This window comes from Corynebacterium jamesii (assembly GCF_046097395.1).
In the GTDB taxonomy this organism is placed as follows: Bacteria; Actinomycetota; Actinomycetes; order Mycobacteriales; family Mycobacteriaceae; genus Corynebacterium.
In genome coordinates, this window is the sequence record NZ_CP175789.1 from 284,453 (window position 1) to 399,795 (window position 115,343).

General features: G+C 62.5%; 95 protein-coding genes, 3 tRNA genes and 5 pseudogenes (2 of these 103 running past the window's edge). 53 read left to right on the forward strand and 50 right to left on the reverse strand.

The features are described 5' to 3' along the window. The 3 genes from ACKFRT_RS01315 to ACKFRT_RS01325 all read right to left on the reverse strand — a co-directional run. A protein-coding gene (locus ACKFRT_RS01315; RefSeq protein WP_408925479.1) for an aldo/keto reductase crosses the window boundary here: on the reverse strand, positions 1 to 817 show its 5' portion. 74 nt of this gene lie to the left of the window's left edge; only the first 817 of its 891 coding nucleotides appear in the window; it begins with the start codon at positions 815 to 817; its stop codon lies beyond the left edge, outside the window. A gap of 63 nt (positions 818 to 880) precedes the next feature. Beyond that, positions 881 to 2,968, reverse strand: coding sequence for an NAD-dependent DNA ligase LigA (ligA, locus tag ACKFRT_RS01320; protein WP_408925480.1), 2,088 nt, complete (start codon positions 2,966 to 2,968; stop codon positions 881 to 883). 25 nt (positions 2,969 to 2,993) lie between these two features. Then, complete coding sequence (locus ACKFRT_RS01325; RefSeq protein ID WP_408925481.1) at positions 2,994 to 3,662, reverse strand: hypothetical protein; 669 nt, start codon at positions 3,660 to 3,662, stop codon at positions 2,994 to 2,996. Between the two features lie 35 nt (positions 3,663 to 3,697). Between ACKFRT_RS01325 and ACKFRT_RS01330 the strand changes: the two genes are divergently transcribed. Together ACKFRT_RS01330 and ACKFRT_RS01335 are read left to right on the forward strand one after the other, a co-directional pair. Further along, a complete protein-coding gene (locus ACKFRT_RS01330) occupies positions 3,698 to 4,639 on the forward strand; it encodes a recombinase family protein (RefSeq protein WP_297667322.1) in 942 nt (313 codons plus the stop codon). Further along, positions 4,555 to 5,352 (forward strand): zinc ribbon domain-containing protein, encoded by a 798-nt coding sequence (locus tag ACKFRT_RS01335; RefSeq protein WP_408925482.1) that lies wholly within the window; start codon positions 4,555 to 4,557, stop codon positions 5,350 to 5,352. Before ACKFRT_RS01330 ends, ACKFRT_RS01335 begins: the two co-directional genes overlap by 85 nt. On the opposite strand, the gene ACKFRT_RS01340 is transcribed toward ACKFRT_RS01335, so the two are convergent. After that, positions 5,336 to 5,653 (reverse strand): hypothetical protein, encoded by a 318-nt coding sequence (locus ACKFRT_RS01340; protein ID WP_297667321.1) that lies wholly within the window; start codon positions 5,651 to 5,653, stop codon positions 5,336 to 5,338. The two genes, ACKFRT_RS01335 and ACKFRT_RS01340, sit on opposite strands and share 17 nt — an antisense overlap. A gap of 60 nt (positions 5,654 to 5,713) precedes the next feature. Here ACKFRT_RS01340 and ACKFRT_RS01345 point away from each other — a divergent pair, with 60 nt between their 5' ends. After that, complete coding sequence (locus tag ACKFRT_RS01345; RefSeq protein WP_347934060.1) at positions 5,714 to 6,064, forward strand: Lsr2 family protein; 351 nt, start codon at positions 5,714 to 5,716, stop codon at positions 6,062 to 6,064. Between the two features lie 136 nt (positions 6,065 to 6,200). Here the strand turns inward: ACKFRT_RS01345 and ACKFRT_RS01350 are convergent, their stop codons facing one another. Next, a complete protein-coding gene (locus ACKFRT_RS01350; RefSeq protein WP_297667318.1) occupies positions 6,201 to 6,911 on the reverse strand; it encodes a hypothetical protein in 711 nt (236 codons plus the stop codon). On the opposite strand from ACKFRT_RS01350, the gene ACKFRT_RS01355 reads away from it, so the two are divergent. Then, positions 6,900 to 8,276 carry a DUF6349 family protein gene (locus tag ACKFRT_RS01355; RefSeq protein WP_408925483.1) on the forward strand — a complete coding sequence of 459 codons (1,377 nt, stop codon included), beginning with the start codon at positions 6,900 to 6,902 and terminating at the stop codon, positions 8,274 to 8,276. The genes ACKFRT_RS01350 and ACKFRT_RS01355 overlap by 12 nt on opposite strands. 72 nt (positions 8,277 to 8,348) lie before the next feature. Here ACKFRT_RS01355 and ACKFRT_RS01360 read toward each other — a convergent pair whose 3' ends face one another. The 9 genes from ACKFRT_RS01360 to ACKFRT_RS01400 all read right to left on the reverse strand — a co-directional run bounded on the left by ACKFRT_RS01360 (position 8,349) and on the right by ACKFRT_RS01400 (position 17,511). Continuing rightward, complete coding sequence (locus ACKFRT_RS01360) at positions 8,349 to 8,936, reverse strand: hypothetical protein (RefSeq protein ID WP_408925484.1); 588 nt, start codon at positions 8,934 to 8,936, stop codon at positions 8,349 to 8,351. After that, positions 8,933 to 9,436 carry a single-stranded DNA-binding protein gene (locus ACKFRT_RS01365; protein WP_408925485.1) on the reverse strand — a complete coding sequence of 168 codons (504 nt, stop codon included), beginning with the start codon at positions 9,434 to 9,436 and terminating at the stop codon, positions 8,933 to 8,935. The genes ACKFRT_RS01360 and ACKFRT_RS01365 overlap by 4 nt, the downstream gene beginning before the upstream one ends. A gap of 94 nt (positions 9,437 to 9,530) precedes the next feature. Further along, entirely contained in the window at positions 9,531 to 10,007 is a 477-nt protein-coding gene (locus ACKFRT_RS01370) for a hypothetical protein (protein ID WP_347934063.1), read from the reverse strand. Further along, positions 10,004 to 10,945 carry a hypothetical protein gene (locus ACKFRT_RS01375; protein WP_408925486.1) on the reverse strand — a complete coding sequence of 314 codons (942 nt, stop codon included), beginning with the start codon at positions 10,943 to 10,945 and terminating at the stop codon, positions 10,004 to 10,006. The genes ACKFRT_RS01370 and ACKFRT_RS01375 overlap by 4 nt, the downstream gene beginning before the upstream one ends. 39 nt (positions 10,946 to 10,984) lie before the next feature. After that, on the reverse strand, positions 10,985 to 13,720 hold the full coding sequence (locus ACKFRT_RS01380) for a hypothetical protein (protein WP_408925487.1): 2,736 nt from the start codon (positions 13,718 to 13,720) through the stop codon (positions 10,985 to 10,987). Continuing rightward, the gene (locus ACKFRT_RS01385) at positions 13,609 to 14,502 is read right to left on the reverse strand and encodes a hypothetical protein (RefSeq protein WP_408925488.1); all 894 of its coding nucleotides are present in this window, start codon (positions 14,500 to 14,502) and stop codon (positions 13,609 to 13,611) included. The genes ACKFRT_RS01380 and ACKFRT_RS01385 overlap by 112 nt, the downstream gene beginning before the upstream one ends. Before the next feature lie 47 nt (positions 14,503 to 14,549). Continuing rightward, entirely contained in the window at positions 14,550 to 14,888 is a 339-nt protein-coding gene (locus tag ACKFRT_RS01390) for a hypothetical protein (protein ID WP_408925489.1), read from the reverse strand. A gap of 443 nt (positions 14,889 to 15,331) precedes the next feature. Continuing rightward, positions 15,332 to 16,894, reverse strand: coding sequence for a type IV secretory system conjugative DNA transfer family protein (locus ACKFRT_RS01395; RefSeq protein ID WP_408925490.1), 1,563 nt, complete (start codon positions 16,892 to 16,894; stop codon positions 15,332 to 15,334). After that, the gene (locus tag ACKFRT_RS01400) at positions 16,891 to 17,511 is read right to left on the reverse strand and encodes a TetR family transcriptional regulator (protein WP_347934067.1); all 621 of its coding nucleotides are present in this window, start codon (positions 17,509 to 17,511) and stop codon (positions 16,891 to 16,893) included. The genes ACKFRT_RS01395 and ACKFRT_RS01400 overlap by 4 nt, the downstream gene beginning before the upstream one ends. A gap of 76 nt (positions 17,512 to 17,587) precedes the next feature. Here ACKFRT_RS01400 and ACKFRT_RS01405 point away from each other — a divergent pair, with 76 nt between their 5' ends. From ACKFRT_RS01405 to ACKFRT_RS01450, 10 genes and pseudogenes are all read left to right on the forward strand, one after another. Beyond that, entirely contained in the window at positions 17,588 to 18,820 is a 1,233-nt protein-coding gene (locus ACKFRT_RS01405) for an MFS transporter (RefSeq protein ID WP_297667305.1), read from the forward strand. Further along, a complete protein-coding gene (locus ACKFRT_RS01410) occupies positions 18,817 to 19,464 on the forward strand; it encodes an NAD(P)-dependent oxidoreductase (RefSeq protein ID WP_297667304.1) in 648 nt (215 codons plus the stop codon). Before ACKFRT_RS01405 ends, ACKFRT_RS01410 begins: the two co-directional genes overlap by 4 nt. Positions 19,465 to 19,621: 157 nt before the next feature. Continuing rightward, positions 19,622 to 20,422: a TetR/AcrR family transcriptional regulator C-terminal ligand-binding domain-containing protein gene (locus tag ACKFRT_RS01415; protein ID WP_408925491.1), complete on the forward strand. Its 801-nt coding sequence runs from the start codon at positions 19,622 to 19,624 to the stop codon at positions 20,420 to 20,422. Further along, a complete protein-coding gene (locus ACKFRT_RS01420) occupies positions 20,347 to 20,748 on the forward strand; it encodes a hypothetical protein (RefSeq protein ID WP_297667302.1) in 402 nt (133 codons plus the stop codon). Before ACKFRT_RS01415 ends, ACKFRT_RS01420 begins: the two co-directional genes overlap by 76 nt. A 241-nt stretch (positions 20,749 to 20,989) precedes the next feature. Then, on the forward strand, positions 20,990 to 21,439 hold the full coding sequence (locus tag ACKFRT_RS01425; RefSeq protein ID WP_297667301.1) for a hypothetical protein: 450 nt from the start codon (positions 20,990 to 20,992) through the stop codon (positions 21,437 to 21,439). Then, positions 21,436 to 21,627 carry a helix-turn-helix domain-containing protein gene (locus ACKFRT_RS01430; RefSeq protein WP_297667300.1) on the forward strand — a complete coding sequence of 64 codons (192 nt, stop codon included), beginning with the start codon at positions 21,436 to 21,438 and terminating at the stop codon, positions 21,625 to 21,627. The genes ACKFRT_RS01425 and ACKFRT_RS01430 overlap by 4 nt, the downstream gene beginning before the upstream one ends. A gap of 166 nt (positions 21,628 to 21,793) precedes the next feature. After that, positions 21,794 to 22,174 (forward strand): relaxase domain-containing protein, encoded by a 381-nt coding sequence (locus ACKFRT_RS01435; RefSeq protein WP_297667350.1) that lies wholly within the window; start codon positions 21,794 to 21,796, stop codon positions 22,172 to 22,174. Positions 22,175 to 22,190: 16 nt separating this feature from the next. Continuing rightward, complete coding sequence (mobF, locus tag ACKFRT_RS01440) at positions 22,191 to 23,417, forward strand: MobF family relaxase (RefSeq protein WP_297667349.1); 1,227 nt, start codon at positions 22,191 to 22,193, stop codon at positions 23,415 to 23,417. Between the two features lie 35 nt (positions 23,418 to 23,452). Then, a pseudogene (locus ACKFRT_RS01445) lies at positions 23,453 to 23,905 on the forward strand (AAA family ATPase); the annotation flags it as partial. 130 nt (positions 23,906 to 24,035) lie between these two features. Next, entirely contained in the window at positions 24,036 to 25,364 is a 1,329-nt protein-coding gene (locus ACKFRT_RS01450; RefSeq protein ID WP_297667298.1) for an ATP-binding domain-containing protein, read from the forward strand. Between the two features lie 697 nt (positions 25,365 to 26,061). On the opposite strand, the gene ACKFRT_RS01455 is transcribed toward ACKFRT_RS01450, so the two are convergent. Genes ACKFRT_RS01455 through ACKFRT_RS01485 form a run of 7 tightly spaced genes read right to left on the reverse strand, consistent with a single transcriptional unit; the run spans position 26,062 to position 33,385 of the window. Further along, the gene (locus ACKFRT_RS01455) at positions 26,062 to 26,400 is read right to left on the reverse strand and encodes a hypothetical protein (RefSeq protein ID WP_297667296.1); all 339 of its coding nucleotides are present in this window, start codon (positions 26,398 to 26,400) and stop codon (positions 26,062 to 26,064) included. 5 nt (positions 26,401 to 26,405) lie between these two features. Beyond that, a complete protein-coding gene (locus ACKFRT_RS01460; RefSeq protein WP_005288889.1) occupies positions 26,406 to 27,176 on the reverse strand; it encodes a hypothetical protein in 771 nt (256 codons plus the stop codon). Further along, positions 27,173 to 28,072: an NADP-dependent oxidoreductase gene (locus tag ACKFRT_RS01465; RefSeq protein ID WP_297667292.1), complete on the reverse strand. Its 900-nt coding sequence runs from the start codon at positions 28,070 to 28,072 to the stop codon at positions 27,173 to 27,175. The genes ACKFRT_RS01460 and ACKFRT_RS01465 overlap by 4 nt, the downstream gene beginning before the upstream one ends. Next, positions 28,017 to 28,883, reverse strand: coding sequence for an SDR family NAD(P)-dependent oxidoreductase (locus ACKFRT_RS01470; RefSeq protein WP_297667291.1), 867 nt, complete (start codon positions 28,881 to 28,883; stop codon positions 28,017 to 28,019). Before ACKFRT_RS01470 ends, ACKFRT_RS01465 begins: the two co-directional genes overlap by 56 nt. Beyond that, positions 28,876 to 29,889: a zinc-binding dehydrogenase gene (locus ACKFRT_RS01475; RefSeq protein WP_297667289.1), complete on the reverse strand. Its 1,014-nt coding sequence runs from the start codon at positions 29,887 to 29,889 to the stop codon at positions 28,876 to 28,878. Before ACKFRT_RS01475 ends, ACKFRT_RS01470 begins: the two co-directional genes overlap by 8 nt. Continuing rightward, positions 29,886 to 31,100: an MFS transporter gene (locus tag ACKFRT_RS01480; RefSeq protein WP_297667287.1), complete on the reverse strand. Its 1,215-nt coding sequence runs from the start codon at positions 31,098 to 31,100 to the stop codon at positions 29,886 to 29,888. The genes ACKFRT_RS01475 and ACKFRT_RS01480 overlap by 4 nt, the downstream gene beginning before the upstream one ends. Positions 31,101 to 31,108: 8 nt before the next feature. Next, positions 31,109 to 33,385, reverse strand: coding sequence for an iron-containing alcohol dehydrogenase (locus ACKFRT_RS01485; RefSeq protein ID WP_408925492.1), 2,277 nt, complete (start codon positions 33,383 to 33,385; stop codon positions 31,109 to 31,111). 277 nt (positions 33,386 to 33,662) lie between these two features. Between ACKFRT_RS01485 and ACKFRT_RS01490 the strand changes: the two genes are divergently transcribed. The 3 genes from ACKFRT_RS01490 (at position 33,663) to ACKFRT_RS01500 (ending at position 35,387) form a co-directional block, all read left to right on the forward strand. Continuing rightward, a complete protein-coding gene (locus ACKFRT_RS01490) occupies positions 33,663 to 34,274 on the forward strand; it encodes a TetR/AcrR family transcriptional regulator (protein ID WP_297667284.1) in 612 nt (203 codons plus the stop codon). Positions 34,275 to 34,364: 90 nt separating this feature from the next. Further along, positions 34,365 to 34,997: a hypothetical protein gene (locus tag ACKFRT_RS01495; protein ID WP_297667283.1), complete on the forward strand. Its 633-nt coding sequence runs from the start codon at positions 34,365 to 34,367 to the stop codon at positions 34,995 to 34,997. Between the two features lie 99 nt (positions 34,998 to 35,096). After that, the gene (locus tag ACKFRT_RS01500) at positions 35,097 to 35,387 is read left to right on the forward strand and encodes a hypothetical protein (RefSeq protein WP_297667281.1); all 291 of its coding nucleotides are present in this window, start codon (positions 35,097 to 35,099) and stop codon (positions 35,385 to 35,387) included. A gap of 328 nt (positions 35,388 to 35,715) precedes the next feature. Here ACKFRT_RS01500 and ACKFRT_RS01505 read toward each other — a convergent pair whose 3' ends face one another. The 3 genes and pseudogenes from ACKFRT_RS01505 to ACKFRT_RS01515 form a co-directional block, all read right to left on the reverse strand. Further along, positions 35,716 to 37,155: a DHA2 family efflux MFS transporter permease subunit gene (locus ACKFRT_RS01505; protein WP_408925493.1), complete on the reverse strand. Its 1,440-nt coding sequence runs from the start codon at positions 37,153 to 37,155 to the stop codon at positions 35,716 to 35,718. A 111-nt stretch (positions 37,156 to 37,266) separates the two neighbouring features. Continuing rightward, a pseudogene (locus tag ACKFRT_RS01510) lies at positions 37,267 to 38,610 on the reverse strand (IS3 family transposase). A 153-nt stretch (positions 38,611 to 38,763) separates the two neighbouring features. Then, positions 38,764 to 40,737: a VWA domain-containing protein gene (locus tag ACKFRT_RS01515; protein ID WP_297668252.1), complete on the reverse strand. Its 1,974-nt coding sequence runs from the start codon at positions 40,735 to 40,737 to the stop codon at positions 38,764 to 38,766. Positions 40,738 to 40,950: 213 nt separating this feature from the next. On the opposite strand from ACKFRT_RS01515, the gene ACKFRT_RS01520 reads away from it, so the two are divergent. After that, positions 40,951 to 41,625: a 3'-5' exonuclease gene (locus ACKFRT_RS01520; protein ID WP_239202631.1), complete on the forward strand. Its 675-nt coding sequence runs from the start codon at positions 40,951 to 40,953 to the stop codon at positions 41,623 to 41,625. Between the two features lie 36 nt (positions 41,626 to 41,661). Here ACKFRT_RS01520 and ACKFRT_RS01525 read toward each other — a convergent pair whose 3' ends face one another. Further along, positions 41,662 to 42,999, reverse strand: coding sequence for a hypothetical protein (locus ACKFRT_RS01525; RefSeq protein WP_408925494.1), 1,338 nt, complete (start codon positions 42,997 to 42,999; stop codon positions 41,662 to 41,664). Between the two features lie 555 nt (positions 43,000 to 43,554). Between ACKFRT_RS01525 and ACKFRT_RS01530 the strand changes: the two genes are divergently transcribed. Both ACKFRT_RS01530 and ilvA read left to right on the forward strand, forming a co-directional pair. Next, positions 43,555 to 45,072 (forward strand): cation:dicarboxylate symporter family transporter, encoded by a 1,518-nt coding sequence (locus ACKFRT_RS01530; RefSeq protein ID WP_408925495.1) that lies wholly within the window; start codon positions 43,555 to 43,557, stop codon positions 45,070 to 45,072. A gap of 174 nt (positions 45,073 to 45,246) precedes the next feature. Further along, positions 45,247 to 46,803, forward strand: a complete 1,557-nt coding sequence (gene ilvA, locus ACKFRT_RS01535) for a threonine ammonia-lyase, biosynthetic (RefSeq protein WP_408925496.1) — start codon at positions 45,247 to 45,249, stop codon at positions 46,801 to 46,803. A 35-nt stretch (positions 46,804 to 46,838) separates the two neighbouring features. Here the strand turns inward: ilvA and ACKFRT_RS01540 are convergent, their stop codons facing one another. Then, positions 46,839 to 47,510, reverse strand: a complete 672-nt coding sequence (locus tag ACKFRT_RS01540) for an amino acid-binding ACT domain protein (protein WP_296215756.1) — start codon at positions 47,508 to 47,510, stop codon at positions 46,839 to 46,841. A 63-nt stretch (positions 47,511 to 47,573) separates the two neighbouring features. On the opposite strand from ACKFRT_RS01540, the gene gatC reads away from it, so the two are divergent. From gatC to ACKFRT_RS01580, 8 genes are all read left to right on the forward strand, one after another. Next, complete coding sequence (gatC, locus tag ACKFRT_RS01545) at positions 47,574 to 47,879, forward strand: Asp-tRNA(Asn)/Glu-tRNA(Gln) amidotransferase subunit GatC (protein ID WP_296215757.1); 306 nt, start codon at positions 47,574 to 47,576, stop codon at positions 47,877 to 47,879. Positions 47,880 to 48,066: 187 nt separating this feature from the next. Continuing rightward, the gene (gatA, locus tag ACKFRT_RS01550; protein ID WP_408925497.1) at positions 48,067 to 49,569 is read left to right on the forward strand and encodes an Asp-tRNA(Asn)/Glu-tRNA(Gln) amidotransferase subunit GatA; all 1,503 of its coding nucleotides are present in this window, start codon (positions 48,067 to 48,069) and stop codon (positions 49,567 to 49,569) included. A gap of 248 nt (positions 49,570 to 49,817) precedes the next feature. Then, positions 49,818 to 50,501 (forward strand): NUDIX hydrolase, encoded by a 684-nt coding sequence (locus ACKFRT_RS01555; RefSeq protein WP_296215763.1) that lies wholly within the window; start codon positions 49,818 to 49,820, stop codon positions 50,499 to 50,501. A gap of 24 nt (positions 50,502 to 50,525) precedes the next feature. After that, positions 50,526 to 51,941, forward strand: a complete 1,416-nt coding sequence (locus tag ACKFRT_RS01560) for a DHA2 family efflux MFS transporter permease subunit (protein ID WP_408926115.1) — start codon at positions 50,526 to 50,528, stop codon at positions 51,939 to 51,941. An 85-nt stretch (positions 51,942 to 52,026) separates the two neighbouring features. Then, positions 52,027 to 53,055: an ATP-dependent 6-phosphofructokinase gene (locus ACKFRT_RS01565; RefSeq protein WP_296215767.1), complete on the forward strand. Its 1,029-nt coding sequence runs from the start codon at positions 52,027 to 52,029 to the stop codon at positions 53,053 to 53,055. 151 nt (positions 53,056 to 53,206) lie between these two features. Further along, entirely contained in the window at positions 53,207 to 54,478 is a 1,272-nt protein-coding gene (locus ACKFRT_RS01570) for an HNH endonuclease signature motif containing protein (protein ID WP_408925498.1), read from the forward strand. A 270-nt stretch (positions 54,479 to 54,748) separates the two neighbouring features. Beyond that, on the forward strand, positions 54,749 to 56,278 hold the full coding sequence (gatB, locus tag ACKFRT_RS01575) for an Asp-tRNA(Asn)/Glu-tRNA(Gln) amidotransferase subunit GatB (RefSeq protein ID WP_408925499.1): 1,530 nt from the start codon (positions 54,749 to 54,751) through the stop codon (positions 56,276 to 56,278). A 126-nt stretch (positions 56,279 to 56,404) separates the two neighbouring features. Further along, entirely contained in the window at positions 56,405 to 57,865 is a 1,461-nt protein-coding gene (locus tag ACKFRT_RS01580) for a DoxX family membrane protein (RefSeq protein ID WP_408925500.1), read from the forward strand. 16 nt (positions 57,866 to 57,881) lie between these two features. Here ACKFRT_RS01580 and ACKFRT_RS01585 read toward each other — a convergent pair whose 3' ends face one another. The 4 genes from ACKFRT_RS01585 to ACKFRT_RS01600 all read right to left on the reverse strand — a co-directional run bounded on the left by ACKFRT_RS01585 (position 57,882) and on the right by ACKFRT_RS01600 (position 65,694). Beyond that, a complete protein-coding gene (locus ACKFRT_RS01585; RefSeq protein ID WP_408926116.1) occupies positions 57,882 to 60,737 on the reverse strand; it encodes an ATP-binding cassette domain-containing protein in 2,856 nt (951 codons plus the stop codon). Positions 60,738 to 60,985: 248 nt separating this feature from the next. Then, a complete protein-coding gene (gene ilvD, locus ACKFRT_RS01590; protein ID WP_408925501.1) occupies positions 60,986 to 62,833 on the reverse strand; it encodes a dihydroxy-acid dehydratase in 1,848 nt (615 codons plus the stop codon). 148 nt (positions 62,834 to 62,981) lie between these two features. Next, positions 62,982 to 63,605 (reverse strand): PH domain-containing protein, encoded by a 624-nt coding sequence (locus tag ACKFRT_RS01595; RefSeq protein WP_408925502.1) that lies wholly within the window; start codon positions 63,603 to 63,605, stop codon positions 62,982 to 62,984. Between the two features lie 13 nt (positions 63,606 to 63,618). Beyond that, positions 63,619 to 65,694 (reverse strand): mechanosensitive ion channel domain-containing protein, encoded by a 2,076-nt coding sequence (locus tag ACKFRT_RS01600; protein ID WP_408925503.1) that lies wholly within the window; start codon positions 65,692 to 65,694, stop codon positions 63,619 to 63,621. Between the two features lie 810 nt (positions 65,695 to 66,504). Between ACKFRT_RS01600 and ACKFRT_RS01605 the strand changes: the two genes are divergently transcribed. The 10 genes and pseudogenes from ACKFRT_RS01605 (at position 66,505) to serA (ending at position 78,504) form a co-directional block, all read left to right on the forward strand. Next, the gene (locus ACKFRT_RS01605) at positions 66,505 to 68,367 is read left to right on the forward strand and encodes an acetolactate synthase large subunit (RefSeq protein WP_408925504.1); all 1,863 of its coding nucleotides are present in this window, start codon (positions 66,505 to 66,507) and stop codon (positions 68,365 to 68,367) included. After that, on the forward strand, positions 68,367 to 68,885 hold the full coding sequence (gene ilvN / locus ACKFRT_RS01610) for an acetolactate synthase small subunit (protein ID WP_408925505.1): 519 nt from the start codon (positions 68,367 to 68,369) through the stop codon (positions 68,883 to 68,885). The genes ACKFRT_RS01605 and ilvN overlap by 1 nt, the downstream gene beginning before the upstream one ends. A 157-nt stretch (positions 68,886 to 69,042) precedes the next feature. Then, entirely contained in the window at positions 69,043 to 70,059 is a 1,017-nt protein-coding gene (gene ilvC, locus ACKFRT_RS01615) for a ketol-acid reductoisomerase (RefSeq protein WP_296215787.1), read from the forward strand. Positions 70,060 to 70,723: 664 nt separating this feature from the next. After that, on the forward strand, positions 70,724 to 71,581 hold the full coding sequence (locus tag ACKFRT_RS01620; protein WP_408926117.1) for a cation diffusion facilitator family transporter: 858 nt from the start codon (positions 70,724 to 70,726) through the stop codon (positions 71,579 to 71,581). 163 nt (positions 71,582 to 71,744) lie between these two features. Continuing rightward, positions 71,745 to 72,641, forward strand: a complete 897-nt coding sequence (locus ACKFRT_RS01625; RefSeq protein ID WP_408925506.1) for an ABC transporter substrate-binding protein — start codon at positions 71,745 to 71,747, stop codon at positions 72,639 to 72,641. A 127-nt stretch (positions 72,642 to 72,768) separates the two neighbouring features. Further along, positions 72,769 to 73,680: a FecCD family ABC transporter permease gene (locus ACKFRT_RS01630; RefSeq protein WP_408926118.1), complete on the forward strand. Its 912-nt coding sequence runs from the start codon at positions 72,769 to 72,771 to the stop codon at positions 73,678 to 73,680. Beyond that, positions 73,677 to 74,960: an iron ABC transporter permease gene (locus ACKFRT_RS01635; RefSeq protein WP_408925507.1), complete on the forward strand. Its 1,284-nt coding sequence runs from the start codon at positions 73,677 to 73,679 to the stop codon at positions 74,958 to 74,960. The genes ACKFRT_RS01630 and ACKFRT_RS01635 overlap by 4 nt, the downstream gene beginning before the upstream one ends. Next, positions 74,957 to 75,736, forward strand: a complete 780-nt coding sequence (locus ACKFRT_RS01640; protein WP_408925508.1) for an ABC transporter ATP-binding protein — start codon at positions 74,957 to 74,959, stop codon at positions 75,734 to 75,736. The genes ACKFRT_RS01635 and ACKFRT_RS01640 overlap by 4 nt, the downstream gene beginning before the upstream one ends. A 159-nt stretch (positions 75,737 to 75,895) precedes the next feature. Beyond that, positions 75,896 to 76,817: pseudogene (locus ACKFRT_RS01645) on the forward strand (GTP-binding protein). Between the two features lie 97 nt (positions 76,818 to 76,914). Further along, entirely contained in the window at positions 76,915 to 78,504 is a 1,590-nt protein-coding gene (gene serA, locus ACKFRT_RS01650) for a phosphoglycerate dehydrogenase (protein WP_408925509.1), read from the forward strand. A 102-nt stretch (positions 78,505 to 78,606) separates the two neighbouring features. Here serA and ACKFRT_RS01655 read toward each other — a convergent pair whose 3' ends face one another. Both ACKFRT_RS01655 and ACKFRT_RS01660 read right to left on the reverse strand, forming a co-directional pair. Further along, positions 78,607 to 80,238 (reverse strand): ABC transporter permease, encoded by a 1,632-nt coding sequence (locus ACKFRT_RS01655; RefSeq protein ID WP_408925510.1) that lies wholly within the window; start codon positions 80,236 to 80,238, stop codon positions 78,607 to 78,609. Next, a complete protein-coding gene (locus tag ACKFRT_RS01660) occupies positions 80,225 to 81,133 on the reverse strand; it encodes an ABC transporter ATP-binding protein (protein ID WP_408925511.1) in 909 nt (302 codons plus the stop codon). Before ACKFRT_RS01660 ends, ACKFRT_RS01655 begins: the two co-directional genes overlap by 14 nt. 168 nt (positions 81,134 to 81,301) lie before the next feature. On the opposite strand from ACKFRT_RS01660, the gene ACKFRT_RS01665 reads away from it, so the two are divergent. Further along, complete coding sequence (locus tag ACKFRT_RS01665) at positions 81,302 to 82,318, forward strand: 3-isopropylmalate dehydrogenase (protein WP_408925512.1); 1,017 nt, start codon at positions 81,302 to 81,304, stop codon at positions 82,316 to 82,318. 128 nt (positions 82,319 to 82,446) lie between these two features. Here the strand turns inward: ACKFRT_RS01665 and ACKFRT_RS01670 are convergent, their stop codons facing one another. Next, positions 82,447 to 84,168 carry an alkaline phosphatase D family protein gene (locus ACKFRT_RS01670; RefSeq protein WP_408925513.1) on the reverse strand — a complete coding sequence of 574 codons (1,722 nt, stop codon included), beginning with the start codon at positions 84,166 to 84,168 and terminating at the stop codon, positions 82,447 to 82,449. Positions 84,169 to 84,353: 185 nt separating this feature from the next. Here ACKFRT_RS01670 and ACKFRT_RS01675 point away from each other — a divergent pair, with 185 nt between their 5' ends. After that, on the forward strand, positions 84,354 to 85,166 hold the full coding sequence (locus ACKFRT_RS01675) for a fumarylacetoacetate hydrolase family protein (protein WP_296215807.1): 813 nt from the start codon (positions 84,354 to 84,356) through the stop codon (positions 85,164 to 85,166). A gap of 83 nt (positions 85,167 to 85,249) precedes the next feature. Here the strand turns inward: ACKFRT_RS01675 and ACKFRT_RS01680 are convergent, their stop codons facing one another. Then, the gene (locus tag ACKFRT_RS01680) at positions 85,250 to 86,392 is read right to left on the reverse strand and encodes an isochorismate synthase MenF (RefSeq protein WP_296215809.1); all 1,143 of its coding nucleotides are present in this window, start codon (positions 86,390 to 86,392) and stop codon (positions 85,250 to 85,252) included. A 124-nt stretch (positions 86,393 to 86,516) separates the two neighbouring features. On the opposite strand from ACKFRT_RS01680, the gene ACKFRT_RS01685 reads away from it, so the two are divergent. The 7 genes from ACKFRT_RS01685 to ACKFRT_RS01715 all read left to right on the forward strand — a co-directional run bounded on the left by ACKFRT_RS01685 (position 86,517) and on the right by ACKFRT_RS01715 (position 92,502). Beyond that, positions 86,517 to 87,296, forward strand: a complete 780-nt coding sequence (locus ACKFRT_RS01685) for a TIM barrel protein (protein WP_408925514.1) — start codon at positions 86,517 to 86,519, stop codon at positions 87,294 to 87,296. A 516-nt stretch (positions 87,297 to 87,812) separates the two neighbouring features. After that, a complete protein-coding gene (locus ACKFRT_RS01690; RefSeq protein ID WP_408925515.1) occupies positions 87,813 to 88,532 on the forward strand; it encodes an alpha/beta hydrolase family esterase in 720 nt (239 codons plus the stop codon). Between the two features lie 229 nt (positions 88,533 to 88,761). Beyond that, positions 88,762 to 89,772, forward strand: coding sequence for an alpha/beta hydrolase family esterase (locus ACKFRT_RS01695; protein WP_408925516.1), 1,011 nt, complete (start codon positions 88,762 to 88,764; stop codon positions 89,770 to 89,772). A gap of 59 nt (positions 89,773 to 89,831) precedes the next feature. Then, complete coding sequence (gltX, locus tag ACKFRT_RS01700; RefSeq protein ID WP_408925517.1) at positions 89,832 to 91,331, forward strand: glutamate--tRNA ligase; 1,500 nt, start codon at positions 89,832 to 89,834, stop codon at positions 91,329 to 91,331. Positions 91,332 to 91,721: 390 nt separating this feature from the next. Next, positions 91,722 to 91,793: transfer RNA gene (locus tag ACKFRT_RS01705), tRNA-Gln, on the forward strand. Between the two features lies 1 nt (position 91,794). Then, positions 91,795 to 91,867, forward strand: a tRNA-Glu gene (locus tag ACKFRT_RS01710). A gap of 77 nt (positions 91,868 to 91,944) precedes the next feature. After that, positions 91,945 to 92,502 carry an LURP-one-related family protein gene (locus ACKFRT_RS01715; RefSeq protein WP_408925518.1) on the forward strand — a complete coding sequence of 186 codons (558 nt, stop codon included), beginning with the start codon at positions 91,945 to 91,947 and terminating at the stop codon, positions 92,500 to 92,502. Here ACKFRT_RS01715 and ACKFRT_RS01720 read toward each other — a convergent pair. Beyond that, positions 92,499 to 93,344, reverse strand: a complete 846-nt coding sequence (locus tag ACKFRT_RS01720) for a hypothetical protein (protein ID WP_408925519.1) — start codon at positions 93,342 to 93,344, stop codon at positions 92,499 to 92,501. The genes ACKFRT_RS01715 and ACKFRT_RS01720 overlap by 4 nt on opposite strands. A gap of 267 nt (positions 93,345 to 93,611) precedes the next feature. On the opposite strand from ACKFRT_RS01720, the pseudogene ACKFRT_RS01725 reads away from it, so the two are divergent. Continuing rightward, positions 93,612 to 94,208 (forward strand): annotated as a pseudogene (locus tag ACKFRT_RS01725) (hypothetical protein); the annotation flags it as partial. 227 nt (positions 94,209 to 94,435) lie between these two features. Further along, a pseudogene (locus tag ACKFRT_RS01730) lies at positions 94,436 to 95,116 on the forward strand (NAD(P)(+) transhydrogenase (Re/Si-specific) subunit beta); the annotation flags it as partial. A gap of 351 nt (positions 95,117 to 95,467) precedes the next feature. Here the strand turns inward: ACKFRT_RS01730 and ACKFRT_RS01735 are convergent. The 9 genes from ACKFRT_RS01735 to ACKFRT_RS01775 form a co-directional block, all read right to left on the reverse strand. Continuing rightward, positions 95,468 to 98,026 (reverse strand): esterase-like activity of phytase family protein, encoded by a 2,559-nt coding sequence (locus ACKFRT_RS01735; protein WP_408925520.1) that lies wholly within the window; start codon positions 98,024 to 98,026, stop codon positions 95,468 to 95,470. Positions 98,027 to 98,130: 104 nt separating this feature from the next. After that, entirely contained in the window at positions 98,131 to 98,823 is a 693-nt protein-coding gene (locus ACKFRT_RS01740; protein ID WP_408925521.1) for a response regulator, read from the reverse strand. Then, a complete protein-coding gene (locus ACKFRT_RS01745) occupies positions 98,820 to 101,519 on the reverse strand; it encodes a DUF4118 domain-containing protein (RefSeq protein ID WP_408925522.1) in 2,700 nt (899 codons plus the stop codon). Before ACKFRT_RS01745 ends, ACKFRT_RS01740 begins: the two co-directional genes overlap by 4 nt. A 142-nt stretch (positions 101,520 to 101,661) precedes the next feature. Next, positions 101,662 to 102,255: a K(+)-transporting ATPase subunit C gene (kdpC, locus tag ACKFRT_RS01750; RefSeq protein WP_408925523.1), complete on the reverse strand. Its 594-nt coding sequence runs from the start codon at positions 102,253 to 102,255 to the stop codon at positions 101,662 to 101,664. A gap of 52 nt (positions 102,256 to 102,307) precedes the next feature. After that, the gene (kdpB, locus tag ACKFRT_RS01755; RefSeq protein WP_408925524.1) at positions 102,308 to 104,521 is read right to left on the reverse strand and encodes a potassium-transporting ATPase subunit KdpB; all 2,214 of its coding nucleotides are present in this window, start codon (positions 104,519 to 104,521) and stop codon (positions 102,308 to 102,310) included. After that, complete coding sequence (kdpA, locus tag ACKFRT_RS01760) at positions 104,518 to 106,170, reverse strand: potassium-transporting ATPase subunit KdpA (RefSeq protein WP_239202503.1); 1,653 nt, start codon at positions 106,168 to 106,170, stop codon at positions 104,518 to 104,520. Before kdpA ends, kdpB begins: the two co-directional genes overlap by 4 nt. Continuing rightward, the gene (gene kdpF / locus ACKFRT_RS01765) at positions 106,167 to 106,259 is read right to left on the reverse strand and encodes a K(+)-transporting ATPase subunit F (RefSeq protein WP_408925525.1); all 93 of its coding nucleotides are present in this window, start codon (positions 106,257 to 106,259) and stop codon (positions 106,167 to 106,169) included. Before kdpF ends, kdpA begins: the two co-directional genes overlap by 4 nt. A 196-nt stretch (positions 106,260 to 106,455) precedes the next feature. Then, positions 106,456 to 108,837, reverse strand: coding sequence for a maltodextrin phosphorylase MalP (gene malP / locus ACKFRT_RS01770; protein WP_408925526.1), 2,382 nt, complete (start codon positions 108,835 to 108,837; stop codon positions 106,456 to 106,458). A 56-nt stretch (positions 108,838 to 108,893) separates the two neighbouring features. Then, positions 108,894 to 110,120 carry a YihY/virulence factor BrkB family protein gene (locus tag ACKFRT_RS01775; protein WP_408925527.1) on the reverse strand — a complete coding sequence of 409 codons (1,227 nt, stop codon included), beginning with the start codon at positions 110,118 to 110,120 and terminating at the stop codon, positions 108,894 to 108,896. Positions 110,121 to 110,229: 109 nt separating this feature from the next. On the opposite strand from ACKFRT_RS01775, the gene ACKFRT_RS01780 reads away from it, so the two are divergent. Further along, positions 110,230 to 110,302 (forward strand) — tRNA-Glu (locus tag ACKFRT_RS01780). 117 nt (positions 110,303 to 110,419) lie between these two features. Here the strand turns inward: ACKFRT_RS01780 and ACKFRT_RS01785 are convergent. Continuing rightward, a complete protein-coding gene (locus ACKFRT_RS01785; protein WP_408925528.1) occupies positions 110,420 to 111,799 on the reverse strand; it encodes an IS3 family transposase in 1,380 nt (459 codons plus the stop codon). Here ACKFRT_RS01785 and ACKFRT_RS01790 point away from each other — a divergent pair. From ACKFRT_RS01790 to ACKFRT_RS01800, 3 genes are all read left to right on the forward strand, one after another. Continuing rightward, positions 111,783 to 111,953 carry an integrase core domain-containing protein gene (locus tag ACKFRT_RS01790; protein WP_408925529.1) on the forward strand — a complete coding sequence of 57 codons (171 nt, stop codon included), beginning with the start codon at positions 111,783 to 111,785 and terminating at the stop codon, positions 111,951 to 111,953. The genes ACKFRT_RS01785 and ACKFRT_RS01790 overlap by 17 nt on opposite strands. A 404-nt stretch (positions 111,954 to 112,357) precedes the next feature. Then, the gene (locus ACKFRT_RS01795; RefSeq protein WP_408925530.1) at positions 112,358 to 112,849 is read left to right on the forward strand and encodes an isochorismatase family protein; all 492 of its coding nucleotides are present in this window, start codon (positions 112,358 to 112,360) and stop codon (positions 112,847 to 112,849) included. Positions 112,850 to 112,854: 5 nt separating this feature from the next. Then, entirely contained in the window at positions 112,855 to 114,036 is a 1,182-nt protein-coding gene (locus ACKFRT_RS01800; RefSeq protein WP_408925531.1) for a hypothetical protein, read from the forward strand. A 205-nt stretch (positions 114,037 to 114,241) separates the two neighbouring features. Here ACKFRT_RS01800 and ACKFRT_RS01805 read toward each other — a convergent pair whose 3' ends face one another. The 5 genes from ACKFRT_RS01805 to ACKFRT_RS01825 form a co-directional block, all read right to left on the reverse strand. Further along, positions 114,242 to 114,385, reverse strand: coding sequence for a hypothetical protein (locus ACKFRT_RS01805; protein ID WP_408925532.1), 144 nt, complete (start codon positions 114,383 to 114,385; stop codon positions 114,242 to 114,244). 54 nt (positions 114,386 to 114,439) lie between these two features. Further along, on the reverse strand, positions 114,440 to 114,574 hold the full coding sequence (locus ACKFRT_RS01810; protein ID WP_408925533.1) for a hypothetical protein: 135 nt from the start codon (positions 114,572 to 114,574) through the stop codon (positions 114,440 to 114,442). Positions 114,575 to 114,660: 86 nt separating this feature from the next. Beyond that, positions 114,661 to 114,840: a hypothetical protein gene (locus tag ACKFRT_RS01815; RefSeq protein WP_408925534.1), complete on the reverse strand. Its 180-nt coding sequence runs from the start codon at positions 114,838 to 114,840 to the stop codon at positions 114,661 to 114,663. A gap of 92 nt (positions 114,841 to 114,932) precedes the next feature. After that, on the reverse strand, positions 114,933 to 115,187 hold the full coding sequence (locus ACKFRT_RS01820) for a hypothetical protein (protein ID WP_408925535.1): 255 nt from the start codon (positions 115,185 to 115,187) through the stop codon (positions 114,933 to 114,935). Positions 115,188 to 115,263: 76 nt separating this feature from the next. Then, a protein-coding gene (locus ACKFRT_RS01825; RefSeq protein WP_408925536.1) for a hypothetical protein crosses the window boundary here: on the reverse strand, positions 115,264 to 115,343 show its final stretch. 856 nt of this gene lie beyond the right edge of the window; only the last 80 of its 936 coding nucleotides appear in the window; the start codon falls outside the window, past its right edge; its stop codon occupies positions 115,264 to 115,266.

A 115,343-nucleotide genomic window follows, 5' to 3' on the forward strand; every position in this document is an offset into this window, starting at 1 on the left:
CGATCTCCTCATCACTAAGGGAGATGTCCAAGGAGTCAAGGTTTTCGCGCTGCCGGTCCTCCGAGGCAGCCTTCGGGATTGCCAACACCCCGCGGCCGCGGTGCCAGGCCAAAACGACCTGCCCGGGGGTTGCGGAGTGGGCGTCCGCAATCTCGGCAATGACCGGCTCCTCCAGCACCGCGCCGCGCAACAGCGGCGACCAGGCCTGCGTCACAATGCCCAACTCGCGGTGTGCCGCGACGGCCTCGGCTTGTGGGAAGTGCGGGTGCAGCTCGATCTGGTTGACCACCGGATACTCGCCGGTGGCAGCGTGGACGGCCTCCAGGTGCTCGGGTAGGAAGTTACACACGCCCACGTGCCGGATGAGCCCGCGTTCGCGCAGCTCCAGCAGTGTTTCGAAGGCTTCCACATAGTGGCCTTGTTTGGGGTTCGGCCAGTGGATCAGGTGTAAGTCGATGCGATCCAGGCCTAGGCGGAAGAGGGATTCCTCGACGGCGGCGACAGCGTCGTCGTGGCGCTGGTAGCGGCCGGGCAGCTTGGAAGTAACGATCACCTCGTCGCGGGGAATCGCGTAGGCGGGGTCCGCGGCCCCAGGCGCGCCTGCGGTTCCGGGCGCTGGGTTTCCGACCGTGGTGGCACCCGTCGCAGCGCGGATGCCCGTGCCCACCGCGCCTTCGTTTTCGTAGTTGTAGGCCGTGTCGATCAACCGGTAGCCCGCGCGGATGCCCGCTGCCACGGAGTTCGCGCCCGCCTGGCCCTGCATCTTGTACGTACCCAGCCCGATTTCTGGAAGGGATAGTGCTGTGGTTTCAGTCATTCGTTCCTGCCTTTCGCATCTGTTCGGTCTGTGTTGTTCGTGGTCTGCACAAGAACTCTGTATCTAGCCGTCCACACTATCGGCGCTAGTGCTTGCATCATCGCCGGAACTTGGGGTGCCGCTTTCCAGTAGTTCTTTAAAGCCTGCCTCGTCCAGCACCGGCACGCCCAGGTCCTCTGCCTTCTTCAGCTTGGAGCCAGCCTTTTCGCCCGCCACCAGAAAATCCGTCTTCTTCGACACGCTGCCCGCCGCCTTGCCACCGCGAGCCTCAATGGCCTCCTTCGCCGCAGTCCTGTCGAAATCCTCCAGCGAGCCGGTGACCACGATCGTCAGACCCTCCAGCAGCGCAGTATCCATGCCGTCCGCCGCACCGGACACGTCCCCGGCCTCCTGGTGCATACGCACACCGGCGGCTGCCCAGCGGTCCACAATACGGCGGTGCCAATCCACCGCGAACCACGCGGAGATCGACTCCGCGATAGTCTCTCCGACCCCGTCGATGCCGGCCATGTCCTCCACCGAGGCGGAGGAAATTTCCTCCACAGACGCGAACTGCTTGGCCAGCGCCTTCGCCGCGGTCGGGCCAACGTGCCGGATCGACAGCGCGACCAGCACCCGCCATAGATCCGCCTCCTTCGCGGCCTGAAGCTTCTCCAACAAAGTCTCGCCGGACTTATTCAACTTCCCGGCTTTCGTTGCATAGGAAATGGTCTTTTCCAGATCCTCCGGGCTCAAGTCGAACAGCTCCGACTCATCCGCCAGCACGCCGGAGTGGATCAGATCGTAGGCGCCCTTTTCCCCCAAAGCGTCGATATCAAACGCCTTGCGGGACGCCAGATACGTCAGCCGCGTATGCAACTGGCCAGGGCAGTATTGAGTGTTAGGGCAGCGCCAGTCGGCGTCACCAACCTTCGAGGGAGCCAACCGCGTGCCGCACTCGGGGCAGAACGTTGAGAACAGGAAAGGTCGCTCTGTACCCGTGCGCTTGTCCTCGACTGGGCCCAGCACCTCCGGGATGACTTCGCCGGCCTTGCGGATGGTGATGGTATCGCCGAGCATCACGCCCTTGCGGTGGGCCTCCGTCGGGTTGTGCAGCGTGGCCATCGAGACCGTAGAACCCGCGACGTACTTCGGCGCCATCACAGCATACGGGGTGGCGCGACCCGTGCGGCCAATGCCAACGCGGATGTTATGCAAAGTGGTCATGGCCTCTTCTGGCGGGTATTTGTAGGCGATCGCCCACCGCGGGGCACGACTGGTGTGGCCCAGTTCCAACTGCTCGTCCAGGGAATCGACCTTAACGACCAGCCCGTCCATCTCGTGCGCCGCGTCGTGGCGGTGCTTGCCCCAGTACTCGACCTGCTGCTGGACCTCCTTAGCGGAGTGGACCTGCTTGGTATAAGGGCTCACCGGCAGCCCCCACGCAGCGATCGCGCGGTATGCATCGTGCTGGGAGGCTGGGGAGAAGCCCTCGCGCGCGCCGATACCGTGGCAAATCAACTTCAGCGGGCGCTTCGCCGTATCCGCGGAGTTCTTCTGCCGCATCGCGCCAGCCGCGGCGTTACGAGGGTTGGCGAACATCTTCAGCCCCTCGGCCTGGCGCTGGGCGTTCATGGCGGCGAAGTCCTCGACGTCGATGAACACTTCGCCGCGGATTTCCACCAGAGCCGGGACGGGGAATTCGTCCGTGCCGTGGAGTGTATCCGGGATGTCGTCGAGGGTGCGCGCGTTGTGGGTGATGTCCTCGCCCGTCGTGCCGTCGCCTCGGGTCAACGCGAGTTCCAGCTGGCCGTCGATGTAAAGGAGGTTTATTGACGCCCCGTCGATCTTCAACTCCGTCAGATATGTCTTCGCGGGGGTGCGGTCCAGCCAGCCGGCGAGTTGCTCGGTATCAAAGACGTTGTCCAGGCTGAGCATCTGCTCGCGGTGGTCGACGTTGCGAAACGGGCTGCTGGTGGGCGGGGCCGGGGCGACTTCCGTGGTAGGGGATGGGCCGTTGACAACTTCGGGGTGGGCTTGCTCCAGGTCTTTGAGCTCCTGCAGCAGGGCGTCGAAGTCCGCGTCCGAGATCTCCGGTTCGCCGTAGTAGTAGAGCTGCCGGTGGTGGCGCACCTGGTCAGCGAGTTCTTGCCAGCGGGATTGAGTACTCACCCCCGCTAGTCTACTTGCGGCGGATCTACTTGCGGCGGACGGCGGTGAAGTAGACCGCCACTGCTGCGATCAGAATGAGGACTAGGACTCCCAGGCCGATGTACAGGATCGTGTTGCTCTGGGAAGTATTGTCGATGTCCTTTGCTTGGGCGTCGGGCTCGTCGTCGCTAGAGTTGCTGCCCTTCGCGTCGCCGTTGCCGTCGTCGCTGGTTCCTGGCGGCTCGGGGGTGGGTGCCGGTCCGGGCTCAAGGGGCTGACGCCACTCCGGTCCATCGACCTTGTTGCCTTCCACCGCAGTGGACAGGCGGAACTCGACGTCCTTATCCTGCATGCCATTTTCATGACCTCCATCAAGGGTAACCATGACGTACCACTGACCGGCATCCGCGGCTTCGCCCTGTGACATGGATCCTTCACGGTTGCGGTAGAAAACGTACGGCGTTCCCACAGCACGTGCGGTGACAGGTACGTCTTCGTCTAGGGATTCCGAAAGCGAATAAGACGTATGGGTGCGTCGTGGGGAGGCGATGAATATCTGGCCGGAGCGGTAGGAATCTGTCTGCTTCTTGTCGAACTCAACTTCCGCGATGGGGCGTTGGCCCCAGTCGACGTTCATGCGGTAGAACTTCGTCTCACCTGGTACCAGGGTGTCGGATACCGTGCCCGGGGTGATTTCGGTTGCATCGTCGTGCAATGGAAAGTGCACCTCCTTCTCCAAGGAGGTCACTCATGGCAACGAACACGAGCGAGACGAGGCACCGCCCCGGGCCGAACGCACGGCCTGGCCGCAGTCGCCGATCTGTCGTGTACCCGGCGTTCACACGGACCGGTCCCGACGAGCCACTGCCGGGGACCAAGCCGATCTACCTGTACTTGCGGCTGTCGAAGTACCACAAGGACAAGGCAGACGCGATCGAGCGACAGCGGCTTGACCTGACCCGGAAGCTGGCCGCTGAGGGCGGCTGGACGGTCATGGGCGAGTACATCGACAACGATTCGGCCAGCAAGTCCGCAGCGCGTACCCGGAAGGGGTGGCGCCAGCTCAACCACGACATCAGGGCGGAGAGGGTTCCGGCGCTGGCGTTCTGGAAGCTGGATCGCACCAACCGGATCGCGGCGAAGACCATCGAATGGATCGCGCAGTGCCAGCAGGCCGGCGTCTACCTGGTTTCGCACCAGGACAGCGTCGACGAGCTGAACACCGCAACGGCGGGGGCGAAGCTGGTGACCGGAATCAAGGCCCTGCTGGCTGAGGTCGAGACCGACGCGATGAGCGAGCGACAGCTGGCATCAAAGAGGCATCTGGCCGAGGCCGGGTTCATCCACGGTGGCACACTGCCGTTCGGGTGGCAGGCTGGTCCGCGTGTGGTCGATGAGTTCGGTCGCTCCGGGGTGCGTTTGGAGCCGCATCCGGTGGAGCATCCGGCGTTGAAGGACGCTGTGGACATGGTCTTGGCCGGGAAGAGCCTCGCCCAGATCGGTCGGCACTGGCAGGAGCACTACGGGATCACGACCGCGAAGGGCGCCCCGTGTATGAGGCGAGCATTCGTCGGTTCCTGGTCTCTCCGCGGATGGTTGGCTATCGGATGCGGAAGGTTCCCGAGCACCAGCGTGGGGTGGCGATCGAGCTACTGGATTACATCGCCCGCGACTCCGCCGGGGAACCGGTGATCGCTCACGAGCCCGTGTGCGATCGCGCGACCTGGTTGCGGGTGCGACGCCTTCTGGAACAGGCGAGGACATCGAAGACCAGGCGGCCGTGGGGCCCACATGAGTGGCTGCTGACCGGGCTGCTGTACTGCCAGTGCGGGGCCTCCCTGTACGGGAAGCAGAAGTACTGGACGAAAGCCTCGGGAGAGAAGGTGAAGGCGTTTGAGTACACCTGTCAGGCGAACCTCAGGCACGGTCCCGGCAATTGCTCGAAGGGTTGTTCGGTCAACGCGGAACGTGCGGAGGCCTACGTGCTGGGGTGGTTCTTCTCGCAGATCACCGACGATGCCCTGGAACGAGCGCGAGCACGTCGACGGGCCGCACGTTCGGATGCGGGGATCAATGAGGTGCTTGCTCAACTCGATGAGGCCAAGGCCGAGCGAGACACGCTCGTCGCCAAGCAGGGCACCGGCGAGTACCGGGCTGCGATGGTGACGGTGCTGCTGACACTGATCGAGGACGCGCAAACGCGCGTGGAGACTCTACAGCGGCGGCTGGACGCGATGGAGCTCGACGAGGTCCCGTTCGAGGATGGGCCGACGCTGATCGCGACGTGGAAGGGCCGGGACATCAAGGAGAAGCGGGCGTATCTGCGGCGGCTGATCCAGAGCATCGACGTACTCCCGATCAAGGGAACCGCTGAGGATCGGTTGCAGATCAATCCTGTTCAGTGAGGGTGTCCGCGACGTGAACGGCACCAAGCATCGTCGCGATGTCGTCGATGACCTCTGCTGAGGCGGGTTGGGTGGTCCGTTGGAGAACACCGGCGGACCACCCCGCTGTGAAAGCCCTGTAGGCCGCGGGGGCAACGACTCCCTCGAGTGCGGACGCCGGCGGGTAATCCGGGTCGGCAGGCATCGGCTGATCACCACAGCGGCCCTCCTCACCCGGGGCTACGGTGTGGTGGCCGTCCTCGACGACCGGAGAGTCCGAACTCGTCGCCGAAGTCGTGCAGTCGTTGGTGGAGCGTGTCATACCAAGCAGGTGCTACTGCCGTACCCGGTTATGAGCGGAAGAACGCATAGACTCGCCATCATGGGCAAGAAGATCATTGAACAGATAGTGGACGACCTAGACGGCACGGTGCTCGCATCGGGCGAGGGCGAGACGGTGGCGTTCCAGTTCGATGGTCGAGCCTACGAGATCGACCTCACCACTGCTCACGCCGCAGAACTGCGTGACGCATTGACCCCGTATATCGACGCGGCCCGCCCAGCAGGCCGCAGTGGAATGCCTCGGCGACGTGCCCGGCGGGTGGCCTCTGCGCAGCGCTCCGGGTACCCGTTGGCAGCGATACGGGAGTGGGCGCGGAAGAACGGCCACGACGTCCCTTCCCGCGGCCGAGTACCCAACGCCGTGATCGACGCGTACAACGCCGCACACTGACCCCCAGCCAGCTCAACTGGCCATGACCGCCTGGCAGCACCGACACAGTTGCCCGTTCGGAGTCTGCCTGGCGTGTGGCCGGTTCAGTCGTGCTCGGGTGGTGGGTCGATGACGAACTCGGAGATCAGGTCCTCGATCATCCGTGCGCCGGTCTCGGGGTCAAGGTCGCCTTCGGCGACGCGCTGGCGGATCTCGGACCGGGCGCGCCAGGCCTCGGCGGTCGCGAATCCGCACACACGCGTTCCCGGTGGGATCGCGACGGCCCCGTAGTCCGGCGCGTCGATGGGGGCCAGTCCTGCGGGAGCCGGTCCACGCCCTCAGGGAGCGGCACCGGGGCGGGCAATGGTGGGTACTTCAGCGCCTGGGTGAGGACGTCGCGGGCCTCGGCATCAGTGAGCACATCATGGTCGACGGCGTCGCGGACGCGCGCGAGGAGACGGCGGGTGTCGTCCATGCCTGCCAGCAGCCACAGCGCCCGGCCCCGGCTGCCGCCGACCTCGAATCCTGCGGCCAGGCTGTCGAGGATGTGACCGATGGCCTCACCGTTGCTGGCGGCGTGACGTGAGGCGAAGGTGAGTACCCAGGCGTGGTACTGCTGGTCGGTGATGGCGCCGCAGTGGTGCTCGATGAGCCGCTGCACGGACTCTCGGTCCGGGAACGGCCCGCCCATGTAGCTCATCGCGAGCGTCTGCGTGATCACCCGGGCATCGTCCTCGGGTAGCCGGTCCAGGAGGTCACGAAGATAGCGGTCTGCGTACTCGCCGATCGTGCGCGGCAGACGATCGGTGTCCTCCGGCGCTGAGGACTCTCGCGCGCGGCTGTGAGCATCACCTTCGTGATCAATCATCGCGGTAGGTCAGGCCCCGATCCGGGTGGGTTCCGCTGCGGGCTCGTGCTCGTCGCCGGTAGCGGTGCGGGCTTCGCGGCGGTTCTGCAGGTGTTCGCTGACGCGGGCTGCGGCCAGGCGGACGAGGCTGATGGAGCCGATCCAGACGAACTTGAATCCGGACCAGATGCCGATGAGCACAACGAGGTGGAGCCAGCCCGGGCCGCCGTTGTCGATGGTAACCGTGCACCAGTAGGCGAGCGCGAAGTACGGGATCGCCAGGAGCATCGCGGGCAGGCCCCATTTGAGGCCGCGGCGGGTGCGGATGGCGTTGAGGACGAGGTTGCTGGGCAGCCATGGGCTGATGACCACGGTGTAGCGGGTGGTGATGAACACGCCGACGGCGATAGCAGCGAACCAGATGAGGGCGAGCATGACGCGATCCTTCCTACGTGGACGGCGACGTCACGTATAGAAGGACTCACCCGAGTGGCTCCTCGGGGTCGTCAACTACCAGTCGGGCTGGTAGCGCAGGCAATTTTCACTGCCGCCGTGTCCCCGATTTTACCTCGCCCGCTGGCCGAACGGAAGGGCGCTGCCCGTCGCCCGCTCGGCGGTGGGGGTGCACCTGCCCGGTGGGAGGTGACCGGGAGCATGTTTTCATCCGATGGGCAGTTGGCGTTCGACTTCGACGAGCTCGCCCGCGAAGAGGCCCGTCAGCAGGTCGATCAGTGGCAGGGTGCGCCGCTGCGCTTCACCACGGACTACTACCCGCCGAGCCAGTTGGTCGAGGCGTTCGAGCACTGGTGCTTCCTCCACGGCCACTTCGGCTCCTATGCCAGCAGTCACATGTGGCATCGCGGGATCGCCCACGATCAGCGCACCGAGCTGGGTGAACACGCCGGAGAGATGTTCACCGCGGAACTGCGACCCGATCACGGGGAGGAAGGCCCCGGCGCTCTCCTGTATCAGATGATTTGCGAGCCGTGCGGCTGGCACTCTATCGCCGGTGATGAGAACGCCGCGGTCGAGGCGTGGCATGATCACACGCTGCCGGGCTGGCGAGATCTTCCCGTGGTGCCCGGCACGGTGCTCGCGCGCACCGAGACCGGTCTGAGCAGGGTCGGGCGCGCCTGGATCACCGAGCGCTACCCCTCGCACATGCAGACACCCGGTGCCCCGATCATCACCGAGCGGGCACCCCATGGGCACCGCCACGTGCCGGGACGCTCACCGTGGGGCGGGTACGACCTGTCCTCCACTGCCCTCGATGCCCCGCCCGCTCCGCGCGCTGAGGCCAAGCGGCTCGAGCGTGCGCTGTCGTCCTTCGAGCACGGCGTCCGTCCTTCGCGGGAGCCGGTGCGGGGCCGTTCCCTGACCGACTGACACCCGCGCTCGATACGCGGGCGGGACCAGCACCAGTATGGTGCCGGCCCCACCCGGGATTGTGGGTGTGGGTCAGGTGATCTCGCCGGTGTCCGGGTCGATGCGATGGTAGGCCGCTTCCTCGGCGTGGCAGCGTCGTTCGACGTCGTCGAAGACGAAGGCGACGAAGTCCTGGTCCCGATCGGTGATAGGGGTCTCCTCGATGGGCGGGGCGGGCTCTTCGCCGGGCCAGGTCGTCTGCCGGGTTGGCCGGTCGCGGTCGAGCCGGGTCCCGGAGGCGGCGACCCAGTCGCGTAGCCGCATTCGGGCATCGGCGAAATCCCTGTGCCAGCCGATCGGGGCGCTGCCGTTTTGCTCCGGTTCGTAGGCGCACAGCCAGTGCGTGTGCAGGGCCGAAAGTTCCCACACGAGTTCCGGGTGGCGATGCCACATGGGCGGGATCACCGAGGCTGGGAGCCCGTAGGTGTGGCGAAGCCAGTCGACCCACGCGTTGAGCTCGAGCCAAGCGAACTCGGCTTCGTCCGCCCGCAAGAGGTTCCAGTTGACCGGAGCAGGTGGCTCCTCGGCCATCTGCTCGGGGCGAGGCTGGCCGAACTCCTCGCCGTCGAAGGGGCCCATGGACTCGGTCTCGTCGTGAGAGTCGTCGTGTTCGGTGTTCATCGTCCGATCACCGCGCTCGGTGGTGCCTGCGCCGGGCGCGGAGGTGGCTCGAACGCCTGCCCCCGGTTCTCGACCGTGCCGGCCTGCCGCTGCGGGGCGGTCTGTGCCTGGGAGTGCTGCGGTGGGGTCCGGGTCAGGCCCTGACCGGGGCCGGAGGCGTTCGGCCAGGTATGGCGGATGACATCGGCGACGAACTCCTCTTCCCGCAGCTTCCCGTCGGGGCCGGGCTCCGGGGTGTGCTTGTACCCGGAGGCGAGGAACGGGTCGCGCTTGGCGAAGTTCTGGTAGGCGTACTCGGCTTCCTGACCGAAGATGACCAGGTTGTGGAACGACGGCGGCAGCCGGGTGCGGCTCCCGTCCTCCTCGGGTCGGGAATGCAGCTGCTTGAACCGGGCGTAGAAGCGGGCGACGCCGGTCTTGCCGTAGGTGAGCTTGGGGTCCGTGGCGATGTAGCCGCGCACCGAGGTGCCGGTCTGCATCTGCGCCTGTGCGTCCATCATGTCCTCCTGATCCGTACGACCCCGGCGGATCCCACCGCTGGGGTGACGGCAGGAAGGTGCACAACCCGCCCCTCGGCACCGAGAGGCGAGACAGTCAGAGGCGGGGTGACGGCGGGTCGGGTCTGTGATCGCGAGGGCCGGTGGGCTCGGCGAGCGAGGTGGGGGCACGGTGCGCATCAGCGCGTACGCCCAGGGCGGGCCGGAGTTCGCGCACTGTCTCGACGGTGAGTCCGGTCTCGGCCCCGGCGTGCGTGACGTCATCGCGCATGGTCGCCAGCTGGGTCTCGACCTTCTCGAGGTCCGTCTCGGCCTGGGTGAGCGCGGCGGCGTGACGGAACGGTTCGCCGGTGCGCTGCTCGGCTTCGGCGGCCGCCTCCCGTGCCTCACCGAGGTCACGCTGGGCGTGCTCCAGGAGGGTGGGGATGCCCGCGGCCCGGTTCTCGATGCGCTGAATGAGGCCGATGCCTGCGTCGATGAACTCCGACCGGCTCATCAGGAACGCGGTGCGCGGCACCCCGGCCAGCGAGATTTCGACATGCGTTTCATCACCGAGTGTCGGCCGGGTGGTCACGGTGATGTCGAACCCCGAGACCGTGCCGAGGACGCCGAGATCGCGCGAGGCGTACCGGGAGGCCCATCGCAGGTCCGAGGACTGTGCCCACTCGGCCACCGCGGCCGCGGCGTCGGCGCGCGAGTCGTAGCTCCGATCACCGATGCGCATGCGGAACCGGTCACCGGAGGTGTCGGTGACCTGCGGCAGTGCCGCCTGCAGGCTCGCGATGTCGCTTTCGGCATGCCGGATGTCCTCGCGGGCCGGGTGTGGGCGAGCATCGCTTGGGAGCGTTCGTGGGCACGTTCGAGGCGCCGCAGCCGGGTGACCTCGGTCTGGATCGTGGCATGGTCCAACAGCAGCGGGTTCCCGCTGGAGATGGCTTTGGCCTCGGCCGCGGACAGGGCGGAGGAGTCGATCTCCTCGATCTCGCGGGCATCAAGGCTGCCGCGCATGATCTGGGCGATGAACGTCGCTTTGCGCTCCACGCCCTGCCACATGTAGGAGTCGAAGGAATGCTCGGTGACCAGCCGGACGATCGCGACCTGCTCGTTCTGGTTGCCCTGGCGCAGGATGCGGCCTTCGCGCTGGGCGATGTCGGCTGGCCGCCACGGACAGTCCAAGTGGTACAGGGCGACCGCGCGGCGCTGCACGTTGGTGCCCACGCCCATCTTCCCGGTGGAGCCGATGAGCACGGCGATGTGCCCGGCGCGGGCGGCAGCGAAAAGCTTGGCTTTCTCCACGTCGGTCTTGGCTTCGTGCATGAACCGGATCGCATCTGCGGGCATGCCCCGCAGGGTCAGCTGGGCGGCGAGCTCGTCGTAGGCGTTCCACCGGTCCGACGGTGTGCCGATATCGGAGAACACCAGTTGCAGACCACCGCGCACCGGGGAGGGCTCTCCTGTGGTCGGGTCGAGATATTCGCGGTCGCGGGTGTTCTGCCAGGTGTCGTAGATCATCTCTGCGGCGACGTCGATCTTCGTCGGCCCGGACGGGTCCTATGGCAGCACCATGTGAATGTCCAGGGCTGCTTTCCTGCCATCAGTGCTGATCAGCAGCATGTTGTCCTCGTGGGGCTTCACTCTGCGTTGGGCGACGCTCTCCGCCCGGTCGCCGAGCTGGGCTACGAAGTCCTCGAGTTCGACCGTGGGCGGGACTGGGATCGTCGCCGGTGCCCGCTGTCCGTCGTTGCGCTCGGTGATCTCCGGCGTCGGCAACTGGAGGTCCGCGGCGGTCTTGACGTCGGCGAACACGCTGAAGAGCCGCAGCATCTCGGGGACGTTGGAGAACTTCGCGAATCTCGTCTTCATGCGGAAGCTATTGCCCGTCGGGGACATCTCCATCTGGGTGACGGTCTGCCCGAACGTCGCCGCCCACGCATCGAAGGAGTCCACTCCGGCCGCTTGGAGCAGGTCCGGGCGCATATACCGCTGCATCACGTAGGCCTCGGTGACGCTGTTGGCGATCGGTGTGGCCGTCGCTCCGGTCACCACCCGTCCCCGGCCCTGGGAACGGAGGTAGTCGAGCTTCATGTGCAGGTCGGAGGCGCGTCCACTGCCCTCGATCGCCGCGTCGCGGATGTTGGATTCTGTAGCGAGGTTCTTGTACATGTGCATCTCATCGATGACCACGTAATCGATCCCGGTATCTTCGAAACACACGCCCTGGTCTCGGTCGGAGTCGAGACGGGACTTCAGCTTGTTCTCCAAGCCCAGGAGACGCCGCTCGATGCGTTTGACGCTCATCGCCTCTTCGCCGGTGGCCTTGTCGAGGACCCGTTTGACGTCCTGGACGCGCCCCTTGAGGTAGGCCTGTTGCGTTTCGGTGCGCAGCGGGATCTTCGCGAACGCTCCCTGCGTGAGCACGACCGCATCCCAGTCGTTGGCCGCGGCCCGGGCGATGAACTCCCGCCGCTTCTCGGCGGTGAGGTCTTTGGTGGACGCGGCGAGAATGCGGGCTCTCGGGTAGATCTGCAACGATTCCCGCGAGACCAGTTCGAGCATATGGTTGGGCACCACGACCACCGGCTTGGTGACCAGGCCCATGCGACGCATCTCCATGGTGCCCATGACGAACTCGGCGGTCTTGCCCGCACCGACCTCGTGGAAGAGCCCCGCGGCCGGTTCGCTGACCATCCGGGCGACCGCGGCGCGCTGATGCGGGCGCGGCGTGAAGGACTCGGCGACCCCGGGAAGGGTGAGGTAGTCTCCGGCTTCGGTGTAGTCGCGCAGCACGATGGAGTTGAAGCGCCGGTTGTACTCCTCGACGAGCGCCTGGGCACGGTCGGGGTCTTCCCACACCCACTCGGCGAAGCGTTCTTGGAGCTGTTCGGCCTTTTCCTGCGCGGCGACGGTTTCGACCTGATTGAGCACCTGCGGTTTCCGGCCGTCTCGATCTTTGACCTCGTCGTAGACCAGGAGCGTCTTCTGCTCCATCAGGGCCTGGGCGATGTCCGGGGCGGGCCGACGGTCGGTGCCCCATTCGGAAGTTGCCAGCAGGCCCTGCCTGCCGCCGCGGACTTCCCACATCCCGCTCTTGGGGTTCTCCACGCGCACGTCCGGTGCCCGCAGCAGCTCCCGGAGGAACTCCTGATGGACCTCGGCGCTGATCCAGACCGCGCCGAGGCGGGCGGTGATGTCCTCGACGCCGAGTGGGTCCGGCAGCACCGCGGTGAGCGCGTCGACATTGGCCTGGAAGGCGGGATCGGTCTCGGCACGGGAGTGGGCGGCGTCGAGCTTGTCACGCACATTGCCCGAGAGGTAGGCCGGCGCGTGAACGAGCTCGTCGGTGTCCGGGTCGGTGAACACGAGCCCGCTCAGCGCGTCCCGGGCCTCGGTCTCGTCCATGCCGAGCATGTCCGCGATCAGCGTCAGGTCGATGCCACCGGTGCGATCCAGGGACACGGCGACCGCATCGGCCGGGGTCTCCACGCCCTGGATCTCCGCCCGCGGGGCGACGACCCGCCGGGAGAGGATCTCGGCCGGCGTGGCGGTCTGGTCGGTGTCGTCGAAGTTCTCCAACGCCAACACCAGGGGCCCGAACGGGTCCGAGCGCAGCAGTCGGATGGCCCGTGGAATGACCCGGGCGTGGGTCTCCTGGCCAGCGTCGTTCGTTCTACCGGTCCGGCGCAGCGTGTACCGGTTCAACGGGCCGTAACGGCCGACGTACTTCTGGTAGGCCCGGCGCAGATCCTCACGTGCGCCGGTGATCTCTTCGGTGTCATCGGCGGTGGCGGTCTCGGCCTCGAGCAGGCGGGTCGCCTTATCGCGCAGTCCCAGCAGGGTGCGCAGTTCCGCGGTCGCGTTCTTCGCAACGGCCAGCTCGTCGATGCCGTCTTCGGTGACGGTGCCGAACCCGCTGCCGGTCTCCACGATGGTCCCGGCCCACTGGTCCGCAGGCGACGGTGCCCCGGCCACCGGCCGGGTCTGCCGGGCGGCTGGAGCTTCGGTCAGTGTCAGGCCGGTGCGGCGGGCGGTGAAGGTGATCTGGTCCAGAGCGTCGGCGAGATCCGCGTCCAGCCGGTCGAGGTCCCCGGTGACCGTGAGCGTGGTGCGCCCGTACTGGCCGGTCTCGACGCCAATCTGTCCGAGAACGTGCTCCGGGTGCTGGTCGAAGTACCGGTTCATCCGCAGGGTCTGCCCGTCCACGGTGATCGGGGCGACCGTTTCCCACAGATCGTCCCGGACCGGGTCCCCGTCGGCGCGGCGGCGCAGGATGAGCAGATCGGTGACCACATCGGTGCCGGCCGTGCGCCGGTGGGCGCCGGCGGCAGACGGAGCGCGCCGACGAGGTCGGCCATCAGGTTCATCTCCCGGCGCGCTCCTGGGTTCTGGGAATCCATCGTGTACCGGGAGGTCAGCACCGCCACCAGTCCACCCGGCCGGGTCAGGGCCAGGGACTTGAGGATGAAGTGGTTGTGCATGGAGTGCTTGTTCGGATTGTGCACCCGGTCGTGCAGCGCCACGTCGGAAAACGGCACGTTCCCGATCGTCGCGTCGAAGCTGCCCTCGGGCAGGCGGGTGTCGGCGAAGGACTCGGCGTGCACCTGCGCGTGCGGGTAGAGGGCACGGCTGATCTGCGCGGTCACGGGGTCGAGCTCGATACCGGTCATGTCCGCCGCCGGTGGTGCCAGGCCGATGAACGTTCCCAGACCGCTGCTGGGTTCGAGCACGCTCCCGCCGCGGAACCCCAGCGCGTCCAGGGCGCGCCACATCTGCCCGGCGATGGCAGGGTCGGTGTAGTGGGCGTTCAGCGTCGTCCGGGCGGCCGCGTCCCATTCCTCGCCGGAGAGCAGGGCCCGCAGCTGGTCCCGCTCCGCCTCCCAGTCAGGCTTTCGGGTATCGAAGACGTCGGGCAGGGCACCCCAGGAGGACCAGCGGGCAAGCACTCGCTGCTCACCGGCCGTGGCCGGGCGGTCCTGGTCGGTCAGGGTGCGTGCGAGCCGGATCGCGGCCACGTTCGCCTCGAACCGTGCCTTCGCCCCGGACGGGGCCAGATCCTCCCGGGAGGACGGCACGAACCGCCCCACCTCCACTAACGGCCGTGGGGCTGGGGTGGTGTCGGTTACGGGGTGCCGGTCACCTCGCGCAGGAACCTCACGTCCGCCGCCTCCCGCAGCACCTCCTGGTGCTCCCTGGCGTACTGGCCCGGGATCTCCGCGGCGAGCAGGCCCTCCAGGAACCACATCGGGATCGCCCAGTCGATCGCCTTCTGCTCCAGCTCGTCCGTCGAGTACTGCGGGTACTGGGAGTCCAGGGTCCGCTCCGCCCAGGTGATCAGGTTCTCGTCGGAGGCTCTCGTCTCCTCCCACTCCTGCCGGGCTTCGTCCAGGGGCAGGCTCGGGTCGTGAATCCAGGCCAGTTGGCTCATCACGACCTCCTCCGCGATCCGGTGCGCCGTCATCCCACGCGAGACCTCCTGGAGGTAATTGTCCTCCCTCTGGCCGGGATTCTCCAGGCCCCAGACCCGGTCGGCCTCCAGCCGGGTCGCCAGCTGTGTCACCTGCGCCTGGATCTCCTCGCCCAGCTGGGTGAAGAACGCGACCGGGTCCTCCATCGCCGCTACCCGATGCGGGGCGTGAACCATCCAGTGGTCCCTCGCCCGTGTCCCGTACTGGTTCATCGTCCTCCTCCTGTCTCGCCTCGATAGGCGCCTGCCCGGCCTCGGCGAGGGCGGTATCCGCCTCGGTCTCGCCGAGGCCCCACAGATCGAACTCGAGCTGACCGGGAGGCGGCGTGCGGCGGCGTCGGGCCATCACCACCACCCCCGCACATCGAGAAGCAGCGCACTGCCCCCACCCACCCGGGACCAGATGAGCCGTGAGGGACGGTCGTGTCGTGCGCGGGTCATGAGGCGGGGCCCTCGAGCAGCGCTTCGATCTCGGCCCGGTCCTGCTTCAGCTGGTCGGCATCGGCGCGGGCAGGCCACGGCCGCAGATACGTGAGGATCGGCGGAGCCGAACGCAGCAGCGTCACCCCGGTCCCGAACGGCAACATCCGAATCCTGTCCGGGGGCATCACCGCGACCCGGCGGATCGACCGCTGGTTCGACCGGGAGCCGTGATCGCCGAGCGTGACCGAGTCGGTGTGCTCATCGCGCTCACCGATGAGCGTGGACAGATCCTGTAGATCCCTGGAGTTGGAGGCACCGCCGAGGATGATCTTCACGATCGCGGCATCCCAGATCGCCCCGGCCTGGGCTTCGTTCCACTTGTCCCTGGCCTGGGCCAGGGATTGGAGCACCGGCATCGTCGTGATGTCCGTGCCTCCGCCCTCGGCCATCAGCGTCGGCAGCGACGGCAGGGGGCTTAAGTTCCCGATCTCGTCGCGGGCCAGCAGCAGCAGCGGCGGGTCCAGGCGGGCACCCGGGGACCGGGCGGCCATGCGGCGGGCGACCTCGAAGAGATCCTCGACGAGAGCGGCCACGAGCGCCGCCGAGGCTCCGGCTCCGGCGCCGGTGGCCAACAGGTAGAGGGTGCCCTGGTCGCGGATGAACTGCGCCGGGTCGAACTCTTCGCCCTCGCCGGGGCTGACCGCATCGAGCACGCGCGGATCGGCCAGGGCCGACAGGGCCAGGGACACGCCCTGCCAGATGCTATCACGGGTGCGCGGGTCGGCGTCGATCATCGACTCCAGCGAGTCCGCCCACCCTTCGGCGGCCTCGGGATGGTTGGTGAGGATCGCGACCGCATCGCTGGCCGCCGTCGGGTCGAGCGTCCACCGGAACAGCTCCGAGGACGGACGGTGATCCAGCGCGACAGCATGCAGCAGGGCTTGCAGGGCGGTCTTCGTCTTGCCCTCCCAGAACCCACCGGACTCGACCCCACCCGAGCCGAGCCCGGTCGAGGCGGCCAGGCCCGCGGCCCGGATCATCGCCGTCAGCGGGTCCGAACACCCCCGGATCGGTGACCAGCGCAAGCCCGCGGGCAGCCCCTCGGCCAGGTGCTGGGGGTCGAACACCGCCACCGGTCCCCGCCGCTGCCGTGCCCGCAGCGTGGCGGTGAGATTGTCGGGGCGCGTGCTGGTGGCGATGACCGCGCCGGGGGCATCCAAGACTCCGTTGATGACCACATGTAGGCCTTTGCCGAACCGGGGTGGTCCGAGCAGCAGAATCGAGTCCTCGACCGAGGCCCAGACCTGGCGGCCTTTCGACCGGCCCAGCAGATACCCCACCTCCTCCGTGGCCTGCCGACCAGCGGCAACCGGGCCGACTTCACCGCCATCGGAATCGACCGGTCCGAAGGCGACCACATCGTCGAGCGCGCCGCCTACTTCGACCTGGCCGACCTCATGCGCCAGCTCGGCCACACCGACCTGCATGTTCCCGAGGTCGACCGCCCCTAGCACGACGAGAACCAACGACAGCGGAGGCAGCAGCCTGTACGGGCTGGTGCCTCCGCTGTCGCTCACGCCGTGTCGGCGCAGGCGAGGCGACGGGCCGCTGTGACAACGGCCGCGCGTCGCACGCGATGTTCCTCCTCTGAGGGCGGACCACACAGCATCCGGGCCACCTGAGGCACCGTGGACCACCAGCCCGCGATCGAGAGCACGAACAGAATCAGGTGAGCGGCATCAATGTCTCGGGTGATCGTGCCCGCCTCTTGCCCCCCCACGACGGCAGCCGACTTGTAGCCGTAGTACTCCCTCCGCTGGGCTTCATCGGGCACTTCGCCATCGAATGCCAGAGCCTCCCAACGCAACAGGCGGATCAACTCGGGCCGTTCACGGTGGTAGTCATAGACCCGCCCGGCATAGTCCCCGACGTCCTCCCTGGCGAACGAGGCCACGGGCACCGACTGAGCGACCTGCACCAACTCATCACGCAACACCGCAGCGAAGAGCTCCTTCTTGCCTCCGAAGTAGTTGTACACCCGCTCCTTGTTGACACCCGCCTTCTTCGCGATCTGCTCGATCGTCGTGCCATCCGGCCCGCGGTCGGCGAACTCCACCGTTGCCGCGTCCTTGATCTTGCGCTTGGTTCCTTCTGTGTCCCAGGCCACAGTCTGCGTCACACTCCTAGATTGCATCTCCAACGTTGAGGTTGCACCCCACGGCCGAGCATACTAGGGTAAATTCCAACGATTGCGTTGGAAGGAGACGTGTATGCCCTCGAACCTCCCACATCCCGAAGCGACGGCCCCGGAGAGACCGCCCTCACGTGGCAGCGCCAGCCCGGACTTCCCAGCAGGCCGGGTCGCTGTCGTCATCCTGGTGGTGACGGCCCTGTTCGTCCTGACACAGCTCTACGCGGCAATCCCGCTCTTGAACCCAGTCGCTGCCGACCTGGGGGCTGATGCGACCTTCGCGCTGTCGACGAGCTTCAGCCTCACCTACGCCGTGGGCTTCCTCATCTGGGGACCGATCTCGGACCGGTACGGTCGAAAGCGAGTCATGGCCGTCGCCATCGGGGTGCTCGCGGTTGCCACGCTTCTGTGCGCGACGGCTTCCTCCGTGCCGGCGATGGCGGCACTGCGTGCCCTCCAGGGGCTCTCGGCAGCCGGGTTCGCCCCCGTTGCGCTGGCCTATCTGACCGAGGCTGTCGCTCCCAGCAGACGCGCTGGAGCGATCGGAGCGATGTCGACCGCGTTCCTGGTCGCGGGCATCTTCGGCCAGGTCGTAGCCTCCACTGTGGCGCTGCAAGCGGGCTGGTCGTGGTTCTTCGTGCTCTGCGGTGTCGTCCTCGCAATCACCTTCGTGCTGATCCTCACGCTCGTGACCGAGGCGCCCAAGCACGCCCCCTCGATTTCGCTCTTCAAACAGTTCGGCAACCTTGCGCGACTACTGGTCACGCCAGCGATCGTGCTGCTCAGCATCGCTCACGTGACGCTTCTGCTGTCCTTTGTCGCCCTCTACACCGGCATCGGACAACACCTGGAAAGCCTCGATGTGCCTGCCTCTGACATCATCCTCATCCGATTGGCCGCCCTGCCGGCGATGTTCGTCAGCCTCGGCGTCGGGGCCCTCGCGAAGCGATTCGGCATCGTTCGGGTCGCCCAGACCGGCTTCACGCTCGCCGCTGTGGGCATGCTTGGAGAAGTCGTCCTCTCCGGCACCCTGCCCGGCCTGATCGCCGCGAGTATCGTCTATGTCGCGGGCGTCGCCCTGGCTGTGCCGTCCATGATCAACCTCTACGGAGAGACAGCCGCCCCGAGTCGGGGCAGCGGGATGGCCATCAATGGATTCATCCTCTTCATCGGAGCCAGCATCGGCCCGATCGTAGGTGGCGCGATCACCAACCTCAGCACTCTGGCGATCGTTCTGGTCGCGCTTCTGGTTATTGCCGCAGTGTCCATCCTCTGCGTCTCCATGCTCAACCGAAAGGCAACCCGGTCATGACTGATGTCCTACTCCTGGGAGCTACCGGCCGCACCGGCGGTTTCCTACTGAACCATCGCCCCGCGGGTATACGTCTGCACGCAGGAGTTCGACCCGGAGACAGCACGCAACCACTCCCGGTACCTGCGCACGCCGACGATTCGCGGACAATTGACCTCGATGACCCCACCCGTATGCGAGAAGCACTCACAGGTATCGACATCGTCGTCAATGCCATCCGACTACGGGAGCAAATCCCAGCGAGAGCACTCATCGATCTCCATGACCGAATCGTCGACGCTCAAGACGAGTCCAAGCTCCCGTTGATTGTCCACGTTGGCGGAGCCGGGGCACTCCACACGGGCAACGGCCGACGCTTCTGGCAGGACCCCGCCTTTCCCACCGTGACGCTCCCGCGCGGAATCGCCCATGCCGCTCTCCGAGACCACCTCGAATCCGAAACGACGCCACACCGATGGGCCTACCTCATCCCGCCACCCAGCTACCAACCCGGGGGGCAGTTCACCGGCACCTACCGGAGACGGCAGCCCGCCGTCGACGAACGCACGTTTCTACAGTCCAGCATCAGCTACGAGGACTTCGCCCTCGCCCTTGCCGACGCGATCCGCGACCGCTGGACCGGAACACATCTGATCTCAGCCTGACCGCACCAGCTGCTGACGCATCTCCGAGCAACGATGGTCGCCGTCAAGTAGCAGCGCCCGTTGCTGGTCGGCGCGAAGTACGAATCCAGTCGCGTCTGTGCAGTCGGCAGGCTCTTGCGCAATACGTGACGCGACACGCAAGGTGGCACATCCCAACATGCCTGGCCGTTCAGGGAGCCCCCTCGACCCCAGCTTCACCCCAGCACTTCGACAAGCCGCGGCCGAGATCCTCGCCGAAGGCAACAAGCTCACGGTGCACGCCCTCTCGGAGCGTACAGGGGTAGGCAAACCGGCGATCTATCGCCGCTTTCCGAACACCGCTGCACTCGCCCTCGCCGTCGTCGCCGATCGTCTCACCGGAGGACAAGGACCAGACACAGGCAGTCTTCGTGGTGACCTCACCGCAACCCTCCGGCAACTACGCGACAGTCTCGCCGACCCCGCGATATCCGCCGGCCTGACCCTTGTCGTCGTAGAACGGCGTCTGCCTGGAGTCGACTTCGGTCGAACACTCATCGACCCCTGGTCGGACTCCATCGCGCTGATGCTACGGCGCGCAGTCGAACGTGGCGAGATACCTCCGGGAGTCGATACCGAGGCCGTATTCCTTCTCCTGCTCGGGCCCCTTCTGCTACACGTGATGCTGCCCGAGCGTCCCGCGCTCGACGATGACTATCTCGAGTGGTTCGCCCAAGCCGTACTGGACGGCCTGGGGTATCTCCCCGAACTCGCGCATCCCCGGTGTACCAGCCAGCGCATCCTCGATGCCGCAGGAGCCGAGTACGCTGCTCACGGCTTCCACGCGACCACCTTGGACCAGATCAGCGAGCGAGCAGAGGTCGATCCCCACGAGATGCACGCCCGATTTGGCGACAAGAAACAGTGGCTCGCCTGCTCCTGGACTATGAGCGCACAGCATGGTCGACATGGGAGAAGACGATCCGCGGCCGATCACTGACTGGCGTCTCCGCCGTCCGCGAACTCCTCCTACTTGCCGCCAACCACTACGCCACCGATCAACGCCTCCAAGGCGCAGCCAGGCTCGCCGTCGAATCTCATTACATCGACCCACGCCGTCCGCATCCCTACAAGCGCCAACTCCAGGTATTGTACCGAACGGTAGGCCGGAACCCATCAGGCCTACCCGACGGGACAACCGCAGACGGATTCATCGCCACTGTCCTCGCCACCTTCGCCGGCCTGACCACTGCGGTGAACGGCCAATGGACCGACCTCCCCGAACGGATCAGACAGTTCTTGGATCTACTCAAGACCGCCACTTAGGTGAAGCACCTCACCGGCTCTTTCCGCGCGTATCCGATGCCAACCCTCCCTTCACTTGGAGCGATCTTGCGGGCCTGCTCCGTCCCGTCCCCGTCTCTGGCGAAGGAGGTCTCGCACGGAGAACCCTGGTCGTACCTGGGGCGGTCGAGGTCGATGAGGACTGGCGGTCACCGCGCTGGTAGATCCCCAGATTGCCACGCATGTCGCGGACCCGACGCCTCGCACCCGTCGGTTCACATCGGTGTGCGTCGGTGCCCACGTGCTCGCAGCGACGGGACGGCTCGACGGCAAGCTGGCGACCACGCACTGGTCGACGGCCCAGCAGCTCGACGACGAGCATCCCAAGATCATCGTCGACGCCGACCCGATCCACATCCGTGACGGGGACGTGTGGACCGGTGCCGGTTTCAGCTCTTGTCTGGATCCCGCCCTGGCGCTGGTCGCTGATGACTTCGGTGAAGCACTCGCACAGAAGGTTGTCCGCCAGCTGGTCGTCTGCCTCAAGCGCCCCAGCGGGCAGAGCCAGTTCAGCGTGCCCTTGGGATCCGCATCGACCACACGGCGAGTGGACGAACTGCGCCACTACATCCGGGAGCATCTGGCCGAGCCGCCCACCGTCGCCGAGCTCACCGAACAGCTCCACGTCAGGACTGGCAACTCACCCGAATCTTCAAGACCGAGCTGGGCATGACCCCAGCCGCCTACCTCGAATCAGCCCGCCTGGAAGTCGCGCGGTACCGGCTGGAAACCAGTGACGCCACCCTCACCCGCATCGCAACCGCCTGCGGATTCGGCACCGTCGACACCCCCACCCGCGCCTTCCGCCGAGCCCTCAACGTCACCCCGGCCGAATACCGCGCCCGCTTCCGCATCCACTGACCAACCCGATCCAGCCTCTCGTCGGCGCTCGCACCGTCCGATGCCCAGGGCGCCGCACTTCCTAATACCCCACACACTGTTGGCACCTCGGGTGCTGGGGTGCGCTGGCGCGCACCTGACCGCCAAGGCGGTCCACCATCGCGACCGCCTCGAGAGGCGGTGCGTGATGGTCATGACCATCCGGGTGATGTCGTCGGGGCGCGGCTACGAGTACCTGATGAAGTCCGTGGCCACCGGCGACACCGCGCGCGAGTCCGGTACGCCGCTGACCCGCTACTACACCGAGACCGGCTGCCCACCGGGCACCTGGCTCGGCTCCGGCCTGGACAGCCTCGACACCGGCCACGGTCCCGCCCTCGCCGACGGCGACACGGTCACCGAGGAGCAGCTGGAGAGGCTGCTCGGGCAGGGCGTGCACCCGCTGACCGGCGCGAAGCTCGGCTCCCGCTTCCCGCGCTTGCGGCCGCCGGCCGAACGGATGGCTGCCCGCATCGACCAGCTCGACCCCCGCACTGGATGCAACACGGCGGCAGAACGCGATCGATGAGATCCGGGCCGAGGAGATTGCGCGCAAGCCGAAGACTGCTGTTGCAGGGTTCGATCTCACGTTCTCGCCCATGAAGTCGCTCAGCGCCCTGTGGGGTGTTGCAGACGCAGCGACACAGGAACTGATCGTGCAAGCCCATCACGCGGCGATGCGCGACACGCTCGCGCTCCTGGAGCAGAGGGTGTCTGCAACCCGGGTGGGCAAGGGCGGTATCGCGCGCATGCCGATCACCGTAGTGATCGCGACCGCGTTCGATCACTACGACAGCCGCGCCGGGGACCCGCAGTTGCACACGCATCTGGTCGTGTCGAACAAGGTCCAGGGTGTTGACGGCCGGTGGCGGACGCTGGACTCGCGGACCCTGCACCGGGCCACGGTCGCCCTGTCCGCGTCGTATAACGCGTTCCTTACCGACCACACGGCGGCCCTGGTGGGGGTGAACTGGGTGGAGGTCGATCGCGGAAAGGACCGGAATGTCGGGTGGGAGATCGACGGTGTGCCCGCGGGGCTGATCGCGGAGTTCTCCCGCCGCACCATCGGCGGGTCCGGGGAAGGGATCGCGGCCGCGACGAAGCGGCTGATCGAGGAGTACGTGGCCAAGCACGGGCACGCGCCGTCGAAGACGACGATCACGCGACTGCGCCAGCAGGCAACCCTGGAGACCCGCCCGGAGAAGGAGTTGCGCTCGTTCGCCGAGCTCACCGCCGACTGGCGGAACCGCGCCACCACCCTGCTCGGCGAGAATGCAACAACCTGGGCGCGCGAGCTGCGTGCACGCGGTCTCGCTGAGATCCCGTTGCAGGCGAGCGACCTGACACCGAAGCAGCTGGGCGAGATTACGGACGTGGTGATACGCGAGGTTGCCGACCGGCGGGCGACGTGGACGCGCTGGCATGTGCACGCCGAAGCGATGCGGCAACTCATGCCCTTGCGCTTCACCACCACCGCCGAGCGCACCAGAGTGCTCAACCAGATCGTCGAGCACGCCGAGGCCGCGTCGGTGCGGCTGACCCCGGCCTATGACCGCGCCGTACCGGAGGAGTACGTGCAGGCGGATGGGGCGAACCGGTTCCAGGGCGTCGATCAGGTGATGATGACCAGTCAGGACATCCTCGACGCCGAGGCCCGCCTCCTCACCCACGGGCGCGCGAAGGACGGCCCGCGCCTGCCGGACCGGCTGGTGAAACGGCATGTCGCCCGGAAGGTCCAGAGCGTAGCCCCGCTGCGGATCAGGCGGGGGTGATCACCGCGATCGCGACGTCCGGGCGCGGCCTCGATGTGCTCGTCGGGCCGGCCGGTGCCGGGAAGACTGTGGCGCTGCGTGGCCTGCACCGGGCCTGGACCGCCCGTCACGGGAGGGACTCGGTGATCGGTCTCGCGCCGTCAGCGACCGCGGCTGAAGTCCTCGGGGAATCGCTCGGGGTACAGGCGGAGAACGTGCCGAAATTCCTCTACGAACACGACGAAGGCCGGTGGGATCTGCGGGCCGGGCAGTTGGTGATCGTCGACGAGGCCTCCCTCGCTGGCACCCTGACCCTGGACAGACTCGCCACGCATGCTGCCGAGGTCGGAGCGAAGATCGTGCTGGTCGGGGACTGGGCACAGCTGTCCTCGGTGGAAACGGGTGGGGCGTTCGGGATGCTCGTGCGCGCCCGCCGGCGGGCGCCGGAGCTGCACACCGTGCGCCGGTTCGTCCACGACTGGGAGAAGGCCGCCTCCCGGGATCTCCGGCACGGCAAGCGAGCGGTGCTCGACACGTACGAAGAGGAGAGGCGGCTCCATGACGGGGATCTCGAGGCGATGCTCGATGCCGTCTACAACGCCTGGCAGCACGACCGCGATCAGGGGGGTGTCCACGCTCATGCTCGCCGGGAACGCGGAGATGGTCGCCGAGCTCAACCAGCGTGCCCGCGCCGACCTCATCGCCGCAGGCCTCGTGCACGAGACTGGGGCGGCGTTGCACGACGGCACCACGGCCGGAGTCGGCGATCTCGTCGTCACCCGCCGCAACGAACGCCGCCTCGCAACCGGGAAGTCGTGGGTGAAGAACGGAGACCGCTGGCACGTCATCGCTCACCGGAAGGACGGGGCGCTGGTGGTGCGACGGCTCGGCGAAGGTGATACTCCGCGCGGGCGACGGCTCGTGCTGCCCGCGAAGTATGTGCGGGAGCATCTCGAGCTCGGCTACGCGTCCACGGTCCATCGCGCTCAGGGCTCGACCGTTGACACCGCGCACACCCTCGTCGACCCCGACACCGCCTCCCGGGAACTGCTCTACGTCGGACTGACCCGCGGCATGCACGAGAACCACGCCTACATCATCCAGCCGGACCCGCACGAGATCGAACCCCACCTCGACCCGCCCGAGGAACTCACCCGCGTCGAGCAGCTCGCACGGGTGCTCGCTCGCAGCGACGCCGATCTCTCGGCCACCGAGACCCGCAAATTCGAGGCCGACAAGCACGCTTCCCTCTCGACACTGCTGGACGAGTACGACCTCCTCGCCCGCGAAGCCCAGGCCGACCGGTGGGAAGCACTCCTCGACGTCGCGCCCTTCGCTACCGGGGAGATCGCCGACGAGGTGTTCACCAGCCCGTACTACGAGTACCTTGAAGCCGCCCTCGCCCGGCACGAGGCCACCGGCCACGACGTCACCGCGGCCTTGACCGCGCTCGCCCCGCAGATCCAGCCCGCCGATGACGACACGGACCCCGCCGCCGAACTCGCCGCGTGGCTCGATCGGGTCACGCTGAACCAGGCTGTTCGCCGCAGCGGGAACCGGCACCGCGTCGCCGGGCTCATCCCAACACCGGCCGAGCCTGTCTCCGAAGACATGCGTGCCGCCCTCGCGGAGCGGCAGGAGCTCGTCGAATCGGCTGCGGGACGGCTGCTCCACTACGCGATCAGCGAGGGCGAGTCGTGGATCAAGCGGCTCGGCGCACCGGGAGATGACGCACGGTCCCGTACCGTGTGGATGGGGCACGCCACGACGGTCGCCTTGTATCGGCACCGCTACGGCATCGCTGATCCGAAGCCCCTGGGAGCGGCCAAGAGGATCACGTCGGCCCAGCAAGCTGTCGAGTACCGGTATGCCTCCGCTGCGCTCCGCAGAGCCCAGGCGAAGGAAGCACCCTCCCCCGTACGACCATCCCACAGCACTTCCAGGAAAGACCTGAGTCGCGGCCTATAGCCAGAGGCATGCTAGGACTTGGGCGCCGCTCCGTCCCAGCTGCGTCGTTTCGTCAGATGCCACGAGCCGCACAAGGGGCATTCATAGATACGCAACGGTCCAGCATACCGTGATCGACGCAACGCCACGCGCGCGGCCTCGCCGTAGTCGCCATACTGACGCTTGCCGGTTTCGGAGCACAGCGGGCTACGACGCGGTGGGTGTCGCTTCTTCTTGGGATGCCGAGCCATACCTCCTCCGCTTTCCACCCGTGGAAGTCACTGGCCGTGCGAGTGATACTCCTGTTCGACTTCGTCCTTGACTTCTTCCCACCACTCGCGATGAGTCTTGTACCACTCGACCGTTTGCTGGAGTCCTTCGCGGAATTCAGTGTATCGAGGCGCCCAATTGAGTCCTGCCTCCAGTTTCGTGGTTCAAGTGCGTATCGGCGGTCGTGCCCTGGCCGGTCTCGAACGTACTCGATGTCTTCCTTGTCGCGTTCCATTATGTCGAGAATGGCCCTGGTTGATTCCCGCTTCCGTCAGCACCTGGAATCCTGCGGTCGAATCTTCGAATCCCAGGCAGTGTCGAGAGTCGACTGCGAGGCGACGCGTGGCCGCCAGGAACCCTCCCGGTGATGGTTTCCCTTCGATCACATCTTCTACACAGATCGTGACCGCGGGGATAGGCAGCCCCGCGCCGCAGAGCCGGGCTTCCATCACCATTCTGGGGCTGCAGTCACGACTGCCCACTGATTCTTGGGAAGTGCGCGCGTGGGGGCTTCTGCTCCCGGTACCGGCGTGATGGTCCCGGATGCGGCGATCTCGCTCCGGCGGATGGTGTCGAGTTCGTTGGCGATCTGGGCGTCGGTCATCGTCGGCATGATGGCGGCGAGGATGTCGCGGCCGCGCCGCCCGGGTAACAGCGTGCGGACCTTTTCGAAGTCGAGGCCGTGCCGGTCTGCGAACCCGTGCCACGCCGCCTCGATAGACGGCGTGGAGAGGACAAGTGTGTCGTCGAGATCGAACAGTAGCGCGGAGCATTCCAAATGGGTCATCGGAGCTACTTCGCTTTCACGTCTGCGATGTCTGACGCCCACGGGGTGCCGGAGAGCACGAGTGAGTGTCCACCGACCTCATCGATGCCGCGAGGTGACTCTTGTTCGCCCACCCCGTGTTCGAAGAGTTCGATGTTGAGGCCGCTTGCGACGACCATGGCCATTGTCGACGTACAGGCCACGTCGATGCCGAACTGACGGCGGGTGAACGCCTCGTCCACCGTCAGTGAGGTGCCGAGCACGTACTGTGCACCAGCCTTCTCCGTTAGGTTGGCGATGCTGGAGTCGAGATTCGCGACGCTGTATCCGGCATGGTCGAGACCGCGGATACCGGGCAGCGCCCCGGCTCTCTGTCGTGGGTGCTCGTGGTACAGGCGTGCGTTGTTCTCACGGGTGTAGGCGGGCGGGTCCGGCCACTCTTGAAGCTCGAAGAGGCTTCCCCAGGGCGACCGGAAGTAGATCCACTTATTGCCTTGGATCGGACCGTCTGGTGTCTCGATGATGTCGCCGAGAGCCTCGGTGCCGGGGAGGCCATTGATTCGGTCCACGACCTCGTTGATCCCGTCGACACGGAAGCACAGGTGGAGCGTTCCCAGATCGGTGATCGACGGTGGCGTTCTGCGTGCTGCGCGGCAGGCCGTGAGCCTGACTTCCACGCCCGGATCGAACGCAAAGACGGGTCCACTACCTGTCGGCCCTCCGACAATGGAGGCCAACCACCGAGCGGCGGCGTCGACGTCGGGGACGGCCAGCGTGATCTGTTGCGGTTGGCTCATGGGATCAGCAGCACCTTTCCGCGGAGGCCGCCACGTTCGAAATCGCTATGAGCGGCGGCAGCTTGCGAGAGCGGATAAGTCCGTCCGACAGGTACAGAAAGTGTGCCCTGTGCCAGCTGATCTGCGATCTCGGCGAGCTGTCGACCGTTTTCCTGGACGTAGCTCTTCGTCGGGGTGATTCCGCGCTCGGGCTGGGGCTGGGTGTTGTCGGCGATGGAGATGAACTGGCCGTCATCGCGCACGCTCGCGATGGCTTCTGCGATTCCGGCGGTGTCGATGACCGCGTCGAATGTCGCGTCGGGGAGACTGTTCGTGGAGTCGTAGACTGCCTCGGTGCCGAGGGCTGTGAGGTCAGTGGTGTCGCTGAGACGAGCCAGTCCGTTAACCCGATGTCCGGCCTGCAGTAGCCACTGCACGGCGACTCGTCCGACCGCTCCGGCCGCCCCCGTGACGAGAACGCGTGCCTTATCAGGCAGATCAAGCTTGCTCAACATCTGCGCGGCCGTAAGTACGGTCAGGGGCGCAGCGGCGGCCTGCTGCATGCTGACCCCGGTGGGGACGGGTGCGAACAGCTCCTGGGGTGCGCTCACGTACTCGGCGTAGGTTCCCTGGTCCCGCGCTGGTTGCGCGACCATCCCCATGACCTGGTCTCCTTCACGGAACCGTGACACGTCGGAGCCGACGGCATCGACAGTTCCGGCCACATCCCAGCCGAGAATTACAGGGAAGCTCAGGTCCATGTTCAGGAACCCGGATCGGGTCTTCACGTCGACGGGGTTGACGGCTGCCGCTCCTACCTTCACCCGAATGTCGCCAGGCCCGACGTCTGGTGTCGCAATGTCAATGATCTGGATCTCCGAGGCGGATCCTGTGTGGTGGATTGTTGCTGCTTTCATGAGTGTGTCCTTTCGTGGAGGTGATCGGTGTGGATGCGGCCTTGGCGTTTTCTTCGGCGGCGGTGAGCATGAGGCCCCCGTCGACGTAGAGTGTCGCTCCCGTCATGTACGAGGCCTCGGGGCTGAGGAGCCAGGCGACTGCGTTGGCGATCTCGGCCGGTTGGCCGACTCGCCCCATCGGAATTGCCGGACGTTCGACGATTTCCCCGTCCGAATCTTGCGGGGTTCCGTTCATCGGGGTCGCTGTTTCTCCGGGCGCCACCAAGTTCAGGCGGATGCCATGTTCGGCGAACTCGAGAGCCAGAGCACGAGACGCTACTGCCAGCCCGCCCTTGGAAGCGCAGTACAGCGTTCCTCCCGTTATCGGGATCTGGTCGTGTACCGATGTGACGGTGACGATAGAACCGGTGACGTCGTTGGCCACGAAATAGCATGCTGCTGCCGAGGACAGCAGGAGGGGCGAGGAGAGGTTGACGGCTATGACCTCTTCCAGGCGAGCGTAGTCGAGTGCCAGCGCTGGCGATCGGTCATTAACCCCTGCGTTATTGACGAGGTGGTGAACGGGTCCGAATTCCGCTGTGAGCTCGTCAAATCGACTCGGAATGTTCCTCGGGTCGGTCAGGTCGATGTGTACGGGAACTGCCTCACCCACGTTGCTGGTATTCAGGGTGTTGCAGAGCTGCTCCGCCCGTGAGCGTCCGGAATGGTAGCCGACCAGCACTCGGGCGCCGTCGTGGACGAGTCGCCGGGCGATGGCGCTTCCGATTCCGCTGCTTGCACCTGTGACAAGGGCAGTACGCTGCTCATCCAATCTTCAGCACCACCTTCGGCCGTTCGCGAGGCTGCTCGAGCCTTTCGAACGCCGCGCTGACCTCGGTGAGCGGATAGACGCGGTCGACAAGCTGGTCGATCTGCTGTGGATGCTGGCGGATGAACTCGGCTGCCGCGGGATAGTGGTCGACACCGTGCCGGACGCCAAGGATGCTCTGTCCGTTGAGTGCGAGTTCGGAGACGTTGAGCCGCGTGTCTGCGGACGGGACGCCGATGAATACGGCGCAGCCGCCGACTTTGAGGCATGTCAGTGTCTCTTCTGTTGCGCTCTGGGCTCCTGAGCATTCCCACACCGCGTCGTAGAGCTCGCCGCCGGTACTGGGCAGACCGGTGACGGTCTTGATGCCCAGGTGTGCGAGGTGAGCCGGCGAGGTCGGATCGAGGACGACAACCTCGACCGGGTAGCTTGCGAGCACGAGCGCGGCGAGACTACCCATGGTTCCTCCGCCGATGACCAGGATGCGGTTGCCCGGTGAGGGGCACAGCTTCGCGATCCCCTCGAGGACAGTGACTAGTGGTTCGACGAGGACGTGGCCGGGGCGTGGTTCGGCGGAGTCCGTGTCGTCGAGAACCGTGAGTGCGGGTGCGGGCATCGTCAGGAGTTCTGCCGCGGCACCGGCGTGGTCGTACAGGCCGACCTCCCTGACACGGAGGCAGAGATTCTTGTGGCCGGATCGGCATGTGGTACAGGTGTGGCAGGAGAGCATGGTGCTACCGGTGACGACCGTTCCGCGTTTGAGGTGGTCCGCGTTTGGGCCGGTGGGAGGCTCTTCGATGGTGCCGACCCACTCGTGTCCGAAGTGGTGCGGGTAGGTGGTCTGCCCGGCGCGGAGGTACTTCGATGTCCCGTGGTAGAGCTCGAGATCGGAACCGCAGAGCCCCACGTAGGCGATCCGTATCAGCGCTTCATCTGTGCCCGCCGGCACAGCGTCTGGAATTTCGCGGGGTACGGCGGCTCGCGTGCCAGTGAGGAGAGCTGCCTTCATTCTGCGCTCCCGTCACGTACGCGAGAGGTGCTCGCACGGTTGGTGATCCACAGAAGTGCCGCAGCTGCGAGGGCGAGGACGGCGCCGATGGCTGGGAGGACGCCAATCCCGAATCCGAAAGACAGGGCGGTGGAGCCAATCCAGGCTCCTGCGGCGTTCGCGAGCTGGAATCCTGCGATGTTCACCGTGGTGGCAAGGTTCGGGGCATTGCTTGCCGCGCCGATGAGCTTCGACGTCAGCGGGGGAATGATCGAGAACCCAGCTGCCCCGACCACGAACATCCACGGTGCGGCGAACCAGGTGTGGTTGCCGAAGAGGAAAAGTAGGAGAAGTGAAAGAGCGAGCGAACCCAGTGCGATGTACAGCGTTGCGTTCATGTTCCGGTCTGAGAAGTAGCCGCCGAGCATGTTGCCAGCGATAGACCCCACGCCGAAGACGAAAAGGAGAACGGTGATGACATTGGGGCTGAATCCGGCATGCTGCCCGAGGTACGGTGCGATGAAGGTGAAGAGCACAAAGAGCCCGGACTGGCTCAGCATGGTTAGGCCAAGAGCGTTGAGGACCTCGCCCTGGCCGAAGACCCGTACTTCTGCCGAGATGCTGCCCGAGGTGCGCTCTGGTGCTCGTCGCGTCGTCAGCACAAGAGCGACGGTGACGAGAGTCTGGATGCCCGCAATGATGAGGAACGAGGACCGCCATCCGTACTGGTTGCCAACCAGTGTTCCCAGGGGGACGCCCAGTACCGTCGCGAGATTGAGCCCGAGTGTGATGCGGGAGATGACGCGGCCCTGGAATTCGGGTTCTACGAGTGTGGTTGCGAGAACGAGACAGAGTGCGAAGAACGTCGCGTGCGGCAGCGCGGTCATCACCCGAGCGATGACCAGTACGGGGAAGTTCGGTGCGACGGCGGTCAATATGTTGCCGACGATGAACAATGCCATGAGCACGAGGACCAGGGGGATGCGTCGGACGCGGGAGGTGATGATCGTCAGAAGCGGCCCGCCGATGACGACGGTGAGGGCGTAGACGGTCACGAGGAGTCCGGCGGTCGCTTCCGTGACGGCGACATCGCTGGAGATCTGGGGCAGAACACCGGCCACGAGGTATTCGACGGTTCCGACCCCGAATACTCCCAGGAGCATCCAGGTGATGGCGAGGTTGATATTGACGGGGGTCTTGCTCGTGGTGGACTCGCTGGTATGTGAGTTCATGTGTTTTCCTATCCGTGGTAGCGAAGAACTGCGCAGCTCCAGGTGAAACCTGCGCCAATTCCGATCAGGGCGACGTGGTCGCCGGGTGTGAGTGCGGATTCGCTCCGCAGATGCTGCAGGCCAAGGAGGGGGTCGGCTGCACCGGTGTGTCCGATCTGCGAACCGAACCGGCTGGTCGTGTCCGTGGGTGCGAGGCCGAGGGGTTCGAGACACTGTCGGCGTAGCAGCGTCTCGCCGAAGTGAGGGACTGACCATGCACGAAGAGCGGCGAGGTCGATGCCAGCGTCGTCGAGGGCCTGGTCCACAGATCGTTGGACTCCTTCGGCGTTTGCCTTCCAGAACGATTCGAGGCCATAGGTGCGTGCGTAGTCGGCTGACCTGGCGCGCATGCTGAAGGGGAGCGGTTCTCGGTACTCCGGAAGATCTAGCGGAGCGTTACCGCGATGCATCTGTTCGAAGCGTGAGTTCTGTGTCAGCGCGGTCGACAGCACCTGGAACGGCCCGGCGGATCGTGTAAGAACGATGGCAGCACCAGCATCGCCGTATGCCAGGCCCGAGTCTGTGGCCCACCGGTCAAACATGGGCAGACGCCACACATCTGATGCGGTGAGTATGCCGTAGCCTTCATTATCGAGGCGCCTCGCGAGCAGGTCGATGCCGACGATGGAGCCGGCGCACGTGTTGTGGATCTCGATAGCGAGAGTCTCGGGGAAGCCGAGCTCATTGCCGATGTAGGCGCCCCCGTTCCATGCCTCGAGGCCGGTGTGGAGGGCGACTGCGTGAACGATGAGCTCAGGGCTCGCTTCTGTTGGGTGCTCCGCGCCGTACTCTTCCAGTGCGACGCGGCCTGCACGAACCGCCATCACCGGAGCGGACTCCTCGGGCTGTCCCACGGCGGCGCTGACTTGTCGCGATTTCTCCAGTTCATCCTGGGTTAGACGCCCGGCTGTGACAGCGTCGGCGGCTGTTTCCACGGTGCTGGGCAGGTAGCTTCCGAGGCCTCCGATGTAGAGGCTGTCCCACCTCATGCCTTCAAGACCAGGTCGTATTCGGGCTCTAACGCTGTGGCGATATCTCCTGCCTGCAGCTCGGCGACCGTCCGCAGGGTGTGCAGAGCGTGCGCGACTTCGTCGGCGGACACATCGTTGGCGAACTCGTGATCGCCGATGCCTACGGGGCAGCGGGATCCGCTGTTGTCCGCCGCGGTGACGCACCGTGTCGGCCAGGGCGGCGTCGAGGACACCGGGCTCTTCGAGTGAGCTGTTCCAGATGGGCAGGTCAAGAGCCTGCATCGTGGAGAGCACGTGGGCCAGCTCGTGGTGCGTCATGCGTCCGCGGTGGAACGACAGGACGCTGGACAGTGCCATGTCGATGCAGACGGCTTCCCCGTGGAGAAGCTCAGGCAGTGCCTTCATCTCCACGGTCGGGCTGAAGGTGTGGCCATAATCGACGCACCGCTCCAAGTTTGCTTCCCACAGGTTGGGCTGGAGTTCTTCGAGCATCAGGTGAATCGAGGTTCCGATGATGTCGTCTGCCGCGTTTGCGAGGGCGGGGGTGCTGCCGACGAATCCATCGTCGAGGGTGGCGCGTCCATAGGTGTCTAGGAGCGACATCAGGCGGCGGGACTTGATGAGCGCGATCTTGAGGATCTCTGCCATACCGTTGGACAGGTGCCGCCGATTGAGTGAGCGCAGGAAGGAACGATCCACGTAGGTCACGGCCGGGGTGGCGTAACTGCCGATCTTGTTCTTTCCCGTGCCGAAGTTCACTCCCGTTTTCACACCGACGCCGGCGTCCACGAGGCCGATCAATGTGGTCGGAATGCGGATGTAGGGCGTGCTCCGGCGGTAGATGCTGGCGGCGAAGCCCACGATGTCGAGCAGCACCCCTCCGCCGATTGCGATGACGGGCTCGCTGCGGCGGTCGATCCCAGCCGCGGCCATCGTGCGGATCACCGAGTCGACGGAGTCCCAGTTCTTGACCATCTCGTGGGCCTCGAGGACGTGGTACGTGGCCTGCACGCCGTGGCGGGTGAAGTATCCGCGGACCTGGTTCCCGTAGAGCTGTTCGACGGTTTCGTCGATGACGATGAGCCGTCGCGAACGCTCGTCCGCGGCGGGGATCGCACCTGCCGTGGCCAGCGTGGGGTTCGTGACGTCGAAGAGCGCTTGCGCAGCGACTACGTCGTACGTGACCTCGTGGACTGCTCGCACGGTCCAGCGGTCGACGCCGTCTCGAGTGGTCGCTCGCGACAGTCCTTCCTTCTGGGTGTGACGTTCTGCCATCTGGGTCTCCAAGTCTGTTGGTGTTCGAGCTAAGCCGCGTGCCAGGGGCATGGAGGTGCTCAGGCGCCGTGGCACAACGACGCCGACGGTTGTCTGCTCAGGGGGGCGGGGCGTCCGGTCGGCACAGGAACTTCCCCCGTACGAGGCTAGCATCATTCGTGGAATGATCGCTACACGAGTGTGAGGATGATGACCCCGAGGCGAGCATCACATACGTCTCCAAGGAAGCGGCGTATGATTGTGTCGCCCGATGACATGCGATGGGAGGCGGTCCCTTATGGCCGGTGTGCGCGGCCAAGGTAGACGGTTCGACACCCAGGCGGCGCTAGATAATGCGATGGAAGTCTTCTGGCGACATGGATATGAAGGCACCTCTATTGCCGATTTGACGCGAGCAATCGGGATTACGGCATCGAGTCTTTATGCGGCCTTTGACGGCAAGCGTCAGCTCTTTGACCAAGTCGTAGAGCGCTACTTGAACACCAAGGGACGATTCACTTCGCTTGCCCTTGAGGAGGAGAAAGACTCTCTATCTCTGATTCATCGACTGCTTTTTGAGGCATCGAATGAATATGCCGATAGGAGTGGGCCGGGAGGGTGTCTGATCGTCAGCGCTGCAACCTGCGTAACGGATGCAAATCGCGATGTTGAAGAGAAGCTTGAGGCGTACCGTCATTCAAACATCAAGCGAATTGAAGCCGTCCTACGAGCCGATCTCGAGGCAGAACGAATTTCCGAAACCGTTGATCCTGCGGCTGTAGCCAGCTTCGTAGGAACCGTGTTGCAGGGCATGGCTCAGCGAGGCCGGGATGGCGCGACTGTCGGTGAGTTGCGCTCTACGGCCGAGATGACGTTCGCTCAAGTAGAGCGAACCTTGCAGCGTCTGTGAATCTTCCAAGTCGAGGACGCAGAATAGCGTTACTCTCAGATCGGAACGCAGGGCTTCATCTAATACGCGCGTAAGAAAGGGGGGGGGGCAATGGAGAGCTTTGTAACTGCACTCATTGGCACGGGCGGGCTGCTCGTTATCGTCAATCTTCTTGCCGGAATCTTGGAGCTTGCGACGATCCGCACTATCCGTCCACCCGAGCATAGGACCTTTACGTATATCCGACTTGCTGCGAACCAGAACCAGACCATCTTCGCCCCTGCACTGGGGGCACTCGTCTCAGGTTTACTCGTCAGCATTTCGGCGTCGTTCTTCTATGAAGGTTTGAGATTGAGCGAGCCATTTTGGTATCGGTACGCTGGAGTTGCTTCCTTCTTCGCCGCCGGGTTCGCGTTGGTTGTGACACTCAGGTCGGCAATCAAAGGAGTTGGCGATCCATCTGAGTTGGCGAATGATCCGTTTACCATACGGGCTGCAGCCGAGGAATACTCGGAAGATGCTAGGCGGGCAACATTGTCGCCGGAATTCCTGGAAAAGCGATTGAGTCAGTGGGAGCGCGATTTACCTGGTCACTCGCTGAACATATCGAGAAAGTCCGATGCAAAGCGAGTTCTTGGGGTTCTCGATAAAGCTGCCGCAACGACAGGCCTCCTGCGATCGACTCGAGCTTCGTCCTCCGTTTACATGGCCGCCCTGGCGGAGTTTCCCCTGCGATTCGTGTAGCCGCTTCTTGGGTTCGTCATACTGCTCCTTGGTGCGCTCTGGTACGGATTTGGTTTTACCGATCTTCGGTCAGCAGCCTGGTGGCGTTCAGCCCTTGCCGTGGCGATCTTCGTTTTTGTGGGGGCGCTGCCAACTTTGACATACTGCGTAGCGCGCGGTAATCGCGCCCGGCTTTGGCATCGAGTCAATATAGAAGCAGTTCGAGATGCTCGAAAGGCTCTGCGTGACGCGCAAAAAGCGAAAGTTGTCGCTGAGGATGAAGATGCCGCGTTGAAACGAGTGCTCGATCGGGCCGATCGATTCCTCTCTGGCAACGATGGATTAACCGGCAGTGATGCCATCTCAATAATTCGCTTTGGGCGACTGCAGATTATGATCAGGCCAAAATAAGTCGCTGAAGCACACGGGTGATCGCGACCGTTGATTAACGTATCCTGGTGCTGCAACGCGACTGGAGAGGGTTGGAAGCTTGACCTCGACTCGCGTTGGTTCCTTGGAGGCTCTTGAGACCTGTGTGAACGCAATATCAACCGAATCGGCGTTGTCTGGGAAAAGCGATTCGTCCAATCTGGAGTTCACAGTACTCTCCCAACGAGAGCGCCCTGGCATCGGCGGTAGGACCCGTTGACGGGCGTCCAGCGACGTACGTACATGCCCGTCGGATAAGATCACAGACGCTCGGCACCACTAGGTTGGTCGCGCGCTCTTTACGTGCGGGCTAACGCTCTGCCGAACCGCCGGTTCGTTTCTCTACTGTCAACAGCAGGCTGGGGGCAAAGGAATAGAGGACGAGGCCAAGGGCAAACAGCAATAGAGGCACACCGAGTGCCCAGGCGACCGTCGAACCAGAGAGTCCAAGTGGGTCTGATGCTGTAGGCATGACAGCAAGGGCCTGGATCAATAGACCGATGACAGCCCCGCCTAGCACCGGACCGGTTTGACGAAGAACGTTGAGGAGAGATGACGCTGCACTGAACTCCTCGCTCCTGAGTGCAGACATGCCCACCGTCGTCAGTGGCGCGATCACGAACCCGTTGCCGATACCGAATACGGTGGTCGCGCCCAAGAGCCACAGCCATGAAACCCCCGTGGCCGCGATCAGTATGCTCAGGGCGGTTCCGATCGCGGAAGCGCCGAACCCGATTTGCAGGACGAGGCGGGCTTTGCCGTCATCCACCCAGCGGCCAGCGGTCGGTGCGGTGACGACGGACGCGATCGAGGCCGGCGCGAGGACCGCGCCCGCCCAGAACGCTGGTTGGCCTGCGACTGATTGGACGTAGTTGGAGACAAGGAAGGTCAGGGCGAACACACCCAGGGCTGCGGCAAGACCAAACAACGCGGCAGTAATGAACCGCGAATTTCGACGGAGAGACTCTGGAAAGACCGCGCGCGCTGGATCAACCCGCCGTTCGTACCAGAGAAGCGCGATCAGGCAGAGCACAGCGAACGGGAGGCAGGCGATGGTCACCGGGTCCCAGCCCGCATGGGGGCCTTGCAAGCAACCGTAGAGGAGCGCTACGAGGCCAACGCCTGCAAGGAGGGTGCCTACGAGGTCGAACTTTGAGGCCTGGGTGACCCCGGTTGGAAGACTTCGCAGGCCTAGGATCACGACGAGGACTGCTATCGGGAGGTTGATGAAGAAGACCCACCGCCAGCTGAGGCCATCGATCAGCACGCCGCCGACGAGGGGGCCGATGATGGAGGCGGTTCCGGCAATCGATCCCCAGATGCCGACTGCGCGGCCTCGGGCCGCTTCGGGGAAGGTGATTCCGATGAGCGTGAGGGTCTGTGGCACCAGCATTCCGGCGCCGAGTCCCTGAACGAAGCGGCCGGCGATCAGGAGGAACGGGGAGTTCGCGATACCGCAGACGAGGCTGGCTGCTGCCAGGATGACGGTGCCCAGGAGGAACAGGCGTCGGTGCCCGAATCGGTCACCCAGGCGGCCTGACGGAATGATTGCCAGCGCAAGAATCAGGCCATAGCTGTTGACCGCCCAGAACACTTGGGCCGTGGTGGCACCCAAGTCCTGTGTCAGCGAAGGCACGGCAAGATTGATGATCGTCAGGTCGAGGAGAGCAATGAAATATCCTCCGGCCAGTGCACACAGCCCAATCCATTGTCGCGCACTGATTGATGGAGCAGGGGAATCTTCTGTCACGTTTTCTCCTCTTTGTCTATAGGGCGGTGTCCACGCCGGTAGCGCATTCGTCGGCGATCGCGAGGTTATCGCCGAACTGAACTAGCCCCCGAAAGTTGGACTGGTTTAACTCTAGGCGGTTAGGGCTTCAAGGGTCTGATTCCGATATTGCATCGGGGTCAGGCCCTTGAGTCGTTGCTGGATGCGTTCGGTGTTGTACCACCCGATGTATTCGTCGATTGCTTGGTTGAATTCTGCGACGGTGTCGAAGACTTCACCGTGGTACATCTCGGTTTTCACGTGCCCGAAGAAGTTCTCTATGACCGCGTTGTCGTAGCAGTTGGCTTTACGCGACATCGACTGAACACCACCGTTGTCACCGATCAGGTCGCGCCAGGAGGCGTGCTGGTATTGGAAGCCTTGGTCAGTGTGCATCATCCACCCGGGTTCAGGCGCACTCGCCGCGATCGCCTTGGGACAAAGAGGCAGCGGTAAACGCTGTCGACGGCGATGTAGCCACGGTGTGAGCAACAATTGAACGGTCAAACAGGTCCATCACCGGTGACAGGTAGACCTTGCGGCCTGCGACCCTGAACTCAGTGACGTCGCTGACAAAGACGGTGTTTGGCTGATCCGGGGTGAACTTGCGGTCAAGCTTGTTGTCAGCGATGTGACTGATCGTCCCAGCATAGGAAACATAAGGTCTACGTTGGCGAATCTTGGCTCGCAGCCCCATCTCGCACATGAGTTTGTACACGAGTTTGTGGTTGACCACCCACCCCTGATTACGCAGGTCAAGTAGCACTCGTCGGTAGCCGTAGCGATGCTTGTTACGTTCAAAACTTGCCCGGATCGCGTCTTTGAGCTCGGCGTGCTTATCTGGCTGGCCGAGTCGTTTCTGGTGGTAGAAGAACGTCGACCGTGGGATACCTGCTGCCTCTAGGAGGTACTCCAAGCGGTGGTGCGACTTGAGGATGACAATCGCCTGGACTTTCAGGCGCGTCCCTGATTCCTCAAGTCCCGCAATTTTTTTAAATAAGCGTTTTCCGCTTCTAACCGCGCGATCCGGCGCCGCAGCTTCTCCTCTTCGGTCAGCGGCTTTGGCGCAGCCGAGCCTTTGGGTCTGCCCTTCGGCTTCGGTTTTAACGCCTCATCGCCACCGTTGCGCCATTCCCAGGACCAACTAGTGACGAGCTGGTCTGACGACAGGCCAAACTCACGTGCAAGATCCATCTTTGTCTCGCCGGCCAGGTGGCGTTGGACAACTTCCTTTTTGATCTCGAACGAGTACTGCTGCTTTGTCGGTTTCTCCACAAGACATAGCCTGCCATGCAGCTGAAACCGCCGATAGAGTTTGCGCGTCACATCTCTCGAAACTCCAACCACCTTCGCAGCAGCTTGGCTGCCCATGCCCTGCTCGAAACACTCCACTAACTGCTCGCGCTGATATTCACTTAGCGAACTTCGTGCTCTCAATGACAACTGCTCCCCACTAGTCGGTAACTGATTTCTCAGTCCAACTAATGGGGAGCAGTTCAGATTTCGGCGAGGCTTTGCACTTTGTACCGTTGGAGACTGCCGCTGTGGCTGCTGTCGCTGCAGCCGCAGCCGCAGCCGTAACAGCAGGTACTACTTGCGGCGGACGGCGGTGAAGTAAACCGCCACTGCTGCGATCAGAATGAGGGCCAGGATCCCCAGGCCGATGTACAGGATCGTGTTGCTCTGGGAGGCATTGTCGATGTCCTTGGCTTGGGCGTTGGAGTCGTCGCTGGAGTTGCTGCCCTTCGCGTCGCCGTTGCCGTCGTCACTGGTTCCTGGCGGTTCGGGGGAGGGCTCCGGCCCGGGCTCTAGGGTTTGACGCCACTCCGGTCCATCGACCTTATTGCCTTCCACTGCGGTGGACAGGCGGAACTCGATGTCCTTTGCTTGCTTTCCGTTATCGTCGTAGCCCTCGAGGGTGACCATGACATACCACTGACCGGCATCCGAAGCTTGCGAATCCCCAACGTTTCCTTCACGGTTGCGGTAGAAAACGTACGGCGTACCCACAGCACGTGCGGTGGTGGGGACATCCTTGTCGAGGGTCCGAATTGTCTGCTCTGACGTGACTTCGCGGCGCGGCGACGCCACGTAAATGTCGCCGTTACGGGAATCGTCCGTGTTCTTCCTATCGAATTCAACCTCTGCGATGGGGCGCTGGCCCCAGTCGACATTCATGCGGTAGAACTTCGTCTCGCCGGGAACCAGGGTGTCGGACACAGTGCCCGGGGAGATCTCGGTTGCGTTGTTGTAGGAATTGCCACCGGGGGTCGGCTTCGGAGTGGTGCTAGGCACCTTGACCTTATCCTTGTCTTCACCCTCCGGGACTTCACGATCGTTTTCCGGGCCGGCATCGGCGCCGTCAACTTCGGGCGCAAAGCCGATCATGATCTCGACCGGCAGGTCGTGGTCAATTTCGGTACCGGTATGGTTCAGCTTCACGCGGTACTTCGTCGGGTCGCAGTCCTCATCCGGTTCGATGGTGACGGTCTCCGCTTCTGGCGGGCCGGGCCAATTGGAGCCGTTGTAGTGGCCGGAGCCCTTGTCGCTGCAGCTGTCGTTCTTATATTCGACGTCGACGTTGTAGTAGATGTGGTCACCGCCCTCGAAGCCAACGGGAACCAGGTTTGCAGTTACCTGCGCCTTCTTGCCTTCGGGGACGCTGATGCTGAACCACTTTTCGTCGCCGTCCTTGTTGGATCCCTTAGGGGAAGGCAGGGTGCTTTGGTAGAGGCCTTCGCCGAGGTAGAACCCGTCGGTGGCGTTGTCTGCTAGTTGGACTGGGGTGCCGGCGGATTCGTAGTTGCCGGCGACGCGTTGGGCGGCGTCGGTGAGTGCTTCGGTGAGGGCTTCGGTGTCGTCTGCGGAGGTGTAGGTGCCGCCGGAGACTTCGGAGATGCATTCGAGTTCCTTTTGGGCCTTGTCATCCACTTTGAACCCTACGGTGTGGATGGCTAGATCGATGCCGTCGCCGGCGATGTCTTCGGCGACGTCGCAGACTGGTGGTGGGGCGCAGGTGTCGATGCCGTCGGAGACGAGGATGATGTTGCGCTTGCCGGAACTACCGAGTTCCTCGGCGGCCTTCTTGATGGCATTGCCGATGGGGGTGTAGCCCTTGGGCTCTAGCCCGTTGATCTTGTCCTCGAGGTCTTCGGGCTTGTTGTTGCCGAGGGAAGCGAGGGTGGTGATGTCTTGGCAGCCTTTGTCGCGGTTGTCCGGGGCGTTGGATTCTTCGGAGCCGTAGGCGATGACTGCGGTTTGGGCTGAATCGGCGAGGGTGTCGATGGTGTCGTTGGCTGCTTTTTTGGCGGCGTCCATGCGAGTACCGCCGTCGCCGGTGTCTTTTTCGGCCATGGAGTCTGAGGCGTCGAGGACGACGGCGACTTTGCTGTCGTCGGTGTTTCCGCTGTCTTGTCCGTTCCCGTTGTTGTCTTCGGCGTTGGCGTTGACGGCGAGGATGGGGAGGAGGGTGATGATGGTGAGGAAGGCGAGTAGTGCGAGGGTGAGGCGCCAGGGTGTGGGGTGTTTTGCTGAGGTTTGGGGGGTGGGGCTAGCTGGGTGCAAAGGGGATCAGCGCCTTTCTAAGTACTGCGAGGTTTTGTTTTACAAGGGTGGGACGCAACGCGGCCGCATAATGTTCCCAGCCCGGAAAAAGTTCCGCGCTGAGAAAAATTGTGGTGAAGAAAATATTAGGAAATAAAGCTCTGACCCGCATGAAAAGCGTTCTGATTTGAACGGTAACGAGGGGTGTCCGGGGGCACCTATAAAGTGGTCAGCATGACTGCACCGCATTTTGACCCGGCACACATGCTGAGCTTCGACCTGGAAACCACTGGAGTAGACCCGAAGACCGCCCGCATCGTCACCAGCGCACTTGTGACCATCAAAGGGCGCGAGCGAAACGACATCGAGATGCTCGCCGATCCCGGCGTGGAGATTCCTCAGCAGGCCTCCGACGTCCACGGCATCACTACCGAGTACGCCCGCGAGCACGGCCAGGATCATGGAGAAGTGCTGGCCAAAACCATCGAGGGGATCCGCGAGGCTTGGCGCTCCGGCGCCACGCTGATCGTCTACAACGCCGCCTATGACCTCAGCGTTCTGCGCGCTCTGGAGCCCAGTTTCACCATCGACGGGCCGGTATTCGATCCCTATGTGGTTGATAGGGCAAAGGATCAGTACCGTAAGGGCAAGCGCACCCTGGAAAGTGTGTGCCAGCACTACGGCGTGAATTTGGACAACGCCCACGAGGCGACGGCGGATGCAGTGGCTGCCGCCCGTGTGGCGTGGATGCTGGCGCGCAAGTATCCCGAGGTGACACAGATGTCAGCAGATGAACTGATGTTTTCGCAGGCCACGTGGTTCTACGAGTCTCAGAAGGGGCTGCAAGAGTGGTTTCAGAAGAAGGGCAAAGACGTGCAGGTCAACACCGCCTGGCCACTAGCGGAGTAGCGCCACCGGCGGCGTAGCGCTACTGGCGGAAAATTGCTACTGGCGGCGAACGGCGGTGAAGTAGACCGCCACAGCAGCGATCAGGATGATTGCCAGGATTCCGAGGCCAACGTACAGCACGGCGTTGCTCTGGGAACTGTTCTCGTTTCCGGAGCTAGCGCTATTGGCACTTTCGCCGCTATTCCTGTTGTTTTCGTTGCTTGTGGGCTCGAGGGTTGGCGCCGGACCGGGCTCTAGGGGTTGACGCCATTCCGGTCCATCGACCTTGTCGCCTTCCAGGGCGGTGGACAGGCGGAACTCGATTTCCTCGGACTGCATGCCGTTATCACTGCTTCCATCAAGCGAGACCATCACGTACCACTGGCCAGCTTCCTTGGCATCGCCTTGGGATGAGCTTCCTTCGCCATTGCGAAAGAAGACATAGGGCGTGCTTACTGCGCGGGCGGTAACTGGAAGATCCTCATCCAGTGATTCCGAAGACGAATATGACGTTTGAACACGTCGCGGAGAAGCGACGAAGATTTTTCCACTGCGGGAATCATCGGTCTGCTTCTTATCGAATTCCACCTCTGCGATGGGGCGCTGGCCCCAGTCGACGTTCATGCGGTAGAACTTTGTTTCGCCTGGAACCAGGGTGTCAGAAACGGTGCCTGGGGTGATCTCAGTCGCCTTGTCATAAGACAGGCCACCAGGGGTCGACTTCGGGTCGGTGTGTGGCACCTTGACCTTGTCCTTGTCATCGCCGTCCGGGGTTTCTCGGTCGTTTTCCGGACCGGCTTCGGCACCGTCGACTAGAGGCGGGAAGCCGACGACAATTTCCACCGGGAGTTCGCCGTCAAAACTGCTACCCGCAGAGCTGATATTCACACGGTACTTCGTGGGGTCGCAGTCACCCTCCGGAACGATTGTTACACTTTCCGCCTCCGGTGGATCGGGCCAGCTACTTGTAGAGGAAGAACCACTGACTTTGTCGCTGCAAGAGTCGTTTTTATATCCCACCCGGGTGCCGTATGAGGCTGAATCGTCCTTAGCGGATCCCAGGGGAACAGCATTGACGGAGATCACAGCTTTCCTCCCTTGAGGGACGCTGATGTTGAACCACTTATCGTCACCATCATCTCCGCTGTTGCTGGATCCGGGCAAGGTGCTTTGGTACAAACCCTCGCCTAGGTAAAAAGCGTCGGTGGCATCGTCGGATAGCTGGACGGGTGTACCTGCAGCTTCATAAACTCCGGCGACTCTGCTTTCGTCGTCGGCGTTCGCGTTAACGGCGAAGATCGGCAGCAGAGCAATGCCGGTGAGAAACGCGAACACTGCAGCAGCGAATCGCCAGGTTTGTGGAAGCTGATGGGTCTTTGCTTGAGGAGCCCGCACGAGGAACTAGCGCCTTTCTGGGTTTGTTGGTGTTCTATAGGGATGGGATGAAGCGTGGCCACGCAATGTTCCCAACGCGAAAAAGTTCTCCACTGCAAAGAATCAATGCTGCAAAGAAACAATGCTGTGGAGAATCAATGCTAGGGAGAACACTAGGGAACGATTCACCTTTTCGCAGGAATAAGCTTCTGCTTCGTACCCTCAGGGGGTACTGCTCGCTATAAAGCGGCTGACTTAGCTGCGCTGCACTGTGGTGCTGCACAGTGCTCCAGCAGCTCCAGCAACCATTTATTCGAACTTCCTTCTAAGAAAAGGCAGGTCAACACTGTCCGCCCGCTGGACGAAAATCCTCGGGGAAACCTATCGCTTTCTCTATTTGTTTCTTATCTTGGTGAAGTAGCACAATAAAGGTGTTGAGGTTAACTCCTGCGTGGTTTTTGTGACGCCCACACGGCTCCCACCGAGCCCCATGGCTGTTGCGGACTGACAAGGGGGAAAAGATCAGCACTTTCAAGAGTCCATCTCATAGACATCGAAATGGGGCACTAGGGATCCATGAACGACAAGCACAATCCCCAGGGCGCAGACCACAATGCGGATCACAAAAACGCGCAGCAGCATGGCGTTGATCACCACGTCACCGAGCAAAAGGCGCAGGAAGTAAAAGCTTCGTTGGGGGCTGCGGTAGCTAGCTCCCCGCAGATCGCGGAGCCGAAGAAAGAGAAGAAAGATAACACACACTGGCTATACATCGGCGTGATTATCGCCGTGATCGCCGGCATCATTTTCGGTCTCGTGGCACCCGATGTCGCAAAGGGGTTCAAAGAGCTCGGAACCACCTACGTCACGCTGATCAAAATGATCATCCCGCCGGTGATCTTCTGCACGATCGTGTTGGGAATTGGCTCGGTGAGGTCTGCGGCGTCAGTAGGCAAAGCAGGAAGCATGGCACTGGCCTACTTCATCACGATGTCCACCTTCGCCCTCGCAGTAGGCCTAGTCGTGGGAAACCTGCTGCAGCCGGGCGAAGGGCTGAACATTGGAAATACCGGTGGCTTCGACGCCAATAAAGGGCAAGAGACCGGGTTCGTGCAAAGCATCATTCCTGAAACCTTCTTCAGCGCCTTCACCTCAGGCAAGATTCTGCAGGTACTGCTAATCGCCCTGTTGGTCGGCTTCGCAACGCAATCCATGGGCAAGGCCGGCGAGCCGATCCTGGGCTTCGTGGCCGCTCTGCAGAAGCTGGTCTTCAAGATCCTGTCCTGGATCCTGTGGTTGGCCCCGATCGGCGCGTTTGGTGCGATGGCTGGCGTAGTCGGCGGCACTGGTATTAAGGCAGTGCTGCAGCTCGGTATCTTGATCCTAGGCTTCTACATCACCTGCATCATCTTCATCTTCGTGATTCTGGGAACCATCTTGCGAGTCTTCACTGGCTTCAATATTTTCAAGCTGGTGAAGTACCTGGGGCGCGAGTACCTGCTTATCTTCGCTACCAGCTCCTCTGAGTCCGCGCTGCCGAACCTGATGCGCAAGATGGAACACGTCGGCGTGGACAAGTCCACGGTCGGAATCGTCGTGCCGACGGGCTATTCCTTCAACCTGGACGGCACCGCGATTTACCTGACCATGTCAGCCATCTTTATTTCGGACGCCATGAACGTGCACCTGAGCATGGGGGATCAGATCAGCTTGCTGATCTTCATGATCATCGCCTCCAAGGGTGCCGCGGGTGTATCCGGCGCGGGTATCGCAACCCTGGCTGTCGGTCTGCAATCGCACCGTCCGGAGCTGTTGGACGGCGTGGACATCATCGCTGGCATCGACCGCTTCATGTCTGAGGCCCGCGCCCTGACCAACTTCTCCGGTAACGCAGTGGCCACTCTGCTGGTTGGCAAGTGGACTCACACCGTGGATAAGGAACAGGTCAAGCGCGTGCTCAACGGTGAAGATCCGTACGTGGACACCGGGGACGAGCACGATGTCAACCTCAAGTACCCGTCGGTGAAGAACCCGGCTACGGATCAGCTGCAGCCGACCCCGCAGGTGAACCTGGACGATTACCGCCAGCAGTAGCGGCAGATAGGAGACCGCCGCAAGCAGTGGCGGCAGATGGGGGCTGCCGCAAGCAGTGGCGGCAGATAGGGGCTGCCGCAAGCAGTGGCGGCAGATAGGGGACCGCCGCAAGCAGTAGCGGCAGATGGGGACTGCCGTGTAAGGGGGATCACGGGCGGGACTATACTGAAGCGCATGTCACAAGAAGCTTCACATCCCACCACCGGGGCGGAGTACCTCAAGAAGATCGTCTCCGCACCCGTCTACCGAGTGGCCACGAACACGCCTCTCGAGCACATGGAATCCCTGTCGAAGCGCATAGGCAACGAGATTCTAGTCAAGCGTGAGGACCTGCAGCCCGTCCACAGCTTCAAAATCCGCGGGGCCTTCAACCGCATGGCGCAGCTCACGGAAGAGGAACGCTCCCGCGGAGTCGTTGCCGCCTCCGCCGGAAACCACGCACAAGGCGTGGCACTATCCGGCACGGAGCTGGGTATCCGCACCGTTATCGTTATGCCGGAAGTGACTCCCAGCATCAAGATCGACGCAGTCCGCAGCTTCGGTGGGGAAGTGCTGCTGCACGGCGCTAACTTCGACGAGGCCAAGGCCAAGGCGATGGAACTGTCCGAGGTAGAGGGAATGGTCTGGGTCGCTCCCTTCGACGACGAAGCCGTTATTGCCGGACAGGGCACCGCGGGCCTGGAGATCTTCCAGGCCCGGCCGGACGTCGACCGCGTCTTTGTCCAGGTTGGCGGCGGCGGATTGGCCGCAGGAATTTCCGTGCTGCTGAAGGAATTGAATCCCAACATCCAGGTCATCGGCGTGGAACCGGAGGAATCCGCCTGCCTGACCCACGCCCTGGCCGCGGGCCAGCCTGTCGCCCTCGACCACGTGAGCCTCTTCGCCGAAGGCGTGGCCGTCAAACAGATCGGCGCCGAGACATTCCGCGTGTGCCGCGAATACTTGGACGATGTCATCACCGTCAGCTCCGACGAGATCAGCGCCGCGATTAAAGACATCTTCGACGACACGCGTGCCATCGCCGAGCCCGCCGGCGCCGTCGCATTGGCTGGTCTGAAACGCTACACCGCCACCCACCAGGTGGAAGGCGAAACACTAGCGCACGTCCTGTCCGGCGCGAACGTGAACTTCCACTCCCTGCGTTACGTCTCGGAGCGCGCGGAAATCGGTGAGGGCGGCGAGGGCATCTTCGGCGTGACCATCCCCGAGCGCGAGGGCGCGTTCCTCGAGTTCTGCAAAATCCTCGGGCATCGAGCCGTCACAGAATTCAGCTACCGAGTCGGCCAGCGCGAGGCGGAGAAGCCGGCGCGCATTTTTGTGGGCGTCAAGCTCAAAAACGGCGAGGAAGAGCGCAAGGCCATCGCCGAAGACCTCCGGGGGGCGGGCTACGGCGTGGTGGACTTGTCCGACGACGACGTGGCGAAGGAACACGTGCGCTACATGATCGGCGGCACTCCCGGCCAACACGTTGACGAGACCGCCTACAGCTTTGAGTTTCCCGAAAATCCGGGTGCGTTGCAGCACTTCCTGGAAGTGCTCGGGACCCGCTGGAACATCACGGGCTTCCACTACCGCAGCTTCGGCATGGACTACGGCCGCGTGTTGGCGGCGTTCGAAGATGTCTCCGGTGATACAGAATTCCAGTCGCACCTGCAGCAGCTCGGCTACCACGCCACGGACGTGACGGAAAGCCCGGCGTACGACTTCTTTATTAGTGCGGAAGAGCGCTAGCGGGCAGAGCTAGCGGGCAGCGCTAGCGAGCAGAGCTAGCTAAAGAACGCGCCGAAAATCGCACCCAACTGACGCAGGTGTTCGACTTCGCTGAGCAGGAAGTCCGGCCCGCCCGGGCGGCCGATGATCAGCAGCAGGTTCGTGCCCTCAATGGGCGTGCCCGCCAGCGCGGAATCCATGACGGTCCAGTTCTCGGGAATCCAGCCCTCGCGCTCCGGGTTCAGCACGCGTGCCTCGTTGAGAGGCGGCTGGTCCAGCTCGCGGCCGTTATCCTCCGGCGCGGCAGCAGAGGCCGCCACGCGATACGTACGCGGTGAAGTATCCAGCACGACCGCCCAGCCCGCAGTCATGGAGCGGGGCAGGTCCTGCATCATGATCTCTAGCGCCTTTTCTTTGTGACGCCGCTTTTCCGCCACACCAGAAAGCATCTGAATCTGGCCGCGTCGGTCGATGGAGCCTGCGAAGGGGCGAATCGAGTCGACATAAAAGCCATCGAGCTCCTGAGTAGCCGTAATGAGGCTGTCGGGAAGGTGGCCCGAAGGCAGGGAGACGACAATGTCGTCGATCACGGAACTAGGGTCGTCCTGCTCCGCCTGACCGACAATATCCACGCCGCGAATGTCGCCGCCGACGGTCCCCAGCGCCATGGCCAGCAGGCCGAGGGAACCGGGGGAATCGGGCATACGCACACGCATGAGGAAAGACATGCAACCGATACTAGCGCTACCTGAAGTCCACGGGGGCTGGTTGGCTTGGCTAGAGTAGAACCCATGTCTGAGATTTCGCGCGAAGATGTTGCCCACCTGGCCCGCCTGGCTCGCCTGGACCTGGGGGAGCAGGAGTTGGATGAATACGCAGCTCAGATCGACGGGATTGTCGATCACGTGGCCGCGATCGGGAAGGTGGATACGGCGGGAGTCGAGCCGCTAAGCCACCCCACCCAGAACGTTGACGGCGATGTTGCCGTTATGCGTGAAGATGTAGTCGTGCCCAGCCTGACGGCGGAACAGGCACTGGATCAGGCGCCGAAGCAGAGCGAGCAACGCTTCGAAGTCCCGCAAATCCTCGCGGACTAGCCACCACACAGTTGACGGCATTGACCTGCCATGGAACCGCCATCGGACACTGCAAGCCGATGGCAGTGGCACAACCGCCGGGGTTGTAAGGCGGCGGGGGCTGGTGGCGTCATAAAAAGCTCAAACACCGTTAGAACAACGAACGTCAAAAACAAGCGTTAGAGATAAAGGAACTGTAGGAACACTCATGGCTGAGAACAAGTACGTCGTCGGTTCTCGGGACGACTCGGACTTCACCACCTGGACCGCTGCGGAATTGGCGGAGAAGATCCACGCGCGGGAGATCAGCTCCCAGGAAGTTACGCAGGCTCACCTGGATCGCATCGGTGAGCTCGACGGGGACATCAACGCATTCCTGCACGTGGGGGCAGATGAAGCTCTGGCAGCGGCATCGAACGTCGACGATGCATTGGCCGCCGGCGATCAGCCGACCAGCAAGCTGGCTGGCGTGCCACTGGCACTGAAAGACGTCTTTACCACCACCGACGCGCCAACTACCTGCGCCTCCAAGATGCTAGAGGGCTACATGAGCCCCTACGACGCGACCGTCACTATGCGACTGCGTGCGGCCGGCATCCCGATCCTGGGCAAGACGAACATGGACGAATTTGCCATGGGCTCCTCCACCGAGAACTCCGCCTACGGCCCGACGAAGAACCCCTACGACCTGGACCGCACCCCAGGTGGCTCCGGTGGTGGCTCTTCGGCGGCACTGGCCGCGGGCATGGCTCCGCTGGCCATCGGCACGGACACGGGTGGCTCCATCCGCCAACCCGCCGCGCTGACCAACACCGTCGGCGTGAAGCCGACCTACGGTACTGTCTCCCGCTACGGCCTGGTGGCCTGTGCGTCCTCTCTGGATCAGGGTGGCCCGACGGCGCGTACGGTTATGGATACCGCGTTGCTGCACGAGGTTATCGCGGGGCATGACGCCAACGATTCGACCTCCTCCTCCCACGCCATCGCGCCGGTCGTCGAGGCTGCGAAGGAGGGTGCCTCCGGGGACTTGAGCGGTGTGAAATTGGGCGTGGTCAAGCAGTTTGAGCGGGCCGAGGCCTTCCAGCCCGGCGTGTTGGAGGCGTACCACGCGAACCTGGAACAGTTGAAGTCGCAAGGCGCGGAGCTGGTAGAGGTCGATTGCCCGAACTTCGACCACGCACTGAACGCCTACTACCTGATCCTGCCGTGTGAGGTCAGTTCCAACCTGGCCCGCTTCGACGGCATGCGCTACGGCCAGCGCCGCGGCGACGACGGCTCCCATTCCGCCGACCAGGTGATGAGCCTGACCCGTGCCGAGGGGTTCGGCCCGGAGGTCAAGCGCCGCATCATGCTGGGCACCTACGCCCTGTCCGTCGGCTACTACGACGCGTATTACCTGCAGGCTCAGCGCGTGCGCAACCTGATTTCCCAGGACTTCGCCAAGGCCTACGAGCAGGTCGACGCGATCGTTGCACCGGTTACGCCGTCCACCGCCTTCAAGCTGGGTGAGAAGTCAAACGACCCGCTGGCGATGTACATGTTCGACCTGTTCACCCTGCCGCTGAACCTGGCTGGTGTGTGCGGCATGTCCGTGCCCGGCGGCTTTGCCAGCGACTCCGGCCTGCCGACCGGATTGCAGATTATGGGGCCGGCACACGGCGACGACCGCCTGTACCGCGTCGGCGCGGCCTTTGAGTCCGGCCGCGCCTAGCTAGCCGCGCCTAGTTAGAGGCGCCTAGTTGGCGGCGCCTAGTGAGTCGCGCCTTGTTGGCGGCGCCTAGCTAGCCGCGCCTAGTTAGTGGCGCTTAGCTTGCCGCCCGCGAACGGGCTGCGCTTGCCGCCCGCGAACGCCCGAGCATTTCCAGCCAGCTACAGTTTGCCGGGGCCAGGGAGCCGAAATGGCTGGGGCTAACAGGCGACTACGCGGCGTAGACCGCTGATCCGCGTATGGTGGAGGGCATGGGAAAACTGCCCGAACTCTACACCGGTGACGGCCTCGTCGAAGACCCCGACGGGTCCCGACGTTGGGGCGTGCTCGGCGCGGCGGGGTTGTTCCTCGTGACCGACGACCGCCACGTACTGATGCAGCACCGCGCCAAGTGGACCAACCGCGGCGGAACCTGGGCACTGCCCGGGGGAGCCATCGACGTCGGTGAGACACCCACCGACGGCGCCCTACGCGAGACGTGGGAGGAGACGGGCGTGGGGGCGTCCGCCGTTAAAGTACACCGAGAGATCGTGACCTCCACCGTGCCCGTCAAATCTGCGTACTGCCGCCTACCGGTACGCGAAGACGAACGGCACCTGTTCGCCAACGTCGAAGAGATCATCGAGCGCAACGGAGATCCCCGCCAAGCCCTGCAGGACTATCCCGTCAGACACCCCAGCCTCGACGCCTCGCTGGACGCACGCGGCATCTTCGGGCTCGGCGGCACGTTCTGGTGGCAGTACGTCAACCCAGAGATCACCGAGTGGACATACACCACCGTCCTAGCCACCTGCTCCGAGCACCTGGAACTGCATCCGACCGCCGAATCGCTGGAACTGCTGTGGCAGCCCATCGACCGGCTGGAGGAGCTGCCACTGATGCCCGAGTTCAAGGACAGTTTGCCTACTCTGCGGGCGGCAGTAAACTCCCTCTAGGTGAGCACCCCAGAATCGCAGAAACTGACGCGCCGTGGCCAACGGGCCGAAGGTAAGTATCCAGCACTGCCACTTCCGCTGCCGCAGGCATGGCGCGCCCTTGTGGCGCTGTGCATCGGCTTTTTCATGATCCTGCTGGATCAGACGATTGTGGCCGTAGCCACGCCCGCGTTCCAAGCAGAACTGCACGCCGACTACGGGCAGGTGCTGTGGGTTACCAGCGCATACCTGCTGGCGTTCGCGGTGCCGCTGATGGTTACCGGCCGACTGGGCGACCGCTTCGGCCCGAAGAACCTATACATCGCAGGCATGACGATCTTCACCCTCTCGTCGCTGGCCTGCGGGCTGGCCGGGAGCATCGAAACGCTGATTGCCGCCCGCGCCGTGCAGGGCATCGGCGGATCCCTCTTGACACCCCAAACCATGAGCGTGATCAACCGCATCTTCCCGCGCGACAAGCGCGGGGCGGCACTGGGTATCTGGGGCGCCACAGCGGGTATCTCCACCTTGGCCGGGCCGCTGCTCGGAGGTTTCATCACGCAGTACGCCACCTGGCAGTGGGTGTTCTTCATCAACGTCCCGATCGGGGTGCTGTCCGTCGTCATGGTCGCCCGCTGGGTACCGCGCTTCCAGCCGAGCCACGAACGCATGAACGTGCCGTCCATCGTACTGTCCATGGTGGCGATGACGATGGTTATCTACGGAATCCAGGAAGGCGACCCCGCCGGCTGGGCACCGTGGATCTGGGTGCTCTTGCTCGGTGGCATCGCTCTGATGGTCGCCTTCGTCTGGCTGCAGTCGCGCCTGTCGGCGGGCAGCGCGCTGGTGCCAATCGCACTATTTGCACGCCGCCACTTCGCATTTGGCAACGCGTCTATCTTCACCATGGGCTTCACCATCGCCGGCATGATGGTGCCAGTGATGATGTTCCTGCAGGAAGTCCACCGCTTCAGCCCACTGAAGGCAGCCTTCGTCGTGACGCCCATGGCCATCATCGCTGGAATCATGGCGCCATTCGTAGGCAGGCTGGTCGACCAATATGAGCCCCGACGCTTCGCCGTACTCGGGTTCTGCCTGATGGCCATTGGCGTGGCCTCGTTGGCGCTATCCATGCGAGCCGACCGGCCTTTGTGGATGATGATCGGGGCATTCGTGATCCTAGGGTTCGGAAACTCCTTCGTATGGGCCCCGAACTCCACTACCACTTTGCGGGACCTGCCGCCGCAGTTCGCCGGCGCGGGCTCTGGAATGTACAACGCCACCCGGCAACTCGGAGCCGTCACGGGTGCCGCCGTCATTGCTGCCGTCGTGCAGGCACGCGTCGGTGTGGTCGGCCCCCAGGCTTTCGGGGAGTCCCTCCTGCCCGCGGTGGTCATGCTGATGCTCGGCGCCGTGGCCTCCGGCATGGCTCGGCAAGAGGCGAGTCGGGGAGACGAGTAGGCGTCAATAGCTTTAGACACCTAGAAAGAGGCGGTCAGAAGATTCCACCCGGCAGAACCAGCAGCGGATCGCTACACTCTTAAGCATGCGTATTGCGACCTTGACCAGTGGTGGAGACTGCCCAGGATTGAACGCCGTCATCCGAGGCATCGTGCGGACGGCGGCCGGGGAAGGCCATACCGTTGTTGGCTTCGAAGACGGCTGGCAGGGGCTGCTGGAGGACCGTCGCGTGCAGCTATACGACGACGATTTCATCGACCGAATCCTGCGCCGCGGCGGCACGATCCTCGGAACCGGTCGCCTGCACCCGGATGACTTCATGGCGGGCATCGACCGTGTAAAGGCCAACTTGGCGGACGCGGGCATCGACGCTCTGATCCCCATCGGCGGCGAGGGCACCCTGAAGGGTGCGCGCTTCCTCCACGACAACGGAGTGCCAGTCGTGGGCGTGCCGAAGACCATTGACAATGACGTCAACGGCACCGACTACACCTTCGGCTTCGACACGGCAGTCGCCGTCGCCACCGACGCCATCGACCGCCTGCACACCACCGCCGAGTCCCACGACCGCGTGATGATCGTGGAGGTCATGGGCCGCCACGTCGGTTGGATTGCGCTGCACGCGGGCATGGCCGGTGGTGCGCACGAGATCCTGATCCCGGAGTTTCCGTTCGACATCGACGATGTCTGCCGCCGGATGGCGCGTCGCTTCCAGCTGGGGGAGAAATACGGCATCATCGTCGTCGCAGAGGGCGCGCTGCCGAAGGAGGGCACCCTGGATGTCGCTGAGCGCGAAGTGGACCAGTTCGGCCACGAGAAGTTCCAGAACATGTCGGCGCTGATCGCCAAGGAGATCGAAAACCGCCTGGATACCGACGTGCGTTCCACCGTGCTGGGCCACATACAGCGCGGCGGTACGCCGACTGCGTTCGACCGTGTGCTGGCCACGCGCTTTGCCGTGAACGCCACCAAGGCTGCGATCAATGGAGACTTCGGCAAGGTCGTTGCGCTGCAGGGCGGCAGCATCGAGCTGATCGACTTTGAAGAGGCAGTTGGCACGCTGAAGGAAGTTCCGGAGCGCCGCTACGAGACTGCCCGATCGCTGTTCGGCTAGCACCCCGAGGGCACGCGATGGCACGCCTGAAGGGGGCGTGTCAAGAGGAAAATTATTTGCCTGTGGATAACGCGCTGTGGGGGCTCGTGTTATCCACAGGGGATGGCGCGGGGCGGGGCAAGAATTGTGCCGATGGTTTAGCGTTCGGGCCATGGAAAAACTACGGCAGCTCGCGGAGCTTCGGCGCCAGGTGGCGGATGCGCAGAGTCATGGCGTGGAGCTGTTGACAGAAGCCTTCGGCACGCCCGCCGAGCAGCTGCCACTAGACCGGGAACTCGCCCGGAGCGTGGCGCGGGCGGCAGAGCACTTTTCCGGCTCGGCATATTCGCGGTACAAGAAGCGGGCGCTCCAGGCCGCACGGCGTAACGGGCACGGCCTAGATGTGTTGATACTCATCGCCGAACGAGCACGCATGCTGGGGATCAAGCAGCGTTACGAGTTCACGGAAGAGCTGTGCAAAACCGCCGGGGACGTGGCGGCAATCTCGCGCCGAGCCACGCAGCTGCGCCGGCAAATGCAGGGGCCACGTGTGCCCGACGACGGCGGACGTCGCATCATGCACGGGACGAAGACCACCATCCAGTTCACCGGGCCATCACATCGTATGTCGGAGATCTGGGAATCCGCCCGGCTGGATCCGCTGGCATGGCTCACAGAAAATCGCACCATCCAGCGCAGCACCCTGACCACCAACGTCGTCGTCAGTTTGAATGAGTATATGCAGGTTGTCAGCGGGCAGGGCGATGAGGTCGAACTGCACGCGACCAACGGCGCTGTCCTCACAGGAGCGGAGTACGTGGCCCGCAGACTGGAGGAAGCCGGCAGGCAGGCAAACCCGGGCAACCTTAACGCTTCCGATTGGCCGGCAGCAGGAGCCTCGACGGACACCACGCCTGTTGCGAACGAGAATGGCGGAAAGGAGATGAACTCAGAGCGGGTAGAGGTAGCCCTCGCGGGAAGAGGCGGTGCCACGGAGCTGAAGGATGGAGATCACATCACCCTGATATCCCCGGAGCAAGGACCGGTGAATTTGTACCGGGTAAGGCGGTTGGCTTCGAAGAAGCAACGCCGCATGTTGGAAGCCGAGGCGACGCGGTGTGCCTGGCCGGGGTGTGGGCGTCCGGCGAGTGAATGCCAAGTTCACCACCTGCAGGAATTCGCGAACGGAGGGGAGACAAACCCCGAGAACATGGCACTGCTGTGCCCATATCACAATGGGGTGAACGGGCAACGCGGGCGCGGGCGGATGGCTCGCGTGGCCGGGCGCGTCACTTGGCTACCACCCGGACCGCGGCCGCCTGCGGCGACTGGGGCGACTGCGGCGCTTGCGGCGACTGGGGCGACTGCGGCGCTTGCGGCGACTGGGGCGACTGCAGCGACTGTGATGGGTGGGGCGGCGCCAAGGGACATTTTGCGGGAATAGCCGTAGCTGGGGAGGACCACTAAAGGATTACAGAGGAAACTACTAGGCGGTGGTGCACCAAGCGGTGATGCAACAAACGGTGGTGCACCAAGCGGCGATGCAATAATCGGTGGTGCACCAAGCGGCGATGCAATAATCGGTGGTGCACCAAGCGGTGATGCAACAAACGGTGGTGCACCAAGCGGCGATGCAATAATCGGTGGTGCACCAAGCGGTGATGCAACAAACGGTTCAGACCCCAACGACACATGGCGACGGGGACGTATTAAGATGGCTGGCATGACTGCGCCTGTCTACGATTACTCCGATGATGTGATGGACTTCGACGAAGTGCTGGAGCGCTTCGACCCGGTTATGGGCATGGAAGTCCACGTCGAACTCGCGACGAAGACGAAAATGTTCTCCACGTCCTCCGCGGAATTCGGCGACGCACCGAACAGCAACGTCGACCCCTGCAGCCTCGGCCTGCCGGGCGCGCTGCCGGTCGTGAACAAAGTCGGCGTGGAATGGGCTATCAAAATCGGCCTGGCGCTGAACTGCAAGATTGCTCCGAAGTCCCGCTTCGCACGCAAGAACTACTTCTACCCAGACCAGCCGAAGAACTACCAAATCTCCCAGTACGACGAGCCGATCGCATACGACGGATACCTGGATGTTGTGCTCGACGACGGCACCGAGTGGCGCGTGGAGATTGAGCGCGCGCACATGGAGGAAGACACGGGCAAGCTGACGCACCTTGGTGGCGCAGACGGCCGCATCCACGGCGCAACTGCCTCCCTGGTGGACTGCAACCGCGCTGGCGTGCCGCTGATCGAAATTGTGACCAAGCCGATCGAAGGCGCCGGCGAGCGTGCGCCTGAAGTTGCGAAGGCATACGTCTCCGCGCTGCGCGACCTTGTCAAGGCCCTGGGTGTTTCCGACGCACGCATGGATCAGGGATCCATGCGCGTGGATTCCAACCTATCCCTGCGCCCCATCGGCACCGCCGAGTATGGCACGCGTACTGAAACCAAGAACATCAACTCGCTGAAGTCTGTCGAGCAAGCCGTGCGTTTCGAAATGCAGCGCCAGGCCGCATGCCTCGACAACGACGTGGAGATTGTCCAGGAAACCCGCCACTACCAGGAGACCGACGGCACCACCTCTAAGGGGCGCCCGAAGGAAACCATGGCGGACTACCGCTACTTCAACGACCCAGATCTGCCGCCGGTACTCGCGCCAGCGGAGTGGGTTGAGGAAATCCGCGCCACCCTGCCGGAAATGCCGTGGATCCGCCGCGCCCGCATTCAGAAGGAGTGGGGCTTGAAGGACGAGGAGATGCGCGACCTGGTGAATGCCGGCGCTCTCGACCTGGTTATCGATACCGTCGAAGCGGGAGCCAAGCCAGATGAAGCTCGTTCCTGGTGGGTTTCCTACCTCGCAGGCAAGGCAAACGAACAGGGAGTGGAGCTCGGCGGTCTAGACATTACTCCGGCTCAGGTGGCGCGGGTGGCGTCACTAGTAAACGACGGCAAGCTAACCACCAAGCTTGCACGTAAGGCAGTCGACGGAGTGTTGGCCGGTGAAGGCGACGTGGATGACGTAGTCGCTGCCCGCGGGCTGGAGGTCGTTCGCGACGACGGCGCCATCGAAGCTGCTGTCGACGAAGCTCTGGCGGCAAACCCGGACATCGTGGAGAAGTACCGCGCGGGCAATAAGAAGGTCACCGGTGCAATTGTCGGTGCCGTCATGAAGGCCACCAAGGGCAAGGCAGACCCCGCACAGGTCAACCAGCTGATCGCTAAGAAGCTCAGCGAGTAGCGCACTCTCGCACGGGGGCGGCTAGCAGATAAGTGTCGGCCGGTACGTAGACGATGTAATATGCCATCGAAGACATGCCGAGTGACCTCCCGTGCAAATCATGCTGGTCAGAATAATCTGGGTGGCGTGAATAACAACGCGAAGCCCAACAGCCCAGACGACGCTTTGTTTGACAATTCCGCGGACGATCTGGCGGATGACCTGAACAATGATATCGATGTGCCCGTGTACCGTCGCGATGCACAGCCGCCCGCCAACGGAGCGCCCGCCGGCGCGACCAAGGTGGAAAAGCCCGGCGCGGTAACCCAATCGGAGGCGAAGCCTGCGCCACAGGCAGAACCGGTGCAGGATGATTCGGTTTCGGATGCAACCGTTTCGAATTCAACCGTTGCGAAAGGAACCGTTGGAGAGAGAGCGGCAGCTAAAAGTCCGGCTGAAGCGGAGCCTGAGGCTCCGACGGAAGCGGAGCCGGAGGCCCCGATGGAATCGGAGCCCGCCAAGCGAGACATTTACGCGATGCTCGGCCGGGCGCGGCCACAGCGCATCGACAGCCGTCCGCCGGAGACAGCGCCCGCTGAGACGACCGAGTCTGATGTTGATCTAACGAGCATTGACTCCCCACAGTCCACCACGGCTAACACTGCGGGCGACGCTGCTGCGGCTGGCGCTGCGAGTGATCGTTGGGGCAAGGTCGATGACGCAAGCCCGGCGGAGCGGCCCGCCACCGCAACCAACGACCAAGCTTCCCGCCCGCAGGTGAAGGAGGATGCCGCTCCAGGCGGAACTGAACCCCGAGGCGAGGAAGTTGTCCGCGAGGATACGTCCCAGGGCGACAGCGCCGGTGCAGCTGAAATGCGTACGGCTGAAATGCGTACGGCCGACGGAGAGCGTTCCGCTGCGCCCGCCGCCGGTGCTGGAGTAGCTGGCGCTGGTGCATTGGCCGGAGCGGGCACCGGCTATGGCACTGAAACCACTGTGGGCACTGAGGCTACTGGGGGCACTGAAACTACTGCGGGCACTGAGGCTAGCGTTGCTGGAACTGATCGCGGGGCTGATGCTGCCGCGGGTGCGAAGCGGGGAACCACCAGCTTCGGCCTGTTCCTGCTGCGCACCGTATTGGGCGCATACCTACTGGTACGCGGCCTGCAGACGATGTTCGCCTTCGGAGGAGACCCCGGCGTAGACGTATTCCAAAGCCAACTGGAGCAGTACAACTTCACCGACATCCTCGCCATCGGCATTCCGGTAGCGGAGATTGTCGCTGGTGGTCTGCTAATCCTCGGCCTGGTCACGCCGCTGGGTGCGGCGCTTGCCGCTGTCGTCTCGGGCTTTATGGCGCTCCACAACCTCGACGGGTTCCAGGGATCCCTGTGGCCGTACGGCATGAACCCTTACGTCCAGGTATGGGCGGCGCTGACAGTAGTGTCGATAAGTATTATCTTCGTCGGTCCCGGTCGCATCAGCCTGGACCGTAGCAGGGGATGGGCAACCCGACCGTTGGCGTCTGCATGGATTTTCTTGATCGTCGCAGCAGCGGGAATCGCCGGACTGTGGATCGGCGTCGGTGGAGGTAACCCCTTCAACTGACGCCGGTTGGGGCGGATCAGCTCCGCTCGGCCAATACCCGGCCCGTCGCGGTGTCCGTTTGGGCCACTGCGGCGGGGCTTCCGTCTGCCACAATGCGCCCGCCACGCGCACCGGCACCCGGCCCCATTTCCAGCACTCGATCCGCTTGCGCAACCACGCGCATGTCGTGCTCGACGACCACTACCGTGTTTCCTCCGTCGACCAGTCGGTGAAGCTCCGTGATTAGCAAGTCCACGTCCGCGGGATGCAGACCGGTGGTCGGTTCGTCCATCAGATACACAGTGTGTCCGCGCTGCGCACGTTGCAGCTCGGTGGCCAACTTGATGCGCTGCGCTTCACCACCGGAAAGCTCCGTCGCCGGCTGTCCGAGTCGCAGATAGTTAAGCCCCACCGCCGACAACGCCTGCAGCGCCCGGGCGATCGCGGCCTCGTCGGCGAAGACGTCTCGGGCCTCCGCAACTGTCAATTCCAGAACATCTGCGATCGTCAGCCCGTTCCACGTGACCTCGAGCGTTTCAGACTTATAGCGCGCGCCGTGACAGTCGGGGCAGGGGGTATAGCTGCCAGGCAGGAATACCAGCTCCACCTCGATTTGCCCTTCGCCGTTGCAGGTCGGGCAGCGTCCTTGGGTGACGTTGTACGAAAATCTTGAGACAGTCCAGCCGCGTCGCTTCGCTTCGTCCGTTTGCGCGAAGAGTTTCCGTACTCGGTCGAACAGGCCGGTGTAAGTGGCCAGACAGGACCTAGGAGTTCGTCCAATGGGCTTTTGTGAAATTTGAACGAGCCGGTCGACTTGGCTGTCGCTACTGTTCCCATTGGCACTGCGCTTGCCGTCTTTACTACTAGACACCACATCTCCGTCGTTAATCGCTGTCTTCACCTGGCCGCGTAGGGTGCTGGCTAGCACGTGCAGGAGCGTGGATTTGCCGGAGCCGGAAATGCCAGTAATAGCCGTGAACGTGCCGAGGCCGACGTTCACGGTGAGACGGTCCAGGGTTCGCTCGGTGATGCCCGCGAGCTGAATTTCGCCGGAGGGGGTGCGGGCTTCAGCGTCGCTGGTTAGTTCCAGTGGCCCGGCGGTCAGCGCCCGCCCGGTGGGGGTGTCCGGTCGGGGCCCGTTGCCCGAGGCAGCGGGCTTGGCGTCAGCATCAGAATCAGTGCCGAGGTTTGCGGCCGTGCTGGAGTTTGCGGCCGTGCTGGAGTTTGCGGCCGTGCTGGAGTTTGCAGCCGGGTTGGGATTTGCGGCCGTGCTGGGGTTTGTAGCCGTGCTGGGGTTTGCGGCTGAGCTGGAGTTTGCAGCCGGGCCGGGGTTTGCCGCCAGGCTGAGGCCCGCAACCGGGCCGGAATAAAGGATTTCACCGCCGAGTTCGCCTGCGCCGGGGCCAACGTCGACGATCCAGTCAGCCTCCGCGACCAGGTGCATGTCGTGTTCCACCAGCAGGACGCTGTTGCCCGCGTCCAGGAACCTGCGGATCAGCTGCATCACGGCACGGCGTTCCTCGGGGTGTAGACCCGCAGACGGCTCGTCCAAGACGTAGGCCACGCCGAAAAGCCCCGACCGTAGCTGAGAAGCCAACCGCAGTCGCTGCAGCTCACCAGCGGAGAGAGTAGCAGTAGCACGGTCCAGGCTCAGGTGCCCCAGACCGAGATCCACTACCGATTCCAGGGTCGGGATCGCTTGTGCCAGCAGAATCCGTTCTGCCTCCGCGCTGGCGGAAGTCTCCGCTCTGCCAGAAGTCTCCGCTCTGGCGGTTTCCTCTGGCGGCTCAGTTCCTGCTGCGATTCCGGACACAGTGGTTCCAGGGACAGCTGAGGCTCTGTTGGATGCTCCGTCGGTGTCGGTGTCGGTGTCGGTGTCGGTGCCGGTGTCGGTGTCGGTGACGGTGCCGGTGTCCGTACCGGTGCCGGTGTTAGCAGCGGGGATGGAAGCCGTGGTCGATGCGCGGCGAGCAGCGAAGCGTTCCAGCACGTCCTCTAACGGGAGCGCACCAAGAGAGTCGATGGGAAGGCCGAGGTATTCCACTGAGAGGGCGTCGACAATTAGGCGACGACCATCGCACACTCCACAGCGGGAAGAGTGCATGAAAGACAGAACCCGTCGGCGCGTGGAATCGGAGCCCGTCTCCGCGAGCGTTTTCCGCAGATAAGATGCCACCGAACGCCAGGTGCCCTCATACGTCCGCTGGATCTGATCCGCACCTCGGTGGGGGTGAATTGTCACGACTGGGCGCTCGTCTGTGTAGAGGATCCAATCCCGGTCGGCCTGGGGGATGTCCCGCCAGGGAATGTCCATAGGGTAGCCGAGCTCCATGAGAATGTCGTGGAAGTTCTTCCCTGCCCACGCGCCGGGCCACGCGGCGATGGCTCCCTCGTCGATGGAAAGTGAAGGATCCGGAACCATGGACTCTTCAGTCGGTTTATGGACGACTCCCGTGCCCTGACACTCCGGACACATGCCGGCGGTTGTGTTGGGAGAAAAGCAGTCGGAAGCCAGCCGACCACGACGTTCGCGCACGTCCTGTGGATAAGTGCCGCAGCGTGAGTACAGCAGACGGATGGTGTTCGCCAGGTTGGACACTGTCCCCACTGTCGATCGAGCCCCGCCCGCGTGCGCGCCCTGCTGCAATGCGACCGTCGGCGGCAGCCCCTCGACGGACTCCACGCGCGGATCCACGGCTCCGCCGATCAGCCGGCGTGCGAAAGGGGCTACTGATTCCAGATACCGCCGCTGGGCCTCTCCGTGCAAAGTGCCAAACGCCAGTGATGATTTCCCCGAGCCGGACACGCCTGTCACCGCCACGAGCGCGTTGCGCGGCAGCTCGACGTCCTGATGCTTAAGGTTGCGCAGGTGTGCGTCGCGGACGCGGATCATCCCGTCGTCGCCACGGACGCCACCGCGTGCATCGCTTTCCGTGTCAGCGGCCGTGCCTGTGTCGGCGGCCGTGCCTGTGTCCGTGTTCGCGTGCCGGGTGCGGGACTGGATGGTTGAATCGTGCATGCCCTCCAGCCTACGGATTCCTTCATAGTTCAGAGCCTGGATGTAGCGGGGACGCTCTATCTCTGAAACCGCTGTGTAGTTGGGGAACATTGTCCCCCCGGGGACATGCAGTGGCTGTCGGGCTACTTCACTTCGCGGACGGCTCCGCGGTCTGCGGAGGTGGCCATCGCGGCATATGCACGCAGTGCCTTGGTTACCTTGCGCTGACGGGTGGTGGGGGTCCAAGGCTTGTCGGAGGCCTCCATCTCGTCGCGGCGACGCGCGATCTCCTCGTCGGAGACGTTCAGCTCTAGGCGGCGCTCATGCACATCGATGGTGATCGGGTCACCGTCGCGAACCAGGCCAATCACGCCGCCGTGCGCAGCTTCGGGGGAGATGTGGCCGACGGACAGACCGGAGGTACCGCCGGAGAATCGACCGTCGGTAATCAGAGCACATTTCTTGCCGAGCCCCGCACCCTTGAGGAATGCGGTCGGGTGCAGCATTTCCTGCATTCCCGGCCCGCCGGCGGGGCCTTCGTAGCGGACGACCACCACGTGCCCCGGCTGGACCTTCTTGTCTAGGATCACGCGCACGGCTTCCTCCTGGGACTCGACAACGAGCGCAGTACCCTCGAAGTGCCAGATCGATGGATCAACGCCTGCGGCTTTGATGACGGCGCCGTTCTCGGCGAGGTTGCCGCGGAGGATAACCAGGCCGCCGTCAGAGGTGTACGCGTGTTCTACATCGCGGATGACGCCACCTTCCGCGTCGGTATCCAGGCTGGACCAACGGTTCTCAGTACTGAATGGCTCTGTCGTCCGGACTCCGCCGGGAGCAGCATGGAACAACTCGATGGCTTCCTCTGTTGCAGCTCCGGAGCGGATGTCCCAGGACAGCAGCCACTCCTTCAGCGTGGCGGAGTGAACGGAGTGCACGCCTTCGTTCAGCTTGCCGGCGCGGTAGAGCTCGCCGAGGATGGCGGGGATGCCTCCTCCGCGGTGGACGTCCTCCATGTGGTAGTCGGAGTTTGGGGAAACCTTCGACAGGCATGGAACTTCGCGCGATAGCTGGTCGATGGAGTGTAGGTCGAAATCGATCTCGCCTTCCTGAGCAGCTGCGAGGATATGCAGCACGGTATTGGAGGATCCGCCCATGGCCATGTCCAGCGCCATGGCGTTTTCGAAGGCCTCGCGGGTGGCGATATTGCGTGGCAGAACTGAGGCATCTCCTTCGCCATAGTATCGGTGGCACAGCTCGACGATAGTGGTGCCAGCTTTGCTGAACAGGTCGCGGCGCTTGGCGTGGGTCGCCAGTGTGGAACCGTTGCCCGGCAGGGACAGACCCAGAGCTTCGGTCAGGCAGTTCATCGAGTTGGCAGTGAACATGCCGGAGCAGGAGCCGCACGTCGGGCACGCAGCGGACTCAACTTCCAGTAGCGACTGCGCATCGACTTCGTCAGATGCGGAGGCGGAGATGGCGGTAATGAGGTCCGTTGGAGCTTGAACGACACCGTCGACGGCCACGGCCTTGCCGGCCTCCATCGGGCCGCCCGAGACGAACACCACCGGGATGTTCAAACGCATGGCGGCGTTCAGCATGCCGGGCGTGATCTTGTCGCAGTTGGAGATACACACCAGCGCATCGGCGGCGTGGCCGTTGACCATGTACTCGACGGCATCGGAAATAACTTCGCGGCTGGGTAGCGAGTAGAGCATGCCCGCGTGCCCCATAGCGATGCCATCGTCGACGGCGATGGTGTTGAACTCACGGGGAACGCCGCCGGCTTCGCGGATGGCGTCTGCGACGATCTCACCAACGTCCTTCAGGTGCACGTGCCCCGGAACGAACTGCGTGTACGAGTTCGCGATGGCGATGATGGGCTTATCAAAGTCCTGATCCGTCATGCCTGTTGCGCGCCACAGGGCGCGGGCGCCGGCGGCGTTGCGGCCTTGGGTGGTGACGGTGGATCTCAAGGGGATGGCGTTCATGCTCTTCTCGGTTCTGTTCTTGTCTGTTCTTGTCGTTCTCGTCTGGTGATGTGCTTGCCGGCTGATTCTGCATTTCAGCTCTGCGCTCTAGGCCGGCGTGCTCAGGGCCGGCGCGACTGCCCGTCGGCTATGTGCTGGCGAGCTGCAGTTATTTGTCTTCGGAGCCGTCCTTCACAGCGCTATCGGCGTCAGCGCTATCCGCGCCAGCGTTTTCCGTGTCAGCGTTTTGCGCGTCAGCATTTCCTGCGTTTGCGTTTTCTGTTCTGGCGTTGTGTCCGTCGACGCCGGCTTCGCGGCGGCGCTGTTTTTCGTAATCCTTGTACTCGTCTTGGTCCATGAGTACGGCGTAGCCTTCCTTGTTCACAACCTGCACCTTGTCGTCCGTGGCCTCACGCGCTGGTGTGACGGGATCGGGAATGCGTCCGCCACTGGCCTTGTGCAAGCCGACTAGGGAGTTAAAGCTGATGCCCGGCAGCCAGAAGCTGTTTTCCTGGTTATCGACGGCGTAGGCGCGTCCGGCTCGGTTAAAGCGCAGCGCCCGGAAGTCTTCCCACTGCATGGTTTTACCTGCGCGGAAGAGGTAGCGCGTGGTGATGGCTTTGTCTGTAACGGTGGTGCGTACTCGCAAAGTCCACACAATAAACACTAGCGGCACCAGCGGAACCCAGAAAAACCAGGCCACCTTATAGCCGGTGAAGAGCAGGCAGATCAGGAACATGACGAACCCGCCGAGGATGTGTTCGCGGCTGGGGTGGAAAACCTTCGAGTTCATGTTGTTCATTTAATCAGCCATGAGTGGTGTCGGTCGCATTGGGCGCACCCATCGCGCGCATCCGACTGCCATTCTGAGCGTTGGCATCACCGCCACCGTTGACTCCGTTGGTACCGGCGGCACGGGGCTCGTTCGCGGGATTACTCTCGGCGCCACCACTTGCATCGCTTTGTCCGCCAGTGTTCGTATCGGAATTGGTGTCGGTGGAGTTCGAGGCACCGTCCGTGGATTGCCTGCTCGAACTGTCGGAAGTGTTCTCGGTAGCGTTGCCAGTGGATTGGTCATTCGCCTGGCCGGTGGGTGTGTCGGTGGAGTTGTCAGTGGAGTCACCGGTGGAGCTGTCGGAGGTGTTCTCGGCGGTGCCTTCGCTGGTGTTCTCGCCGTCCTTGGGGTCGTGCGTGGTTTCGCTCTTGGCCGGGCGGTCGCGCCAGTAGTCGGGGGAGAGCCACCCGGTGCCGCCTCCCTCCGGGTTCGACGATGCCAATGCCAGCCCACCGACCACCAGCAGCGCTAGGATCAGCCCGGTGGTTGATGGGCGGGTGCGGCCTCCGACGCTCATGATCCGCTTGAACTTTGAGGAGTAGTGCGTGTTGCGCCAGATACCTCTGAACTCCTCGGACTCGTCGGCTGCTTCACCCGCGGCATCGGAATCCGCCGTGCCAGTGGCACCCGCCGTGCCAGCGGTGCCAGCGGTGCCCGCAGAGCTAGCGGTGCCTGTGGTGCCCGCCGTGCCAGCGGTGCCCGCAGAGCTAGCAGAGCTGGCGGTGCCTGTGGTGCCCGCCGTGCCAGTGGAGCCCGCAGAGCTAGCAGAGCTGGCGGTGCCCGCCGTGCCAGTGGCTCTCGCCGTGCGAGCAGAGCTGGCGGTGCCTGCGGCTCCCGTCGAGCTCGGAGTATCGAATTTTTCTGGGGCGCTGGTGCCATCGACCGTAATTGCGTCGGGATGCGTGCCAGGTTCAGAACGCTCGGTGTGTGAGGCCGGGGCAGCGAGCGCGGACGCTTCAGTAGAGTCGTGCGCGGCGGAATTAGGTTCCGCGCGGCCGAGGGTACCGTCGCTATTCAGGGGTGTCACGCCTCGACGTTCGGCCTTTATCGCGTCGGTTGCGGCGCCAGCGGCCGAGGAGTGGTCGGCGGGTGCGGTACGAGCGCCAGAGCGCTGCGCCGGCATGACCTCCGTAGGCGCCAGTGCGGATTCTGCCGCTACTGCCTTGATGGGATTGGGTGCGGGGGTGTCGGCGTCTGAATCATCGAGAAAGACCCGCGGCATTTCGTAACGATCCCAGAAATCGTTTACCAACGCCGAGCGTAGAACGCGCTCCACAGCCCACTGGCGCGCCGGGTTCACCACGACCATCACGCGGAAGTTCACCTGCCACGACTGCCCCGCCGCCGTCGGAGCGACGATATCCGTGGCGGGCAGCACCTCCAGCTCGCCGGTGACGTCGCTGGAGATCGAAGGATCGCACAGGGCCTTTGCCGCCGTCGCCTCCACACGATCCGTCAGCTGCGACATGGACTCGTCCGCCTGCAGCGGCACGGCCAAATCAACCACCGCACGCGACCAATCCTGGGAGAAGTTCGTGATCACGCCCGCGGAACCGTTCGGGATCGTCACCACCTCACCCGAAGCCGTGCGAACCTTCGTCGCACGCAACGTCAGCCCCACTACGGTGCCCGAAATATTGCTGGATGTGCCGTCGAAGGATACGAAATCTCCCACGCCGAATTGGCGCTCCGAAATAATGAAGAATCCTGCCAGGAAATCACCGATCACGTTCTGCGCGCCGAAACCAATGGCCGCCGAGACAACCGTCGCCGGCAACGCGGCTCCCATGGCGGGCACGCCCAGGTTCGTCAGCCCCAGCATGATGATCGCAAAATACGCAATCGCCTGGAGCACGTACACCAACGCACCGACTAGGGCGAGACGGGACTTCGTGGCCTCTTCGCCTTCGTCGAACCGGCCGCTGACTATGCGAATCGCCAAACGCCCTACGCGGGGGATAAGAACTGCGATAATTACTAGTGCAGCTAGTGGAATGCCGTGGACGACCAGCCATTCCCAAAGCTGAAAAGCATAGAACTTAAACATGTTTTCCTACCGTAGCCGGGGAACCTGCCAAGCAGCTGCCAGTTGTGTGCTGTTGCGCGTATTTTAACGTGTTTCCAGCCAGTTTCACGGCTCGTGTTCAGGCGTGGGAAGTACAGGTCGGGGGCGGTTTTGAGGCGTCCATTAGGTGAGATCTGGTTGTCATATTTTGGGAAACATGTGGTCAAAGGCTTGACGATTGGCGGAAGAAGCGCTAGGTTTAGAGCTATGAAATCCACGCAACTAGTACGAGTGCTCATTATCGAGGGGCACCACTAGCTTCCTCGTCGAGTTCGACACGGTGCCCCCAACAACCGACGCAGCAGCGTCGGCTGCTTGGGGGCTTTTGTAGTTAGTCGTGTGGAGGACATGCACCTAACCGAACAAGCGATTCCACACCGAAGATTTTTCGGCCTTTTCGCTTCCTGGAAGAAGTGGGTGTTGCAGGTTTTAGCTTGCGAGGCCCCACTGTCGCGTCGGCGTTGCACTGAGCGAATCGGCGCTGACAGGTGCCGGCAGGTGCCGATCGGTATCGACCGGCTCGGATCGGCTCGGATCGGCTCGGATCGGACCGGATCAAACCGGCTCGGACCGGTATCGACCGGCTCGGATCGGCTCGGACCGGATCAAACCGGCTCGGCTCGGACCGGTTTCGACCGGTACTGACCGTAACACCGGTAACGATCGGCTCGGACCGGTTTCGACCGGTTTCGACCGGTAACGATCGGTATCGATCGGCTTGAACCGGACAGGGAGTAGAGGCAAAGAATTGAAGGCAGGACGGACTCAAGGACTCAAGGAGCGAAGGATAACGTGACACACACATCACGCTCGCAACCCAGCCCCGCCACCTTGGCGAACAACCCCCGCGGCAAGCGGCCAGAGCGAATTAACGGCGCACAGGCCGTGGTTCGCTCGCTAGAAGAGCTCGGCGCCGATGTCGTATTCGGCCTGCCCGGAGGTGCCGTGCTGCCGCTCTACGAGGCGCTGTACGACTCCGAGAAGCTGAACCACATTCTCGTCCGTCACGAGCAGGGTGCCGGCCACGCCGCCACCGGCTACGCGCAGGCGACCGGCCGCGTGGGCGTGTGTATCGCAACATCCGGTCCGGGTGCCACGAACCTCGTCACGCCCATCGCCGACGCCAACATGGACTCGGTGCCTCTGGTCGCCATCACCGGCCAGGTTGGTAAGGGGCTCTTGGGTACCGACGCCTTCCAGGAGGCGGACATTCGCGGCGTAACCATGCCGATCACCAAGCACAACTTTATGGTGACCCGCCCAGAGGACATCCCCGGCGCCATCGCCGAGGCGTTCCACGTGGCCTCCACCGGCCGCCCGGGTGCAGTGCTGGTGGACATCCCGAAGGACGTGCAGAACGCAGAGTTGGAATTCAACTGGCCGCCGACGTACGAGCTACCCGGCTACCGACCGGTCACTAACCCGCACCCGCGCCAGGTTGAAGAAGCCGTGCGGATGATCAGTGCGGCCAAGCGCCCGACGCTGTACGTCGGCGGCGGTGCAATCAAGGCGGAGGCGCACGCGGAGCTGCTGGAGTTCGCCGAGACCAACGACATTCCCGTCGTCACCACACTGATGGCGCTCGGCGCGTTTCCGGCCTCCCACCCGCTGTACATGGGCATGCCCGGCATGCACGGAAGTGTTCCGGCGGTGGCAGCGCTGCAGCGTTCCGACCTGCTGATCACCATCGGTGCCCGCTTCGACGACCGCGTGACCGGCCACGTAGAGAGCTTCGCCCCGGACGCGAAGGTCATCCACGCGGACATTGACCCGGCGGAGATTGGCAAGATCCGCGAGGTTAACGTCCCGATCGTCGGCGACGCTCGCGAGGTGCTGGCCGCCCTGCACACGGCCATGCGCAACCTGGATCTGCAGAAGCCCGCCACCGCCGGCTGGCTGAACTACCTGAACAAGCTGAAACAGGACTTCCCGCGCGGCTACGACGAGCAGCCCAACGGCAAGCTCGCCCCGCAGTACGTCATTGAGACCCTGTCCAAAACCGTCGGCCCGGAGGCTATCTACGTTGCCGGCGTGGGCCAGCACCAGATGTGGGCTGCCCAATTTGTGGACTACGAGAATCCCCGCACCTGGCTGAACTCCGGCGGTCTCGGCACAATGGGATACTCCGTGCCCGCTGCCATGGGTGCCAAGGCTGGCAAGCCGGAAATCTCCGTCTGGGCTATCGACGGTGACGGCTGCTTCCAGATGACCAACCAGGAGCTCGTCACCTGCGCGGTGGAGAAGCTGCCGATCAAGGTCGCCCTCATCAACAACGGAAACCTCGGCATGGTTCGCCAGTGGCAGACGCTGTTCTACGACCAGCACTACTCCCACACCAATCTGAAGCCGGGGGAGACCTACCTGCCAGACTTCCTTATGTTGGCTGAGTCCATGGGCTGTGCGGCGTTCCGCGTCACAAAGCCAGAAGATGTAGAACCGACCATCCGTAAGGCCGAAGAGATCAATGACCGCCCCGTGGTCATCGACTTCATCGTCGGCGAGGACGCGCAGGTGTGGCCGATGGTGGCCGCCGGCACATCCAACGAGGAAATCCAGTACGCACGCAACCTGCGGCCGCTGTTCGACGAGGAATCCTCGGCGGCAGAAGAACCCGCGGAGATCCACGACATCACCCAGGAAGGTGAGGAAGGCTAATGAGCACGAAAAAGGTACAGGTCCACACCCTGTCCGTCCTGTGTGAGGACGTCGACGGCATCATCTCCCGCATTTCCGGCATGTTCACCCGCCGCGCGTTCAGCATCATTTCGATCAGCTCCGGGCGCACGGAGGTGGAGGGCGTTAACCGCATCACCATCATCGTCGAAGGTGAGGATCACGTGGTCGAGCAGATCACGAAGCAACTGAACAAGCTGATCCCCGTTATAAAGGTCACGCGCCACGACCCGGAGACCATCGTCTCCCGCGGTCTGATGATGGTGAAGGTGTCCGCGGATAACGCGAACCGCACGCAGGTGGTGGAGTCGGCGAAGCTGTTCCGCGCGCACGTTGTGGACGTGGGGCCGGAGTCGGTGATTATCGAGTGCACGGGCACGCCGTCGAAGTTGCAGGCGTTGCTGGATATCCTGGAGCCGTTCGGTATTCGCGAGCTTGTCGAGGCGTCGCCGACTGCAATCAGTCGAGGTCCGCGCGCCATGTACCCGGCGAATCTTTAGGTCTTTTTAGTGACGCCCACGGCACGCGGCCGGGTAGGCGTCGCTACCTACAGAAGAGGGGTGCCAACCCCCGAAAGTTCACTATGTGGACGCAAAATCTCACCAATTGAAATAAAGTCTGCTATAAAGGTAGGCAGTCAACGAAAGGAAGCTCCCCATGGCAATTGATGTTTTTTACGACGACGACGCTGATCTGTCGATCATCCAGGGTCGCAAGGTAGCCATCATCGGCTACGGCTCTCAGGGCCACGCTCACGCTCAGAACTTGCGTGAGTCCGGCGTGGAGGTCGTCATCGGCCTGCGCGAGGGCTCCAAGTCTCGCGCCAAGGCTGAGGAGGCCGGCTTCACCGTGAAGACCAATGCGGAGGCTGCGAAGTGGGCAGACGTGATCATGCTGCTGGCTCCGGACACCTCCCAGGCGAAGATCTTCGCCGAAGACATCGAGCCGAACCTGAACGACGGCGACGCGCTGTTCTTTGGCCACGGCCTGAACATTCACTTCAAGCTGATCGAGCCGGCGGACAATATCGTCATCGGCATGGTCGCTCCGAAGGGGCCGGGCCACCTGGTTCGCCGCCAGTTCGTCGACGGCAAGGGCGTTCCGTGTCTGATCGCCGTGGAGCAGGATCCGAAGAACAACGGCCGCGACCTGGCTCTGTCTTACGCAGCCGCCATCGGTGGTGCGCGTGCCGGCGTGATCCCGACGACCTTCGAGGCCGAGACTGTGACCGACCTGTTCGGCGAGCAGGCTGTTCTCTGTGGTGGCACCGAAGAACTGATCAAGACCGGCTTCGAGGTTCTGGTTGAGGCAGGCTACGAGCCGGAGATGGCCTACTTCGAGTGCTTGCACGAGATGAAGCTGATCGTGGATCTGATGTTCGAGGGCGGCATTGGCAACATGAACTACTCCGTGTCCGACACGGCTGAGTTCGGTGGCTACCTGTCCGGCCCGCGTGTCATCGACGCAGACACCAAGAAGCGCATGAAGGATATCCTGACCGACATTCAGGACGGCACCTTCACCAAGCGTCTGGTTGCCAATGTTGAGGGCGGCAACAAGGAGCTGGAGGAGCTGCGCGCTTCCTACAACGATCACCAGATCGAGCAGACTGGTGCCAAGCTGCGCGACCTGATGAGCTGGGTCAAGGTCGACGCTCGCGCCGAGACTGCCTAAAGCGGCCCGGCCGAAACTGCCTGGCTGAGGCGGCCTGGCCGAAACTGCCTGGCTGAAGCGGCTCGACCGAAACTGCCCGACCGAAACAGCTCGGTCGAAGCAGCTCGGTCGAAACAGCTGGGCTGAAGCGGCCTGCTTAAAGCGGTCTGGCTGAATAGCTGAATGCTTTAGATTTTCAAGTTTATGGATTCTGAATTTGGAATCTGTTTAGCGGGGAGCCCATGTTCCGGCCGCCAATGGCGAGCCGTTCTGGCTCCCCGGCTTCGTTTTCAGTAAGTTGTCAATAAGGGATGTGGCTGCCTAAAGTGAGGGTATGAACGACCCCGCAAACGCAGCTCAGCAACAATCACAGGACCGTGGTGGTGCCGACGCGCACCGCCGCGGTCCTGCGCGTTCCGGCGAGTCCGCGCCCGCTGGCACACCTGCGCGTTCTAGCGCGCTTGCGGCTACCGGCGTATCTGAGGGTGGCAGCCAGCATGCGCCCGGTCATGGCCGCGCGCACTCGCAGGCGCCTTCGCGCTCGCACGCGCCTGCCGGAGCATCTGAGGGTGGTCGCGGGCGTTCGCGCGGCCATGCACATTCGCACGACTCCGGCCACGCACACTCTCACGGGCATTCGAATTCGCACTCGCGCGCGCACTCGCACGCGCCGACGGATGCTCCGCTGCGCGCGCTGCTCATTGTGCTTGGCGTCACTGGCACAGTCTTCTTTGCAGAGCTGATCGGCGGCTTGATTACGGGCTCTGTCGCACTGCTGGCCGATGCGATGCACATGCTTTCGGACGCCGCCGGCCTAATCATCGCGGTCGTCGCCATTTTTATTGGTCGCAGGTCCGCAACCGCGCAGGCGACCTTCGGCTATCGCCGGGTGGAGGTGCTCGCCGCGCTCGTCAATGCGGTCACTGTGTTGGGAATTTCGGCCTGGATTGTGGTCGAGGCGTTCCAGCGCCTCAGCGAGCCGGTGGAGATCATGGCCGGTCCGATGATGATCGTCGCGGTGATTGGGCTGATAGCTAACATAGTTTCCGCGTGGGTTTTGAATCGCCAGCGGAACCATTCCGTCAATGTGCAGGGTGCATTCCTGCACGTGCTGGCGGATATGTTGGGTTCGGTGGCGGTGCTCGTGGCGGGTGGTGTGATCATTTTTACCGGCTGGCAGTATGCGGATGTTATCGCCTCGCTGGTGATTGCCGCGTTGGTGTTACCTCGTGCCTGGCAACTGATGATGCAGGCCTTGCGCATTCTGCTCGAGCAGGCGCCTCCGGGTTACCAGCCCGCTGAGGTCGATGCTCTGCTGCGACAGGTCGACGGTGTGCTGGACGTGCACGATCTCCACCTGTGGTCGCTGGATGGGACGAGCGCGTTGGCGTCGGTGCACTTGGTGGTTCCGGAAGATCGCGACCCGGCCGTGGTGCTGTGCGTGGCACAGGCCGCGCTGCAGGAGCGGGGGATTGCACACGCCACCATTCAGGTGGAGCGTGCCAGCCACGCCGACCACGAGGGTCCGCAGAACGTCTGCTAGCGGTTGTGTGAGCAACGTCCGACAACGGTTGGGAGAACAAAGCTCGCCAGCGGTTGGGGCGGTAACGCTCGCTAACGGTTGAGAAAACCCTTGGCAAACGCAGTGGGGTGAAAAGCTAGGTATACCTTGCTTAGGTGAACCTAAGTCTGATAGCGTCCAGGGAATGATGAACTCCCGAGACCTTCGGCGTCGCTCCCTGCGCCGCACCATTGCCGTTCTTGTCGCGACGATCCTCGGTGCCACGGCTCTTGCTGCCTGTGGCGCCGGTGACGGTGACAACGGGGGAGGCGGTAAAGACGGCACGCCCCGGGTAGTCGCATTGGACTGGCGTTATGAGGAAATCCTCGAGGTGCTGGACGTAAAACCTGTCGGCATCGTCGAGATCGGCAAGTCCGCAGGGCCGAAAACTCTAGAGGGCAAGCTCGAGGGGATCGAATCGGTCGGCCAGGCAAAGCAGCCGAACCTGGAGGTCATCCAGTCTCTTGAACCGGATATGATCCTCGCTAGCCCAACGCGGCAGGAATCGATCATGCCGCAGCTGGAGGAAATTGCAGAGACGAAGTCCTACAGTGACGCCAGCTACACCGACGTCCTGGATTCCATGGACGACATCGCAAAGAAGCTAGGCAAGGAAGATAAAGCTAGGGAAGTACGCGAGCGCATCGAAGGCAAGGTCGAAGAGGCCAAGAAGCTCGTTAAGCCGAACACGCGAGCAGCGCTGGTCGGATGGTCGAAGGGTACCCTTTACACCTGGATCGAGGATTCCTTTGCCGGTTCCCTTCTTTCTGACGCCGGCTACGTGTACGGCTACGACGGTTCCCGTACCGCCATCGAATCCAAGACTGACGTTGCCGAAATGACGGGTGATAAGCTCCCCTCGATGAAGCTGGATCGGATGTACCTGTACAACGACATCGAAGGATTTAAGTCCAGCCCGTACAAGGACGTTGTGAAAGACATCGTGGATGTGGAGCAGGACACGTGGTCCCGTTCTCGCGGTCCACTGGCCGCAGAGGCAATGCTGGATCAGATCATCGAAACGGAGAGCGCGCGTAAGTAGGGGGTACCTTCGTGCGTTTGCGACCGAAGGGATCTAAGTGCAACGAGGGTTAAAGCCACGCCTTACCCAGCTAGGGATTCTGCTGGCGCTGGGATTGGCTGTCATTTTCGCAGTATGGGTCTGGCGCATGAACAGCGTGGAGGTTCCCGCTAACGCGCCTGAACTCGCGGGGGAAGTGCACTCCGTTACCCGCGACCGGCTCTTGGCGGCGACCGTGATCGGCCTGGCCTTGGGTGCCGCGGGTGTGTTGCTGCGCACTGCTACTGGCAATCCACTAGCGGATCCGGAAATCACGGGCGTGAACGCTGGGGCTGCGTTTGGCGCGGTTCTGAGCACGACGATAACGGGATCGGTTTCCGGCGCCGCGGTACTGCCGGGTGCACTGTGTGGCGCGGCGCTTGGAGCGCTGATAACGGTGGGCATTGGAATGCGTGTAACAGTAGGAGATCCGACCGGTGCTCAGTCGGTACAGCGGATGATTCTGCTGGGCATAGCTGTTTCTGCACTGTTCTCGGCGTGTACCGCGATCACTTTGGTGATCGATGAGGCTCAGCTTTCGACTGTCCTGTCGTGGCTTTCGGGTCGCTTGGGTGGGGTGCGTTTCGGGGACGTAATACCCAGCATGATTGCTGTTGCGGTGGTGTTGCCTCTCGCGATTGCTGCTGGTCGGGGACTAGATACTCTCTTTGCTGGCGACGCCCTTTCGTCTTCCGTCGGAGCTAACCCCCACCGGCTACGAATATTTGCGGTCGTGGGCGCCGTGCTGCTGATCGCCCCGGCGGTTGCAGCTGCCGGACCGATCGGATTTCTTGGCCTGATGGCAGCGGTTGTGGCGCATCGGGCGGCAGGTCCGCGGCACCGGGCGGGGCTAGTTCTTGCTCCCGTGGTAGGTGCAGCGGTTCTGTTGGTGGCGGATTCCGTGGCGCAGGCGCTGTGGGCTCCCGCGGAGACTCCCGTGGGCGTGGTTACTGCCCTCGCAGGCGTGCCTTTGCTGCTATGGGGGATTAATCGACTGCAACCGGGCGGTGCGCGCCGATGAACAACAGGAGGGATAGCGGGTTGAATCGCAAACGAATTCTCCGGAGTGGCATTCCCGGGCCCGGCACTGTAGCACCGCGGGGTGTCGCTACAGCGCCGCAGAATGACACTCCCGGGCCGCAGGGTAATACTGCAGCGCCGCGGAGTGACGCTACAGCGCCGCAGAATGACACTCCCGGGCCGCAGGGTAATACTGCAGCGCCGCGGAGTGACGCTACAGCGCCGCAGCGCGCTGGTGGCACCGGGGTCACCAGAGTTATAGCGGTGTATGCAGCACTCTTGGCCTTGCTAGTGTTCGCGATCGTCTTGGGCTTAAGTGTCGGTGCCGTAATGAAGCCCCCGGCAGAGACTATCCACGACCTTTTCGCGGGCGGGAAACTTATTTGGCGCTACCGCATGCCCCGTGTGCTCGTGGGGATCCTCGCTGGCGCGGCCATGGCTGTATCCGGTGCGTTATTACAGCTTGCATTGCGTAATCCGCTGGCAGCTCCGGATACTGTGGGCGTCACCGCGGGTGGGGGATTGGCAGCCGTGGCGGCTCTGCTAAGTGTCGGGGCATTGCCAGCGCAGGCGCTGACTCCCGTCGCGTTCGTTGGTGCACTGGTAGGTGCAGGCCTGGTGTTGGTGCTCGCCGGGCGGGGAGCAACGGATCCGGTGCGTCTCACCCTCACAGGAGTGGCGGTCTCTGTTGGTTTGGGCGCGCTTACTCAGCTGCTACTGGTGAAAGCTGCCCCGGAAGCCGGCGCGGCGATGACCTGGCTCAAAGGTTCGCTTTACGCACGCACGGTCGCGGATGCGCAAGTCGTAGGGCCAGTGGTGTTGGTGGCTAGCATGGTAGCCGTCGTGCTCTCGAGGCACCTAGACATGCTGAACTTGGACTCTTCTGCCATGGCGGGAGTAGGTGTCAGTGAGCGAACCTGGCGCACCGTGGCGGTGCTATTCGCAATCCTGTTGGGAGCCGCCGCAGTGGCCGCGGCGGGAGTACTGGGGTTTGCAGGATTAATCGTTCCGCATGCCGCGCGCTTGCTTGTCGGCGGGGTGGGAAGGCGAGTGTTGCCTGTATCCGCTTTGGCAGGTGCGGGACTTGTCGTTCTGTGTGACGCTCTCGGCCGCTGGGCATTTGCCCCCACCGAAATCCCTGTGGGGGCGTTGATCTCCATTGTCGGCGCCCCGTATTTCATTTATCTTCTGCTGCGAATGTCCCGCACCCCAGCGGGAGTATCTCGCAGACTAGCGGAGGTCCACGCAGTGCCCACGACAGTTGAAAGGAGTTCCCGATGAGTGAACCTGCCTTGTATGCCGAGGCCATCACGGTGAGCTACGGCGGCCCAGATGTCTTGCGAGACGTTTCCCTCCAGGTTCCGGAGGGAAAGATTACCGCCCTTATTGGCCCGAACGGCTGCGGAAAATCTACGCTGCTGCGAGCGCTGGGGCGCCAACAACCAATCGCGAAGGGGCAGGTCTACCTTGGTGATCGCACTATCCAAGAGATGAGCGCCCGTGAGTTTGCCCGGCACGTTTCCTTCCTGCCGCAGCAGCCCATTACACCTGAAGGGGTGAGCGTGCGGGAAGTCATCGCGTACGGCCGGTACCCGTACACCGGTGCTTTTGCCTCGTTGAAGGCGGAGGATCACCGGGCGGTGGAGGAAGCAGCAGAACGCGCCGGGGTGACCACCCTGCTGGATGCGCCAGCGACAGATTTGTCCGGCGGCCAACGCCAGCGTGTGTGGGTGGCGATGACGGTGGCTCAGCAAACTCCCGTGCTGCTTCTTGACGAGCCAACGACGTACCTGGACCCCGCTCATCAGATCGCGATCCTGGATTTGGTGCGAGAGCTGAATTCCGCCGGTCGGACTGTCGTGATGGTCGTGCACGAAATGACGCACGCGGCCCGCTTCGCCGACTTCATCGTCGCTATGCGTGACGGCCAGGTGCTGTCGGCGGGAGAGACAGAAGACGTTATGTCCGCGCAGCTCGTGGAGCGGCTTTTTGGGATTTCCTGCCTGGAAGCGCGGGACCCGGAAACGGGTCGAGTTTTGCCGATCCCGTATCGCTAAAGACGTTAAAGACTCTAAAGGCGCTATAGATAGGGCCGTTAGAGATATTTCGCAGTGTATCTTCCGGAACCACTAATGAAAACATATTTCAATAGCGCGTAGGGTGGCGGGCGATGAGGCACGCATATAGCCATTCTTCCGACCGCCCAGCCTGCGAACATGAAGAGGCTGAACGACCTCCTCGCCAACCGGGGCGGCCGGCGCATTGCAGTGATTGTCAACGACTTTTCGGAAATTAATATCGACGCCGCCCTCATCGCCGGCGAAGGCCACCTCACGCGCGGCGAGGATCGCTTCGTCGAACTCACTAACGGCTGCATCTGCTGCACACTGCGTGAAGACCTGGTGGAATCCGTCGGCACGCTCGCGCGCAGCGGCAGCTTCGACCACATCGTCATCGAATCCACCGGCATCTCCGAGCCCATGCCCGTCGCGGCAACCTTCGAATGGCGTTGGGAGGACGGCACCCGCCTCGCGGGCGCGCATCGTGAAACTCTTCCACGGCCGCATCGTCGACGACGAGATAGGCTCCCCAGCAAGTGGCTTGTCGAGTGGAGTGACGCCAGGCGCGACACGCGACTGCGTGGCGCGCCGAAATCCCACCGGCGCGGCTGAGACTCCGAGTGTGGCGACCGGCGACGCAGCCGCAGGGCGGTCGGCGGTGGACGACATTCTCGGCGCGTATCTCTACGACGAGGCTACGGCCCGCGCCTATGAGGGGTACCTCGACGAGCTGGAAAACCCCCACACCCCAGAAACGGAGGAGTACGGCATCAGTTCCGTGGTATTCCGCGGGGATCGTCCCTTCGATCGGGGTAGGTTGATCGAGGCGTTACGCTCCACAACCGGGCTGGTGCGCTCCAAGGGGTACTGCTGGATAGCTGACCGTCCGGAGCTCGCCCAAGTCTGGCACCAAGCTGGCCCCGACCTGCGGATTCAGCCCGCGGGCGGGTGGCGCCAGGTGGGGCTAACTCCCTCGAGTGAGGTGGTGCTTATTGGCGTCAATTTCGATACAGACAGAGCGGTACAAAAATTCCGGAAGGCAATGCTGAGTGACGCAGAGGTAAAGGATATGCTGTAAGGGTCGCACGTCACATTTTGGATGGCGTGTCCCTTCCCGCGTCGGCGCGGTCGTTTCGGCGTGGGCGAGGCAACGTTCCATATCAGGAGAAACATTCGTGAGTAACACCCGTCCGGTAGTCCTCATCGCCGACAAGCTTTCCCAGTCCACCGTCGACGCGCTCGGCGATTCCGTCGAGGTTCGCTGGGTTGACGGCCCGAACCGTCCCGAACTGCTGAAGGCAGTGGCAGACGCAGACGCGCTGCTGGTCCGCTCCGCAACCACTGTCGACGCCGAGGTGCTCGAGGCAGCACCGAAGCTGCAGATCGTCGGTCGCGCAGGCGTGGGCCTGGACAACGTTGACATCGACACCGCCACCGCCCGTGGCGTGATGGTGGCCAACGCTCCGACCTCCAACATCCACTCCGCCTGCGAGCACGCGATCAGCCTGCTGCTGTCCACCGCCCGCCAGATCCCCGCCGCCGACAAGACTCTGCGCGACGGCGAGTGGAAGCGCTCTTCCTTCAAGGGCGTGGAGATCCTGGGCAAGACCGTCGGCATCGTCGGCTTCGGCCACATTGGCCAGCTGTTCGCACAGCGACTGGCGGCATTCGAGACCGACATCATCGCCTACGACCCGTACGCGAACCCGGCTCGCGCTGCGCAGCTGGGTGTGGAGTTGGTGGAGCTGGACGAGCTGATGGGGCGTTCCGACTTCGTGACCATCCACCTGCCGAAGACCAAGGAAACCGCGGGCATGTTTGACGCGGACCTGCTGGCTAAGTCCAAGAAGGGGCAGATCATCATCAACGCCGCCCGCGGTGGCCTGGTGGACGAGGCCGCCCTGGCGGAGGCCATCAAGTCCGGCCACATCCGTGGCGCCGGCTTCGACGTCTACGCCTCCGAGCCGTGCACCGATTCTCCGCTGTTCGAGCTGGACGAGGTCGTCGTTACCCCGCACCTGGGCGCTTCCACCGTCGAGGCGCAGGATCGCGCGGGCACCGACGTTGCCGCATCCGTCCTGAAGGCTCTGTCCGGCGACTTCGTTCCGGACGCTGTGAACGTTTCCGGCGGCAAGGTTTCCGAGGAGGTTGCCCTGTGGCTGAACCTGGCTACCAACCTGGGGCGCGTTGCCGGCGAGCTGCTGCACGGCGCTCCGAGCACCGTGACTGTCACCGCCCGCGGCGAGCTGTCTACCGAGTCCGTCGACGCACTGGGCCTGGCTGGCCTGCGTGGCGTGTTCTCTGGCGTGATCGACGAGCAGGTCACCTTCGTCAACGCCCCGCAGATCGCTGAAGAGCGTGGAGTGGAGCTGGATGTGCAGACCCATGACGAGTCCGTCAGCCACCGTTCCATCCTGGAGGTTCAGGTTGTGGGCGCAGACGGTTCTTCCGCCACCGTCGCCGGCGCACTGACCGGCCTGGAGCACGTGGAGAAGATCGTGCGCATCAACCACCGTGGCCTGGATCTGCGCGCCACCGGCACGAACCTGTTCCTGGTCTACCCGGATCAGCCGGGTGCGCTGGGTAAGGTCGGTACGCTGCTGGGCAGCAAGGGCATCAACATCGACGCCGCCGCGCTGTCCCCGACGGACGACGAGGCAGCGGCAACGCTGGTTCTGCGTGTGAGCGAGGAACTGGACCAGCAGCTGGTCGAAGAGGTCAAGGCAGAGCTGAACGCCTCCAACGCGTTTGTGCTGAACCTCTAGCGACCTCTAGCGACTTCTTGTCGCTTAAAGCGCTAGGCCGGGCACTTGTTGCCCGGCCTTTTTTATTACCGACGCCCCCACGCCGCGTCGCTGCAGGTGTCGTTACAGGTAATGCTGCACCTTCTGTGCGATGTCCGGCCACTCGAGATCTAGCCGGCGGGAGGCGCGGCGGTTCATGATCCAGGCGACGCCGATGACGATGCCCCAGTGCAGTAGCACGCCCACCCAGCTGAGCAGGGGAATGGCGGCAATGCTGTTGCTTGCTTCGTCCGCCATGGCCAGAGGGATTAGTGCGAGCAGCCCGCCCGGCAGGAACGAAAAAGTCAGGATCAGCATCGTCACCAGCGCGGAGACTATTGCGTTGCTGCCGCCGTTGCGCTGCTTGAAGGAGTTGGTGCCCGGCGCGGTGGTTTGAGCGGGGAAGCGGGTGGCGCTGAAGTTCGCCATCGCGGAGGCGAGGAGGATGCAACCCAGGGTCAAAAGGCTAACCAGCAGCCAGGTGGCACTGAAGCCGTCGATGGCTCCGGCAGCGATGCAGACGATTAGCCAGATCGGTACCAGCACCGTCACGGTGGAGAGGCTGCGACTGGCGACGATCTGCTTGCCGCGCACGCCGGCGACCATGTGCACCCAGTTGGATGGGCCGTCCATGCCCAGGGAGTTGCCCGCGGCCTGCTGGGGACCAAGGGATACGAAGAACAGTGCGAACCACAGCATCCAGCGGTTGGCCGCGTCGAGCATTCCCATCAGTAGGTACAGTCCGCAGAGGACGACCACGACCATCAGGCTCATCACGAAGCGGTTGTCGCGGCGCCAGTAGCGGATCTCGCGGGAGTAGAGGGCGCCAACGGGGGAGCTGGGGACGCGCGGCAGCAGCAGGCTATCGCCCTTCGCCGCTCGGGTGGTGTGCTGCGTCGGCAGTGGGTTGTTGAGGTCGTGCTTGACGGCCACGCGCATTATGTAAGCCACGGCGAGGATCGCCACGAGGCAGATCGCGCCCTTGGCGAGGCCGGTGCCGACGCCACCGCCTCCGATGTTGGCCATGTCAGCAGCCGCTCCGGCCGCGGCGGCGAAGGGTGTCCAGGACAGGATGTCGGCGCTGGTCCTGATGGCCGCGGTGGGATCGGTTCCGTCGGTGAGCAACTGCGGCAAGAGGTACAGTGCCAGGAAGCCGAAAGTAACGATGAGCCCGGCGACGTTGCCCCACAGTTCGCTGAACTTGGTGGCGATGCTGCTGAGCGCGGCGGCCAGGGCCTCGCCCGCTAGCAGGGTGATCACCAGCTGGAGCACGCACGCCAGCACCCACAGGGTGCCCGCGCCCGCGGAGGCTACCTCCGCGAACGCGAGGTATCCGAGGGCGGCCATGATGATGGTGTTCACCAGTGAGATCGCCGCCCGGGAGTTGAGGAACATCGCCGTGACCATGCCCGGCAATAGGTCGCGGTCGGTCAGCGGCAGAGCACTGAACATGCGCGGGTCCAGCATCCGTTCCTCGCTGGGGAAGATGGCCGATAGTGCCAGGTACAGCACGCTGCCGAGCCCCATCGTCAGCACGAACATCGCTGGGTCTCCATCGATGACGAGTGCCCCGTAGCTGCTGAACCCCAGCCAGACACAGCCCATCACTGCAGTGATGGTTACGGCCACCGAGGCGATGATCATCTGCAGGTTGCCCACGAACGCGTGCGCCCACAGTTTGCAGTGGAGTTTGAGGAGGGTTTTAGTCTTCGACACCGGCCTGCTCCTCGTGTGCCCCGTCCGCCTGCGCGCCGCGCGCTGACTGTGGTCCGCCGCGCAACCAGCCGAAGGATTCCGTGTCGAGCTGCTTGCCGCCTACGGCTTCTACGAAGCGCTCGGAAAGCGACTTGCCTGCGCGCACTTGCTCGGTGGTACCGGCGGCAACGACAGTGCCCTGGTTGATGATCGCGACGTGGTCGCAGAGGCCTTCGACCAGTTCCATCACGTGCGAACTGAGGATCACAGTGCCACCCGCTGCCACGTAGCGGCGCAGGATCGTACGGATCACTTCGCCGGATACCGGGTCCACGGCCTCGAAGGGCTCGTCCAGGATCAGAACCTCCGGGCTGTGCAGTAGGGCACCGGCCAGGAGGATCTTCTTCTTCATGCCTGCAGAGTAGTCGGCGATGTACTTCTTGCCGGCGTCGTCCAGATCGAGTGCCTGCAGCAGGTCTGAGATGCGCTGCTGCAATTCCCCGCCGGGAATGTCACGGAGGTAGCCCAGGTACTCCAGATACTCTTTTCCGCTGAGGCGTTCGAACACGGGAAGGCCGTCTACTAGCAGCCCGTAGCTGCGTTTGGCCGCCAGCACTTCCTCCTCCGTCCGTGCGCCTTCGGCGGGATCGGCCCACAGTGGGTGCCCGGCAACCCAGGAGTTACCGCTATCGGGGCGGATAATGCCCGTGGCTGCGAGGATGGCGGTGGTCTTGCCTGCGCCGTTCGGTCCGACAATGCCGTAGAAGCTGCCCTTCGGCACGGTCAGGTTGAGGTTGTTAACCGCCACCTTTCCAGTGAACGTTTTTACTAGGTTGCGGATGACTAGCGCTGCGTCGCCGACTTCCGGGTCTCCTGCGTGAGGGGTTGAATGTGAGGGATATGGCTCGTAAGTCATAAACGTCACTCTATCAATCTGCTCTTTGGGTAAAGGGGGTGCGACGCCCCCACGATCGCAGCCGTCCGGTGGCTCATGACGTGCCTTCTTTTGTCAGTGTGAGGGAAGTGTCCAGGTTGCGTGCTATGGTCTTAGATGACCAACTAGTGAGACAAAGGAGTTCATATAATGAAACTCGCAGTGATTGCCGGCGATGGCATCGGCACCGAAGTAACCGCCGAGGCCCTGAAGGTTCTGCACGCTCTGCGTGACGACGTGGAGACTACCGACTACGACCTCGGCGCCCGCCGTTACCTGCGCAATGGTGAACTCCTGACCGACGCCGACCTGGAATCCCTGCGCGAGCACGACGCTATCCTGCTGGGTGCTATCGGCGACCCCCGTACCGTGCCCGCCGGCGTGTTGGAGCGCGGCCTGCTGCTTCCACTGCGCTTCAAGCTGGACCACGCAGTGAACCTCCGCCCGTCGAAGCTGTACCCGGGCTCTTCCAGCCCGCTGGCCAACCCGGGCGACATTGACTTCGTCGTCGTGCGAGAGGGGACCGAGGGCCTCTACTGCGGCAATGGCGGCACGCTGCGTGCGGGTACTGACCACGAGGTGGCGTCTGAAGTATCCCAAAACACTTACTACGGTGTGGAGCGCGTGGTGCGTGATGCTTTCGAGCGCGCACAGAGCCGACGCAAGAAGCTGACCTGGGTGCACAAGACCAACGTGCTGGTAAACGCCGGTTCTCTATGGCAGCGCGCCATCGAGACGGTGGGGCAGGAGTACCCCGAGGTGCAGGTTGATTACAACCACATCGATGCTGCGACGATCTACATGGTCACCAAGCCGCAGGATTACGACGTGATCGTGACGGACAACCTGTTCGGCGACATCCTGACCGACCTGGCGGGCGCTGTTACCGGCGGCATCGGCCTGGCGGCCTCCGGCAACATCGACCCCTCACGGAAGAACCCCTCCATGTTCGAGCCGGTGCACGGCTCCGCGCCGGACATCGCGGGCCAAGGCATCGCCGACCCGTGCGCGGCGATCCTGTCGGTGGCGCTGATGCTGCGCCACCTGGGTGACGATGCCAACGCAGAACGCATCGAGGCCGCCGTGCTGGCCGAGGCTGGCTCGCGCGACGGTGGCCCGGTGAAGACTGCAGAGGTTGGCGACCGCGTGGTCGCGAACCTCAAGTAAGCCACCCGGCTAGCTTGTGGCGGCCCGCGCCCGCTCGTGGTACGCCCTGCTACCGCGCCCCGCTCGTGGTACGCCCTGCTACCGCGCCCGCTCGCGGTGCGCCCTGCCGCTACGCCCGCAGCGTGTAATTACTGCGCGCGCAGCGTCTTTGACCACAGCTCCTTGCCCCGGGTGGTGAACAGCCGGACGGTCAGATCCTTCGACCCGCCGTCGATGTCCACCTCTCCGAAGTGCTGAAAATCATCCAGCGGCGAGGAGTTTTGCTTATCCTTCGCCGGAGCGTGCACGTACACGACCTCCGGGCCGAAGGTGCCGTCCATGTCGTTAGGGCCGAAGCCGCCGGCGTTTAGCGGCCCGGTGACGAACTCCCAGAACGGCGCGAAGTCCTGGAAATCCGCGCGATCCGGCGAGTAGTGGTGGGCGGCGGTATAGTGCACGTCTGCCGTCAGCCACACCACATTGCGCACGTCCTTGATGCCGCTGAGCACGCGCCCGATCTCCGCCTCGCGACCGACGGCCGTGCCGCCCGCTCCGTTGGACACACCCTCCTGGTCGTCCCCATCCGGCACCACGATGCCCAGCGGCAGGTCGTTGGCGATGATCTTCCACGTTGCAGTGGAGTTCTTTACTCCCTCGATCAGCCACTTTTCCTGCTTGGCTCCCAGGATCTGCCCCGGCTTGGTGGTCGACGGCACGTTATCCGGGTTGCGATCCTTGTAGCTGCGCATATCCAGCACGAAGATGTCCAGTAGAGAGCCGTAGGAGATCTTGCGGTACACGCGGCCGTCCACGGCCATCTTTCGGTCCAGGGGCTGCCACTCGTGGAAGGCCTGGAACCCGCGCTGCGCCAGCAGGTTCACATCCTTGACCTGGTACTTGTCGTCCTCCAAGATCTCGCCGGGGTACCAGTTGTTCGTCGTCTCGTGGTCATCCCACTGCACTAGCTGCGCAACCTGAGAGTTGAAGCGCTTGTAGTTTTCGTCCAGCAGGTTGTAGGCGTGCTGGCCGCGGAACTCCTCCAGGGTCTCAGCGACCTTGTTCTTGTAGGGGCTGGTGAGGTTCTTAAAAACCCGCCCGTCGTCCATCTTATGGTTCGCCTCGATTGGCCCGTCAGCGTAGACCGTATCGCCGGAGTGGATAAACAGATCCGGGTTGCGGTCCGCCATCGTCTTCCAGCAGTACATGCCACCCAGGTCCGGGTTGATGCCGTAGCCCTGGCCTGCCACGTCGCCGGACCAGTGCAGGCGGACGTTCTTTGGTGCCTGGTTGGTGGACGGCGCGGTGGTGAAGCTGCCGATCACCGGCGTGGACCGTACGGCGGTTTCCTGATCCTTCATCGTCACGCGGTAGTGGACCTTTTTGCCAGGTTCCATACCGACCAGGCGTAGGCGACCCGTGCCGTCACTATCTGGCGTGAGCACGGATCCGCGGAAGGTCTTGGTCTTGTGTGGCGGGAATGCCGGGTCTGTCGATGCCTCTACGACCATGCGCGCGGGTCGATCGACGCGCGCCCATACGAGGCCGCCGTCGGGTCGCACATCGCCGGTAGCGACGCCATGAGTGATCACTGGCCGACCGCGCTGTAGCCCGATCGAGCCGATTGCGCCGCTGGAACCCACCGACGATCCGGCGGCGGAGCCAGCCACGCTGCCGGCCTGCGAGCCGAGCGCGTGGGCCACTCCTGTGCCCAGTAAGGCAGCGCCGGTGGCGCTGGCGCCGGCCAGGAATGTACGGCGGGTGGTGCTGCGAGGGTTGGAAGCAGCTGCGGAATTGGAAGCAGCTGCGGAATTCGAAGGAGTCGAGGGAGTCGAGGGATTGGGGAGTTGAGGATTAGCACTGCGATGTGTCATAGCGGCCAAGCTAACGGCTAAAACTGTCGGAGCTGTGGCAAGCGCGTGAACCGTGCATTACGTGAAAATAAATTCATGGTTAATGGGCGGGGTGGAGGGGGCGTCATGAATAAATACAGGAACGAACTCTTAAAGAAAGGGGCATAGCAAGAGGTAGAAGGGGTAATGGAGTAGGGTATGGAAACATGCGTATTGCTCGAATTGCACACCCCGAGGGCATGGCCTTCGCGATCGTCGAGGGTGGCCAGCCGGACGGCACCGGCGCCACCTGCCGCGAGATCGCAGGCCACCCGTTCGGACAGCCCGAATTCACCGGAAAGTCTTGGCCCATTGAAGACGTTCGACTGCTGGCCCCGATCCTGCCGTCGAAAATCATTGCCGTCGGGCGCAACTACGCTGACCACGTCAAGGAAGTCTTCGACAAAAGTGCTGAGCACCTGCCGCCGACGATTTTCCTGAAGCCCCCGACAGCCGTCGTAGGCCCAGAGGCTCCTATCCGCATCCCCGAGTGGGCAACGCGCGTGGAGTTCGAAGGCGAGATGGCGATCGTTATCGGTCGCCCGTGTAAGGACGTCAACCGCAACAACTGGAAGGACGTGGTGCTGGGGTTCACCATCGTCAACGACGTGTCCTCCCGCGACCTTCAGTTCCAGGACGGCCAGTGGGCGCGTGCGAAGGGTCTGGATTCCTTCTGCCCGCTGGGTCCGTGGATCGAGACGGCTGTGGACAGCATCGACATCGACAACCAGCCGATCAAGGCGCACCTCACCCACGAGGGCAAGACAGAAACCAAACAGGATTCCAACTCCAACCAGATGATCAAGTCGATCCCTGAAATCGTCGAGTGGGTTTCCTCCGCGTTCACGCTGCTGCCGGGCGACGTGATCTGCACCGGCTCGCCCGCGGGTACCGCAGAGATGGTTCCGGGCGACCGCATTGAGGTCGAGGTCCCGGGCCTGGGCAAGCTGGCCAACCCGGTGCAGGCCTACGGCAAGTAGCGCCCGCGAAGTCCGGTTTGCCGCTCGCGCCACTGGGCTCGCCAGCCACGCGGTTAGCGCCGGTTGGATGCGGCTTCCGGGCGCTACACTTCCCGCAGCGCTGCAGGTACGTTGAGTGCCCGCAGCGCTGTTTGCAGCTTCGCGGACGTTTCTTCCGCCTCCTTGGTGGGGTTCGAGTCCACCACGATGCCGCCGCCGGCCCACGCCCGGGCGGTGTTGTCCTCCACGATGGCGCAGCGAATGGAAACCATAAATTCCCCGTCGCCGCTGGAATCGCACCAGCCCACCGCGCCGGAGTAAAACTCCCGCGGGGACTTCTCCTGGGAAATCACGCCCAGCGCGTCGTCCGTCGGCGTACCGCCGATTGCCGGGGTGGGGTGCAGCATGAGGGCTAGATCCAGCGCAGAGTATTCGTCGTCCTTCAACGTGCCACCGATCTGGGTTCCCAGGTGGATCATCTCATTCGTCTCGTGGATCTCCGGAGTAGTCGGAATGTCCAGCGTTTCGCACAATGGCTCCAGCACACGGCGGTAGTGTTCCACCACAAAGCGGTGCTCGCGTAGGTCCTTGGTGGAGTTGGCGAGGTCGCGGGCTGTGGCGTCATCTATAGAAAAGTTCCCGGTACGCGGCGCGGAGCCGGCCATGGGGAAGGCAGAGACCTTGCGGCCCTCGCGGCGAATCAACATTTCCGGGGAGCTGCCGACGAACATGGCGCCTGCGTACTCGTCGCGGCCGGTGGAAGATAGATCTACTGCGAAGCCGTCGCGGTAGGCGGATAGGTCGATCAGGCGGGCGGCGATGAGTAGCGGATCGACCGTCTCCGCGAATGTGATGTCCACGGCACGGGCCAGGACGACCTTCTCTAGTTGCGTCTGTTGGATTGTGGCAACGGCGGCGGCGACCATGGTGGTGTGTTCCTGGGCGGTGGTCTGGGCCTCCACGGACTCGACGGTCAGGGCGCGGGCGGCGCTGCGGCCACGGAAAAACGCCGGGGGTTCCAGCGGGCCTTCGGCGCGGACGACCTTCTCTGGCTCCATGAGTGCCGCGCGAAGGGAGGTGTCGAAGGGAAAAGCGCCGACGATCAAGTCTGCATCCTTGTTTCGAAGCGCGGTGGAGGCCTCGAAGGGGTCCGGAAAGGTTGCCTTGCGGCCCTGCGTGCGGATGCTGCGATCTGGGCGGGAAAGCAGGAAATCCGGGGCACTGGCCGGTCGCTGCTCGTGGGTCATGCGTGCCATTTTACTGTCCGGCTTGTCTGCGGGCTGCCTCGGCCTGGGTTGGTGGTGAAGTTGCTGCGCGCTCCCGCTAGGGTTGAATTCTGGATTGTCGCCCTTACGTGGAAAGATAATGCTTATGAACACAGAATCAGGCTCTCAGCAGGCTGCATACGCCACTGCGATGAATTACTCCCTCGGCGCGCCAACTGGCGCGGACGCCCTCGCGGCCGTGGCGAATTCCCCCTACGACAAGGTGGAGCTGTGGTGGCCGTGGGATACGCCCCACCCGTCGGAGCAGCAGATGCGCCAGCTCGTCGATGCGTTGGCCAAGGGGCGCCCGGAGAACCCGCGTCAGTTGGTTGCGCTGAATCTCTGGGCTGGAGACCTAGATGCGGGAGAGAGGGGGGTGTTACACCTCGTTGGGCAGGAAGACGGTGACCTAGCCATTACCGACGAGCTGATCGAGCACCTCAACGTCATCGAGTATCTGCACCGGCTGACGGGCGTGCGTCGCTTTAACGTACTCGTCGGGCGTGGTGGCCGTGTTTTGCAGCGCCGCCAAGTCCGCGCGTTCGAGGCAGTGGCGAAGCGTTTGGCTCGCTTCGGTGGCGTGGCGCTGGTTGAGCCGCTCAGTGGTATTGCGAACTATCCTGTGACCAGTATCAAGGAGGCTGCGCCCCTCGTCGCCGTCGGTGGTCGCCTTCTTATCGACGCCTACCACCTCGCCGCCAACGGTGAAGACTGGACTTGGCTTGCTGACCGGGGACCGGGGTACGACCTGTGGCCGGAGCACGTGCAAATTGCGGACTTTCCAGGCCGCGGGGCGCCGGGGACAGGCAATGCCCCGCTGGAGGAGTGGATCGACCAGTTGCGAGCGGCTGGTTACGACGGAGAGGTCGTCCTCGAGCACGTCTAGCGGAGTTCGGCAGGCGCCGCTATGCGAGGGAGGGGAACGTGCGAGTACGTGCACCTGAATGCAACCTGAAAAAATTTAGGCGCTGCGGCGTGTTGTGGCGCGTTGGCGAGCGGGCTTGCCCCTACCGTTACTCTCGTGACTCATGTGACTGTTGTTAAAAGTGTTAAAGCTCTAAGTTCCGCACCACGTGAAGGGGCCCGCTGCTGGCGTTTCAGCCAGGGGCGCGGCCTAGCCCTCAGTGGTGCCCGCCGTGGCGCGCACTTTGCCCTGCTTATCGGAGTAACTGTAGTCACGACACTGGCGCTGATTGGCGCCATGCTTGTCGGTGGTGTCGGTGTAGCCAGTGCGCAGGAAGCGCCCGCCCCCGCTCCTGCACCGGCTCCGCATCCTCACCCTGCGCCGAGGCCGGCACCGGCGCCGAAGTTGGCGTCCACAATAGATAGAGCGCAACCCGGGCAGCCAGGGAACATCGAATTCACCCGGCCCGACGGCAGCACCCGTAGCGCAATCGTCAGCGTGACTTCCGCCTACGATCCGCATAAGCCCACGCCGGTGCTATTTGGGTTCGGTGGGCGCGACGATACCCCGGAGAATTACCGAAACTACTCCCGCTTCTCGACCACGGGCGCGGCCGGCGAGGCGATCGTTGTCTACCCGCGTGGCATTGATAACGCCTGGGAGGGGGCGCCGTACGCCACTAGTACGCGCGGTCAGGACGTTGCCTTCGTGCGCCAGATTGTCGACGAGCTGGATAAGAAGTTTAATATTGACCGAAACCGCATTTACGCTGCGGGAATGTCGAATGGCGGCGGGTTTGTGATGAATCTGGCGTGCCAGGCTCCCGATCTGATCGCCGGCGTGGTGAGTGTATCCGGTGCCTTTTATAACCCGGTTAATGAGGGGTGCGCGCCGGAGTCCGTGCCAACCTTTGTGATCCACGGTCAGCAGGACGAATTGACCCATTATCACGGCGGCACGCTGCACAACGCGCCGTATCTGCCCGCGCCGCGACTGATTCACTCGCGTGCCATGCGTAACGGGTGTGCACCACAGCCGGTGGTAGAGCAGAAGCCAAACAACGTTACCCAGTTTGGTTACCCGGGCTGCCGTGATGAGGCTGTGTTCTGGCGCATTAACGACCAGGGGCACAACTGGCACTTTGCACCTGACGTGGCGAATGAGGCGTGGAACTTCCTAGCTCGCCAGAACAAGGCGTTGCCGGGGGCTGCAAGCTAGGAGAGGTGTGAGCCTGCGCTGGAGGTGCGAGTCTGCGCTGGGGGTGGGGGCAAAATGGATTGGTTTTACCCCCTCGTTATCGCACCTCAGGAGTAACATCAACCCCTGATGTTGACGTTGGTTAATAATTGTCACACCAGGGTTCAGGGTTTTGTAAGAAAAAGTTTTTCGAACCTTGTGCGCGGTGTATGTTGAAACGGTGCAAAACTCCACTACACGATCTACTCACATGGCTGTCGCGGCCACTCACACTGATTCCGCGGCCACTCGTCCGTTTACTCGCCGTCCTAGCCGACTCCGCAAGTTCACCGTCTCCCTTGCGGTAGCACTCGGCCTGGGTGCGGGCACCCTTGCCGGTCCGGCGCTGGACACGGCCGCTGGCACCGACTCCGCAACCCCCCAGGCTAGTGCCGCCCCGAATCTTGCCGGCAGCCTCTCTGGCAGCATCAGCGGCATCACTGGTTCGCTAAGCCCGCGCCCGGGCAACAACTACCAGTCTTTTAATGTCAAGGGTAAGACTCGCACTGCGATTGTCGACGTTCCGGTGAACTCGGCGAAGCGCAAGAAGCCGATTCTCTTCATGTTCGGCGGTTATGGAGACACCGCGGCAAATGCGAAGCGTTACTCTCGCCTGAATGCCATCGCGGGCCGATCCGCCATTATCGTCCACCCCGAAGGTATTGGCCGCGCCTGGGAAGGCGCCCCGTATTCCAAGACCCGCCGCGGCGAGGACGTCGCTTTCGTTCGCGAGATGGTTCGTTCGCTGTCTAAGCGCTACAACGTTGACACTCATCGCGTGTACGCAGCCGGCATGTCCAACGGCGGCGGTATGGCAATGAACTTGGCCTGCCAGGCTCCTGACCTGGTCGCCGGTGTTGTGTCTGTTTCTGGTGCTTATTATGACGCCACCCTGAATAACTGCCGCGGACGCAACGTACCGACCATGCTGATCCACGGCGTACACGATGACGTGGTCCGCTACGGCGGGGGTGTCCGCCACGGCATGCACTACTACGGTGCTCGCTCTGCCTTCGACAACGCGGCACGCCGTAACTCCTGCAACATGCGTACGCTCCATGGGGTGCGCGCTCACGCATTGACCGCTGGATTCACCTACGACGGCTGCCGTGCCTCCACCGTACTGTGGCGTGCATACGCCGGTGGCCACAACTGGAATGCTTTCGCTCCAGACGCCCCGCAGGCCGCGTGGCACTTCCTGTCCCGCCAGCGCCACGCTTAAACCAGCACCACGCCAAGCAACCGCGAAGCCGCGAACGCGAAAAGGTACAGTTAACTACCATGAGTGAAGTTAGCGAAGTTCGCGTTCGATTCTGCCCGTCACCGACTGGTACCCCGCACGTCGGCATGGTCCGCACGGCCCTGTTCAACTGGGCTTATGCCCGCCACACCGGTGGCAAGTTGGTTTTCCGCATCGAGGATACCGATGCGAAGCGAGACTCTGAAGAGTCCTACCAGGCCATCATCGATTCCCTGAAGTGGCTGAACCTCGGTTGGGACGAAGGCATCGAGGTCGGCGGCCCCCACGAGCCGTACCGCCAGTCCCAGCGCATGGACATCTACGCCGATGTTCTAGAAAAGCTAAAGGAATCTGGCGACGTATATCCGGCTTACTCCACTAACGAGGAGGTCCAAGCTCGCCACAAGGCCGCAGGTCGCGACCCGCAGCTGGGATACGATAACTTCGACCGCGACCTCACGGAAGAGCAGATCGCGCAGTTCCAGGCCGAAGGCCGCGAGCCGGTGTGGCGCCTGCGGATGCCCGATGATCGTATCTACGAGTGGCATGACCTGGTCCGCGGCGATATGAGCGTCGACGGCAAGACCGTCCCGGACTTTGTGGTTGCCCGCTCCAATGGCCAGCCGCTGTACACGCTTGTGAACCCGGTGGATGATGCGCTGATGGAAATCACGCACGTCCTGCGAGGTGAAGACCTGCTGCCGTCCACGCCACGACAGATCGCACTGTACGAGGCTCTGGTACGAGTAGGCGTCGCTAAACAAGTACCTACATTCGGCCACCTGCCGTTCGTGATGGGCGAGGGCAACAAGAAGCTTTCGAAGCGCGATCCGGAATCCAACCTGTTTAACCACCGCGACAACGGCATCATCCCCGAGGGCATGCTGAACTACCTGTCGCTGCTCGGCTGGTCGCTGTCTGCGGATGAGGATATCTTCACGATGCAGCAGCTCATCGACAACTTCGACGTGGCGGACGTGAAGCCCAACCCGGCGCGCTTCGACCAGAAGAAGCTGGAGGCCATCAACGCCGACCACATTCGCCTGCTGGAGCTGGGCGACTTCACCCAGCGCCTGCGCGCCTACCTGGAGGAGCATAAGGACTTCCCGGCGGATTACCCTGCGGACAAGTTCGCATTCGCCGCGGAGCTGGTGCAGACGCGCATCAAGACTCTTTCGGACGCGGACGGTCTGCTGCGCTTCCTCATTACTTCGGACGCCGACCTGTCCCTGGACGAGAAGGCCGCGAAGAAGAACCTGAAGGAGGACGCGGTGGAGGTTCTCGAGGTTGCTATCGCGGAGCTGGAGGCAATCGCGGACGGGGAGTTTAAGACCGACGTCATTGAGAAGGCCCTGCAGTCGAAGCTGATCGAGGAGATGGAGCTGAAGCCGCGCAAGGCCTATGGTGCCCTGCGCGTGGCTATCAGCGGTGCGGCTGTGTCTCCGCCGCTGTTCGAGTCCATGGAGCTGCTGGGTAAGGAGTCCACGCTGGCGCGCCTGAAGTCCGCCCGCGAGCAGACTCCGTTCGTGCCTGCGCAGTAGTAGTCGCAGCGGAAGGCGCAGCAGTAGGCGGTTCCCGCGGGGCGGGGACGTGGCCGACTGGAGCCGGAAGCGGGTGGGCTGTCGCCAGAAGGGGTCGGTCATCGCCGAAACGTGGGCAGCCTTCGCCGAAACAGGTCAGCCTTCGCCGAAACAGGTCAGCCGTCGCCGAAACACGGGCGGCCTTCGCTGAAACGGGTTAGCCGTCGCCGAAACACGGGCGGCTGTTGCCAGAAACACAGGCGGTTGTTGCCGGAAAAGGTGTGCTGAGCAGCTGATTTGCTTGTAATTCACTGTTCTGGTTATAGTATTCCTCGTTGCGAACGAGGTTCGCCGCGTTAAATGCCCTGCATTCGGAGGGCGTATGGCGTGCGAGTTTTGTTCGACGAACGATGGCCTATGGTGTAATTGGCAACACTACGGTTTCTGGTACCGTCATTCTAGGTTCGAGTCCTGGTAGGCCAGCGCCCCGTTCGTCTAGCGGCCTAGGACGCCGGCCTCTCACGCCGGTAACACGGGTTCAAATCCCGTACGGGGTACAAGTATTGAATACGTTGACCTCCGGTCAGCTTCACTTTTCAGAGGCTGGCCGGAGGTTCTCGCTATTCTGGGCGGCATGCTGAAGTCGAATGAGTTGATCATCTCCCAGTTTTTGGCGATCGGCCCGGATGAGTTCACTATCTCCGATCCACAGGACGTACAGCTTGGCAGTGCTCGCCAAACGTGGAAGGCGAGCGATCTGTTCAAAGGTTCGCACGGGGTGGAGATTTTCGATGCTGCAGACACGCTTGTGCTCTCGATCGAGAACCCGCTGTATGTCTTCGGGGACGAGTACTTCGTACACCGAGCAGACCCTGAGTCCGGCGAGAAGGCGGAGCTCGCGCACATCTCGAAGCGGTTTGCGTGGTTCAGCACCAGATACGATGTGCATATTGCCGGTTATCCCCAGATGGAGATCAACGGCGAGGCCTTCCAGCTCGACTACACGCTAATAAGCCAGGGGCGCACCATCGCGCAGGTGAACGCGGAATCTCCTGGTGTAGGCAGGGCACTGATGGGCAAGACTGCGTACCGCATCACCTTAGAACCGGGGCTCGACGGGAACCTGCATGCCGCTGTCCTCGGTATAGCGTTTGCACTGGATATGCGCCGGAAGAAGATGCGCAAGAGCTAAGCGCGGGTGCCGGCGTTGCCGTCGGACATGAGAGGCGCGCCGTCAGCATTGCGCTGCACGGGGAAGCTCTCTGGCAGGTAGAGGGATACGCCGTCCTGGGCGGTGAGAACATCCCAGTTGTTATCGTGCACCCAGAACGTCAGAGGGGAGATGTTCACCGGGTGCTGCCGCAGCTCGTGGCGGGTCTGGGCCATCTGCTGCATGATGTTGTCCGCTGGCTGATCCGGAACCACTGGGTGAACCAGAACCGTGCTGCCACCGGGCATGGAGACCACGTGTCCGTGGCCATGGTCAGGAATCTTGGTGATCTGCAGGAAGAGATCGAACGTGATGGCGAGCGTCGCCGCGAATGGGAAGTCCGACTTAACCTGGAAGAAAACATCGCCAGCGCTTGAAAGCTTCAACGTTTCGAGAGACTTACGCGTGGTGGCCATAGAGGCCGCTGACCAAAAAGTGTGGTTGCTCCCGGGCATGTCCAGCCCCGGGAAGGTTGCGTCGCCCAGAACTTCCAGGTCAAGGTCGAAGCCCTGCGGAAGATCAGCGTCGGAGAGTGGCTTGAAACCGGAATCTACGGTGGCGAGGAAGCGGTAGACGCCCGGCAGGATCTCCTTTGCGTATGAATAGTTGCTGGCATCCTTCGGAGCAGGGGAGATGATGCCGTACACAAGCTCTCCATTCGGGGCGGTTAAGGTCGCGTTACCGTCGCTGTCGTGCCGAAATTTCAAGTGGCCGTGCTGAGCTGCTGGCTGCTGCGCTGTTGATTGCTGACCAGCAGCTTCCTGCGGTGCTGGCTGCTGTGGTGAGGTGTTGTTCTGCTTCTTCTTGCCGAATAATCCAAACATGGAAGTGAGAGTACGCAAATTCTGGAAGCTCCGCATGGCTTTGCTTCGGAAACTCTGAATGGCTTTAACCGGCGTCGCCTCCCCAACGCCGAGGCTGAGGGCGTCAACTCCCAAAATATGAGAGGTACGGGGGTATTTCTCTCAAACCGTGATGTGGGGCCAAATAATCGCCTATGGTTTTAGAACTACCCAAAATGTAGTTAACGGGCTCGCACCCACCGTCCTAACTAGGCATAACAGCCTTAAGAAACGCGAGCAGAAGTAAGTATCCAAGAGCTGGCAAACCAGAACGTGACCTCCGTGGCCATGGACACCGTGCCGCGCATCTCCCGTGCGCAGTCCATGGACGTACTTAGCTCCCAGGCCAACATCGCCGGCTATCGCGCGGTCATCGAGGCAGCTAACACCTTCGGTCGCCTGTTCACCGGACAGGTCACCGCCGCCGACATCGTCATCACCACCGCGAATATCCCGGGCCGCAAGTCCCCGGCGCTGCTCACCGCCGCCGATGTAGCTGCGATGAAGCCCGGCTCCGTCATCGTTGACATGGCCGCTGCCAACGGCGGCAACTGCGAGCTCACGGTCCCCGGCGAGATCACCGTCACCGACAACGGCGTGAGCATCATCGGCTACACGGCCCTCGCCGGCCGCCTGCCCGCCCAGGTCTCGCAGCTCTACGGCCAGAATGTGGTCAACCTGCTCAAGCTCATGACCTCAGACAAGGACGGCCAGCTGACCTTCGACCTGGAGGACGAGATCGTTCGCGGCATCACCGTCACACACTCCACCTCCGCCGCGCTGCCTGCTGCCGCTTCTTCTGGCAAGCCTTCTAATGACGCCACGTTCCAGCCCGCCGGGGAGGTCGCATAGATCCTCTGGCCTCCTCCACCGGTCAAGGTCTCTGCAGCCCCGCCGCGCAGAGTGCGGATGCCAAGGCTGATACGGATGCGGTTGCGGCGGAGCAGTCGGCGTCAAACCAAGAAGGCGAGGCAAAGAACAAGGGTGCGGAATGGAAGATCCTTGCCGCGCTGCTCGGCATCGCGCTGATACTCGCCAGCCCGATGCAGGTCGCCGGCGACTACATGCTGCTCATGCTGGCCAACCCGCTGCTCATTATCGTGGGCGCGCCGGTCGGTTCCTCCGGCGCCTACCTGTCCTACGTGATGTGCCAGGCGATGAACCGTAGCTTCGTCTCCGTTATCCTTGGCGGCTTCGGCGCCGAGGCTGCGGCATCCGACGACCGGGAATATGGTGAGCACACCGAGGTCACCGCGGCCGAAACCGCGGAGCTGCTCAAGGGGGTGAAGAACGTCATGATCACTCCGGGCTACGGCATGGCCGTGGCGCAGGCACAGTACCCGGTGGCAACACTGGTGGAGCGCCTGAAGGAACAGGGCGTGGACGTCACTTTCGGCATCCACCCTGTGGCAGGCCGCCTGCCAGGACACATGAGCGTGTTGCTGGCTGAGGCCAAGGTGCCTCATGACATTGTCCTTGAGCTCGACGAGGTCAACGACGACTTCGGGGACATCGACGTGGTGCTGGTCATCGGCGCGAACGACACTGTCAACCCGATCGCCGAAGAGCCAGGTTCCCCGATCGCGGGCATGCCCGTGCTGAAAGTCTGGGAGGCGGAGAAGGTCATCGTCTTCAAGCGCTCCATGGGCTCCGGCTACGCGGGCGTGCAGAACCCGCTGTTCTTCAACGAGAACACGGACATGCTGCTGGGCGATGCGAAGAAAACCGTCGAGGACATCATCGTGAACCTGTAGGGCGACGTTGCTACGCAGCTCGGGGGTGCTAGGGCTTTGTTCGAGCTGCTAGGGCTTGCTCGGGCTTTGCCCGGGGCAGTGAGAATGTCCAAAATTACAGTTCTTAGAACATAACTATTCTATTCTTGCAGGTCACAGCGTCGCGAAAAAAAGCTTCAGATCCTCTACCTTCAATAACTCGTAGATTTTGGACATTTGCCGGGGATAGCAGGCGGGATGGCGCTGAAAGCCCCGGCTCCGACCAGGTGGCACTGGGAGGCCCGGCTTCGACCAGGTGGCACTGGGAGGCCCGTCCTGTCCAGCTGGCACTGGGAGGCCCGTCCTGTCCAGCTGGCGCCGTAGCCTGCCTCGCTACTTCAGCTTGCCCAGGCGCAGGAAGACGGTCTCGCCGGTGGCATCCTCCAATGCGTCATTGTCCGTCACCGCGTACATCTGGCCATCCGCCGCGATGGTGAAGCCCTCCAGCTTCTCCTGCGTCCAGCCGTTGGTGGCGCGCAGCTTCGGCAGCACGTCCACGGCCAGCTCCTTGTTCACCATCGGCAGCGCGCCACCAGTGGCATCACCGTTCGCGCCAGTATCCGCGCCAGCGGCTGCACCCTCAGCACCGCCCTCCGGCAGGGTCACCTTCATCACGCGCTTGACCTTCGCATCCGGGCCGTTCAGCTTGTCACGCTCGATCACCAGCAGGTGCTTGTCGTCCAGCGCGGTGATCTCCGACAGACCCATCCAGTCGCCCTTGCCAGCGGGCTTCTCCAGTTCGTAGCCGAACCACTGCCACGTCTTGGTCTTCGTGTCGTACTTGCCGATTCGCGTGGTGTTGTCGCCCTCTAGCGCCTCGCGGTCCTTCGCCTCCGGATCCTTCCACAGCGGTCGCTGTACGGCGACGAAGAGCTGTTCCACGCCGTTGGCGTCCTTTGTGGAAGTGACGCCCTCTAGCCCCCACTTGCCGATGTGCTCAGCCACGTCCGCAGGTAGTTCGACGGTGGAGGTGATGTTGAGGTCCTTATCGGTGTGGAATAGGCGGTTATCCTTGCCCTTCTTTCCCTCGGAGGCGATCCAGAAGCCACCGTCGGCGGCAACGGAAATGCCCTCGATGTCCAGGCCCTCAGCCGGAGCGCCGTCGCGCTTCACAGCGCGGCGCTCGGTGATCACGGCAGGCTGCTTGGAGGTGTCGATGGTGTAGACCCACCCGTTGGCGTATGCGGAGTCAGAGGCCGCGTACAGGCGGTTGGCGTCCTTCGGATCGGCGGTCAGAGCGCCCAGCGCGCCCCAGCCGATCGGCGCATCGCCCTCATCGGCGGACACAATGGAGGGCTGGGATTCCTTGCCACCCAAGCGGTATAGCGTCACGGCACTGCGCACGGCGTTGTCTGCCTCGTCGACCTCGCTGGATACAGCGAGCATGTTGCGTTCCGGGATCGGCAGGATGCCCTCCGGGCCGTTGGTGGTGAACAGCATCTGCACGAACTGCGGGTTCGCCGGGTCGTTGACGTTGTACACGGCCACGAAGTTGGAGCGCTCGGAGCCGACGAAGGCATAGTTGGTCCCGTTCATTTTGGCGGTGGCGATACCTTCGATCTCCACGCCCTTCTTCTTAGCGCGCTTGTTGTTGTGCAGGCCATGGCGGATGGCCAGGTTCTCCACGGAGTTGCCGGCATCCCAGACGATCTTGCCGTTGGCGTCGAAGACGGTCCAGCCGCGGGTGCCGCCCTTCCAGTCACCCTCGTTGGCGGTGGCTACGTGGTTATCGTCGATCCACGCGATGGCATCCGGCTCGCGCGGAGTCTCTGGCAGGGTATCGGTGGGGTTGATGATCTTGTCGGACTTGGTGTCCACGCCCTTGACCTCCGCACTTCCCGCGCTGAACACGTTAGTGATGCGGTTGGTCTGCAAGTCGATGATGACCACACCGTTGTTTTCTTGCAATGTGACGGCCAGCTGGTTCTTCCCGTTGATGCTGACGTATTCCGGTTCCAGATCCTCCGGGGTATCCAGCCCGGCCTTCTTCACGATGTCCAGCAGTTTGCCGCTTTCGTCCTCGAAGCGGATCGGGGTGGCCTTCCAATCCTTTGGCTCGCCGGATAGGTCGATGGTCTGCACAAAGCCGGTGGGCAGCTGCGGCAGGTTGCCGTCGTTGAGTTCCTCGTCTCGCTGGTTCTCCATAGCGATCGCGGCCTTCGGCTTGCCCGGTGCGCCAGCGGGGGAGATAGCGATGGAGTCCGGCTGGCCCTGCAGGTCGATGGAAGAAACGCGGGTGCGGTCGGAGACACGCACGATGTCTACGCGTCCCTTCGGATTGGCGAAGTCGCCTCCCGTCTCGTCGATGACCACCAGCAGGTAGTCGCCGTACACAGCTACGGAGGTCGGCTCGTCCTTGGCGTGACCCTGCGCCTTCAGATCCAGGGTACCCAGACCCTTGGGCGCGTTCGGGTCGCTGATGTCGATAAAGCCGATGCGCTGTGCCAGTGCGTCGGTGTGGATTAGCGTCTTGCCGTCCTTCGACACAGTGGAGATTTCGGCAACGGTCGGGGTGGCCTTATCCTCGCCCTCGGGGCGGTTCTCGTACACCGGGTAGGTGGCGGTGCGCTCGAAAGTGGACTGTGCGTCCGGGGTGCCTGGGTTACCTGGGTTGCCCGGTTGCAAGGAGCCAGCAGGGCCGCTGGAACCGGGTGCGCTGGAACCAGGTAGGGATGAGCCGGCAGTAGACCCCGCAGAAGATCCAGCCGAGGAGCCGAAGCTGGAGGATCCCAGGGTAGAGCCGACCACGGTCTGCGAGCCGACCGTCGCGTTAGCTGCGGGAACTGCACCGAAGGGAACTACCGCCAGAGCCAGCGAGATACCTGCGATCTTTCGCTTACCAGTCGAGTTAAAGGACTTCTTGCCGTTGGACTTAACGCTGTTTAGTTGCATGGAGCGCCTTACACCTATCTGTTCTTATAAATTACGAATAACCGAACAGATTTTTTCACGTAGTTTTTGCCGCAGGTTTAAGACAACATGGCGTTCAGGTGAACTCACAGCACCAAGCGGTAGCCGATTCCCGTCTCAGTCGTAAAGTATTGCGGGTTCGCCGGGTCGGCCTCCAACTTCTGCCGCAGCTGTGAAATGTAAACCCGTAGGTAGTTCGTTTCCTTCTTGTACGCCTGACCCCACACGGCCTGCAGCAACTCCACCTTCGTAACCAACGTCCCGCGGCGACGGATCATGTGTTCGGCAATGCCCCATTCGCGCGGGGTGAGGTGCACGTCCTCACCGTCCACCGTGACGCGCTTTTTAGGCAGATCAAACTTCACCCGCCCATCGGAGGTTTCAACCACCGGCTCTTCGGGGATGCTCTCGCCGGGAGCCCTGCGCAGCGCCGCCCGCAGGCGTGCCAGCAACTCGCCGACGGAGAAAGGCTTGGTCACGTAGTCGTCCGCCCCCTCGTCGAGCGCGTTGATCTTGCCCGATTCGTCGTGGCGCGCGGAGACCACCAGCACCGGAATATCCGTCCAATTCCGCAGCGAGCGCAGGACCTCCAGGCCACTCAGGTCCGGCAACCCGAGGTCTAGCAGCACTGCTTGCGGGTGCCAATTCGAGGCCTTTTGAATCGCCGCCGTCGCGGTCGTGGCTACCTGTACGTCGTAGCCACGCGCCCGCAGAGTGACGAGTACCGCGTTTGCCAGGGCGACGTCGTCTTCTACCATCAAAATCTTCTCGCCGCTCATGAGGCTAGCTGTTCTCCTTCTTTTTTCTTTGTGACGCCAGGTGCCTCCCCGTCCTCCAGGGCTCCCGTTGCCTTCGGCAGGGATAGAACCAGTGTGGCGCCTCCACCTGGGGTTTCTCGGGCTTCAAGTGTTCCGTTCATGGCTTCGGCAAATCCGCGCGCAACTGCCAGGCCAAGCCCAAGGCCATTGGTGTTAGCAGTTTGATCGCCGAGGCGCTGGAATGGGGTGAAAATGTCGTTTAAGTGTTCCGAGGGGAATCCCGGACCGTGGTCGATAATTGCCAACTGCACGGTGCCACCAGAGCCACCAGAGCCACCAGAGCCACCTGCGCCACCAGAGCCACCAGAGTCAGCGGTCTCCTCAGCGCGCAGTTCAATGCGAGAGTGGGGAGCGTAGGTGCGGGCATTAATCACAATGTTTGCAATGATGCGCTGCACTAGACCTGCATCGCCCAAAACCGGCGGGACTGAGGCGTCGATAAAAGAGTCGATGTGCTGCGTGGCCTCCGGCAGTTCGGCGCGGACGGCCTCGACCACATTGGTGTAGAGCACCGGGGAATTGTGCACGGCGACGGCATTGGAGTTCACACGGCTCATATCCAGTAGGTTGCCGATGACGGTTTCCAACCGGTCGGTACTGGTCTCGATGGTGTCCAGCAGTAGAGCGCGGGAATCGTCATCCAGCTCCATGTCGTCCATGTTCAGAGCACTGACGGCGGCTTTGATTCCCGAAAGCGGAGTGCGCAGGTCGTGCGAGACGGCTGTAAGCAGCGCGGTGCCCACTCGGTTGCCGGCCTCCAAAGCGGCGGTGGCTCGGCGCATTGCGTCGATCTGCTCACGGTCAATGATGGCGGTGATACGGGCACCGTGCGCCTCGATCATCGCACTTTCGGCAGGGGAGAGATCGCGGCCACCGAGCACGAAGCGCATGCCATCGCCCGCTCCAACGTGAGCCGGAGCCTTCTTGCTTTTCCACGGTTCACCGATACCACCGGGGTCGGTGGTCTCCATCGTGAACCACTTCTTGCGTTCCTTCGAATATTGCTGCAGATCCACGCGGCGCAGATTAAAGGTCTCGCGCAAGCGCTCCAGCAGGCTGCGGATATCGTCGCCCTCGTCTAGAGCACCGCGAGCCAAATCGGAGAGCACCACGGCCTGCCCCAGGCGCCGATTGGCGATGGCGCGCCGCCTTTCCGCAATATCCACCACCACGGCCACGGCTGCGGAGATCACAAAGAACAGGATGATCTGTACGACGTTGGCAGGTTCCGTGACTGTGAGCGTGTGGAAGGGGTGGGTAAAGAACCAGTTAGCCATCACCGAGCCGATGATCACCGCCACGATCGCCGGACCGAACCCGCCAGCCAGAGCGGCGAACACCGCAATGGTCAGGTAGCCCAGCAGGATGGATCCCAAGGCACCGTCTTCGCGGTCGAAGGGCAGCATGGCGAAAGTCAGCAGCACAGGCCCTGCTATCGCTAACAGCCAACCGAGTAATCGGCGCGCCGGGCTGAGCTGCTTCGAGGTATCCAGACCCGACTTGCGCACTCGCGACAGGCTAAAGAGCCTGGGCTTTTTGGCATCAGCAGACTTAGTAGACGCGCTGGACGTGGACACGATATGCACATCGATACGCCCGGAACCGTCGATGATCTTGTGGCTGGTCGAGCTGAACAGGCGGCTCATCCGCGTGCCCAGGCCAATCACCAACTGCGAGGCATTGACCGTGCGGGCGAACTCCAGCAGCGTATCCGCCACGTCATCGCCCTCAATCACCCGCCACTGGCCGTCGAGGGATTCGGTGAGTTCCTGCAGCCGCCGCAGCCGCTGGGGCAGATCGGCCCCCAGCGCTTCGTCGGCGCCGGAGACATAAACCACCAGCATCTCGCGCCCGGCCACGCGCTGGGTGATGCGAGCCCCGCGGCGGATGAGCGCCTCGGACACCTCATCGCCGCGCACGGCGACCACCACGCGCTCACGGGTCGGCCAGTTTTCCTCGATCTTTTTGTCTTCGCGGTATTTCGCCAGCCCCTCATCGACCTTGTCCGCCAGCCACAGCAGACTCAGTTCGCGGAGCGCCGTGAGATTGCCGACCCGGAAGTAGTTATTCAGCGCAGTTTCCGCCTGCTGTTGGCGGTAGACCTCACCGCGGGCCAGGCGGATACGCAGCGCGTCGGGGGAAAGGTCCACCAGCTCGATCTCGTCGGCGTCACGCAGCACCTGATCCGGCACCGTCTCAAGCTGGCGCGTACCGGTGACAGCAGAGACCACGTCGTTGAGCGACTCCAGGTGCTGGATGTTCATAGTGGAGATGACATCGATGCCGGCATCCAGCAGCGCGTACACATCGTGCCAGCGCTTTGCTGTCTCGGCAGTGCGGGTACTGTCCGCGGCTTGCTCACCCACCACGGTGTGCGCCAGCTCGTCGACAAGGATGATCTCCGGGTGCGCCTCCAGCGCCGCTTCAAGGTCCAGTTCCGAGTAATTGCCACCCCGGTGCGGAACCGTTTTGCGGGGCAGCATCGGCAGTCCCTCGGTAAGCTTACGGGTACGTTCGCGCCCGTGGTCCTCCACGATGCCAACCAGTACGTCGCGCCCGCGGTCATACAGGTCGTGCGCTTCGTTGAGCATGGCACACGTCTTGCCCACGCCAGGGGCGAAGCCGAGGTAGACCTTCAAAGTGCCACGCTTAGTCATTGTCGCTACTCCTGTTTTTATCGTGCACCGAAAAGCTTTTGGACGCCACGTGTCCGAGCGCTAGTGCCTGTTTTACACCGCCAGGCTGTCCGCGCCCGGAAAATGCGGGCACGTGTTTGTGGCCGTGCCAAGGGGCCCAGCGCTACTGCTCGCTGAGTGCCTTGTTGAGCTTCACCACATTAACCGGTGCTCCGTCGGCGCTTCCGGTGTAGTTGCCCTCGGTAGCGTCATTGACGAGCTGTTCTACCTTCTGCTGGTCGAGGCCGCGTTCTTTCGCTACGCGCGGAGTCTGTAGCTTGGCGTAGGCAGTGGAGATGTGAGGGTCTAGGCCGGAACCGGAAGAGGTCACGGCGTCCACCGGAACCTCCTCCGGCGATACTCCTTCGCGCTGGGCGATTTCGTCTCGCTTTTCAGCGATAGCCTCCTGGTACTCCTTGCTATAGGGGGAGAGGTTGGTAGCGGAGGACGCCATGGCGTCATAACCATTGTCTCCCGCAGCAGAAGGGCGCGGGAAGAAGAAGCCCGGCTTTGTGACTTCTTGGGCGATCAGGGCGGAACCGGCGGGCTGGCCTGACGCATTGGTGATCATCGAACCGTCCGCCTTGGCGGGCATAATCCGCCCCACGCCGACCATGAATGCAGGGTAAGCGATGCCCAGGATCAGCGTGAGCAGGAAGAAAGTGCGCACTGTTGTAGAGGCCAGACGCAGGCCATTGCTAGATGTTGCGCGTGCCATGGGATTACTGTGTTTCCTTTCAAAAGGGGCCGGCAAAAGCAGACCCGCAGGGTTAGAGTCCGAAGACTCCGGAGATAATCAGGTCGATGATCTTGATGCCGATGAACGGCACGATCACACCACCGAGGCCGAAGATGGTCAGGTTTCGCGAGAGCAGGGAGGCTGCGGAACCCGCGCGATACTTCACGCCCTTCAAGGCCAGCGGGATCAGCGCGATAATCACCAGCGCGTTGAAGATCACGGCGGACAGGATCGCGGACTCGGGGGAGTGCAGACGCATGATGTTCAGCGCGGACAGGCCAGGGAAGGCAACCACAAACATCGCCGGGATGATGGCGAAGTATTTCGCAATATCGTTGGCGATACTGAAGGTGGTCAGCGCACCACGGGTAATCAGCAGCTGCTTGCCGATGGCCACCACGTCGATCAGTTTCGTCGGGTCAGAATCCAGATCCACCATGTTGCCGGCCTCCTTGGCGGCGGTGGTGCCGGTGTTCATGGCCACGCCCACGTCGGCTTGGGCCAGGGCAGGAGCGTCGTTAGTGCCGTCGCCGGTCATAGCTACTAGGCGACCTTTAGCTTGTTCCTTGCGGATCAGCTCTAGTTTCTGCTCCGGGGTGGCTTCCGCCAGCACGTCGTCCACACCGGCCTCGGCAGCGATGGCCTTCGCGGTCAGTGCATTATCGCCGGTGACCATGACAGTGCGAATGCCCATCTTGCGTAGCTGCTCGAAGCGCTCGGTCATGCCGGGCTTTACTACGTCTTTCAGGTGAATGACGCCCAAAACTCGGCCGGTGAGATCCTCGCCCTGGGAGTTTAGGGCGATTTCAGCGACAACGAGCGCGGTGCCACCACTGTTGGAGATGTCGTTGACGACGTCGGTGATGGAAGGCGGGACGTCACCGCCCAGGTTGGTGACGAGCTTGGCAACCTCGGACGCAGCACCCTTAACGATCTTGCGGCTCGTGGCATTGCTGCGGGCGGACCATTCTGTGTGCTCCCCAGCGCCAGCGGGTAGCTGAATGCCACTCATGCGGGTCTGAGCGGTGAAGGGGATGAACTCGGCCTCGCGGAAGGTTTCCTCGGGAATGACGAATCCAGACTGCTGCTCGGCGAGCTGCACGATGGAGCGGCCTTCCGGAGTTTCGTCCGCCAGCGACGACAGCTGGCAGGCGTAGACGAGCTCTTTCTGGTCGATGCCTTCCATGGCCACGAACTCGCTGGCTTGGCGGTCACCGATGGTGATGGTGCCGGTCTTATCCAACAGCAGGGTGGCAACGTCACCGGCTGCCTCGACGGCTCGGCCGGACATGGCCAGCACATTGTGCTGCACCAGGCGGTCCATACCTGCGATGCCGATAGCGGATAGCAGCGCACCGATGGTGGTGGGGATGAGGCAGACAAGCAGGGCAACCAGCACCACAGGGGACTGTTCTGCGCCGTTGAAAGCAGCCATAGGAGCAAGCGCCAGAACCACGATCATGAAGATGATGGTCAGCACGATCAGCAGGGTGCCCAGAGCCAGTTCGTTCGGAGTCTTCTTGCGCTCTGCGCCTTCGACGAGGCCGATCATGCGATCCATAAAGGACTCGCCCGGCTTGCTGGTGACCCGGATAGCGATGGCATCGGAGAGTACGCGGGTACCACCGGTCACGGCGGAGCGGTCACCGCCGGATTCGCGGATAACGGGTGCGGATTCGCCGGTAACAGCGGACTCGTCGACGCTGGCGGCGCCCATGATGACGTCGCCGTCGGCAGGGATCACGTTACCTGCGCTCACCAGAACAATATCGCCCGGCAAGAGGGATTCGCTGGAGACTTCCTCGCTGACGTCCTTAATGCCTGCGCCGGAGTCCTCCAGTGCGCGAGCCAGATGGGGATCGTTGACGTCGGAGCCGCCGAATTTGAGTGCATTGGATTGGGTGCGAGTGGAACGAAGGGCGTCTGCCTGTGCCTTACCGCGGCCTTCAGCAACGGCTTCGGCGAGAGTGGCGAACAACACGGTCAGCCACAGCCACACTGTGATTGACCAGGTAAACAGTGAGGGGTGCGCGATCGCCAAAATGAGGGTGAATAGCGCGCCGACTTCCACCAGGAACATCACTGGTGTCTTGTACAGCAGGCGCGGGTCCATCTTCTTCAGCGCCAGCGGCAGGGCCTGCTTTAGCTGGGCTGCGGAGAACGCACCTTCGTTCTTCTTGTTGTGCTTGGCTGGAGCCGAGGCACGCTTCGCGGTGGAGCGGGAAGGGGCATTGAGGGTTGTCATGACAGGGCCTCCGTCAACGGGCCGAGAACCAGGGTGGGCAGGAAGGTCAGGGCACCAACGATGATGGCGATGCCGACCATCACTCCCACGAACTGCGGGCGGTGGGTGGGTAGGGTACCGGCGTTTTCAGCAGCCGGCTTTTGCTTAGCGAAGTCTCCTGCCAAGGCCAGAGCCATCACGATCGGCAGGAAGCGTCCCAGCAACATGCACAGACCCAGGGTGATGTTGAACCACGGGGTATCTGCACCGAAGCCGGCGAATGCGGAACCGTTGTTGTTGGAGGCTGATGTGTAGGCATACACAATGTCGCTGAAGCCGTGCGGTCCATCGGCAGAAACCGATTCGCGGGTGTCCGGCAGCATGGCGGAAATACCTACGCCTGCCAGCACCAACGTTGGCATAACCAGGATGTACAGGCTCACCTTGGTGATCTCGGAAACGCCGATGCGCTTGCCCAGATACTCCGGGGTACGGCCAACCATCAGGCCGGCGACGAACACGCTGAGCAGGGCGATCATGAGCATGCCGTAGAGGCCGGTGCCCACGCCGCCGGGGGAGATCTCGCCCAGCATCATGTCCAGGATCAGCATGCCGCCCGCGAGTGGGTGGTAACTCGAGTGGAAGGAGTCCACAGCGCCTGTGGACGTCATCGTGGTGGTGACCGCGAAGAAGGAGGAAGGCAGCACGCCCAGGCGGTACTCCTTACCCTCCATACCGCCACCCTGGAATGCGGCCAGGGAGGTCTCGCTGGACATAACTACTGCCAGGGAGGAGAAGTACAGCACAGCCATGGCTGCCAGAACGGCCCAGCCCTGGCGGGTATCGCCCACCATCTTGCCGAAGGTGCGGGTCAGGCTGACCGGGATCACCAGGATGAGGAAGATCTCCAGCATGTTGGTCCATGCATTCGGGTTCTCGAACGGGTGGGCGGAGTTGGCGTTGAAGTAGCCACCACCGTTGGTGCCCAGCTCCTTAATGACCTCCTGCGATGCCACTGCACCGCCCGGGATGGTCTGCTGGCCACCCGTAATCGTCTCGACGGTGGTCGGGGCGTGGAAGTTTTGGATCGCACCCTGGGAGATCAGCAGGATCGCACCGATGATTGCCATCGGCAGCAGGATGCGGAACACAGCACGGGTCAGATCCACCCAGAAGTTGCCGATCTGGCCGTTGCCCATGCGGTTTGCCAGGCCACGAATCAGTGCGATGGCCACGGTAATGCCCACCGCGGCGGAAACGAAGTTCTGTACAGCCAAGCCAGCCATCTGGGTGAGGATGGTCATGGCTTCCTCACCGGAGTAAGACTGCCAGTTGGTGTTAGTCGTGAAGGAAACAGCGGTGTTCCACGCCTGGTCCCAGTGCACGGGTTCCTTACCGTGGTTCAGGGGAAGCCACTGCTGCACGCGCTGCAACAGGTAGACGAACACGACGCTGATAGCGGAGAAAGCCAGCAGGCTTGCACAGTAGCGAGTCCACTTCTGCTGGCCGTCGGGGTTTACACCGATGAGTCGGTAGAAGCCACGCTCGAAGCCATTGTGCTTCTTAGCAGTGAACGTGGTGGCCATGTAGTTACCCAGCGGCACATAGAACGCTGCGAGGGCAATAATGACCGTGATGACAGGGATCCACCCTGTGATGCTGCCACTCATGAGAACTTCTCCGGGTTCAACAGGGCAACCAAAAGGTAGGTGATGGCAAGGATCCCCAGGACCCCACCGACGATCAGTTCCCAGCTCATAGCTTATCCACCGCCTTCAAGGCGGCACCCATTGCGCCGAACAGCGCGCAGGTTACTGCAACCATTACAAAGTCAAAAAGCATGGGAATATAACAACACCGTTGCCACCCCATGCTTATGACTCTTTACGCTTTCTTAACGCCCCTCCTTAACACCGCCTTTTGACGCCCCGACCTGCGCCGGTGCCGGCGGATGATTATTCGCCATCGATCGGCGTTGGCTGCAGCTTCCAGACCTCAGTGGCGTAGTCGCGGATCGTCCGGTCAGAGGAGAACCGTCCCGATTCGCAGATATTCACCCATGCCTTCTGTGCCCAACCCTGCGGGTTCGCAGCGTAGTCAGCGGCCATGCGGTCGCGGACATCGCGGTAGTCTGCGAAGTCGCCCAGCACGTAATAGGTATCGGATGCGTCCTCGCCAAAGCCGTGGATCAGAGACTGCTTCAGATCGTAGAACCATCCCGTGTAGTCATCGTGCAGGGTGCCGTTATCCAGCGCATCGAGGGTGCGCTTCAGCCCCGGCACGGACTCGTAGAGCTCATAGGGCTTGTATTCGGCGCGCAGGGACGGCAGCTCCTCTTCGCGAGCGCCGAAAATGTAGGCGTTTTCTTCACCGACGGAGTCCACAATCTCCACGTTCGCGCCGTCCATGGTGCCCAGCGTCAGCGCACCGTTCATCATGAACTTCATATTGGAGGTGCCGGAGGCCTCCTTACCCGCCGTAGAAATCTGCTCCGAAACATCGGAGGCCGGCAGGATGTGCTCGGCGGGGGAGACATTGTAGTTCTCGACGAACACGACCTTCAGCAGCGGGGAGACCACCGGGTCGTTGTTTACAAGATCCGCGATCGCGTTGATGAGCTTGATGATCGCCTTCGCCCGCGTGTAACCCGGCGCGGCCTTTGCACCGAAGATCACCGTGCGCGGCGGCAGGTCGCGCTGGTGATCCTCCTTGATGCGGAAGTACAGATCCAGCACGTACAGCGCGTTGAGGAGCTGGCGCTTGTATTCGTGCAGGCGCTTGATCTGTACATCGAAGATGGAGTTCGGGTCGACGACCACGCCCTGGCGCTCGGCGATCCACTCGGCGAAGTCGTGCTTGTTGGCAGCCTTGATCTCGCGGAGCTCCTGCATGACCGCCGGGTCGGAGGAGTAGCTGCGCAGTTCCTTGAGCTTGTCGAGGTCGGTGACCCAGGCGTCACTACCCGATAGGCGGGTAAGCAGCGCAGACAGGCGCGGGTTAATCATCCGCAGCCAGCGACGCGGTGTTACACCATTGGTCTTGTTGTTGAACTTCTCAGGCCACAGCGCAAACCAATCGCCGAGGGTTTCGCGCTTGATGATCTCCGTGTGGAGTGCGGCCACGCCGTTGATGGAATACGCGGCGTAGCAGGCGATCCACGCCATGTGCACTACACCGTGTTGGATGGGAGCCATTCTTTGGATGGTGACGCTATCCATTCCCTCCGCCGAGCGCTCGATGCGGAAGCGACGATCGATCTCGGCGATGATCTCCCAGACACGCCAGAACAACTGTTGGAAGATCTGCTGATCCCACTGCTCCAGAGCCTCGGTAAGGACGGTGTGGTTGGTGTATGCGAAGGTGTTGGAAACGATCTCCCAGGATTCCTCCCAGCCCATGCCGTGCTCGTCCATCAGCAGACGCATGAGCTCCGGAATGGCCAGTACCGGGTGAGTGTCGTTGAGCTGCACGGAGTGGAACTCTGCGAAGTTCTTCAGGTCATCGTGCTGAGCCAGGTGACTGCGAATCATCGCCTGCAGGGAGGCAGAGGTGAAGAAGTACTGCTGGCGCACGCGCAGCTTCTTACCCTCGTACGTCGTGTCGTTCGGGTAAAGCACACGGCAGATATCGCTGACGCGTTCGCGCTCGATAATGGCGTCGGTGAAACGCTGGGAGTTGAAAGCGTCGTAGTCGAACTCCTCCCACGGCTCAGACTTCCACAAGCGCAGGGTGCCGACGTTGCGAGTGCCGTAGCCGGTGATGGGCATGTCATAGGGAATCGCGCGGACCTTCATATCATCGAAGTGCACGACCAGCTGGTCGGAGGCGCGGCGGATGGTGAACGGATACTCCTCCTCACGCCATGGATCCGGGCGCTCCACCTGGAAACCGTTGTCGAAGGACTGACGGAATAGTCCGTAGCGGTAGAGGATGCCGTAGCCGGTGACGGGGTAGTCCTGAGTGACGGCGGAATCCAGGAAGCAGGCGGCCAGGCGGCCTAGGCCACCATTGCCCAGGGCGGCATCGTTTTCGACCTCCAGCACATCGGTCAGCTCGTGGCCCAGTTCGCGGGCGGCGGCCTGAGCCTCCTCCACCAGGCCTAAGTTGGTGAGGTTATTTAACAGCGCGCGCCCCATCAGGAACTCGGCGGAGAAGTAGTGCTGCTGGCGGGTTGCGGCATAGGCAGAGCGGGTACGCTCCCAATCGTCGGCGATGCGCTCCTGGATGCTGCGGGAGAGTCCCGTCCAGAACTTGCGGGTGGATGCTTGCTGGGGCGGTGTACCTGCGGCAGCGCGGACGTGGCCGCCAATGGCAGTGGAGTTTAGTTCGTGGCTCATAGGTACTGATTCTATGGTGCCGGTTGGGAACTCGCTGGTCGGGCGAGGGGTGGGGGTTAGTGCTCCAGGAACCTCCGCGCATCTTGCCGAAGCGAGTCCTGCAGCCGGTTGAATCCATCCACCGATTCGTCCGATGTTGGGGGAGCCTGGATAATCTCGCTGGAATCTAGCCCAGCTTGCAGCTCACGGGCGCGCGTGATCTCCGCATCCAGCTTCAACCCCATCAGCAGCAGGGTGTTGGCTGCTACCAGTCCCACAAAACCGACAATCAGACCACCGAGCGCGCCATACATACCGAAGTGCAGGAAGTTGTTCAGGTACAGCTTCACCGCCAGCGCCACCAGGATTATTCCGGCGAAGGCAAATATCGAGCCGACTGTCAGCCACCGAAACCGCCCGTAGGAAACGTTCGGTGCCACGTGATACAGCGCGGCGATCAGGAAGGTCGACAGCACCGCAATCACCGGCCACCGCAGATAACCCCACACCGGCAGGAAGTCCTGGATAATGAAGCGTTCCAACCACTTGAGGTGTAGGGGTTCGGCAAAGCGGTCGAAAAGGGGCGTCAATAGGTCACCGCGGAAGAAAAAGGCCACAGCGACGAGCACGAGCCCCACGACTAGTAGGAACGTCAGCCCCCACATGACCAGCCACGTGCGCACGATGCTGCGACCTTCCAGCCGCCCGTACAGGCCGTTGGCGCTGCGGGAGAACGCGCGTATGTAGGCAGAGGACGAAAACAGTGCGATGATCACACTCACCGTCAGCGTGACGACGGATTGTTGGGTGGAGCCGATGATTACGTCCACGATGGTGCGCGCATTGTCGGCAAAAGTCTCGGGGATGTTCTCCTCGATGAATTCATCCGTGATGTCGGTGACCTGACTGCGGTTTTGGTCCAGCACCAGGGTGGTGATGGAGTAGAACGCAGTGAGGGTTGGAATAGCAGTGAGCAGGGTAAAGAAGCTCAATACGGCGCCCCGATCCATCATCGCGCGGAAGAAGTACTCGTAGTACATGCGCTTGAGGATGAGCGGCCAGGCACGAGGCGCGACCAGCCAGTTCTTGCGCGTTACCCGTGTGCGGTACTCGTCGCGACTGAGCGCCATGGTGCCCGCGCCACCATCGGGTCCGACGATGCGCCGTGGGGTGTGCTTGTTGTCCCGCACCTTCTTAATGACGCCACTCGTGCCCCCAGTATCCTCTGCGCCCTGCGCAATCGCGCGTGGGGCATCGCCGAGCACGTGGGCAGGGGAGTTCGAAGGCGTGGTTGAAGAGTGCATCAACCACAAACTAGCAGGTACGAGCAGGGATTAGGTGGATTGGCGCTGCGTTGTGTAGAGTTCTCTCTGCTGCTTACAAAAAGCACGCGCGCCGACCTGCGGCGCACGCGCCCCGTTCGTCTAGCGGCCTAGGACGCCGGCCTCTCACGCCGGTAACACGGGTTCAAATCCCGTACGGGGTACAAAATTTTTTCAGCACGGCTTTCGGGTCGTGCTTTTTCTTTTTGTGGGTCGGTGGGCGGTAAAATTGGGGTTAAAGGACAAAAGGGGATGCGGACGTTTTTTAGACAGTTTCAATCTCACGCTACATTGACTTTTCGGTATTCGGCAATGCTCAAACCATCGAGGCTGATCTTGATTCGGTAATCGTTGTAGAACTCAATGTATGTCGCGATTGCTTCTTTGAGCTCTTGGGGGTTCTGCCAGGTTCTGCCGTAGTACATTTCGTTTTTCATTCGGCCGAAGAACCCCTCGCATGCTGCATTGTCGGGGCTACAACCTTTCTTCGACATCGAGCGAAGTATTCCGAACTTCTCGGTCATACTTCGCCAGCTGCTGCCTCGATAATGTGCTCCGCGGTCTGAGTGAATCACCAAGGAGCCATCCATTGCCGGCTTTTCGGTTGCGATTGCTGCGTACAAAGTTTCTTCTGCTAACTCCATGGTGGGATGAATACTTGTTTTTGCTGCCACGACCTTCCCGTCAAAACAGTCGATGATGGCAGACAGGTACATGCGACCTTGGTTAGTAGCGAAAACACTGATGTCAGTCAGCCACAACCGATTTGGATGCTCAGCATGAAAATTGCGGTTCACCAGGTTAGGTGGTGCGGGAGAAATTTCCCCTTGATAGCTGGAGTAACGCCACTTTCGTTTCGGGAACCAGGGACGAATTCCCTCTTCGTGCATGAGACGGCGGACGACCTTCTCACTGATAACGATCCCGCGATGGCGCAGTTCCCACCAAAGTCGGCGATAGCCGTAGGTGTTATTCGACTCAGAACTAATCTCATGAAGCATTTCGCGGGTATGCGCGTGCTTATCCGGAGCAAATCGCTGTTGGAGTTGGTAGTAGAAGCTTGATGCCGCAAGATCAATAGCAGCAAGCAGCATAGATAACGGAAGCTCGCCGCGTAACGCGTCAACCACTTCAGCCTTGTGCTTATTGCTGAGCTGACCCGGGATGACGCTGACGTCTTTTTTTACAAGTTCCAGCTCCTTTTCCAAAACAGCCTTGTCAACGAGCAGTTGAGCCATTTGCTTTTTCAGTTCTGCAGGATCATCGGCTAATGATTTCTCGAATGCTGCTCGGGTGGGCATGCGAGTGTGCTCTTTGCGTTCTCTTTTCGACATCAAACCCCATTTTCCCTCTTCACGGTGGCGTTGTGCCCAAGAATAGACACTCATCTTTGAGCGCAGCTCGCATTCCACAGCGATGTCAGCTGGCCTCCAACCAGCGTTGAAGAGCTCAACAGCACGAAGCTTGACCTCAAACGGGTAGCGGGTCAATGTTTTTGACTGTTTGCGGGGTCGACCAGGTTTGGCGGGTTCACGCAACCATTTGTACAGCGTCCATCGCCCTGGATAACCAAGTTCACGGACGGTCTTGGTCACCGATTGAGTGCGCTTGTAAACCTGCAGAGCTCTGCGTCGCTGCTCCTTGGTGTATGAGCGGTTCATGATGGAATCCTCCAAGATTCCGTCCGCATCCCCGGCCACCTTGCGGTGGGTGCATTGGTGGAACACCAAGCGCCTTCACGAAGCATTGGACTACGCCACCCCGCGTGAAGTAGACATCGAGTATTATCTCACCGAGCCCGTCGGTACGGGGTAGTAAAAGAAGCGGAACTAAACCCAGGACGCTTCAGATGAACCGTCATACAGGAGTCCCTACGAGCGTCCCGACAGAAAATTTGAGAAGCGGGTTGTAAGGGGCGCGAGAGCTTCAAGAGAACAGTCGAACGCGGGGTGTTTCGTGGAAGCACGGCTTAGTTCGCACTCCTGTTTGGAGAAATCGGCTATTGAAATGAAAAGTTGATGCCCTGCCCCCTCATATGAAATGGCAGGACATTAGCTTCGCGTTGCGGATGTTTAGATCACTCCGTCAGCCATCGCGGCGGGGGCAAATTCTCGAAGGATAGTTCCGTTATCCTTAGTTCTATTGCGTGTCTCATATGACGGTGGAGGTACGGTAACATTGTCAGCAGATAGTCTCATTGCAGAAACGGAGTATGAATTTTGTCAAACAAATGTCTCTTAGTCGTTGACGTTCAGAATGGATTTATTTCTGACTACACTTCGAAATGTCTACCATTTATCTATGATTCATTGCAGAGCGGTGAATTTGACTTGGTTGTAGCTACGAGGTTTTATAATCCTGAAGGTTCGCCGTTCCGCAAACAGATTCATTGGGAAAAGTTAGTTACCGCCCATGAAATCGCGTTGGATCCTGAAGTTGAACAGCGTGCAGATGTAATCATTGATAAGCCGACCTACACGGCTGGGCAGGCTCTACTTGACGTTATTGCGGATCGTGAGATTGACGAAGTTGTCGTGATGGGGATTGACACGGATGTTTGTGTTCTCGTCAACTCTGCTTTGCTATTTGACAACGGAATAACCGTGACAATTGACATTAGGGGCTGTGCGACCAACGGTGGGCCGGACGCGGAAGAAGCTGCACGTAAACTTCTAAAAAGGTATATCGGCTGGGACTACGTAATTGAGTGATCTTGATGTCCCTCACCCGTTTTGAGTTTGTCCCGTTTGAAATCGGTATACCGCTTCGCAACGAAAAACTTATTGAGGATGTTAGAAACGAGGCGGCTCAATTAGGCTGGAATGAAGTTTCGGAGAATTTTGATGAGACTGATCTAAAATCCGTCGTCCCCAATTGTGTCGGGATTTTCTCTCGAGCAGATACCCTCTGCTATATTGCAGAGTCAGGCTTCGGTGTGTTCCGAATAGGATTCGATTACGGCGATTCTGATGCAAGTGTTGCGGCGGCTGAAGCACTTGTGGACAGAATTGATTTCCAGTCTCAAATTTCAGATGGAGAAGTACCGAATTCCCTTGAACCAGGCACGACCCTGATTCACGGGCTGAGAGAGAGTTTACGAAAAATATCAAAGTTCAAGGTCTCTTTTTCGGGTTCCAACTCAGTATTTACATATTCGCTCTCGGCGTTTTCACTTGTAGGTGTATTTGATGATTCAATTCTTTCAGCGTTATTGAGCCCTCGGATCGTGGGCTGCAGTGTGAGTCAGGTGGATCAGCGAAAGCCCACCGCTCACAATGTGTCAAAATTGATTCGAAAGATTGAAGTTGAACAGCCTCAGGAGATTATCTGTCAGGAACATCGAGGCAAGTTTTATTCTTCTTGGTCTAGCGTGGTTGTTTCATCTGAAGTTAGCACTGAACTGCAGGACTTGGTTACGCTTTGCGAGTTCCGAGTGCAATCAACATGGTTGACTGCTTTTACAATGAATCGTCGGGCAGCGGACACGCCACCTGTTCGTGCTACGTCACCCAAAGGCATCCAGATTTTGACGAACTTTCACGACTTTTCTCAGATCGAGTCAAGGGTTGGTACGAGATTAGGGGCCAATTCTCCCCATGATGCCACGGTGATTGTTGAAGACATCATTCGGACGAGTGAACTCGAGGATGAGATAGCCCGAGCTAATGGTGCGCTGGAACTCGCACGAGCTCGTATTGAATTCGCAACTTCTCAATACGAAGCCCGAGGAAAGCAAGCGGTAGAAGTTTTCGGTCTCATTTTCGCCGCTGCGGGCCTAGCTCAGTTGATGTTCACTTTGCCGATTTCCGCTGAAACTTTCAAGCATGACCTGATCCCGTTTATATTGTGGACCTTAATCACTCTCGCAGGTGTCGTTTTGGTGTTACGACAACGCTGAGGAAACAAGAGCACCCACCCCGAATCATCGGATTGGGTGCTTCGTCGTACCTAGCGTCCTGCCGGCCCAGAGACGTATCGCAGTGGCATGCCTTCCTCAGTCCACGCACGCTCACAGTCAAAGCGGGGAACAGTTCCGTCAGTGGCGAGATCGTGATTTCCTTAGCCGGGTCGATGCACTTTGCGTAGCCCGCACGGTTCCCTGATTAGCCGGTGAGAATCATGATCTCACGGTCCATCGTCTCGACCCAGATGCCGATCAGCGCGTCCCCTTCCCCTGGTGGGATCGTGTCGAGAGTATGCGACGGGGTAAATGCTGACGTGACGCGGTGGCTAGGTTCGTGCTCCATGTTCCATGCCGGCTTGCAGCTGGGGTCAAAGCCGTACTCCCTGTCACGGTCGGCTCAGCGGACGTGGTGCGTGTGCGACGGGATGAATAGGATTACCTTGTTGCTGACGTAGCGGTGGATGATCATAGGCGTGTCGACAACCTGAATCCAGCCGCCGGTCGGGATAGAAAGTGGACGGAGAAAGAACATGTGACCTCCTGGTGTTGAAGTGGAAACCGGAGATTACAGGGTCCATCGCCGCTTTGTCCGGTCGGAGCTGTTGCCGCTGATCACAGCTAGAACGTGATGTGTGCCGACATAGGGGAGCCGTTTGGTTGCCATGCCGCGACCAGCCGCCAGTTCGGCGCTACAGCCTTGAACGGCAATACGAACTCACGCGGTGCGCCGAAGTAGTCGGGGCAGAACATCAGGGCACAATGGTCTTTTCCGTTCGGCTCAACCTCGACCAGAATCATGTCTCCTGCTACTGTCCTGCACCAGTAGCCTTGTAGGTCGAGTCGGCCCCTCGGATTAAATTTGGTGAGGTTATCGAGGATGAGGCTGCGGTTTAGCGGGAACATGTGTGTCTCGTGCCCCCGACGCTCATAGCTGAGGCGTGCATCGGCTTAACCTCGATGGACCAGTGGCTGACCAGGCGCAGCCACTCGTGAGTCTTGATAGTTCCGGGGCAGTACACCCACGCCGTGTCGGGCTCATTGGTGAGCGGCTGGATGATGACTGGTAGGTGCTCGCAGTCATCTGTCTGGCACCACATCCCTCGTGTGAGTACCTTGTGCTCGGTGTCGAAGTTGGACAATTTCAACGGTGTGACCTCCTGAGTCTCGGGAAACACCGGAGACTGCCGGACTAAAATTTGTTTGTCCGGTTGTAACAGCAGACTATGTGTAGTGTTCGACCTCAATTGGATCGCCGCCCCAATGCTCCACGACACAGTTACCCGCACGTGCCCGCTCCCGAG

Coding starts and splice junctions, on each gene's coding strand:
- ACKFRT_RS01330 (WP_297667322.1), top strand. CDS start 3,698: ATGGCAACGAACACGAGCGAGACGAGGCACCGCCCCGGGCCGAACGCA.
- ACKFRT_RS01335 (WP_408925482.1), top strand. CDS start 4,555: ATGCGGAAGGTTCCCGAGCACCAGCGTGGGGTGGCGATCGAGCTACTG.
- ACKFRT_RS01340 (WP_297667321.1), bottom strand. CDS start 5,653: ATGACACGCTCCACCAACGACTGCACGACTTCGGCGACGAGTTCGGAC.
- ACKFRT_RS01345 (WP_347934060.1), top strand. CDS start 5,714: ATGGGCAAGAAGATCATTGAACAGATAGTGGACGACCTAGACGGCACG.
- ACKFRT_RS01350 (WP_297667318.1), bottom strand. CDS start 6,911: ATGATTGATCACGAAGGTGATGCTCACAGCCGCGCGCGAGAGTCCTCA.
- ACKFRT_RS01360 (WP_408925484.1), bottom strand. CDS start 8,936: ATGAACACCGAACACGACGACTCTCACGACGAGACCGAGTCCATGGGC.
- ACKFRT_RS01365 (WP_408925485.1), bottom strand. CDS start 9,436: ATGATGGACGCACAGGCGCAGATGCAGACCGGCACCTCGGTGCGCGGC.
- ACKFRT_RS01375 (WP_408925486.1), bottom strand. CDS start 10,945: ATGATCTACGACACCTGGCAGAACACCCGCGACCGCGAATATCTCGAC.
- ACKFRT_RS01390 (WP_408925489.1), bottom strand. CDS start 14,888: ATGACGGCGCACCGGATCGCGGAGGAGGTCGTGATGAGCCAACTGGCC.
- ACKFRT_RS01400 (WP_347934067.1), bottom strand. CDS start 17,511: ATGCAATCTAGGAGTGTGACGCAGACTGTGGCCTGGGACACAGAAGGA.
- ACKFRT_RS01405 (WP_297667305.1), top strand. CDS start 17,588: ATGCCCTCGAACCTCCCACATCCCGAAGCGACGGCCCCGGAGAGACCG.
- ACKFRT_RS01410 (WP_297667304.1), top strand. CDS start 18,817: ATGACTGATGTCCTACTCCTGGGAGCTACCGGCCGCACCGGCGGTTTC.
- ACKFRT_RS01415 (WP_408925491.1), top strand. CDS start 19,622: ATGCCTGGCCGTTCAGGGAGCCCCCTCGACCCCAGCTTCACCCCAGCA.
- ACKFRT_RS01430 (WP_297667300.1), top strand. CDS start 21,436: ATGACCCCAGCCGCCTACCTCGAATCAGCCCGCCTGGAAGTCGCGCGG.
- ACKFRT_RS01435 (WP_297667350.1), top strand. CDS start 21,794: ATGGTCATGACCATCCGGGTGATGTCGTCGGGGCGCGGCTACGAGTAC.
- ACKFRT_RS01450 (WP_297667298.1), top strand. CDS start 24,036: ATGCTCGCCGGGAACGCGGAGATGGTCGCCGAGCTCAACCAGCGTGCC.
- ACKFRT_RS01455 (WP_297667296.1), bottom strand. CDS start 26,400: ATGACCCATTTGGAATGCTCCGCGCTACTGTTCGATCTCGACGACACA.
- ACKFRT_RS01460 (WP_005288889.1), bottom strand. CDS start 27,176: ATGAGCCAACCGCAACAGATCACGCTGGCCGTCCCCGACGTCGACGCC.
- ACKFRT_RS01465 (WP_297667292.1), bottom strand. CDS start 28,072: ATGAAAGCAGCAACAATCCACCACACAGGATCCGCCTCGGAGATCCAG.
- ACKFRT_RS01475 (WP_297667289.1), bottom strand. CDS start 29,889: ATGAAGGCAGCTCTCCTCACTGGCACGCGAGCCGCCGTACCCCGCGAA.
- ACKFRT_RS01480 (WP_297667287.1), bottom strand. CDS start 31,100: ATGAACTCACATACCAGCGAGTCCACCACGAGCAAGACCCCCGTCAAT.
- ACKFRT_RS01485 (WP_408925492.1), bottom strand. CDS start 33,385: ATGGCAGAACGTCACACCCAGAAGGAAGGACTGTCGCGAGCGACCACT.
- ACKFRT_RS01490 (WP_297667284.1), top strand. CDS start 33,663: ATGGCCGGTGTGCGCGGCCAAGGTAGACGGTTCGACACCCAGGCGGCG.
- ACKFRT_RS01495 (WP_297667283.1), top strand. CDS start 34,365: ATGGAGAGCTTTGTAACTGCACTCATTGGCACGGGCGGGCTGCTCGTT.
- ACKFRT_RS01520 (WP_239202631.1), top strand. CDS start 40,951: ATGACTGCACCGCATTTTGACCCGGCACACATGCTGAGCTTCGACCTG.
- ACKFRT_RS01530 (WP_408925495.1), top strand. CDS start 43,555: ATGAACGACAAGCACAATCCCCAGGGCGCAGACCACAATGCGGATCAC.
- ilvA (WP_408925496.1), top strand. CDS start 45,247: ATGTCACAAGAAGCTTCACATCCCACCACCGGGGCGGAGTACCTCAAG.
- ACKFRT_RS01540 (WP_296215756.1), bottom strand. CDS start 47,510: ATGTCTTTCCTCATGCGTGTGCGTATGCCCGATTCCCCCGGTTCCCTC.
- gatC (WP_296215757.1), top strand. CDS start 47,574: ATGTCTGAGATTTCGCGCGAAGATGTTGCCCACCTGGCCCGCCTGGCT.
- gatA (WP_408925497.1), top strand. CDS start 48,067: ATGGCTGAGAACAAGTACGTCGTCGGTTCTCGGGACGACTCGGACTTC.
- ACKFRT_RS01555 (WP_296215763.1), top strand. CDS start 49,818: ATGGGAAAACTGCCCGAACTCTACACCGGTGACGGCCTCGTCGAAGAC.
- ACKFRT_RS01565 (WP_296215767.1), top strand. CDS start 52,027: ATGCGTATTGCGACCTTGACCAGTGGTGGAGACTGCCCAGGATTGAAC.
- ACKFRT_RS01570 (WP_408925498.1), top strand. CDS start 53,207: ATGGAAAAACTACGGCAGCTCGCGGAGCTTCGGCGCCAGGTGGCGGAT.
- gatB (WP_408925499.1), top strand. CDS start 54,749: ATGGCTGGCATGACTGCGCCTGTCTACGATTACTCCGATGATGTGATG.
- ACKFRT_RS01585 (WP_408926116.1), bottom strand. CDS start 60,737: ATGATCCGCGTCCGCGACGCACACCTGCGCAACCTTAAGCATCAGGAC.
- ilvD (WP_408925501.1), bottom strand. CDS start 62,833: ATGAACGCCATCCCCTTGAGATCCACCGTCACCACCCAAGGCCGCAAC.
- ACKFRT_RS01595 (WP_408925502.1), bottom strand. CDS start 63,605: ATGAACTCGAAGGTTTTCCACCCCAGCCGCGAACACATCCTCGGCGGG.
- ACKFRT_RS01600 (WP_408925503.1), bottom strand. CDS start 65,694: ATGTTTAAGTTCTATGCTTTTCAGCTTTGGGAATGGCTGGTCGTCCAC.
- ilvN (WP_408925505.1), top strand. CDS start 68,367: ATGAGCACGAAAAAGGTACAGGTCCACACCCTGTCCGTCCTGTGTGAG.
- ilvC (WP_296215787.1), top strand. CDS start 69,043: ATGGCAATTGATGTTTTTTACGACGACGACGCTGATCTGTCGATCATC.
- ACKFRT_RS01625 (WP_408925506.1), top strand. CDS start 71,745: ATGATGAACTCCCGAGACCTTCGGCGTCGCTCCCTGCGCCGCACCATT.
- ACKFRT_RS01630 (WP_408926118.1), top strand. CDS start 72,769: ATGAACAGCGTGGAGGTTCCCGCTAACGCGCCTGAACTCGCGGGGGAA.
- ACKFRT_RS01635 (WP_408925507.1), top strand. CDS start 73,677: ATGAACAACAGGAGGGATAGCGGGTTGAATCGCAAACGAATTCTCCGG.
- ACKFRT_RS01640 (WP_408925508.1), top strand. CDS start 74,957: ATGAGTGAACCTGCCTTGTATGCCGAGGCCATCACGGTGAGCTACGGC.
- ACKFRT_RS01660 (WP_408925511.1), bottom strand. CDS start 81,133: ATGACTTACGAGCCATATCCCTCACATTCAACCCCTCACGCAGGAGAC.
- ACKFRT_RS01665 (WP_408925512.1), top strand. CDS start 81,302: ATGAAACTCGCAGTGATTGCCGGCGATGGCATCGGCACCGAAGTAACC.
- ACKFRT_RS01670 (WP_408925513.1), bottom strand. CDS start 84,168: ATGACACATCGCAGTGCTAATCCTCAACTCCCCAATCCCTCGACTCCC.
- ACKFRT_RS01675 (WP_296215807.1), top strand. CDS start 84,354: ATGCGTATTGCTCGAATTGCACACCCCGAGGGCATGGCCTTCGCGATC.
- ACKFRT_RS01680 (WP_296215809.1), bottom strand. CDS start 86,392: ATGACCCACGAGCAGCGACCGGCCAGTGCCCCGGATTTCCTGCTTTCC.
- ACKFRT_RS01685 (WP_408925514.1), top strand. CDS start 86,517: ATGAACACAGAATCAGGCTCTCAGCAGGCTGCATACGCCACTGCGATG.
- ACKFRT_RS01695 (WP_408925516.1), top strand. CDS start 88,762: ATGGCTGTCGCGGCCACTCACACTGATTCCGCGGCCACTCGTCCGTTT.
- gltX (WP_408925517.1), top strand. CDS start 89,832: ATGAGTGAAGTTAGCGAAGTTCGCGTTCGATTCTGCCCGTCACCGACT.
- ACKFRT_RS01715 (WP_408925518.1), top strand. CDS start 91,945: ATGCTGAAGTCGAATGAGTTGATCATCTCCCAGTTTTTGGCGATCGGC.
- ACKFRT_RS01720 (WP_408925519.1), bottom strand. CDS start 93,344: ATGTTTGGATTATTCGGCAAGAAGAAGCAGAACAACACCTCACCACAG.
- ACKFRT_RS01735 (WP_408925520.1), bottom strand. CDS start 98,026: ATGCAACTAAACAGCGTTAAGTCCAACGGCAAGAAGTCCTTTAACTCG.
- ACKFRT_RS01740 (WP_408925521.1), bottom strand. CDS start 98,823: ATGAGCGGCGAGAAGATTTTGATGGTAGAAGACGACGTCGCCCTGGCA.
- ACKFRT_RS01745 (WP_408925522.1), bottom strand. CDS start 101,519: ATGACTAAGCGTGGCACTTTGAAGGTCTACCTCGGCTTCGCCCCTGGC.
- kdpC (WP_408925523.1), bottom strand. CDS start 102,255: ATGGCACGCGCAACATCTAGCAATGGCCTGCGTCTGGCCTCTACAACA.
- kdpB (WP_408925524.1), bottom strand. CDS start 104,521: ATGACAACCCTCAATGCCCCTTCCCGCTCCACCGCGAAGCGTGCCTCG.
- kdpA (WP_239202503.1), bottom strand. CDS start 106,170: ATGAGTGGCAGCATCACAGGGTGGATCCCTGTCATCACGGTCATTATT.
- kdpF (WP_408925525.1), bottom strand. CDS start 106,259: ATGAGCTGGGAACTGATCGTCGGTGGGGTCCTGGGGATCCTTGCCATC.
- malP (WP_408925526.1), bottom strand. CDS start 108,837: ATGAGCCACGAACTAAACTCCACTGCCATTGGCGGCCACGTCCGCGCT.
- ACKFRT_RS01775 (WP_408925527.1), bottom strand. CDS start 110,120: ATGCACTCTTCAACCACGCCTTCGAACTCCCCTGCCCACGTGCTCGGC.
- ACKFRT_RS01785 (WP_408925528.1), bottom strand. CDS start 111,799: ATGAACCGCTCATACACCAAGGAGCAGCGACGCAGAGCTCTGCAGGTT.
- ACKFRT_RS01800 (WP_408925531.1), top strand. CDS start 112,855: ATGTCCCTCACCCGTTTTGAGTTTGTCCCGTTTGAAATCGGTATACCG.
- ACKFRT_RS01805 (WP_408925532.1), bottom strand. CDS start 114,385: ATGGAGCACGAACCTAGCCACCGCGTCACGTCAGCATTTACCCCGTCG.
- ACKFRT_RS01810 (WP_408925533.1), bottom strand. CDS start 114,574: ATGTTCTTTCTCCGTCCACTTTCTATCCCGACCGGCGGCTGGATTCAG.
- ACKFRT_RS01815 (WP_408925534.1), bottom strand. CDS start 114,840: ATGATTCTGGTCGAGGTTGAGCCGAACGGAAAAGACCATTGTGCCCTG.